This window comes from Streptomyces sp. NPDC047880, assembly GCF_040706515.1.
Lineage (GTDB): Bacteria > Actinomycetota > Actinomycetes > Streptomycetales > Streptomycetaceae > Streptomyces.
In genome coordinates this window covers 113,145-227,077 of the sequence record NZ_JBEZOK010000002.1, presented here as the reverse complement: position 1 = coordinate 227,077, position 113,933 = coordinate 113,145, and the positions used below count along the sequence as shown (strand labels likewise).

106 protein-coding genes and 1 pseudogene (2 of these 107 cut by a window edge) are annotated in these 113,933 nt (G+C 71.2%); 64 read left to right on the top strand and 43 right to left on the bottom strand.

The window, feature by feature from the left end; all coding sequences use genetic code 11:
- Positions 1-167, top strand: partial view of a carboxymuconolactone decarboxylase family protein gene (locus AB0937_RS04930; RefSeq protein WP_366709515.1) — the end only. 319 nt of this gene lie to the left of the window's left edge; only the last 167 of its 486 coding nucleotides appear in the window; its start codon lies beyond the left edge, outside the window; it ends in the stop codon at positions 165-167.
- Positions 168-220: 53 nt separating this feature from the next.
- On the opposite strand, the gene AB0937_RS04925 is transcribed toward AB0937_RS04930, so the two are convergent.
- The 3 genes from AB0937_RS04925 to AB0937_RS04915 form a co-directional block, all read right to left on the bottom strand.
- Positions 221-1,711 (bottom strand): glutamate synthase subunit beta, encoded by a 1,491-nt coding sequence (locus AB0937_RS04925; protein WP_366709514.1) that lies wholly within the window; start codon positions 1,709-1,711, stop codon positions 221-223.
- A gap of 102 nt (positions 1,712-1,813) precedes the next feature.
- Positions 1,814-2,293, bottom strand: coding sequence for an anthrone oxygenase family protein (locus tag AB0937_RS04920; RefSeq protein ID WP_366709513.1), 480 nt, complete (start codon positions 2,291-2,293; stop codon positions 1,814-1,816).
- Positions 2,294-2,597: 304 nt separating this feature from the next.
- The gene (locus tag AB0937_RS04915; RefSeq protein ID WP_366709512.1) at positions 2,598-3,296 is read right to left on the bottom strand and encodes a DUF2293 domain-containing protein; all 699 of its coding nucleotides are present in this window, start codon (positions 3,294-3,296) and stop codon (positions 2,598-2,600) included.
- Between the two features lie 159 nt (positions 3,297-3,455).
- Between AB0937_RS04915 and AB0937_RS04910 the strand changes: the two genes are divergently transcribed.
- Positions 3,456-4,097, top strand: coding sequence for a uridine kinase (locus AB0937_RS04910; protein ID WP_366709511.1), 642 nt, complete (start codon positions 3,456-3,458; stop codon positions 4,095-4,097).
- 139 nt (positions 4,098-4,236) lie between these two features.
- Positions 4,237-4,665: a CBS domain-containing protein gene (locus AB0937_RS04905; RefSeq protein WP_366709510.1), complete on the top strand. Its 429-nt coding sequence runs from the start codon at positions 4,237-4,239 to the stop codon at positions 4,663-4,665.
- Between the two features lie 73 nt (positions 4,666-4,738).
- Here AB0937_RS04905 and AB0937_RS04900 read toward each other — a convergent pair whose 3' ends face one another.
- Positions 4,739-5,866 carry a magnesium and cobalt transport protein CorA gene (locus AB0937_RS04900; RefSeq protein ID WP_366709509.1) on the bottom strand — a complete coding sequence of 376 codons (1,128 nt, stop codon included), beginning with the start codon at positions 5,864-5,866 and terminating at the stop codon, positions 4,739-4,741.
- Between the two features lie 314 nt (positions 5,867-6,180).
- Here AB0937_RS04900 and AB0937_RS04895 point away from each other — a divergent pair, with 314 nt between their 5' ends.
- Entirely contained in the window at positions 6,181-6,972 is a 792-nt protein-coding gene (locus AB0937_RS04895) for a methyltransferase (RefSeq protein WP_366709508.1), read from the top strand.
- Between the two features lie 229 nt (positions 6,973-7,201).
- Here AB0937_RS04895 and AB0937_RS04890 read toward each other — a convergent pair whose 3' ends face one another.
- Positions 7,202-8,110, bottom strand: coding sequence for a PfkB family carbohydrate kinase (locus AB0937_RS04890; protein WP_366709507.1), 909 nt, complete (start codon positions 8,108-8,110; stop codon positions 7,202-7,204).
- A gap of 128 nt (positions 8,111-8,238) precedes the next feature.
- Complete coding sequence (locus AB0937_RS04885; protein ID WP_366709506.1) at positions 8,239-9,147, bottom strand: pseudouridine-5'-phosphate glycosidase; 909 nt, start codon at positions 9,145-9,147, stop codon at positions 8,239-8,241.
- Between the two features lie 106 nt (positions 9,148-9,253).
- Here AB0937_RS04885 and AB0937_RS04880 point away from each other — a divergent pair, with 106 nt between their 5' ends.
- Positions 9,254-9,682, top strand: a complete 429-nt coding sequence (locus tag AB0937_RS04880) for a VOC family protein (RefSeq protein WP_366709505.1) — start codon at positions 9,254-9,256, stop codon at positions 9,680-9,682.
- A gap of 13 nt (positions 9,683-9,695) precedes the next feature.
- On the opposite strand, the gene AB0937_RS04875 is transcribed toward AB0937_RS04880, so the two are convergent.
- Positions 9,696-10,250 (bottom strand): methylated-DNA--[protein]-cysteine S-methyltransferase, encoded by a 555-nt coding sequence (locus AB0937_RS04875; protein WP_366709504.1) that lies wholly within the window; start codon positions 10,248-10,250, stop codon positions 9,696-9,698.
- 52 nt (positions 10,251-10,302) lie between these two features.
- Entirely contained in the window at positions 10,303-11,175 is an 873-nt protein-coding gene (locus AB0937_RS04870; protein ID WP_366709503.1) for a glycerophosphodiester phosphodiesterase family protein, read from the bottom strand.
- A gap of 290 nt (positions 11,176-11,465) precedes the next feature.
- Between AB0937_RS04870 and AB0937_RS04865 the strand changes: the two genes are divergently transcribed.
- From AB0937_RS04865 to AB0937_RS04835, 7 genes are all read left to right on the top strand, one after another.
- Positions 11,466-12,332 carry an MHYT domain-containing protein gene (locus AB0937_RS04865; RefSeq protein WP_366709502.1) on the top strand — a complete coding sequence of 289 codons (867 nt, stop codon included), beginning with the start codon at positions 11,466-11,468 and terminating at the stop codon, positions 12,330-12,332.
- A gap of 40 nt (positions 12,333-12,372) precedes the next feature.
- Positions 12,373-14,517 (top strand): excinuclease ABC subunit UvrB, encoded by a 2,145-nt coding sequence (uvrB, locus tag AB0937_RS04860; protein WP_366709501.1) that lies wholly within the window; start codon positions 12,373-12,375, stop codon positions 14,515-14,517.
- A gap of 138 nt (positions 14,518-14,655) precedes the next feature.
- Positions 14,656-15,234 carry a TerD family protein gene (locus AB0937_RS04855; protein ID WP_234849816.1) on the top strand — a complete coding sequence of 193 codons (579 nt, stop codon included), beginning with the start codon at positions 14,656-14,658 and terminating at the stop codon, positions 15,232-15,234.
- A 75-nt stretch (positions 15,235-15,309) separates the two neighbouring features.
- The gene (locus AB0937_RS04850) at positions 15,310-17,346 is read left to right on the top strand and encodes a TerD family protein (protein WP_366709500.1); all 2,037 of its coding nucleotides are present in this window, start codon (positions 15,310-15,312) and stop codon (positions 17,344-17,346) included.
- 222 nt (positions 17,347-17,568) lie between these two features.
- Positions 17,569-18,570, top strand: a complete 1,002-nt coding sequence (locus AB0937_RS04845) for a TerC family protein (RefSeq protein ID WP_366709499.1) — start codon at positions 17,569-17,571, stop codon at positions 18,568-18,570.
- Between the two features lie 130 nt (positions 18,571-18,700).
- Positions 18,701-19,003, top strand: coding sequence for a hypothetical protein (locus tag AB0937_RS04840; protein ID WP_366709498.1), 303 nt, complete (start codon positions 18,701-18,703; stop codon positions 19,001-19,003).
- An 82-nt stretch (positions 19,004-19,085) separates the two neighbouring features.
- Entirely contained in the window at positions 19,086-20,186 is a 1,101-nt protein-coding gene (locus AB0937_RS04835) for an ionic transporter y4hA (protein ID WP_366709497.1), read from the top strand.
- 105 nt (positions 20,187-20,291) lie between these two features.
- Here AB0937_RS04835 and AB0937_RS04830 read toward each other — a convergent pair whose 3' ends face one another.
- A complete protein-coding gene (locus AB0937_RS04830) occupies positions 20,292-21,566 on the bottom strand; it encodes an MFS transporter (protein ID WP_366709496.1) in 1,275 nt (424 codons plus the stop codon).
- 95 nt (positions 21,567-21,661) lie between these two features.
- Complete coding sequence (locus AB0937_RS04825) at positions 21,662-22,708, bottom strand: S66 peptidase family protein (RefSeq protein ID WP_366709725.1); 1,047 nt, start codon at positions 22,706-22,708, stop codon at positions 21,662-21,664.
- 270 nt (positions 22,709-22,978) lie between these two features.
- Between AB0937_RS04825 and aroQ the strand changes: the two genes are divergently transcribed.
- Positions 22,979-23,452 (top strand): type II 3-dehydroquinate dehydratase, encoded by a 474-nt coding sequence (gene aroQ, locus AB0937_RS04820; protein ID WP_366709495.1) that lies wholly within the window; start codon positions 22,979-22,981, stop codon positions 23,450-23,452.
- 386 nt (positions 23,453-23,838) lie between these two features.
- Here the strand turns inward: aroQ and AB0937_RS04815 are convergent, their stop codons facing one another.
- Together AB0937_RS04815 and AB0937_RS04810 are read right to left on the bottom strand one after the other, a co-directional pair.
- Positions 23,839-24,495 carry an MBL fold metallo-hydrolase gene (locus tag AB0937_RS04815; protein ID WP_366709494.1) on the bottom strand — a complete coding sequence of 219 codons (657 nt, stop codon included), beginning with the start codon at positions 24,493-24,495 and terminating at the stop codon, positions 23,839-23,841.
- Between the two features lie 10 nt (positions 24,496-24,505).
- A complete protein-coding gene (locus AB0937_RS04810; protein WP_366709493.1) occupies positions 24,506-25,198 on the bottom strand; it encodes a maleylpyruvate isomerase family mycothiol-dependent enzyme in 693 nt (230 codons plus the stop codon).
- A 221-nt stretch (positions 25,199-25,419) separates the two neighbouring features.
- Between AB0937_RS04810 and uvrA the strand changes: the two genes are divergently transcribed.
- Entirely contained in the window at positions 25,420-28,458 is a 3,039-nt protein-coding gene (uvrA, locus tag AB0937_RS04805; protein WP_366709492.1) for an excinuclease ABC subunit UvrA, read from the top strand.
- 70 nt (positions 28,459-28,528) lie between these two features.
- Here uvrA and AB0937_RS04800 read toward each other — a convergent pair whose 3' ends face one another.
- A complete protein-coding gene (locus tag AB0937_RS04800; RefSeq protein WP_366709491.1) occupies positions 28,529-29,083 on the bottom strand; it encodes a YceI family protein in 555 nt (184 codons plus the stop codon).
- A 101-nt stretch (positions 29,084-29,184) separates the two neighbouring features.
- Between AB0937_RS04800 and AB0937_RS04795 the strand changes: the two genes are divergently transcribed.
- The gene (locus tag AB0937_RS04795; RefSeq protein ID WP_366709490.1) at positions 29,185-30,054 is read left to right on the top strand and encodes a helix-turn-helix domain-containing protein; all 870 of its coding nucleotides are present in this window, start codon (positions 29,185-29,187) and stop codon (positions 30,052-30,054) included.
- Between the two features lie 123 nt (positions 30,055-30,177).
- Here the strand turns inward: AB0937_RS04795 and AB0937_RS04790 are convergent, their stop codons facing one another.
- The 4 genes from AB0937_RS04790 to AB0937_RS04775 all read right to left on the bottom strand — a co-directional run bounded on the left by AB0937_RS04790 (position 30,178) and on the right by AB0937_RS04775 (position 33,657).
- A complete protein-coding gene (locus tag AB0937_RS04790) occupies positions 30,178-31,083 on the bottom strand; it encodes a carbohydrate kinase (protein ID WP_366709489.1) in 906 nt (301 codons plus the stop codon).
- Complete coding sequence (locus tag AB0937_RS04785) at positions 31,080-32,123, bottom strand: LacI family DNA-binding transcriptional regulator (RefSeq protein WP_366709488.1); 1,044 nt, start codon at positions 32,121-32,123, stop codon at positions 31,080-31,082. The genes AB0937_RS04790 and AB0937_RS04785 overlap by 4 nt, the downstream gene beginning before the upstream one ends.
- A gap of 171 nt (positions 32,124-32,294) precedes the next feature.
- A complete protein-coding gene (locus tag AB0937_RS04780) occupies positions 32,295-33,242 on the bottom strand; it encodes a hypothetical protein (RefSeq protein WP_366709487.1) in 948 nt (315 codons plus the stop codon).
- A 262-nt stretch (positions 33,243-33,504) separates the two neighbouring features.
- Positions 33,505-33,657: a hypothetical protein gene (locus AB0937_RS04775; RefSeq protein WP_366709486.1), complete on the bottom strand. Its 153-nt coding sequence runs from the start codon at positions 33,655-33,657 to the stop codon at positions 33,505-33,507.
- Positions 33,658-33,920: 263 nt separating this feature from the next.
- Between AB0937_RS04775 and uvrC the strand changes: the two genes are divergently transcribed.
- The 13 genes from uvrC to AB0937_RS04710 all read left to right on the top strand — a co-directional run bounded on the left by uvrC (position 33,921) and on the right by AB0937_RS04710 (position 50,616).
- A complete protein-coding gene (gene uvrC, locus AB0937_RS04770) occupies positions 33,921-36,053 on the top strand; it encodes an excinuclease ABC subunit UvrC (protein ID WP_366709485.1) in 2,133 nt (710 codons plus the stop codon).
- On the top strand, positions 36,050-37,009 hold the full coding sequence (gene rapZ / locus AB0937_RS04765; protein ID WP_366709484.1) for an RNase adapter RapZ: 960 nt from the start codon (positions 36,050-36,052) through the stop codon (positions 37,007-37,009). The genes uvrC and rapZ overlap by 4 nt, the downstream gene beginning before the upstream one ends.
- Positions 37,006-38,100: a uridine diphosphate-N-acetylglucosamine-binding protein YvcK gene (gene yvcK, locus AB0937_RS04760; RefSeq protein ID WP_366709483.1), complete on the top strand. Its 1,095-nt coding sequence runs from the start codon at positions 37,006-37,008 to the stop codon at positions 38,098-38,100. Before rapZ ends, yvcK begins: the two co-directional genes overlap by 4 nt.
- Positions 38,091-39,080, top strand: coding sequence for a DNA-binding protein WhiA (gene whiA / locus AB0937_RS04755; protein WP_366709482.1), 990 nt, complete (start codon positions 38,091-38,093; stop codon positions 39,078-39,080). The genes yvcK and whiA overlap by 10 nt, the downstream gene beginning before the upstream one ends.
- A 151-nt stretch (positions 39,081-39,231) precedes the next feature.
- Positions 39,232-42,186, top strand: a complete 2,955-nt coding sequence (locus AB0937_RS04750; RefSeq protein WP_366709481.1) for a M14 family zinc carboxypeptidase — start codon at positions 39,232-39,234, stop codon at positions 42,184-42,186.
- Positions 42,187-42,413: 227 nt separating this feature from the next.
- Entirely contained in the window at positions 42,414-43,421 is a 1,008-nt protein-coding gene (gene gap / locus AB0937_RS04745; protein ID WP_366709480.1) for a type I glyceraldehyde-3-phosphate dehydrogenase, read from the top strand.
- 145 nt (positions 43,422-43,566) lie between these two features.
- Positions 43,567-44,778 carry a phosphoglycerate kinase gene (locus AB0937_RS04740; RefSeq protein ID WP_366709479.1) on the top strand — a complete coding sequence of 404 codons (1,212 nt, stop codon included), beginning with the start codon at positions 43,567-43,569 and terminating at the stop codon, positions 44,776-44,778.
- Positions 44,779-44,784: 6 nt separating this feature from the next.
- Entirely contained in the window at positions 44,785-45,561 is a 777-nt protein-coding gene (gene tpiA / locus AB0937_RS04735) for a triose-phosphate isomerase (protein WP_366709478.1), read from the top strand.
- A 95-nt stretch (positions 45,562-45,656) separates the two neighbouring features.
- Positions 45,657-45,893, top strand: coding sequence for a preprotein translocase subunit SecG (secG, locus tag AB0937_RS04730; RefSeq protein WP_094052663.1), 237 nt, complete (start codon positions 45,657-45,659; stop codon positions 45,891-45,893).
- A 208-nt stretch (positions 45,894-46,101) separates the two neighbouring features.
- The gene (locus tag AB0937_RS04725; RefSeq protein WP_003957010.1) at positions 46,102-46,437 is read left to right on the top strand and encodes an RNA polymerase-binding protein RbpA; all 336 of its coding nucleotides are present in this window, start codon (positions 46,102-46,104) and stop codon (positions 46,435-46,437) included.
- Between the two features lie 205 nt (positions 46,438-46,642).
- Positions 46,643-47,911: an MFS transporter gene (locus AB0937_RS04720; protein WP_366709477.1), complete on the top strand. Its 1,269-nt coding sequence runs from the start codon at positions 46,643-46,645 to the stop codon at positions 47,909-47,911.
- A 65-nt stretch (positions 47,912-47,976) separates the two neighbouring features.
- On the top strand, positions 47,977-49,629 hold the full coding sequence (gene pgi, locus AB0937_RS04715) for a glucose-6-phosphate isomerase (protein ID WP_366709476.1): 1,653 nt from the start codon (positions 47,977-47,979) through the stop codon (positions 49,627-49,629).
- Between the two features lie 93 nt (positions 49,630-49,722).
- Positions 49,723-50,616, top strand: coding sequence for a proline-rich domain-containing protein (locus tag AB0937_RS04710; protein ID WP_366709475.1), 894 nt, complete (start codon positions 49,723-49,725; stop codon positions 50,614-50,616).
- A gap of 18 nt (positions 50,617-50,634) precedes the next feature.
- Here the strand turns inward: AB0937_RS04710 and AB0937_RS04705 are convergent, their stop codons facing one another.
- From AB0937_RS04705 to AB0937_RS04695, 3 genes are read right to left on the bottom strand one after another with little or no spacing between them, the layout of a single operon-like run.
- The gene (locus AB0937_RS04705; protein WP_366709474.1) at positions 50,635-52,917 is read right to left on the bottom strand and encodes an FtsX-like permease family protein; all 2,283 of its coding nucleotides are present in this window, start codon (positions 52,915-52,917) and stop codon (positions 50,635-50,637) included.
- A gap of 39 nt (positions 52,918-52,956) precedes the next feature.
- On the bottom strand, positions 52,957-53,715 hold the full coding sequence (locus tag AB0937_RS04700; protein WP_366709473.1) for an ABC transporter ATP-binding protein: 759 nt from the start codon (positions 53,713-53,715) through the stop codon (positions 52,957-52,959).
- Entirely contained in the window at positions 53,712-54,227 is a 516-nt protein-coding gene (locus AB0937_RS04695) for a PadR family transcriptional regulator (RefSeq protein ID WP_107458638.1), read from the bottom strand. The genes AB0937_RS04700 and AB0937_RS04695 overlap by 4 nt, the downstream gene beginning before the upstream one ends.
- Before the next feature lie 121 nt (positions 54,228-54,348).
- On the opposite strand from AB0937_RS04695, the gene AB0937_RS04690 reads away from it, so the two are divergent.
- The 5 genes from AB0937_RS04690 (at position 54,349) to AB0937_RS04670 (ending at position 61,035) form a co-directional block, all read left to right on the top strand.
- A complete protein-coding gene (locus AB0937_RS04690) occupies positions 54,349-55,620 on the top strand; it encodes an ABC transporter substrate-binding protein (RefSeq protein ID WP_366709472.1) in 1,272 nt (423 codons plus the stop codon).
- 174 nt (positions 55,621-55,794) lie between these two features.
- Positions 55,795-57,453 carry a glycoside hydrolase family 13 protein gene (locus AB0937_RS04685; RefSeq protein WP_366709471.1) on the top strand — a complete coding sequence of 553 codons (1,659 nt, stop codon included), beginning with the start codon at positions 55,795-55,797 and terminating at the stop codon, positions 57,451-57,453.
- Between the two features lie 52 nt (positions 57,454-57,505).
- Positions 57,506-58,831, top strand: a complete 1,326-nt coding sequence (locus AB0937_RS04680; RefSeq protein ID WP_366709470.1) for an ABC transporter substrate-binding protein — start codon at positions 57,506-57,508, stop codon at positions 58,829-58,831.
- Between the two features lie 6 nt (positions 58,832-58,837).
- The gene (locus AB0937_RS04675; RefSeq protein WP_366709469.1) at positions 58,838-60,199 is read left to right on the top strand and encodes an ABC transporter permease subunit; all 1,362 of its coding nucleotides are present in this window, start codon (positions 58,838-58,840) and stop codon (positions 60,197-60,199) included.
- A complete protein-coding gene (locus AB0937_RS04670) occupies positions 60,196-61,035 on the top strand; it encodes a carbohydrate ABC transporter permease (protein WP_366709468.1) in 840 nt (279 codons plus the stop codon). Before AB0937_RS04675 ends, AB0937_RS04670 begins: the two co-directional genes overlap by 4 nt.
- A 16-nt stretch (positions 61,036-61,051) precedes the next feature.
- Here the strand turns inward: AB0937_RS04670 and AB0937_RS04665 are convergent.
- From AB0937_RS04665 to tkt, 6 genes and pseudogenes are all read right to left on the bottom strand, one after another.
- A pseudogene (locus AB0937_RS04665) lies at positions 61,052-61,459 on the bottom strand (ergot alkaloid biosynthesis protein); the annotation flags it as partial.
- 158 nt (positions 61,460-61,617) lie between these two features.
- Positions 61,618-62,403, bottom strand: coding sequence for a 6-phosphogluconolactonase (gene pgl, locus AB0937_RS04660; protein ID WP_366709467.1), 786 nt, complete (start codon positions 62,401-62,403; stop codon positions 61,618-61,620).
- Positions 62,400-63,491, bottom strand: coding sequence for a glucose-6-phosphate dehydrogenase assembly protein OpcA (opcA, locus tag AB0937_RS04655; RefSeq protein WP_366709466.1), 1,092 nt, complete (start codon positions 63,489-63,491; stop codon positions 62,400-62,402). Before opcA ends, pgl begins: the two co-directional genes overlap by 4 nt.
- The gene (gene zwf / locus AB0937_RS04650) at positions 63,488-65,011 is read right to left on the bottom strand and encodes a glucose-6-phosphate dehydrogenase (protein ID WP_366709465.1); all 1,524 of its coding nucleotides are present in this window, start codon (positions 65,009-65,011) and stop codon (positions 63,488-63,490) included. Before zwf ends, opcA begins: the two co-directional genes overlap by 4 nt.
- 4 nt (positions 65,012-65,015) lie before the next feature.
- Positions 65,016-66,134, bottom strand: a complete 1,119-nt coding sequence (gene tal, locus AB0937_RS04645; RefSeq protein WP_366709464.1) for a transaldolase — start codon at positions 66,132-66,134, stop codon at positions 65,016-65,018.
- A gap of 34 nt (positions 66,135-66,168) precedes the next feature.
- Entirely contained in the window at positions 66,169-68,256 is a 2,088-nt protein-coding gene (gene tkt, locus AB0937_RS04640; RefSeq protein ID WP_366709463.1) for a transketolase, read from the bottom strand.
- A gap of 383 nt (positions 68,257-68,639) precedes the next feature.
- On the opposite strand from tkt, the gene AB0937_RS04635 reads away from it, so the two are divergent.
- The 3 genes from AB0937_RS04635 (at position 68,640) to AB0937_RS04625 (ending at position 71,237) form a co-directional block, all read left to right on the top strand.
- Positions 68,640-69,557 carry a heme o synthase gene (locus tag AB0937_RS04635; protein ID WP_202510631.1) on the top strand — a complete coding sequence of 306 codons (918 nt, stop codon included), beginning with the start codon at positions 68,640-68,642 and terminating at the stop codon, positions 69,555-69,557.
- A gap of 66 nt (positions 69,558-69,623) precedes the next feature.
- The gene (locus AB0937_RS04630) at positions 69,624-69,956 is read left to right on the top strand and encodes a hypothetical protein (RefSeq protein ID WP_366709462.1); all 333 of its coding nucleotides are present in this window, start codon (positions 69,624-69,626) and stop codon (positions 69,954-69,956) included.
- Positions 69,957-70,130: 174 nt separating this feature from the next.
- Entirely contained in the window at positions 70,131-71,237 is a 1,107-nt protein-coding gene (locus AB0937_RS04625) for an amidohydrolase family protein (RefSeq protein ID WP_366709461.1), read from the top strand.
- On the opposite strand, the gene AB0937_RS04620 is transcribed toward AB0937_RS04625, so the two are convergent.
- From AB0937_RS04620 to AB0937_RS04605, 4 genes are read right to left on the bottom strand one after another with little or no spacing between them, the layout of a single operon-like run.
- On the bottom strand, positions 71,234-72,241 hold the full coding sequence (locus AB0937_RS04620; protein ID WP_366709460.1) for a COX15/CtaA family protein: 1,008 nt from the start codon (positions 72,239-72,241) through the stop codon (positions 71,234-71,236). The genes AB0937_RS04625 and AB0937_RS04620 overlap by 4 nt on opposite strands.
- A 54-nt stretch (positions 72,242-72,295) precedes the next feature.
- On the bottom strand, positions 72,296-73,012 hold the full coding sequence (locus AB0937_RS04615; protein ID WP_366709723.1) for an ABC transporter permease: 717 nt from the start codon (positions 73,010-73,012) through the stop codon (positions 72,296-72,298).
- Positions 73,013-73,068: 56 nt separating this feature from the next.
- Positions 73,069-73,992 (bottom strand): ABC transporter ATP-binding protein, encoded by a 924-nt coding sequence (locus AB0937_RS04610; RefSeq protein ID WP_366709459.1) that lies wholly within the window; start codon positions 73,990-73,992, stop codon positions 73,069-73,071.
- A 31-nt stretch (positions 73,993-74,023) separates the two neighbouring features.
- Positions 74,024-74,836: an AAC(3) family N-acetyltransferase gene (locus tag AB0937_RS04605; protein WP_366709458.1), complete on the bottom strand. Its 813-nt coding sequence runs from the start codon at positions 74,834-74,836 to the stop codon at positions 74,024-74,026.
- 161 nt (positions 74,837-74,997) lie between these two features.
- Between AB0937_RS04605 and AB0937_RS04600 the strand changes: the two genes are divergently transcribed.
- Genes AB0937_RS04600 through AB0937_RS04565 form a run of 8 tightly spaced genes read left to right on the top strand, consistent with a single transcriptional unit; the run spans position 74,998 to position 81,532 of the window.
- Entirely contained in the window at positions 74,998-75,720 is a 723-nt protein-coding gene (locus AB0937_RS04600) for an ArsR family transcriptional regulator (RefSeq protein WP_366709457.1), read from the top strand.
- A complete protein-coding gene (gene sufB / locus AB0937_RS04595) occupies positions 75,717-77,138 on the top strand; it encodes a Fe-S cluster assembly protein SufB (protein WP_053670664.1) in 1,422 nt (473 codons plus the stop codon). The genes AB0937_RS04600 and sufB overlap by 4 nt, the downstream gene beginning before the upstream one ends.
- 55 nt (positions 77,139-77,193) lie before the next feature.
- Positions 77,194-78,378, top strand: coding sequence for a Fe-S cluster assembly protein SufD (gene sufD, locus AB0937_RS04590; protein WP_366709456.1), 1,185 nt, complete (start codon positions 77,194-77,196; stop codon positions 78,376-78,378).
- Positions 78,375-78,692, top strand: coding sequence for a non-heme iron oxygenase ferredoxin subunit (locus AB0937_RS04585; protein ID WP_086561395.1), 318 nt, complete (start codon positions 78,375-78,377; stop codon positions 78,690-78,692). The genes sufD and AB0937_RS04585 overlap by 4 nt, the downstream gene beginning before the upstream one ends.
- 7 nt (positions 78,693-78,699) lie before the next feature.
- Positions 78,700-79,464, top strand: a complete 765-nt coding sequence (gene sufC / locus AB0937_RS04580; protein ID WP_366709455.1) for a Fe-S cluster assembly ATPase SufC — start codon at positions 78,700-78,702, stop codon at positions 79,462-79,464.
- Positions 79,461-80,717, top strand: coding sequence for a cysteine desulfurase (locus AB0937_RS04575; RefSeq protein ID WP_366709454.1), 1,257 nt, complete (start codon positions 79,461-79,463; stop codon positions 80,715-80,717). The genes sufC and AB0937_RS04575 overlap by 4 nt, the downstream gene beginning before the upstream one ends.
- A 15-nt stretch (positions 80,718-80,732) precedes the next feature.
- Entirely contained in the window at positions 80,733-81,203 is a 471-nt protein-coding gene (gene sufU / locus AB0937_RS04570) for a Fe-S cluster assembly sulfur transfer protein SufU (protein ID WP_033310795.1), read from the top strand.
- Positions 81,200-81,532 (top strand): metal-sulfur cluster assembly factor, encoded by a 333-nt coding sequence (locus tag AB0937_RS04565; protein WP_028809645.1) that lies wholly within the window; start codon positions 81,200-81,202, stop codon positions 81,530-81,532. Before sufU ends, AB0937_RS04565 begins: the two co-directional genes overlap by 4 nt.
- A gap of 57 nt (positions 81,533-81,589) precedes the next feature.
- On the opposite strand, the gene AB0937_RS04560 is transcribed toward AB0937_RS04565, so the two are convergent.
- On the bottom strand, positions 81,590-82,426 hold the full coding sequence (locus tag AB0937_RS04560; RefSeq protein ID WP_366709453.1) for an AbfB domain-containing protein: 837 nt from the start codon (positions 82,424-82,426) through the stop codon (positions 81,590-81,592).
- A 202-nt stretch (positions 82,427-82,628) separates the two neighbouring features.
- Here AB0937_RS04560 and AB0937_RS04555 point away from each other — a divergent pair, with 202 nt between their 5' ends.
- The 6 genes from AB0937_RS04555 to AB0937_RS04530 all read left to right on the top strand — a co-directional run bounded on the left by AB0937_RS04555 (position 82,629) and on the right by AB0937_RS04530 (position 87,056).
- Positions 82,629-82,949, top strand: coding sequence for a multidrug efflux SMR transporter (locus tag AB0937_RS04555; RefSeq protein ID WP_366709452.1), 321 nt, complete (start codon positions 82,629-82,631; stop codon positions 82,947-82,949).
- Complete coding sequence (locus AB0937_RS04550; RefSeq protein WP_366709451.1) at positions 82,949-83,497, top strand: TetR family transcriptional regulator; 549 nt, start codon at positions 82,949-82,951, stop codon at positions 83,495-83,497. The genes AB0937_RS04555 and AB0937_RS04550 overlap by 1 nt, the downstream gene beginning before the upstream one ends.
- A 270-nt stretch (positions 83,498-83,767) precedes the next feature.
- Positions 83,768-84,757 (top strand): 2,3,4,5-tetrahydropyridine-2,6-dicarboxylate N-succinyltransferase, encoded by a 990-nt coding sequence (gene dapD / locus AB0937_RS04545; protein ID WP_366709450.1) that lies wholly within the window; start codon positions 83,768-83,770, stop codon positions 84,755-84,757.
- A gap of 141 nt (positions 84,758-84,898) precedes the next feature.
- Entirely contained in the window at positions 84,899-85,129 is a 231-nt protein-coding gene (locus AB0937_RS04540; RefSeq protein WP_366709449.1) for a hypothetical protein, read from the top strand.
- A 161-nt stretch (positions 85,130-85,290) separates the two neighbouring features.
- Positions 85,291-85,848, top strand: a complete 558-nt coding sequence (locus AB0937_RS04535) for a SigE family RNA polymerase sigma factor (protein ID WP_366709448.1) — start codon at positions 85,291-85,293, stop codon at positions 85,846-85,848.
- Positions 85,845-87,056 (top strand): WD40 repeat domain-containing protein, encoded by a 1,212-nt coding sequence (locus AB0937_RS04530; protein WP_366709447.1) that lies wholly within the window; start codon positions 85,845-85,847, stop codon positions 87,054-87,056. Before AB0937_RS04535 ends, AB0937_RS04530 begins: the two co-directional genes overlap by 4 nt.
- Here AB0937_RS04530 and dapA read toward each other — a convergent pair whose 3' ends face one another.
- Complete coding sequence (dapA, locus tag AB0937_RS04525) at positions 87,057-87,929, bottom strand: 4-hydroxy-tetrahydrodipicolinate synthase (RefSeq protein WP_366709722.1); 873 nt, start codon at positions 87,927-87,929, stop codon at positions 87,057-87,059.
- A gap of 222 nt (positions 87,930-88,151) precedes the next feature.
- Here dapA and AB0937_RS04520 point away from each other — a divergent pair, with 222 nt between their 5' ends.
- From AB0937_RS04520 to AB0937_RS04510, 3 genes are all read left to right on the top strand, one after another.
- Positions 88,152-88,571, top strand: coding sequence for a phage holin family protein (locus AB0937_RS04520; RefSeq protein ID WP_366709446.1), 420 nt, complete (start codon positions 88,152-88,154; stop codon positions 88,569-88,571).
- A complete protein-coding gene (locus tag AB0937_RS04515) occupies positions 88,568-88,933 on the top strand; it encodes a DUF3618 domain-containing protein (protein ID WP_366709445.1) in 366 nt (121 codons plus the stop codon). The genes AB0937_RS04520 and AB0937_RS04515 overlap by 4 nt, the downstream gene beginning before the upstream one ends.
- 415 nt (positions 88,934-89,348) lie before the next feature.
- Positions 89,349-90,035 (top strand): antibiotic biosynthesis monooxygenase, encoded by a 687-nt coding sequence (locus AB0937_RS04510; RefSeq protein ID WP_366709444.1) that lies wholly within the window; start codon positions 89,349-89,351, stop codon positions 90,033-90,035.
- 51 nt (positions 90,036-90,086) lie between these two features.
- Here the strand turns inward: AB0937_RS04510 and AB0937_RS04505 are convergent, their stop codons facing one another.
- Entirely contained in the window at positions 90,087-91,916 is a 1,830-nt protein-coding gene (locus AB0937_RS04505) for an endonuclease/exonuclease/phosphatase (protein WP_366709443.1), read from the bottom strand.
- A 314-nt stretch (positions 91,917-92,230) separates the two neighbouring features.
- Between AB0937_RS04505 and AB0937_RS04500 the strand changes: the two genes are divergently transcribed.
- The 4 genes from AB0937_RS04500 (at position 92,231) to AB0937_RS04485 (ending at position 97,703) form a co-directional block, all read left to right on the top strand.
- Positions 92,231-93,649: a hypothetical protein gene (locus tag AB0937_RS04500; protein WP_366709442.1), complete on the top strand. Its 1,419-nt coding sequence runs from the start codon at positions 92,231-92,233 to the stop codon at positions 93,647-93,649.
- A gap of 155 nt (positions 93,650-93,804) precedes the next feature.
- Positions 93,805-95,250, top strand: a complete 1,446-nt coding sequence (locus tag AB0937_RS04495; protein ID WP_366709441.1) for an alkaline phosphatase PhoX — start codon at positions 93,805-93,807, stop codon at positions 95,248-95,250.
- A 667-nt stretch (positions 95,251-95,917) separates the two neighbouring features.
- Positions 95,918-96,955 (top strand): LacI family DNA-binding transcriptional regulator, encoded by a 1,038-nt coding sequence (locus tag AB0937_RS04490; RefSeq protein ID WP_366709440.1) that lies wholly within the window; start codon positions 95,918-95,920, stop codon positions 96,953-96,955.
- Between the two features lie 166 nt (positions 96,956-97,121).
- Positions 97,122-97,703, top strand: a complete 582-nt coding sequence (locus AB0937_RS04485) for a helix-turn-helix domain-containing protein (protein WP_366709439.1) — start codon at positions 97,122-97,124, stop codon at positions 97,701-97,703.
- A gap of 48 nt (positions 97,704-97,751) precedes the next feature.
- Here the strand turns inward: AB0937_RS04485 and AB0937_RS04480 are convergent, their stop codons facing one another.
- The 8 genes from AB0937_RS04480 to AB0937_RS04445 all read right to left on the bottom strand — a co-directional run bounded on the left by AB0937_RS04480 (position 97,752) and on the right by AB0937_RS04445 (position 105,405).
- Positions 97,752-98,951: a TerD family protein gene (locus AB0937_RS04480; protein WP_366709721.1), complete on the bottom strand. Its 1,200-nt coding sequence runs from the start codon at positions 98,949-98,951 to the stop codon at positions 97,752-97,754.
- 64 nt (positions 98,952-99,015) lie between these two features.
- On the bottom strand, positions 99,016-99,237 hold the full coding sequence (locus tag AB0937_RS04475; RefSeq protein ID WP_366709438.1) for a hypothetical protein: 222 nt from the start codon (positions 99,235-99,237) through the stop codon (positions 99,016-99,018).
- Between the two features lie 76 nt (positions 99,238-99,313).
- The gene (locus AB0937_RS04470) at positions 99,314-100,303 is read right to left on the bottom strand and encodes a zinc-dependent alcohol dehydrogenase family protein (protein ID WP_366709437.1); all 990 of its coding nucleotides are present in this window, start codon (positions 100,301-100,303) and stop codon (positions 99,314-99,316) included.
- Positions 100,300-101,124, bottom strand: a complete 825-nt coding sequence (locus tag AB0937_RS04465; RefSeq protein ID WP_366709436.1) for a carbohydrate ABC transporter permease — start codon at positions 101,122-101,124, stop codon at positions 100,300-100,302. Before AB0937_RS04465 ends, AB0937_RS04470 begins: the two co-directional genes overlap by 4 nt.
- Positions 101,121-102,062 carry a sugar ABC transporter permease gene (locus tag AB0937_RS04460; protein ID WP_366709435.1) on the bottom strand — a complete coding sequence of 314 codons (942 nt, stop codon included), beginning with the start codon at positions 102,060-102,062 and terminating at the stop codon, positions 101,121-101,123. The genes AB0937_RS04465 and AB0937_RS04460 overlap by 4 nt, the downstream gene beginning before the upstream one ends.
- The gene (locus tag AB0937_RS04455; protein ID WP_366709434.1) at positions 102,059-103,432 is read right to left on the bottom strand and encodes a sugar ABC transporter substrate-binding protein; all 1,374 of its coding nucleotides are present in this window, start codon (positions 103,430-103,432) and stop codon (positions 102,059-102,061) included. Before AB0937_RS04455 ends, AB0937_RS04460 begins: the two co-directional genes overlap by 4 nt.
- A gap of 79 nt (positions 103,433-103,511) precedes the next feature.
- Positions 103,512-104,279: a DeoR/GlpR family DNA-binding transcription regulator gene (locus tag AB0937_RS04450; protein ID WP_366709433.1), complete on the bottom strand. Its 768-nt coding sequence runs from the start codon at positions 104,277-104,279 to the stop codon at positions 103,512-103,514.
- 316 nt (positions 104,280-104,595) lie between these two features.
- Complete coding sequence (locus AB0937_RS04445) at positions 104,596-105,405, bottom strand: NAD(P)-dependent oxidoreductase (RefSeq protein ID WP_366709432.1); 810 nt, start codon at positions 105,403-105,405, stop codon at positions 104,596-104,598.
- A 286-nt stretch (positions 105,406-105,691) separates the two neighbouring features.
- Here AB0937_RS04445 and AB0937_RS04440 point away from each other — a divergent pair, with 286 nt between their 5' ends.
- Complete coding sequence (locus tag AB0937_RS04440; RefSeq protein ID WP_366709431.1) at positions 105,692-106,633, top strand: 5-dehydro-4-deoxyglucarate dehydratase; 942 nt, start codon at positions 105,692-105,694, stop codon at positions 106,631-106,633.
- Positions 106,630-107,796: a hypothetical protein gene (locus tag AB0937_RS04435; protein ID WP_366709430.1), complete on the top strand. Its 1,167-nt coding sequence runs from the start codon at positions 106,630-106,632 to the stop codon at positions 107,794-107,796. The genes AB0937_RS04440 and AB0937_RS04435 overlap by 4 nt, the downstream gene beginning before the upstream one ends.
- On the opposite strand, the gene AB0937_RS04430 is transcribed toward AB0937_RS04435, so the two are convergent.
- Both AB0937_RS04430 and AB0937_RS04425 read right to left on the bottom strand, forming a co-directional pair.
- Positions 107,733-108,971: an MFS transporter gene (locus tag AB0937_RS04430; protein WP_366709429.1), complete on the bottom strand. Its 1,239-nt coding sequence runs from the start codon at positions 108,969-108,971 to the stop codon at positions 107,733-107,735. The genes AB0937_RS04435 and AB0937_RS04430 overlap by 64 nt on opposite strands.
- Before the next feature lie 88 nt (positions 108,972-109,059).
- Complete coding sequence (locus tag AB0937_RS04425; protein ID WP_366709428.1) at positions 109,060-109,515, bottom strand: SRPBCC domain-containing protein; 456 nt, start codon at positions 109,513-109,515, stop codon at positions 109,060-109,062.
- A 143-nt stretch (positions 109,516-109,658) separates the two neighbouring features.
- Between AB0937_RS04425 and AB0937_RS04420 the strand changes: the two genes are divergently transcribed.
- The 5 genes from AB0937_RS04420 to AB0937_RS04400 form a co-directional block, all read left to right on the top strand.
- On the top strand, positions 109,659-110,258 hold the full coding sequence (locus AB0937_RS04420; protein WP_366709427.1) for a TIGR03086 family metal-binding protein: 600 nt from the start codon (positions 109,659-109,661) through the stop codon (positions 110,256-110,258).
- 178 nt (positions 110,259-110,436) lie between these two features.
- Complete coding sequence (locus AB0937_RS04415) at positions 110,437-111,096, top strand: GntR family transcriptional regulator (RefSeq protein WP_366709426.1); 660 nt, start codon at positions 110,437-110,439, stop codon at positions 111,094-111,096.
- The gene (locus AB0937_RS04410) at positions 111,093-112,004 is read left to right on the top strand and encodes a dihydrodipicolinate synthase family protein (protein ID WP_366709425.1); all 912 of its coding nucleotides are present in this window, start codon (positions 111,093-111,095) and stop codon (positions 112,002-112,004) included. The genes AB0937_RS04415 and AB0937_RS04410 overlap by 4 nt, the downstream gene beginning before the upstream one ends.
- The gene (gene araD, locus AB0937_RS04405) at positions 112,001-113,731 is read left to right on the top strand and encodes an L-arabinonate dehydratase (protein ID WP_366709424.1); all 1,731 of its coding nucleotides are present in this window, start codon (positions 112,001-112,003) and stop codon (positions 113,729-113,731) included. The genes AB0937_RS04410 and araD overlap by 4 nt, the downstream gene beginning before the upstream one ends.
- Before the next feature lie 185 nt (positions 113,732-113,916).
- Positions 113,917-113,933, top strand: partial view of a sugar ABC transporter permease gene (locus tag AB0937_RS04400; RefSeq protein WP_366709423.1) — the start only. It continues 919 nt past the right edge of the window; only the first 17 of its 936 coding nucleotides appear in the window; it begins with the start codon at positions 113,917-113,919; its stop codon lies off the right edge, out of view.

Here is a 113,933-nt window from a genome sequence, read left to right as displayed (position 1 = left end):
TGACCCTCGTCGCCGACGCCGGCGTCCCGGACGACGTCTACGCGCAGGCGGCCGCACGGTTCGACGAGCGGGAACTCGCCCAGATCCTCGCTCTGATCTGCGCGATCAACACGTGGAACCGGGTGGCGCTGTCGACGGCGAAGGTGGCGGGGACGGACGAGCGGTGATGCCTGTGGCGGCTGGGCGGCTGGGCGGCTGGGCGGCCGAGGGGGCCGGGGCGTCACACCGTCATGGGCCGGTCGTACGGACCGATCGGCGCCGGGAGTCGCGAACTGCCCGTCAGATGGCGGTCGACGGCGGCCGCCACCGCCCGCCCCTCGGCGATCGCCCACACGATGAGCGACTGCCCCCGGGCCGCGTCCCCCGCGGCGAACACCCCGGGCACGTTCGTGGCGAAACCGGAGTCCCGCGCGAGCGTCCCGCGGGGCTCCAAGTCCAGTCCCAGCTGGTCCACGAGCCCGTCCTGGCGGTCTGGCCCGGAGAAGCCGAGGGCGAGCAGCACGAGGTCGGCAGGGAGCGTCCGCCCGGTGCCTTCCACCGGGCGGCGCCGCGCGTCCACCTCGACCAGGTGCAGCGACCGCACCCGCCCGTGCGCGTCACCCTCGAAGCGCAGCGTGGACGCCGCGAACAGCCTCGCGTCCGCGTGTGCGACCGGGGCGGTCCGCAGATCCCGGGCCTCCTCATGGGCGGCGGACAGCCGGTAGACCCGCATCGGGTACGTCGGCCAGGGCTCGGTGTCCTCGTCGCGCTCCGCCTCCGGCAGCGCGTAGATGTCCAGCTGGGTCACGGACGCCGCACCCTCCCGCACCGCCGTACCCAGGCAGTCCGCCCCGGTGTCACCGCCGCCGACGATGACCACGTGCTTCCCCGCGGCTGACAGCGGAGACGTCTCCATGTCACCCTCCCGCACCCGGTTGGCCAGGGGCAGGTACTCCATCGCCTGGTGGATGCCCGTCAGCTCCCGCCCCGGCACCTGCAGTTCACGCCACGCGGTCGCCCCGGTGGCGAGCACCACGGCGTCATAACGGGTCCGCAGCTCCTCGGCCCCGATGTCCCGCCCGACGGCGGTGGAGGTCCTGAACTTCGTTCCCTCGGACCGCATCTGCTCCAGCCGCCGCTCCAGATGGTGCTTCTCCATCTTGAACGCTGGGATGCCGTACCGCATCAGCCCGCCGAGCCGGTCGTCCCTCTCGTACACGGCGACCGTGTGCCCGGCCCGCGTCAGCTGCTGGGCCGCGGCCAGCCCGGCCGGGCCCGAGCCGATCACCGCGACCGTCTTGCCGGACAGCCGTTCCGGCGGCCTCGGCGGCGCGAAGCCCTCCTCCATGGCCCGGTCGGCGACAGCGCACTCGACGTTCTTGATGGTGACGGCCGGCTGGTTGATCGCCAGCACACACCCCGCCTCACACGGAGCGGGGCACAGGCGGCCGGTGAACTCCGGGAAGTTGTTCGTGGCGTGCAGCCGGTCGGATGCCGCCCGCCAGTCCTCCCTGGAGACCAGGTCGTTCCACTCGGGGATCAGGTTGCCCAGTGGGCACGCCTCGTGGCAGAAGGGGATGCCGCAGTCCATGCAACGGCCGGCCTGCTTGCTGATGATCGGCAGCAGCGCCCCGGGGACATAGACCTCGTCCCAGTCCCGCGTCCGTTCCGCGACCGGCCTGCGCGGCCAGTCCTGGCGGGGTGTGGTCATGAAACCCTTGGGATCGGCCATGGCCGTCTTCCTTGCGTGCGCGTGTGGCTTCTCGCCACGATACGTCCGCCTCCCGGCCCGTGCCCGTCGCGCGTGGCGCGGGCGGTGGGCCGGCCGCCGGGGTCAGGTGAGCGCCAGCACGTACGCCAGCGCCGCCCCGGCCGAGGCGGCCGTGCGGACGTGGTTCCACAGCGTCCATTCGCGCAGGTACACCGGCCAGTACGCCGCCGCTTCCGGGGTGTCCGGCTCGAGCCCCGCCAGCTCGTCGTTGCGGGGCACGTTCGCGACCATGGTCAGGCCGAACGATCCGAACAGGTACAGGGCGCTGCCCACCAGCAACTCCACCGTGCCCTCGTCCGGCCACAGGACGAACGTCACCACGGCGATCACCGCACACAGCGCGGCCGACCCGAGGAACACCATCATGAACGGCGGAGTCACCGCGGCCACGTTGATCGCCTGCATCGCGGCCACCCCCTGTGCGGGCGGCAGCATGCCGAGGCCCCGCATGACGAAGGTCGAAAATCCGCAGAACACCCCGGCCACCAGGCCGGTCCCGAGCACACCCAGCACCGTCAGCACGAAGTACGGTCCGTCGATCATGTCCCTCTCCCGCCCGTCGAGCCGGGATCCTGCCCGGCACCCATCCTCACCACAAGTGAAATTCCGTATGAGCACCGTGACCATGGCCGAGGGGTGCGGGACCATGAGCAGACGCCCAGGGCCCACTGGGCGGCCGGCCGTGACCGCACACTCAGCCGGTCAGCCGGTCAGCCGGTCAGCCGGTCAGCCGGTCAACCGGAACCGGTCAACCGGTCACCGATCGCCCGTCGCCCGTACCCGTCTTCCGTCATCCGTGGAACGGTGGGGCGGACGCAAGGCGGTACCGCGCCCCGGGGACGTCAGGTCACCCCGTGGAACCGAGCCCTGCCTCGGTCCACCCCCTCAGTACCGTCGCCACCGCCGGCGCGATCCGCCGCCGCGCCTCGTGTCGCGGCACGCCGCTCATCAGCAGCCGGTCGTACGGCGTGTCCAGGTGCCTTACGGACGCCACGACCGCCGAGGCGACCGCGCCCTCGGTCAGCGCACGCCCCGCCGCGCTGCGGCCCACCCGCCCGCTGCCCCGCTCCGAGGCGTGCAGGGCGATGGCTCGCGCCCGGTCGGCCGGGCAACCGGGGAAGAGCCGGAGTATCTCCGCCGCGAACGCCTGGGCGAACCGGGCGTCCTGCGCCGCCCGTCGCCGCGCGTCCCGGACCCGGCGTCGCCGTCTCGCCTCGGCGTCCGCGAGGCAGCGCTGCTCGGCCCGCGCGAGCGCCGCCTCCTCGACCAGGACGCCCTGCCGCTCGTACCGGCTCTTGCGCCGGTTGAACCGCACGACCACCGCCGACAGCACGCTCTCCTCCCGCGATCTGCGGGTCAGCGCGGTGTCTCCGCTCGGCAGGAACACCAGATGGGCGAGGTCGGCGCAGTCGAGGCAGCGCGGGGCGCCGTCCTCGAGGGCCAGGAGAGGCAGCGGCCCGCGTCGGCATTCGCTGCAGTGCCGCCGCTTGAGGGGCTGGAAGACGAGCAGCCCGGTGTGGGGCGGCAGCGAGGCGCGGGGGACCATGACCAGTTCATTCCCCGTGACGGCGGCGCGAAGTGCGCAAGACATGACGGTTCCGGGTGATTTCGGCGATCGCGGCGATCCAGACGGGCCTGGTGGTGCAGGTGGTCCTGGGGGGCCCGGTGGTCCAGCGAGACACCTCCGGTCCCGGCCTGACGCATCATGGGCCGTGTGCGACTCGAAGCGATCACCTGGGAACGGCTCGGCGACCAGCTCGCCGAGCGCCTGCTCGATGTGAAACCCGCCGACGGCAGCCCCTGGCCGCGCATCGCCTTCGACGGCGCCCCGGCCGCCCGCCCCGGAGACCTCGCCCACCGCGTCTGTGAGGCGCTGCGCATACGCGGCCGCTCCTCGCTCGTCGTGAGCACGGACGGCTTTCTGCGCCCCGCCTCGGTACGGCTGGAGTACGGTCACCAGGACGTCGAGGCCTATTACAGCGGCTGGTACGACACGGGCGCCCTGTGGCGTGAGGTGTTCGGCCCGCTCGAAGCCGACGGCAACGGCCGTGTCCTGCCCGACCTGTGGGACCCGGCCGCCGACCGCGCGACCCGCAGCCCGTACGTCGAACTCCCTCCCGGTGGAGTGCTGTTGTTGCACGGACCCTTCCTCCTTCGGCACTGGTTCCCCTTTGATCTGAGCGTCCATGTCCTCCTCTCCCGGGGCGCCCTGCGCCGCCGCACACCCGAGACCGAGCAGTGGACGCTGACGGCCTTCGAGCGCTACGAGCACGAGACGGATCCGGTGGAGACGGCGAACGTCCTGGTGCGGGCCGACGATCCGCGCCATCCGGCATGGAGCGGCTGAGACAGGGCCGTCGTCGGTACCGCCGGCGGGCAGCCCCGCTTCCGTGTGCGGGCGTCCGGTGGCGCGGCGAGAATGAGGGACACCGGGACTCGCGGTGCGTCCCGCTCCGCGCCGGCCGTCCGGCACCGGGAGGTACCCCATGACCACCGCCGGAGACATCATGCACCGCGGCGCCCAGTGGATCCCCGCCCACGAAACACTCGACCGCGCCGCCCAGATCATGCGCGAGCTGAACGTCGGAGCCCTGCCCATCAGCGACGAGAACGAGCGGCTCTGCGGCATCCTCACCGACCGCGACATCGTGGTCGGCTGCGTCGCCATGGGCCACGACCCCGCCAGGATCACCGCGGGTGAGATGGCCAAGGGCACGCCCCGCTGGATCGACGCGGACGCGGATGTCGGCGAGGTGCTCCGCGAGATGCGGGAGCACCAGATCCGCCGGCTGCCCGTGATCCGGGACAAGCGCCTGGTCGGCATGATCAGTGAAGCCGACCTCGCCCGGCATCTCGCGCAGGACCAGATCGCCTCCTGGGCGGAGAGCGTCTACTCCACGACCGCCATGCACTGAACGACCCGCGACGCGCTGACCGCTCGGACCACCCGGCAGGCGGCCCGTGGTGCCGCGTCGGACCCGGCCCGCGTCAGAGCCAGCCGCTGCGCCGGAACCCCCGGTACAGGGCGAGACACGCGACGGATATGACGCCGATGACCATGCCGTAGCCGTATCGCCAGTGCAGCTCCGGCATGTGGTCGAAGTTCATGCCGTAGACCCCGCACACCATCGTCGGTACGGCGACGATCGCGGCCCAGGCGGTGATCTTCCGCATGTCCTCGTTCTGCGCGACGGTGACCTGCGCGAGGTGCGCCTGGAGGATCGAGTTGAGCAGTTCGTCGAAGGCGGCGATCTGCTCCTTGGCCCGCAGCAGATGGTCCGAGACGTCACGGAAGTACGCCTGTATCTCCGGATCGACCGCCCGGATCGGCCGAGTGGCGAGATCTTCCAACGGCCTGCTGAGCGGCACCACCGCCCGCTTCAGTTCGAGGAGTTCACGCTTGAGCTGGTAGATGCGCCCCGGGTCGGTACGCGCTCCGGACTCCGAGAACACGTCCGTCTCGACCTGGTCGATGTCCGCTTGCACCGAGTCCGTGACCGTCAGGTAGTCGTCGACCACATGGTCGGCGAGTGCGTGCAGGACCGCCGACGGGCCCTTGGCGAGCTGGCCGGGGTCGGACTCCAGTTCCTCGCGCAGCGGGCCCAGCGAGCCGTGCCGGCCGTGCCGCACCGTGATCACGAAGTCCGCGCCGACGAACACCATGATCTCCCCGGTGTTCACCACCTCGCTGGTGGCCGTCAGCTCCTCGTGCTCGACGTAACAGACCGTCTTGAACACGGCGAAGAGCGTTTCGTCGTAGCGCTCCACTTTGGGGCGCTGGTGGGCCTCGATCGCGTCCTCGACGGCCAGAGGGTGCAGGTCGAAGAGCTCGGCGATGCCCGCGAACTCCTGGTCGGTGGGCTCGTGCAGACCCAGCCAGACGAAGCCCTCCCGGCTCTTGCGCACCCGCTCCACGGTGTCCACCAGATCGCCGCGCTCGGGGATGCGGACGCCCTCCCGGTACGTCACGCAGTTCACCACCGAGGAGCCCAGCGGGGAGCGGGCCGGGTGACTCAGGTCGACGCGCGGGCGTCGCCGGGCCAGCCTGGCCACCTTGCGAAGGCCGCCGACCCCACCGAGGCTCGTGACCTTCCGCAGATTCCCTGCCATGGACATCCGGCTCTCCTTGCGTGGAACTTCTCGCGCCGTTCCTGCGCCTTGGCGGGCTAGTCTGCCAGGCCCGCATGAGCTGCGGGTAAGCCTGTGGGAACGACTCGTTCCGCTTGGTTCCCGGCTGTGGACGAATCGCGCGCCGACGCCATGGCTCTGCCGTTCTGTCATACCTCTGCCGTATCGACGCATGCCCGGGCCGGGTGGTTCTCAGTCAGGCCCGGGTATCGCGCTTCTCCGCCACGGAAGCATCGGACGCGGGTGTCCGTGCCGGAGCGTCGACCAGTACGGATAAGTCGGATAAATGGGATGATCGCGGCATGACGCGAACCGACGGGCACCTCCTGGACAACCGGCAGACCGGGGCGGCGGAGCACTTCAGCGCCTTCGCCGCACTCTTCGATCCCACGACGTTCCGGCACCTCGAAGCGCTCGGCATCGGATCCGGCTGGCGGTGCTGGGAGGTCGGCGCGGGCACCACGGTGGTGTCCTGGCTGGCCAAGAAGGTCGGCCCGACGGGCCGCGTCGTCGCGACTGACACCGACCCCTCACGGCTCGCCGCCGCGGCCCGGCCCCCCGTGGAAGTGCGGGCCCACGACCTCGACGCACAGGAGCCGCCGGGGGAGGGCTTCGACCTGGTGCACGCCCGCATCGCCCTCGTTCATGTGACCGACCGGGAACGGGCGCTGCGGTCCATGGTCAAGGCGCTGCGTCCCGGCGGGCGCCTCCTCGTCGAGGACGCCGATCCCGCCCTGCAGCCACTTCTCTGCCCCGACGAGCACGGCCCCGATCAGCAGCTCGCGAACCGGCTGCGGCAGGGTTTCCGCAGACTGCTCGCCGACCGCGGGACCGATCTGCCCTGCGGCCGCACCCTGCCGCGGCTGCTCCGGGACGCCGGGCTGACCGGGGTCCACGCCGAAGCCCATTTCCCCCTCGCCTCGCCGGCCTGCGCGGCGCTGGAGTCCGTCACGATCCGCCAGGTCCGCGACCAGCTCGTGGCCGCCGGCCTCGCCACGGACCAGGACATCGACCGGCACCTGGAGAACGTCACGTCCGGTGCGCTGGATCTGGCGACGGCACCGATGATCTCGGCGTGGGGGCGTAAGCAGTAGCCGCGGCGGGCGAGCACCCGCGGGGACGGAGGACCGCGAAGGCGGGGTCCGCGGGGCCGGGGGCGTCGGTCTGAGCCGGGCAGACGGGGACGGCGGCCGTCATCCGGGCGGTGGGGCGGTGTCCGTCTGCCGGGCGGACGGGGGTGGCGTCCGTCCGCCGGGCGCGGGCGTCCGGGCCCGGCGGATGAGGTGGCCCGGACAGATGAGGTGGCCCGGTCAGGTGACGTGGTCAGTCCGGCACGGGCGGTCTGCCGCCCACCCGCTCCACCGCCCGCGCGCCCGCCCGGCAGCCCTCTGCCGCGGCTTCCTCCGGCCCGGCACCCGCCAGCAGCGCGGCGAGGAACGCGCCGGTGAAGGCGTCACCGGCCCCCGTGGTGTCCCGCGGGGTCGCCGGCACGGCCGGAACGCGGACGCTCACCTTCCCCGAGCGGGCCACGAGTGCCCCCTCTGGCCCCTGCTTGGCGACGACCAGCGGCACGCGCAGACTCAGCTCGGCCGCCGCCTCGGCCGCGTCCCCCCGACCCGTCAGCAGGCACGCCTCGTCCCGGCTCGGCAGCAGTAAGTCCACGCCCTCGACGAGCGACAGGAACCGCTCGGCGCCCAGCTCCGCGAGGAAGCCGGCCGAAGCGGGGTCCATGCTCACCGGCACCCCACGCGCGCGTGCGGCGTCGAGGGCCACTGTCACCAGGGCCCGGCCGGGCTCGGAGAACAGCAGGTAGCCCGATAGGTGGACCCGGGCCACGCCGTCGAGCAGCGCGTCCGACCAGTCGGCGGGTCCGAGCCGCACCGACGCGCCGCCGTCGGTGAGGAACGTCCGCTCCGCCGAGGCGCCGCCGTCGACCACGCAGATCACCGTGCCGGTCGGCACCAGCGGGTCGACGACGAGCTGCGGACGCACCCCCTGGGCGACCAGCTCCCGTTCGTGCCAGGCGGCCGCATCCGTCCCGACCCGCCCGAGCAGCCGCACGTCCGCGGCTCCCCGGTGAGCGGCCCAGCACGCCACGTTGGCGCCCGCTCCGCCGGCCACGGTCCGGATCGAGGCGGCCGTGTCCGTGCCGGCCGCGAGCGGCCCGGTGTGCCGCGCGACGACATCCGTGATGACGTCCCCGACGACCAGCAACCCCCCGCCCGCCGCCACGCCCCCGCCGCCGGGAGGCGTACTCCCGGCGCCGGCACCCTCGTAGCCCGTTCGCCCGGAGCCGGCACCCCCGTAGCCCGTTCGCCCGGAGGCCGCCGGCCCTCCCAGCCCCGTGCCGCCGGCCGTCGTCATCCCCGGGCCCGGGCCGCCGCGATCCGTGCCGCCAGGCGTACGTTCCCCCGGACCGCGGCCAGGTTGGCGCCGAGGGAGGCACCGGCCGTGTGCTGCACCAGGTAGTCGAGCAGGAACGGCGTGACCGCCTGGCCGCTGACCCCCTCCGCCTCGCACGCGTGCAACGCGTCCGCCAGCACGCGCGCGTGCAGCTCCGGATCGAGCTGCTCTTCCTCGGGCACGGGGTTGGCGACGATCAGCGCCGACTCCGGCCCGCCGAGTACGTCCTGCGCCCGCATGACGTCCGCCACCTGCTCCGGCGTCTCCAGCGTCCAGTCCACCGGAAACCCGGAGTCGGAGAGGTAGAAGCCGGGGAACCGGCCGGTGCCGTACCCGGCCACGGCGACACCCAGCGTCTCCAGCCGCTGCAGAGTCGCCGGCACGTCCAGGATCGACTTCACCCCGGCACACACCACGGTGATGCGCGTGCGCGCCAGCAGCCCCAGGTCGGCCGACTCGTCCTGCGTCACCGTCCACTCCCGGTGCACCCCGCCGAGCCCACCCGTCGCGAAGACCCGCACGCCCGCCAGCGCCGCCAGCCGCGCTGTCGCCGACACCGTGGTCGCTCCGCTCGCCCTGGACGCCACTGCGAGCGGCAGGTCACGGTGGCCGAGCTTGCGGATGCCGTCCTCGTTCGCGACCCGCTCCAGTTGCTCCTTGTCCAGGCCCACACAAGGACGCCCGTCCAGCACGGCGATCGTGGCGGGCACCGCGCCCTCCTGCCGCACGACCGCCTCCAGCTCCAGGGCCACCTGGAGGTTGCGCGGCCTTGGGAGCCCGTGGGCGATGATCGTGGACTCCAGGGCCACGACGGGCCGGCGCGCGTCGATCGCCTCCCGCACTTCTTCGGACACCACCAGCACCACGCGCCTGCCTCCTGTCAGTCGGTCAGTCGTCTTCCCTCATCTCTGGCGAGCGGTGGACCGGGCCAAACCCTTGCGGGCCGGCGGAGTGGTCACGAGCCTGGGGTACATGACGGATCACACGCCACGTCTCGACCACGTCGTCCTCTGGGTGCGCGACCCGCTCGCCGCCGCCGGCTTCTACGAGAAGGCCGTCGGCATGGAAACGCTCCGGCTCGCGGAATTCGCGGCGGGTGAGGCGCCGTTCCCCTCTGTGCGCGTCAACGGCGAGACCATCCTCGACCTCATGCCGCTGAGCTACGCGGAGCGCATGACGATGCTGCCCGGCTCCGCCGACAGCGCGGGGCACCCGGTCAACCACGTCTGCCTGTCCCTGCCCCGCGGCGACTTCGACGCCCTTCTCAGCCGCCTCCAGGAGCGCTCCGTGCCGGTCTCGGACCTCGCACACGGATCCTTCGGAGCCCAGGGTCAGGCCACCCGCAGCTTCTACTTCCGGGACCCGGACGGCAACGTCTTCGAGGCCCGGCATTACGACTGACCAGGCCCGCGTCCTAGAAGAGCGGCTCCGGAAGCACGCCTTCCAGGGCGAGCAGCCTCCGCTTCGTCTCCAGACCGCCCCCGAAACCGCCGATGCCGCCGTCGCTCTCGACGACCCGGTGACAGGGCACCACCACCGGCAGCGGATTGGAGCCCATCGCCATGCCCACGGCCTGGGCGGCGCCCGGCTGGCCGACCCGCCGGGCCAGGTCGCCGTATCCGACGACCGTGCCGTACGGCACGCCCGAGGCCAGTTCGCGCAGGACCTCCCGGTTGAAGCCGGAGATCAGCGACCAGTCCAGCGGCAGGTCGAAGTCCCGTCGCTCGCCCGCGAGGTACGCCTTGACCTGGCGTATCGCCTCGGCCAGCAGCGGGGATCCGGGCGCCTCGACGGGCTCGGAGCCCAGCCGCGACGCCAGCCGCTCGACGGCCCGCTCCCGGACCGCGTCCGTGGCGTGGAACACCACGTTGACCAGGCCGTCCCGGCTTGCGGCCAGCAGCAACGGCCCGATCCCGCTCTCGACGACGGCCCAGACGACGCGCGGCCCGACCTGCTCTCGGCTGTCCATGCGCCCACAGTAGGACCCGCCACTGACAGCGCCGTCCGGCCGGGCCGCCGGATCAGCCGCCCACCGCCTTGCGCACCACGTCCGGCCTGTTCGTGATGATCCCGTCCACCCCGTACCGGGCGACCCGCCGGGCCGTCCTCGCGTCGTCGACCGTCCAGGCGAAGACCTCCATCGGCTTGCCGTGCGGCCCGTCGAACGCCCGCACGGAGGAAACGTACGCCGGGGAGAGTGAGCTGTACGAGGGGTTGATCTGGTCGGCGAACTCGGCGTAAAAGAGCAGGTCCGACGCCGGCGGCGTCCCCAGGAGGCCCGTTTTCACGCCGGGCTTCAGCTCGTGCACCGTCCGCACGCTGTGCGCGCTGAAACTCTGCACGATCAGCCGGCGCGCCCGATGCGACCGGTCGAGCCAGCCCTCGTTGCTGAGAACCTTCAGCGTCTGCCGTTCGATGCCCGGGTACAGCTTCGGGTTCTTGATCTCCAGGAGCAGCTTCTGACGGTGGCGGTCCAAGCGGCGCACGAACTGCTCCAACGTCGGCACACGCGTGCCCGCGTACGAGGGCCCGAACCAGCTGCCCGCGTCCAGCCGGGCGATCTCCGCTGCGGTGAAGTCCTTCACCTTCCAGGGGGCCCGGCCGGGGAAGACCTGCTCGGCGTCGGTGGTGCGCCGCAGGTTGTCGTCGTGAATGACGACCAGCTCACCGTCCCTGGTCCGCTGTACGTCGTTCTCCACCCAGCGGATGCCCAGCTCCGCCGCTCTGTCCACGGCGGCCAGGGTGTTCTCGGGCGCGTAGGCGGAGGCACCCCGGTGCGCGATGACCAGCGGCGACGCGCCGCCGTCCGCGGCCCGTGCGGGGGAGAGGGGGAACAGCAGGGCGGCGGCCCCCAGGAGTGCGGTGGTCGAGGCGGCAACAGCGCGCGCGTGCATGCGTACTCCTCGCGACATAACGAACGGCGACATCACAGACAGCACAACTGTGACAGCAGAGGGTCAACGCGAGGGGGGTGCAGGATGGCCACACTTTGAACGGAGAGGGCCCAACTCCGCTCACTGATACCGCACAACTGCGGCAAGGCCGTGTTTCTTTGCCGGAAAGTCGTTCGACCATTCCGGTGGGGGTCATACTCTCTGCGTCAACCCTGACCGCTCGTGCGGTCCTGGGAGGGGGCGCACATCAGGAATTCCGGGACGTACGAGGGCGGGAAGGGCAGCCGCGCATGCAGGGCACGGTCGACGGATTCAGCTACGGCCTGGTCACACCCCTGGTGGCCTACTTCATGGCCTGCCTCGGCGGCGCGCTGGGCCTGCGCTGCACCACGAGATCCATGCTCGTCGCCCAGTCCTGGCGCCCCGGCTGGCTCGCCCTCGGCTCCGCCGCGATCGGCTCCGGCATATGGACCATGCACTTCGTCGCCATGATGGGGTTCACGGTCCGCGGCACCCCGATCCACTACGACAAGGCGATGACCTTCGCGAGCCTCGCCGTCGCAATCATCATGGTGGGCATCGGGATCTTCATCGTCGGCTACAAGGGTGCGCGCGGTACGGCTCTGTTCACCGGCGGCACCATCACCGGCCTGGGCATCGCGTCGATGCACTACCTCGGTATGGCCAGCATGAGCCTGGACGGAAAACTGGAGTACAACACCGTCACCGTGGGCATCTCCGTCGCCATCGCCATGGGCGCCGCCACCGCCGCCCTGTGGGCCGCCGGCCAGGTCAGGGGCTTCCTGTGGAGCGTGGGCGCCAGCCTCGTCATGGGGCTCGCCGTCAGCGGGATGCACTACACCGGCATGGCCGCCCTCAGCGTCCACCTGCACGGCACGGCCGAACCGGCCACGGGGGACTCGCCCGCGACCCTGCTGGCGCCCATGCTGATCGGCCCGCTCGCCTTTCTGCTCCTCGCCGCGGTGGTGGTCATGTTCGACCCGCTGATGGTCATGGGGAAGCCCACCGTCGTCCGCGTCGAGCCAAAGCCCGGCATCCCCGCCCACACCCACGTCCGTCACTCCGCTCGCCGCCTGCGGTTCCGCCCCCGCCGCACCGTGGAGCACCGGGGGTCCCGCACCCCGCAGAACCGCTGATCAGAGCCCATTGTCAGTGCGGGGCCGTACGGTGGATTCCATGCGGCCCGTTTCAAAGATCGAACGCACGGTGGCGCCCTTCGAGGTCGTCAGCCCCTACCAGCCCAACGGCGACCAGCCGACGGCCATCGCCGAGCTCGCCCGGCGCATCGAGGCGGGTGAGAAGGACGTCGTGCTGCTCGGCGCGACCGGCACCGGCAAGTCCGCCACCACCGCGTGGATGATCGAGAAGCTCCAGCGCCCCACGCTCGTGATGGCACCGAACAAGACGCTGGCCGCCCAGCTGGCGAACGAGTTCCGCGAGCTGCTCCCGAACAACGCCGTCGAGTACTTCGTCTCGTACTACGACTACTACCAGCCCGAGGCGTACGTCCCGCAGTCGGACACCTACATCGAGAAGGACTCCTCGATCAACGAGGAGGTCGAGCGGCTGCGCCACTCCGCGACCAACTCGCTGCTCACCCGCCGGGACGTCGTCGTGGTCGCGTCGGTCTCCTGCATCTACGGCCTGGGCACCCCGCAGGAGTACGTGGACCGCATGGTCCCGCTCAAGGTCGGCGAGGAGATCGACCGGGACGAGCTGCTGCGCCGCTTCGTGGACATCCAGTACACGCGAAACGACCTGGCGTTCACCCGCGGCACCTTCCGCGTCCGCGGCGACACCATCGAGATCTTCCCGGTCTACGAGGAGCTGGCCGTCCGCATCGAGATGTTCGGCGACGAGATCGAGGCCCTGTCCACCCTGCATCCGGTCACCGGCGAGATCATCAGCGACGACCAGCAGCTCTACGTCTTCCCGGCCTCCCACTACGTCGCGGGCCCCGAGCGCCTGGAGCGGGCCGTCAACGACATCGAGAAGGAACTGGCCGAGCGCCTGACCGAGCTGGAGAAGCAGGGCAAGCTGCTGGAAGCCCAGCGCCTGCGCATGCGGACCACGTACGACATCGAGATGCTGCGCCAGATCGGCAGCTGCTCCGGCGTGGAGAACTACTCGATGCACTTCGACGGCCGCTCGCCCGGCTCCCCGCCCAACACCCTGCTGGACTACTTCCCGGACGACTTCCTTCTCGTCATCGACGAGTCGCACGTCACCGTTCCGCAGATCGGCGCTATGTACGAGGGCGACGCCTCCCGCAAGCGCACCCTCGTCGAACACGGCTTCCGGCTGCCCTCGGCCCTGGACAACCGCCCCCTGAAGTGGGAGGAGTTCCAGGAACGCATCGGCCAGACGGTCTACCTCTCGGCCACCCCGGGCACATACGAGATGTCCCGCTCGGACGGCTTCGTCGAGCAGATCATCCGCCCCACCGGCCTCGTCGACCCGGAAGTCGTCGTCAAGCCCACCGAGGGCCAGATCGACGACCTGGTGCACGAGATCCGGCAGCGCACCGAGAAGGACGAGCGCGTCCTGGTCACCACGCTCACCAAGAAGATGGCCGAGGACCTCACGGACTACTTCCTCGAACTGGGCATCCAGGTGCGCTACCTGCACAGCGACGTCGACACCCTGCGCCGCGTGGAGCTGCTGCGTGAACTGCGCGCCGGCGAGTACGACGTGCTCGTCGGCATCAACCTCCTGCGCGAGGGCCTCGACCTGCCCGAGGTGTCCCTGGTGGCGATCCTGGACGCCGACAAGGAGGGCTTCCTCCGCTCCGGCACCTCCCTCATCCAGACCATCGGCCGCGCCGCGCGCAACGTCTCCGGCCAGGTCCACATGTACGCCGACAAGATCACCCCGGCCATGGAGAAGGCCATCGAGGAGACCAACCGGCGTCGCGAGAAGCAGATCGCGTACAACACGGAGCGGGGCATCGACCCCCAGCCGCTGCGCAAAAAGATCAACGACATCGTCGCCCAGATCGCCCGCGAGGACATCGACACCGAGCAGCTGCTCGGCTCGGGTTACCGCAAGGCCAAGAAGGACGGCGGGGGCACCAAGGCGCCCGTGCCGTCCCTCGGCAAGGCGGCCGGGAACGCCAAGGCCGTCAAGGGCAAGGGCAAGGCCACCGAGACCGTGCCGACGGACCGCCCCGCGGCCGAACTGGCCGGGCAGATCGAGGAGCTGACCGCACGGATGCGGGCCGCTGCCGCCGAGCTCCAGTTCGAGATCGCGGCCCGGCTGCGCGACGAGGTCTCCGAGATGAAGAAGGAGCTGCGCCAGATGAAGGAGGCGGGCCTGTCCTGACAGCCTGCCGCGTACGCGCAGTGTTGCAAGACCGACACAAAGTGCGGACCGGGGTACGTCACTGTCAGTGCCCCTGCGTAGGGTTCTGGTCAACCGCGAGCACGCGGCAACAGGGGAATTCGAGAGGGGAATCAGCGCGTGACCGTCAACATGACCAAGGGTCAGGCCATCAGTCTGCAGAAGAACGACGGCGGCAGCCTGACCGCGGTTCGCATGGGTCTCGGCTGGCAGGCGGCTCCCCGGCGCGGCCTGTTCGGCTCGCGCACGCGAGAGATCGACCTCGACGCCTCCGCCGTCCTGTTCGCGGACAAGCAGCCGGTCGACGTCGTCTTCTTCCGCCACCTCGTGAGCGACGACGGCTCGGTGCGCCACACCGGTGACAACCTCGTCGGCGGTGTCGGCCAGGGCGGCGACGACGAGGCGATCCTCGTCGACCTCGCTCGGGTCCCGGTCCACATCGACCAGATCGTCTTCACCGTGAACTCCTTCACGGGCCAGACCTTCCAGGAAGTGCAGAACGCGTTCTGCCGGCTGGTCGACGAGACCAACGGCCAGGAGCTCGCCCGCTACACGCTCGCCGGCGGCGGCCAGTACACGGCCCAGATCATGGCCAAGGTCCACCGCGCGGGCCAGGGCTGGACGATGACGGCCCTGGGCAACCCGGCCAACGGGCGCACCTTCCAGGACCTGATGCCGGCGATCCTGCCGGTGCTCTGAGCGCACCCGGGCCCGTACCGGCGGGCCCGGCGAGCAGCACCCGACTCCACACAACGACACAGGGGGACGAAGGCGATGACGGCCGAGCTGGTGCGGGGGCAGAACCACCCGCTCTCCCAGGCCCGCCTGGAGGTCCGGATCTCGGCCGGCACACCGATCGTGGCCGCGGCGGCACTCGGTGACGAGAACGGCCGGATCCACGGCGTGGAGTGGGTGGCCCACCCGGGCGCACCCACCCAACCGGGTCTCGAGGTCTCGCGGCAGGCCGCCGCCGACCACCGCCTCGCCGTGGACCTCGACGCCGTGCCGGAGACCGTCCACCGGGTCAGCGTGCTGCTAGCCCTGCCCGTCGGCGGGACGGGCCCGGTCCGTTTCGCCTCGGTGGCGGCCCCCTTCGTCGCGGTCACCGGCCTCGACGGCGAGGAGATCGCCAGCTACACCGTCACCGGCCTGGAGGCCGAGTCGGCCGTCGTCGCCCTCGAGCTCTACCGCCGGCAGGGCGCCTGGAAGGTGCGCGCCGTCGGCCAGGGCTACGCGGGCGGCCTCGCGGAACTCCTCACCGACCAGGGCCTGACGCCGGCCCACCAGCTCGCCGGCAGCATCAACGACGCGGTGGCCCAGGGACTGGCCCGTTCCGTGCAGGCGCCCCCACCGCGTACGGCGGACGGCGACCGCTCCCGGCAGGCAGCGGCTCCCGCCCTCGGACCGGACCAGGGCGGCACCGCGCCTCAGACCGGCCCCGTTCCACCGGTGCCCCCGTACGGAGGGCAGACGTCCGGCAGTCCCGGCCAGTCCGGCGGTCCCGGCCAGCCCACACCCCAGCAGCCGTCGTATCCCGCCGCCGTACCGGACCCCGACGCCGTGACCCAGCCGTCCGCGCCGACGGCCGGCGGCCCGATCGACTACAGCCACCCGCGCCGCCAGAACGCCGCACCGCCGCCGCCCCCGCCGACCGCGCCCCCGGCCGCCCCCGGGCAGCCCGCCCAGCCCGTCGCGGGCGACGCGACCGGCTGGTCCATGGAGGAGCGGCTCTACAACCAGGTGTGGGGCATGTTCGAGGACCTGGCCCGCACCACCGCCGCGTACCGCAGTGCCGTCGACTTCGCCGAGTCCCGCATGGACAAGGAGCTGGAGCAGGTCCTCTCCGACCCGCGCAGCCGGATCGGCGGGCAGGGCGACGCCGCTCGCGAGGCGGCCCGCGCCCGGCACGCCGAACTCGTCGCCCAGGCACGGGAGGCGCTGGACCGGGACCTGGCCCAGCTCGCAGCCGAGGCCGACGTCGTCGAACCCGCCCTGCCACCGGCGTACGCCCGCTGGGACAACCCCGTGTGGCACGGCTACCGGGTGCCGATGGAGATGCCCATGGCCCTGCGCCTGGGCGATCTCCATCTCCCGGAGGCCGAGCGGGTCCGCATTCCGATGCTGGTCCGGCTGCCACTGGAGCGGGGCCTGTGGATCGACAGCGGAGCGGCAGGATCGTCCGACGGTTCGTTCACCGATTCCCCCACCATGACCCGTCTCGCCATGGAGACGGCGGTCGCGCACGCGGCCCGGCTGCTGGCCGTCCATCCGGTGGGCGAGTTCACCGTCCACGTCATCGACCCGGCCGGTTCGGGGGCGCAGGCGCTGGTGCCCCTCGTGCAGACGGGCGTGCTCGCGGCCCCGCCCGCCCTCGGCTCCGCCGGGGTGGCGGACGTGCTGGGCCGACTCACCCAAAGGGTCGACCTGGTGCAGATGGCGGTCCGGGGCGGCGCCGCCGATTCCCTCCCGCCCGGCTTCGACACCGCCCAGCAGCTCCTGATCGTCAACGACTTCCCGCACGGCTTCGACGACCGTGCCGTGAACCAGCTGCGCTACCTCGCCGACGAGGGCCCCGCCTTCGGCGTCCACCTGATGATGGTGGCCGACCGGGAGCAGTCCTCCGGTTACGGGCCTTTGCTCGACCCGCTGTGGCGTTCCCTGCTGCGACTGACGCCGGTGGCCGACGACCATCTCGCCGACCCGTGGGTCGGTCATGCGTGGACGTACGAGCCGGCGCTCGTGCCGCCCGGCAGCCAGATCCTCCAGCAGGTTCTCCACCAGGTGGGCGCCGCCCGCACCAAGTTCAAGTAAACCTCCCTGACCTGGGGCTTTGGCCTTTCTTTTGCCAAGTGCTTTACCTGTTCTTGGTGATTGGGTACTGTTGACGGCACGGAGGGGAGTACTCCCTGTCTGCTGCGGCGTACCCGTCAATACGGATCAGGCCAGATCCCGGGGCGTCGGCCCATCCTTGGGTGGAAGAGACCTCCGGCAGCGACGACGCTGACATTTGCCGTTACGACTGCCGGAGGCGCAGTGGATGTTTCCGTGACCCTATGGGTCCTGACGATCGTGGGCCTTGCCGCCCTCATCGCGGTCGACTTCTTCATAGGCCGCAAGCCGCACGACGTGTCGATCAAGGAAGCCGGGATCTGGACGATCGTCTGGATCGTGCTGGCCGCACTCTTCGGGTTCGGTCTGCTCGTCTTCGCCGGTGGCCAGCCCGCCGGTGAGTTCTTCGCCGGCTTCATCACCGAGAAGTCGCTCAGCGTCGACAACCTCTTCGTCTTCGTCCTGATCATGGCGAAGTTCGCGGTTCCGTCGCAGTACCAGCAGCGAGTCCTGCTGATCGGTGTCCTCATCGCCCTGGTCCTGCGAGCGATCTTCATCGCCGCCGGTGCGGCGATCCTCGCCAGCTTCTCGTGGGTGTTCTACATCTTCGGCGCCTTCCTCATCTGGACCGCCTGGAAGCTCATCCAGGAGGCCCGCGCCGACGAGGAGGACGAGGACTGGGAGGAGAACAAGCTGCTCAAGGCGGCCGAGCGCCGCTTCGGTGTGGCCGATCGCTACCACGGCACCAAGCTGTGGATCCAGGAGAACGGCAAGCGGGTCATGACCCCGATGCTGGTCGTGATGCTGGCCATCGGCACCACCGACGTGCTCTTCGCCCTCGACTCCATCCCCGCGATCTTCGGCCTGACGCAGGACCCGTACATCGTCTTCACGGCCAACGCGTTCGCCCTGATGGGACTGCGCCAGCTGTACTTCCTCATCGGCGGCCTGCTGAAGAAGCTGGTCCACCTCTCCTACGGCCTGTCGATCATCCTGGGCTTCATCGGCGTGAAGCTGGTGCTGCACGCGCTGCACGAGTCCGGGGTGCATGTCCCCGAGATCAGCATCCCGGTCTCGCTGGGCGTGATCTGTGCCGTCCTGATCGTCACCACGATCACCAGCCTGCGCGCTTCCAAGAAGCAGGCGGCGGCCGAGGGGGCGCAGGGCAAGAGCGGAGGCGCTCCGAAGGACAGTATCGACGCCTGACCGCGTCGGTCGTAGGGACAACCATCACCGGGACCGGTGCTCGGCGAATTGCCGACCGCCGGTCCCGGTGCTTGCTTGTTTCCCGAGAGCGTTCCCCGGCCCGGGGGCGCTGCGGCCGGCTGGAGGCGTCATGAAGTTCGTGCAGATCATCGAGTTCGAGACCGAGCGTCTGGACGAGATGCAGCAGGTGCTCGACGAGGCGGGGCAGCGCAACGCCGAGCGTGCGAACGGCCCCACCCACAGCATGCTGCTGAAGGACCGGGACAAGCCCGGCCGCTACCTGGCACTGATCGAGTTCGACTCGTACGAGGAGGCCATGCGCAACAGCGACGACCCCGAGACCAGCGCGATGGCGCAGCGGCTGGACGCTCTCAGCACGGGCGAGCGGGTCTACACCAACTGCGACGTCCTGGACGCGCGGGACCTCAAGTAGCGCCTCAGCGGCGCCTCGGGGCGTCCTCTGAAGCCCGGCAAACCGGAGTGCAAGGCCCGAGCACGTCTGCGACGATCGCTGCATGATCGCTCGGAGCAGGCGGCTCGCGGCGCAGTGGACGACCCTGGTGCCCCTGCTCGCGGTCCTGCTGCTGGTCCTGACCTGGGGACGGGATCTGCCCGTGGCGGTCGTCGCCCTGGTGACCCTGGTCCTCGCGGGAGCCGTCCTGGCCGCCGTGCACCACGCCGAAGTGGTGGCCCACCGTGTCGGAGAGCCGTTCGGTTCCCTCGTGCTCGCCGTCGCCGTCACGATCATCGAGGTCGCCCTCATCGTCACCCTGATGGCCGACGGCGGGGACAAGAGCTCGACCCTGGCCCGGGACACGGTCTTCGCGGCCGTGATGATCACCTGCAACGGCATCGTCGGACTGTGCCTGCTCGTCGCCTCACTGCGGCACGGCACGGCCGTCTTCAACCCGGAGGGCACCGGCGCCGCACTCGCCACGGTCGCGACCCTGGCCACGCTCAGCCTGGTCCTGCCCACGTTCACCACGAGCAAGCCGGGGCCCGAGTTCTCCACCGTCCAGCTGACCTTCGCGGCGCTGTCCTCGCTCGTCCTGTACGGCTTGTTCGTCGCCACACAGACCGTGCGGCACCGGGACTACTTCCTGCCGATCACCCGGCACGGCGAGGTGATCACCGCAGAGGAGCACGCCGAGGCGCCGACCGCCTCCACCGCCCGGATCAGTCTGGCCCTGCTGGGCCTGGCCCTGGTCGGAGTGGTCGGCCTGGCCAAGGGCGTCTCGCCCACCATCGAGTCGGGCGTGGAGGCGGCCGGGCTCCACCAAGCCGTCGTCGGCGTGATCATCGCCCTGCTGGTGCTGCTGCCGGAGACCATCGCCGCGCTGCGTTCGGCCCGCCGCGACCGTGTGCAGACCAGCCTGAACCTCGCGCTGGGCTCGGCCATGGCCAGCATCGGCCTGACCATCCCCGCCGTGGCGCTCGCCTCCCTGTGGCTCTCCGGCCCGCTCGTCCTCGGTCTCAGCGCCACGCACATGGTGCTGCTCGCCCTGACCGTGGTGGTGGCCTCGCTGACGGTGGTGCCGGGCCGGGCCACGCCGCTCCAGGGCGGTGTTCACCTGGTGCTGTTCGCGGCGTACCTGGAGCTGGCGATCAACCCGTAGGCTCGTGTAAACGCTCACGCAAGCGTTTACACCCCACCACGGCGGCGGCACCACCACGACAGCTCACCCCGCAACTGGCCTCGGCAGCGGCACCACCCGGCTCGCTCACCCCGCCGCGGCCTCAGCAGCGCTGCCCACCCGCACCGGGCGAGTCTCCGGCAGCAGCGCGAAGCACCCCAGGCTGAAGAGCGCGATCGCCGTCAGATACGCGGCCACACCCCAGGGCACCCGCCCGCCCTGCTCGGCCAGGGCGGTCGCCACGATCGGTGTGAGGGCTCCTCCGACGACCCCGCCGAGGTTGTAGCCGACGGCGGCGCCGGTGCAGCGCACCCGCGGCTCGTACAGCTCGGGCAGATACGCGGCGATCACGGCGAACATCGTGATGAACGCGAGCATCGCCCCGAGGAACCCGAGGAACATCGGCAGCGGGGCCCCGGTGGCGAGGAGCGCGACCATCGGGAACATCCACAGGGCGGCGGCCGCGCACCCGGCCAGGCACAGTGGCCGCCGGCCGTAGTGGTCACCGAGCAGCGCCACCAGCGGGGTGAGAGCACCCTTCACGAGCACCGCGCCCATGATGCAGGTCAGCATGACGCTGCGGCTCACCCCGAGCCGCTCCGTACCGTAGGCGAGGGACCAGGTCGTCACGGCGTAGAAGATCGCGTAGCCGATCGCGAGTCCCCCGCCGGTCAGCAGCAGGAGCCGCCAGTGGTGGCGGACGACCTCGGCGAGCGGCACACGCGCGTGGTCGTCGATCTCGAGGAAGCTCGGGCTCTCCGCGAGGGACGACCGCAGCCACAATCCCGCGACGGCCAGCGCCCCCGCCGCCCAGAACGGCACCCGCCACCCCCAGGCGGCGAACTGCGCCTCGGTCAGCGCCGCGGACAGCCCCAGCACCACACCGTTGGCGATCAGGAACCCCAGCGCGGGCCCGACCTGCGGGAAGCTCGACCACAGCACACGCCGTCGGGCGGGTGCGTGTTCCACGGCCAGCAGCACCGCCCCACCCCACTCGCCGCCGAGCCCCAGTCCCTGGAGGAAGCGCAGGACCAGGAGGAGCAGGGGCGCGGCCACGCCGATCGAGTCGTACGTCGGGACGCAGCCGACGGCGACCGTGGAGGCCCCGGTGAGCAGCAGGGAGGCGACGAGGACCGGCCGCCGCCCGCGCCGGTCACCGATGTGCCCGAAAAGGATCGAGCCGAGCGGCCGTGCCACGAAGCCCACGCCGAAGGTGGCGAAGGCGGCGAGTGTCCCGGCCACCGGCGAGAAGGTCGGGAAGAACAACGGCCCCAGGATCAGGGCCGCCGCGGTGCCGTAGACGAAGAAGTCGTAGAACTCGATGGCCGTTCCGGCGAGCGAGGCGGCCGCGAGGCGCGGCATGGAGGGTGCCCTTACGGTGCGTACGTCGTGCATGCCGCGTCAACTACCCACCGTCACCACCGGTTACGGGGGCGCGTAGAGGGCCTCGGGGGTCCTCAGTACATGACCGTGATGCGCCGGGCGGATCCGTCCACGCGCACCGTGCCGCCGTACGGAATCACCAGTTGTGGATCGGTGTGCCCGAAGTCCACGTCGAAGACGATCATGGCGCCGGGGGCATAGGTCCGCATGGCGCGCAGGACGGCCTCGCGCTGGTCGGCCGCGTAACGAGCCGCCTCCTGAGGGGTGTTGGGGCGGTCGAAGGACCACGTCTTTGGCCTGCCCATCAGCAGGGCGGGGAAGCGTTCCAGCAGCCCGCGCTCGCCCATGCCACGCAGGGTGCGAAAGACCTCCGTGGCGCTCGGCATGTCCTCCGAGGTCTCCAGCAGCAGCACGCCGCCGTCGTACTCGGACGGGTCCCGGGCGATCTCCCGGTCGGCCATCAGCAGCCAGGCGAGGATCTCCAGGCAGCCGCCCCAACTGCGGCCCTCGACCACCCGCTCGGGGTTCACCCAGGTCCAGCCGGTACCGGGCCGGGTCTCCGGCTCCGCGTCGAAGGTCGCCGGATCCGCCCAGTCCCTGTCGATGTCCCGCCACCGCTCGGCGGGCCTCAACTCGTACGGTCCCGAGGTGAACAGGGCCGCGTGCAGGGACTCGGCGGTCTGCGGGTGCATGGCGCCGGGGCGGCCGAGTTCACACATCACGCTGCCGCCGTGGAACGCGACGACGCCGCAGGCGCGCAGGAACGCGAGCAGGTTCGTGTTGTCGCTCATCCCGAAGAACGGCTTCGGGTTGGCCCGGATCAACTCCCGGTCCAGGTGCGGAAGCACGGTGATCTGGTCGTCGCCCCCGATCGACGCGATGACCGCCTTGATCTCCGGGTCGGCGAAGGCGGCGTGGATGTCGTCGGCCCGCTCCCGTGGCGTGGAGCCCATGGTGCGGGTCGCCGGGTACTCCACCGGTACCAGCCCGAACTCCTTGTGCAGCCGCTGAAGACCGAGCTCATAGGGGAGCGGGAAGAGTCCCGGCAGACCGGAGGAGGGCGAGATCACGGCGATGCGGTCACCGGGGGACGGCTTCGGTGGATAGGCCGGGCTGGTCAGGCTCGTCATGCCAGGAGGCTACGACCCGGCGGGCTCCCGGCGCACCGAGATAAAACCGGCCGTGCGCGCCGGGACGTGATCAGCGTGCTGTGGGCGGGACCGGCGTGCGCACAGGGACGTGATCAGCGTGCTGAGCGGGCGGGACCGGCATGCGCGCCGGGACGTGAGGGGCATGCTCAGCAGGGCGAGACCGGTACGCGCTCCGTGATAGACCGGCTGTGAGCAGCGGTCCGCCACGGGCCGCACGACCCTGAACGGACCGGAGGAACTGTGCCCCGCACCCTGGCCCACGCCCCGATCATGATCCTCAACGGCCCCAATCTGAACCTGCTCGGCCAGCGCCAGCCGGAGATCTACGGTTCCGACACCCTCGCCGACGTCGAGGCCCTGTGCGCCAAGGCGGCGGCCGCGCACGGCGGTACGGTCGACTTCCGCCAGTCCAACCACGAGGGCGAGCTCGTCGACTGGATCCATGAGGCACGGCTGAACCACTGCGGCATCGTGATCAACCCCGGTGCCTACTCGCACACGTCCGTCGCCATCCTGGACGCCCTCAACACCTGTGACGGCCTGCCGGTGCTGGAGGTCCACATCTCCAACATCCACCAGCGCGAGTCGTTCCGGCACCACTCGTACGTCTCGCTGCGGGCCGACGGGGTCATCGCGGGCTGTGGCGTGCAGGGGTACGTGTTCGGCGTGGAGCGGGTGGCGGCGCTGGCAGGGACGGGCAAGGCGGACGCCTGAGCCGTCACCGCTGTAAGCCCCGTCGCGCCCCGGAGCCCCGTCGGCACCCCGGTAGGTTCGCCGGCCATGGCGAACGCCCCTTGCACATGTGTCGCGTCGGCGCGTGTGCCGGGGCCGCCGGCCGAGGGCGGGGAACGACAGGCCGACGGCCCAACCGCCCAGGAGCCGTCATCCTGCGCGGGGCTAAGACCAGTTGACTGCGCAACTACGTGCGAGGGGAGCGCACGTGCGACACCAGCGTGTGCGAACGCTTCACACGGGGCGCGTACGCCGCGCACCACTCACGCCGACGGCGCCCGGCGCGACCACTCACGCCGAACAGCGCCCAGCGCGACCACTACGCCGAACAGCGCCCGCACCCAGTCACCACCCGCGCCCGCACCCAGTCACCACCCGCGCGCGTGCCACTCCGGCAGATGCGGCCGCTCCGCGCCGAGGGACGTGTCGTTGCCGTGCCCCGGGTAGACCCAGGTCTCGTCCGGGAGTGCGTCGAAGATCTTGGTCTCGACGTCGTGGATGAGGCTGGCGAACGCCTTCGGGTCCTGATGGGTGTTGCCCACCCCGCCGGGGAACAGGCAGTCCCCGGTGAACACATGGGGATGCCCGTGCGGGTCGTCGTAGACGAGGGCGATCGAGCCGGGCGTGTGCCCGACCAGGTGGCGCGCGGTGAGCTCCACGTGCCCGACCCGGATGGTGTCCCCGTCGTCGACCGGCACGTCGGTCCGCACGGGGATGCCCTCGACGTCCTCCCGGCCCGCGTAGGTGCGGGCGCCGGTGGCAGCCACGACCTCGGCCAGCGCCTGCCAGTGGTCGCCGTGCCGGTGGGTGGTGACGACGGACGCGATGCCGTCGCCACCGATCATGCCGAGCAGTGTGTCCGCCTCGTTGGCGGCGTCGATCAGCAACTGCTCGTCCGTGGCCCGGCAGCGCAGCAGATAGGCGTTGTTGTTCATCGGACCCACCGCGATCTTGGTGATCATCAGGTCCTTGAGCTCGTGCACATCGGCCGGTCCGCCGACCGTCACCTCTCCGCTGTACGTCATGTCCGCCAGCCTATAGCGGCGGCAGCGCCGGAAGCGCTCCGCCGGCCGCCGACAGCGCGGAGCCGTCGCGGCGGCCCGCGAGCCAGCCCAGCAGGTCGGCCGGGGTCCCGGTGACCGTCACCTCGGGCCCGTGCTCGCCCGGCTTCCGTCCGGTGCTCCACGCGCGCGTGCCGTCCGTGAGGTGGGTGGCCGGCACGTCGGGGTGCCCGGTGAACCGGTCGGCCAGGAAGTCGATCTCCCGCTCGGTGAAGTCCTCCGGGAGGTCCTCCAGCTCGTAGCCGATCCCCAGGTCCACGTGGTGCAGCTCCACCTCGACCCACCGCCGGAACGGCACCCGGGACGCGGAGTCCGTGACCCCGTTGCGCAGCTCCACCGTGCGCGTCCAGTCCGCCGGAGCGTCGCCGGCCTCCTGGAAGCGGTCCGCGCTCTCGCGCAGGTCGGCTAGCTGGACGTCGAGGGCCCGCGGGGCGTCCCGCTCGATGTCGGCGTCCCGGGCCTCGCCGGAGACGTACATGGGGCGGCCCCGCAGGACGTTCACGAGGGCGTCCGCGTTGCGGGCGAGGTGAGCCAGGACGTGGCCGCGGCTCCAGCCGGGCAGCCGTGACGGCTCCGTCACAGCCGCGTTGTCCAGTGCACCGACTGCGGTCAGCAGCCGCTCCGTCGCGTCACGTACGGACGCCAGGTCATGAGCGTGATCAATCATGGTGCTGACCCTAGCCGTGCCACTCCTTCGGGTGAAGGTGGTGAAGGAGTGCCGTTAATCGAAAGCACGTGCTATATGGTCGGACATGGCGTCGGGCATGCTGGAGAGCCGGGGTTTGTTGGCAACCCGTGAACCCAACCGGCGTTGTCAGTGGCTCCCCCTAGTCTGAGAAAGACGGGGGCCCGCCCCTGTCACTTCTCTCAAGAAAGGTGCGGACCGGCGTGGCCGACCGTCTCATCGTTCGTGGAGCGCGCGAGCACAACCTGAAGAACGTCTCGCTCGACCTCCCGCGCGACTCGCTCATCGTCTTCACGGGCCTGTCGGGGTCGGGCAAGTCCTCGCTGGCCTTCGACACCATCTTCGCCGAGGGACAGCGGCGCTACGTGGAGTCCCTCTCCTCCTACGCCCGGCAGTTCCTCGGCCAGATGGACAAGCCGGACGTCGACTTCATCGAGGGCCTGTCCCCGGCCGTCTCCATCGACCAGAAGTCGACCTCGCGCAACCCGCGCTCCACCGTGGGCACGATCACCGAGGTCTACGACTACCTGCGCCTGCTCTTCGCGCGCATCGGCAAGCCGCACTGCCCGGAGTGCCGCCGTCCGATCTCGCGCCAGTCGCCGCAGGCCATCGTCGACCGGGTCCTGGAGCTGCCCGAGGGCAGCCGCTTCCAGGTGCTGTCGCCGCTGGTGCGCGAGCGTAAGGGCGAGTTCGTCGACCTCTTCTCCGACCTCCAGACCAAGGGCTACTCCCGCGCGCGGGTGGACGGCGAGACGATCCAGCTGTCGAGCCCGCCCACGCTGAAGAAGCAGGAGAAGCACACCATCGAGGTGGTCGTCGACCGCCTCACCGTCAAGGACGGCGCCAAGCGCCGCCTCACCGACTCCGTGGAGACCGCCCTCGGGCTGTCGGGCGGCATGGTCGTGCTCGACTTCGTCGACCTCCCCGAGGACGACCCCGAGCGCGAGCGCATGTTCTCGGAGCACCTGTACTGCCCGTACGACGACCTGTCCTTCGAGGAGCTCGAGCCCCGCTCCTTCTCCTTCAACTCGCCCTTCGGCGCCTGCCCCGACTGCACCGGCATCGGCACGCGCATGGAGGTCGACCCGGAGCTGATCGTCCCCGACCCGGACAAGAGCCTCGACGAAGGCGCCATCCACCCCTGGTCGCACGGCCACACCAAGGACTACTTCGGCCGTCTGATCGGCGCTCTCGCCGACGCGCTGGGCTTCCGCACGGACATCCCCTTCGGCGGCCTGCCGCAGCGTGCCAAGAAGGCCCTGCTCCACGGCCACAAGACGCAGGTCGAGGTCCGCTACCGCAACCGCTACGGCCGCGAACGCCGGTACACCACGGCCTTCGAGGGCGCCGTCCCCTTCGTCAAGCGCCGGCACAGCGAGGCCGAGAGCGACTCCAGCCGCGAGCGCTTCGAGGGCTACATGCGCGAGGTGCCCTGCCCGACCTGTGAGGGCACGCGCCTGAAGCCGATCGTCCTCGCCGTCACGATCATGGACAAGTCCATCGCCGAGGTCGCCGCGATGTCGATCAGCGACTGCGCGGACTTCCTGGGCGAACTGAAGCTCACCGCCCGCGACAAGAAGATCGCCGAGCGCGTGCTGAAGGAGGTCAACGAGCGGCTGCGGTTCCTGGTCGACGTCGGCCTGGACTACCTCTCGCTGAACCGCGCGGCCGGCACCCTGTCCGGCGGCGAGGCCCAGCGCATCCGCCTGGCCACCCAGATCGGCTCCGGCCTCGTCGGCGTCCTGTACGTCCTCGACGAGCCGTCCATCGGTCTGCACCAGCGCGACAACCACCGGCTGATCGAGACGCTGGTCCGGCTGCGCGACATGGGCAACACCCTCATCGTCGTCGAGCACGACGAGGACACCATCAAGACCGCCGACTGGATCGTCGACATCGGCCCAGGCGCCGGCGAGCACGGCGGCAAGGTCGTGCACAGCGGCTCCCTGAAGGAGCTCCTCGCCAACGCCGAATCGGAGACCGGTCAGTACCTGTCCGGCAAGAAGGCCATCCCGCTGCCTGACATCCGCCGCCCGCTGGACCCCTCCCGGCAGCTCACCGTGCACGGCGCCCGGGAGAACAATCTCCAGGACATCGACGTCTCGTTCCCCCTCGGCGTGTTCACCGCCGTCACCGGCGTGTCCGGCTCCGGCAAGTCGACGCTGGTCAACGACATCCTGTACACGCACCTGGCCCGCGAGCTGAACGGCGCCCGGAGCGTACCCGGGCGGCACACGCGCGTGGACGGCGACGACCTCGTCGACAAGGTCGTGCACGTGGACCAGTCGCCCATCGGCCGCACCCCCCGCTCCAACCCGGCCACGTACACCGGCGTCTTCGACCACATCCGCAAGCTGTTCGCCGAGACCACCGAGGCGAAGGTCCGCGGCTACCTGCCCGGCCGCTTCTCCTTCAACGTCAAGGGCGGCCGCTGCGAGAACTGCGCGGGCGACGGCACCATCAAGATCGAGATGAACTTCCTGCCGGACGTCTACGTCCCGTGCGAGGTCTGCCACGGCGCCCGGTACAACCGGGAGACCCTGGAGGTCCACTACAAGGGCAAGTCCATCGCCGAGGTGCTGAACATGCCGATCGAGGAGGCCACCGCCTTCTTCGAGGCGGTCCCCGCCATCGCCCGGCACCTCAACACGCTGAAGGACGTCGGCCTCGGCTACGTCCGCCTCGGCCAGGCCGCGACCACCCTGTCCGGCGGCGAGGCGCAGCGTGTGAAGCTCGCCAGCGAACTGCAGAAGCGCTCCACCGGCCGCACGGTCTACGTCCTGGACGAGCCGACCACCGGTCTGCACTTCGAGGACATCAGCAAGTTGCTGACGGTCCTGTCCGGCCTGGTCGACAAGGGCAACACGGTCATCGTCATCGAGCACAACCTCGACGTGATCAAGACCGCCGACTGGATCGTGGACATGGGCCCCGAAGGCGGCGCCGGCGGCGGCCTGGTCGTCGCCGAGGGCACACCCGAGCAGGTGGCCGGGGTCCCGGCCAGCCACACCGGCAAGTTCCTGCGGGAGATCCTCGGCGCCGACCGCGTCAGCGACGCGTCCTCGGTGAAGGCACCGCGCAAGACCACGGCCCGCAAGACGGTCGCGGCCAAGACGGCACCGGCGCGCAAGACCGCCACCAAGACGGTCACCGGCACCGCCGCCGCCAAGAAGACAGCGGCCAAGGCCACCAAGACGACCAAGGCCGCAGCGAAGAAGACGACCCGGTCCACCAAGGGCTGAGGTCACCCAGGCCGAACGCGCCGGGCCCCACGGGCAACGTCCCGTGGGGCCCGGCGCGTTCGCCGTGCGGTCAGGCGTTCTCCCGCGGTTCCACGAACTGCATGTCGAGCTGGATCCTGACCACGTCGCCGAGCAGGCCGGGAGCGAAGTCCAGCCCGAAGTCGCTGCGCCGGATCTCACCCGTCGCCTCGAACCCGGCGTGCCGGCTGCCGTCCATGGGCACCTCGACCAGCCCGCCGAACTCCACGGCGAGCGTCACCGGTCGGGTCACCTCGCCGAGCGTCAGCTCCCCTTCCATGACCCAGTCCTCACCCCCGCCCGAAACCCGCGTCGAGCGGTACGTCATCGTCGGGCGCTTCTCCACGTCCAGCAGGTCGGAGGCGCGGACGTGCGCGTCCCGGTCGGCGTTGCCGGTGTTGATCGAGGCCAGGTCGACGGTCGCGGAGATCCGCACGTCCTCGACCCGCTCCCCGACGAACAGTCCGGCCTCCAGCCGCTCGAAGCGCCCCCGCACCTTGGCGATGCCCAGGTGCCGAACGGTGAAGTTCACGGAGGAGTGGAACGGGTCGAGGGCCCACTCGCCGGGGGCCAGCGGCAGGGGCGTCAGGGCGGTGTCATTCATCATGCCCTCCACCCTGAGGGCCGGGCGGTCCCGGAGGGAGACCGGCCGGAGCCTGGTAGTGACGGGGCCACCCTCCGCGTCCGCCCACCCGGTACGTTCGGCTGGTGAGCGACAACGAGTTGGGCACGTTCCTGCGCACCTGGCGTGAAGCCGTCACCCCGGCCGAGGCGGGGCTGCCCGCGGGCCACCGGCGCCGTACCCCGGGCCTGCGGCGAGCCGAACTGGCCACCCTCGCGGGCGTCAGCGTCGAGTACATCACCCGGCTGGAACAGGGCCGCGACCGCAACCCGTCAGCCCAGGTGCTGGGCGCCCTGGCCGACGCCCTGAACCTCTCCCTCACCGACCGGATGCTGCTGCGCCGCCTGACCAAGGAGGCGGGCGGCGGCGACCCGCTGATCTGTGCGGCGGCCCCGCCGCTCAGCCGTACGGCGCGCCCCACCGTACGGGCCGTGCTGGACCGGCTGGAGCCGGCTCCCGCGCTGGTGGTCAACTGGATCGGCGACGTCCTCGCCCACACGGCCGGCTACGAACGGCTGGTCGGCCCCCTCGGCCTGCTCGACGCCGAGCGGCCCAACCTGCTCCGGTACCTGTTCACCGACGACCGGGCCCGCAGCGCGTACCGCGACTGGGACCGGGTGGCCGACGACCTCGTCGCCCGGCTCCGGCACGGCGTCCCCCTCCGGGACCCCTACCTCGCCGAGCTGGCCGACGAGCTGACGGTGACGGCCGGGGCGGAGTTCACCGACCGGTTCGCCGACCTGGCGGCTGCGCCGCGACGGACGGCCTCCCAGCACATCGAGCACCCGCAGGCCGGTTCCCTGCGGCTGCTGAACGAGACGCTCGCTCTTCCCGACGAGGGGCAGCACCTCATCGTCCAGCTGCCCGCGGACGACGCCACGGCCACCGCCCTGGACCGCCTCAACGGCCGCCGCCCCGGCGCGCTGCGGGCGGTGGCGGTGGGGGAGACCGGCTGAGGCGCCTGCCGGGTACGAAGCGGGTAGGACCCCGGCCGGGTACGCGGCGCGCAGGTCCCCGGCGGTCCGGTCGTCGACGCGGGAACGTTCTCGGGTCGCGGAAGGCGGGGCGTCCGGCCCGTGTCAGCCCTGCAGCTCGTGCGCGTACGGCGGCTCCGCCCCGGCCCGAGAGCAGGTGATCGCCGCCGCGCGGGCCGCGAAGGTCAGCAGTTCCGTCCAGCCGTCGTGGCCCAGTCCGGCGAGGCCCCGTGGGCTGAGGGCGTCGCGTACGGCGAGCCCGTGCAGCAGGGCCGCGTTGACCGTGTCGCCCGCGCCGATGGTGTCCACGACCTCGACGCGTTCGCCTGGCACCGCGTACTCCCCGTCGGCGGTGAAGGCGATCAGGCCGTCACCGCCCCGCGTGATCACGACCGCGTCCGGGCCCGCCGCCAGCCATTCCTGGGGCGTGCCCCCGAGCCACTCCGCGTCCTCCGCGGACAGCTTCAGCAGCGACACCGACGGCAGCCAGCTCTTGAACCGCGCCCGGTAGGCGTCCGCGTCCGGGATCAGCCCGGGCCTGATGTTCGGGTCCAGCGCGGTGAACACGCCCGATGCCGCCGCCCGGCGCATCATCTCCTCGTAGGCGCTCGCGCCCGGCTCCAGCACCAGCGAACAGGTGCCGAAGGACACCGCCCGGGTGCCGGACGGCAGTGCCGAGGGCGCCTCGAACAGTCGGTCGGCCGTCCCGTCGACGTAGAAGGAGTAGGCCGCCGAGCCGTCCGCGCCGACCGTTGCGACGGCGAGGGTCGTCGGCTCGGTGCCCCGCTGCACCGAGGACACGTCAACCCCGGTCGCGCTCAGTCCGTCCAGCAGAGCCTGTCCGAAGGCGTCGGACGACACCCGGGAGCAGAAGGCGGCGGGGGAGCCGAGGCGGCCCAGCGCCACGGCCGTGTTGTAGGGGCCGCCCCCGAGCGCGGGCCGCAGCGCCGCCAGGGCACCCGTGCCCTGCGGTACCAGGTCGATCAGTGCCTCACCGGCGACGACGATCACGACGGGGTTCCTTCCTCGGACGGGCTGGGGCAGCCGCACGACGTGCGGTGGACGAAGGCGCAGGGCAGCCGCACGGTCCGGACGGGCCGGTCCGGCTCGGCGAGCCGCTCCAGAAGCACGTGGACGGCCCGGGCACCGATGTCCCTGCCGGGCTGGGCGATCGCGGTGAGGCGGGGCGAGAACAGATCCGCCCACGCGAAGTCGTCGAAACAGCACAGGGCGATGTCGCCCGGCACGGACAGACCGTGCGCACGCAGGGCGCGCAGCACCCCGATGGTCATGGCGTTGTTGCCGGTGACCAGCGCGGTGGGCGGCACCCCCAGCGACAGCAGGGCCCCGGTCGCCTGCTCGGCACCCGCCGACTCCGAGTCGCCGTGCACCAGCAGCCGCTCGTCGTACGCCAGCCCGGCGAAGGCCAGACCGCTGCGGTATCCGGTGATCCGCTCGCTCGTCGTGCTGAGCCCGGGCCGCCCCGCCACCAGCCCGATCCGCCGGTGACCCAGCCCGGCGAGGTGGGTGACCAGCCGGGACATCGGTTCGGCGTTGTCGGCGCACACCTGGTCGACGTGCGGACCGCCGTCCTTCCCCGGTGCGTCCACCACCCGGTCCATGAACACGGCCGGTACGTCGTGCCGCCCCAGGTAGGCGAGCAGCCCGCGCGGATCGGCGGAGGGCGCGACGATCAGGCCGTCGACCCGGCGCTCATGCAGCAGCTGGGCGACCTTGCACTCGTGCTCCGGGTCGTCGTGCGGATCGGCGATCAGCAGGCTGTAGCCGGCCTCCAGCGCGGCGGCCTCGACGCCCTGAAGGATCTCCGTGAAGTAGGGATTGCTGATCGCCGACACCGCCAGCCCGATGGACCGGGTGCGGGCCGTCACGAGGGAACGGGCCAGGGTGTTCGGGGTGTAGCCGAGCTCCTCCACGGCGTCCAGCACCGCCTGGCGGGTGTGCGGCAGCACCGGCCGGGTGCCGTTCAGCACGTGCGAGACCGTCGCCACGGAGACACCGGCGCTGCGCGCGACGTCGGCCATGGTCGCCATGGGCGTTCCCTTCCTCCGCTTCCGGTCCGCTTCCGGTGGGGAACGTATCGCATCGAGCGGCGGACGTAAACGTTTGCGCAATCGTTTACGTCCGACGCCTCCCGGGACCGAAGGACGGATCCGGGCCCGGAGGCGGTCCCGTGCGGCGGTCCGTGCGGCGGACCTGGGCGGCTACTCCCAGTCCCAGCCGATGCCCAGGAACCCCGCCCGCACCCGGGGCTCGACCAGGTGCACCGAGTGGTGCCGGCCGCTGAGCGCCAGGCCCTGGCATCCGCTGCGCGGCGCCGCCGCGGTGTGCTGGGCGAAACGGTGGCACCGCACCGGCAGGGCCGCGGGGTCGAAGCACACCTGGAGGACGTACTGGCCCCCGGGGCAGTCGAAGCCACGCACGTACTCGCGTGACACACCCGCCGTGCCGTCCTCGACGCCGTAGCGGAAGAGGAAGGTGTCCCCGGCGCGCAGCCGGGTGTCGAAGAGCAGCTCGGCCGCGAGCACCCCGGTGTCGCGGTGCCAACGGACGCGTCCGGTACGGCAGTTCTCCAGGGCGTGCACCCGCATGCGCTCCGGCGCAGCACCCCGGTCCCCGTGGTGGACGGCCACGAAACGGTCGATGCCGTCGCGGTGGGCGCGCACGATGTGGTGCGACTCACGCTCGGCGAGCTCGCGCCGCGCCCCGATCCGGAGGCGTTCGTGGTGGCCGAGGGAGTGCAGGCCCCCGTCGGGCGAGCAGTCCAACTCGGCGAGCAACTGGTCCAGGACCCCGGAGGCCTCGACGAGGGAGCGGTAGGAGCGGGCGGCGGACCGCAGCCCGGACGTGCTGTCCCCACTCTCGGCGAGCAGCCGGATCAGCGACTCCTCGGGAAGCTCAAGGATTTCCTCCAGCGCGCGCACGGCCCGCAGTGACTCGGGGCGCTGTGGACGCCGGGCCCCCTGCTGCCAGTAACTCAGGCTCGTGACACCGACCTTCACCCCGTGCCGGGACAAGTGGTGCTGCACGCGCTGCAGGGGCAGGCCGCGGGCGGCGATGGCGGCCCGCAGGGCGACGTGGAAGGGGCCGCCTTGCAGGGCCGAGTCCAGTTCCGCGGTGGCGACGTCCGCGTGCTGTGGGGCGTGCGGCATGCAGGGGCCTCTTCTCTGAGTCGGCAACGGCTGGTCAGACCGCTTGCGCGGGGCCCCCCACCGGCGTGGGCAGGTCTTCACATCCGTACGCCGTCGTTCAGGGCCCGAGTTCCCCCGCATTGAAGCGTGTTGACCCGGCCCCGACAACACCTGATGCCGGACAGTGACCCACATGCTCTCGGCAGGCTCCTCCCGGACATGCGAACGCCCGGGGCGTGCGCCCCGGGCGTTCGCATGGACGTGTGCTTCCGGAAGTGGCCGCCTAGGAGCGGTCGCCGCCGCCCTGTTCCCGCAGAGCAAGGCGCTTGGCCCGCACGATGTCGGGATCGCGTGGGTCCAGGGAGTCGGGCAGCGCGAACGCGTCGTCCGCGTACCGGCGGGCACGGACCGTCCGCCGGGTTTTCTCGATCCGCATCCGCTTCATCTGCGCAGCCCTCCGACCCGTGGCCCGCCCGCTTCCCACCGGAAACGGCCGGTCCGCACCGACAACCTGTGCCTGCACCGGCACGGACTCCGTCCACCGGACGTCGCCCTGTGCCGTGGGTGAGCCACATTCCCGCTCCTGGTGGGCCGTAACCCCCGGGCGGCCCATGCCGTTGGAAACTGCCTGCCGCCGGGGCCCTGATCATGTCCCTCCGCCGAGCCTGACTGTCGGTGCTCGCCAGTAGGGTGTGAGACATGGCCGACCCCTCCAGCTACCGCCCCAAACCGGGTGAGATCCCCGATTCGCCGGGGGTCTACAGGTTCCGTGACGAGCACCGCCGGGTGATCTACGTCGGAAAGGCGAAGAGCCTGCGCCAGCGCCTGGCGAACTACTTCCAGGACCTGGCGGGCCTGCACCCGCGCACCCGCTCGATGGTCACCACGGCCGCGTCCGTGGAGTGGACGGTGGTGTCGACGGAGGTCGAGGCGCTCCAGCTGGAGTACTCCTGGATCAAGGAGTACGACCCCCGGTTCAACGTCAAGTACCGCGACGACAAGAGCTACCCGTACCTCGCGGTGACGATGAACGAGGAGTACCCGCGCGTGCAGGTGATGCGCGGTCACAAGAAGAAGGGCGTGCGCTACTTCGGGCCGTACGCGCACGCGTGGGCGATCCGTGACACGGTCGACCTGCTGCTGCGCGTCTTCCCCGTGCGCACCTGTTCGGCGGGCGTGTTCAAGAACGCCGCCCGTACCGGCCGCCCCTGCCTCCTCGGCTACATCGGCAAGTGCTCCGCCCCCTGCGTGGACCGCGTCTCCGCCGAGGAGCACCGCGAACTGGCCGACGAGTTCTGCGACTTCATGACCGGCCGGACGAACACCTACATCCGCCGGCTGGAGAAGCAGATGGCGGAAGCGGCCGACGAGATGGAGTACGAGCGGGCCGCCCGGCTGCGCGACGACATCGGCGCCCTGAAGAAGGCCATGGAGAAGAACGCGGTCGTGCTCGCCGACGCGACCGACGCCGACCTGATCGCGGTCGCCGAGGACGAGCTGGAGGCGGCCGTCCAGATCTTCCACGTCCGCGGCGGACGCGTGCGCGGCCAGCGCGGCTGGGTCACCGACAAGGTGGAGGAGATCACCACCGGCGCCCTGGTCGAGCACGCCCTGCAGCAGCTGTACGGCGAGGAGACGGGCGACGCCGTCCCCAAGGAGGTCCTGGTCCCCGCCCTGCCGGACCCCCTGGAGCCGGTCCAGGAGTGGCTCACCGGCCGCCGCGGTTCGGGCGTCTCCCTGCGCATCCCGCAGCGCGGCGACAAGAAGGCCCTCATGGAGACCGTGCAGCGCAACGCCCAGCAGGCGCTCGTGCTGCACAAGACCAAGCGAGCCTCCGACCTGACCACGCGCTCACGCGCGCTGGAGGAGATCGCCGACGCCCTCGACCTGGACAGCGCCCCGCTCAGGATCGAGTGCTACGACATCTCCCACCTCCAGGGTGACGACGTCGTGGCCTCCATGGTCGTCTTCGAGGACGGCCTGGCCCGCAAGAGCGAGTACCGCCGCTTCCAGATCAAGGGCTTCGCCGGGCAGGACGACGTCCGCTCCATGCACGAGGTGATCACCCGGCGCTTCCGGCGTTATCTCGCCGAGAAGGAGAAGACGGGGGAGTGGACCGACGGCGAGAGCACCGCGGCTCCGGTGCTCAAGGGCGACAGCGCGGCTCCCGTGACCGACGACGAGAACGCCGCGGCTCCCATGACCGACGGCAACGGCGACATCGTCGGGACCGGCCCCACCGAGGACGACGGCCGCCCCAAGAAGTTCGCCTACCCGCCCCAGCTCGTCGTCGTCGACGGCGGCGCCCCGCAGGTCGCGGCCGCCCGGCGCGCCATGGACGAGCTCGGCATCGACGACATCGCCGTGTGCGGCCTCGCCAAGCGACTGGAGGAGGTCTGGCTGCCCGGCGACGACGACCCGGTGGTCCTTCCCCGCACCAGCGAGGGCCTGTACCTGCTCCAGCGCGTGCGTGACGAGGCCCACAGGTTCGCGATCACCTACCAGCGCACCAAGAGGTCCAAGCGCTTCCGCTCCAGCCCGCTGGACGACGTCCCCGGCCTCGGGGACACGCGCAAGCAGGCACTTCTGAAGCACTTCGGTTCGTTGAAGAAACTGCGATCCGCCACGATCGACCAGATCTGCGAGGTCCCCGGCATAGGCCGCAAGACAGCCGAGACGATCGCCGTGGCCCTCTCCCGGTCGGCCCCGGCCGCACCCGCCGTCAACACGGCGACCGGAGAGATCATGGAAGAGGAACCGGGCACCATGGGTTCCAGTGGGGAACCCGTGGCAACGGGCGCCCCGGACGAACGACGGGGGCAGGAGACATGAATGTGAACGAGCACGACGCGCGACAAGAGCAAGCCGGAGACGGAGCACAGGTGAGTACGGGCACGCCCAACGAGAAGGCCCCGGTCCCGGACGCGGCCATCCCCGAACTGGTGATCATCTCCGGCATGTCCGGAGCCGGGCGGTCCACGGCGGCGAAGTGCCTGGAGGACCTCGGCTGGTTCGTCGTGGACAACCTGCCGCCCGCCCTGATCCCCACCATGGTGGAGCTCGGCGCCCGCTCCCAGGGCAACGTGGCGAGGATCGCCGTCGTCGTCGACGTCCGCGGACGGCGCTTCTTCGACAACCTCCGTGAGTCCCTCGCCGACCTGGAGGCGAAGAACGTCACACGGCGGATCGTCTTCCTGGAGTCCTCCGACGAGGCCCTGGTCCGCCGCTTCGAGTCGGTACGCCGCCCGCACCCGCTGCAGGGCGACGGCCGCATCGTCGACGGCATCGCGGCCGAACGCGAGCTGCTGCGCGAGCTGCGCGGCGACGCGGACCTGGTGATCGACACCTCCAGCCTGAACGTCCACGAGCTGCGCGCCAAGATGGACGCCCAGTTCGCCGGCGAGGAGGAGCCGGAGCTGCGGGCCACGGTGATGTCGTTCGGCTACAAGTACGGCCTCCCGGTCGACGCCGACCTCGTCGTCGACTGCCGCTTCCTGCCGAACCCGCACTGGGTCCCGGAGCTGCGCCCGTACACGGGTCTCAACGAGGAGGTGTCCGGCTACGTCTTCAACCAGCCCGGCGCCAAGGAGTTCCTCGACCGCTACACGGAGCTCCTCCAGCTGGTCGCCACCGGCTACCGCCGGGAGGGCAAGCGCTACGTGACCATCGCCGTGGGCTGTACGGGTGGCAAGCACCGCTCGGTCGCCATGTCGGAGAAGCTCGCCGCCCGGCTCGCCGCCGAGGGCGTGGAGACGGTGGTCGTACACCGGGACATGGGACGCGAATGACACGACGTACACCCCGGCTGAGCCGGCTGCGCCGGGTGGTGCCCGAGAGCAACGGCGACAAGGGCGCCACCGGCCAGAAGGGCGGCCGGCCGGCCGAGGCCCGGGGCGGCAGGCCGCGCCGCCGGGGCACCCAGCCCAAGGTGGTCGCCCTCGGCGGCGGTATGGGCCTGTCCGCCTCGCTCGCCGCGCTGCGCCGGATCACCGGCGACCTCACCGCCGTCGTCACCGTGGCCGACGACGGCGGCTCCAGCGGCCGGCTGCGCGACGAGCTGGGCGTACTGCCGCCCGGGGACCTGCGCAAGGCCCTGGCGGCCCTGTGCGGCGACGACGACTGGGGCCAGACCTGGGCCCGGGTCATCCAGCACCGCTTCCAGTCCCAGGGCGACCTGCACGAGCACGCGGTCGGCAATCTGCTGATCGTCGCCCTGTGGGAACAGCTCGGCGACCATGTCCAGGCCCTGGACCTGGTCGGACGGCTGCTGGGCGCTCAGGGGCGCGTGCTGCCGATGTCCGCCGTGCCGCTGGAGCTCCAGGCCCTGGTCAAGGGCCACGACCCGGAGCGCCCGGACGAGGTCGACACGGTCCGCGGCCAGGCGACCGTCGCCCTCACCCCCGGCGAGGTGCAGTCCGTGCACCTGGTGCCGTGCGACCCGCCGGCCGTGCCCGAGGCGGTCGAGGCCGTCCTGGACGCCGACTGGGTGGTGCTCGGCCCCGGCTCCTGGTTCTCCTCGGTCATTCCGCACCTGCTCGTGCCCGAGCTGCTGGACGCGCTCACGCAGACGAAGGCCCGCCGGGTACTCTCCCTGAACCTCGCGCCGCAGCCCGGAGAAACCGAGGGCTTCTCCCCGCAGCGTCATTTGGAGGTTTTGGGACGACACGCCCCTAAACTCGCCCTGGACGTGGTGCTGGCCGACGAGGCAGCCGTGCCCGACCGTGACTCCCTGACCGATGCCGCCAAGCGGTTCGGGGCCGCGGTCGAGCTGGCGCCGGTGGCCAGGCCCGACGGAACCCCGAGGCACGACCCGGAGCTGTTGGCCGCCGCGTACGACCGTATTTTTCGGATGCATGGAAGGATCGGCCCATGGCGATGACGGCAGCGGTGAAGGATGAGATCTCCCGGCTCCCCGTCACCCGGACCTGCTGCAGGAAGGCGGAGGTCTCCGCCATCCTGCGGTTCGCCGGCGGCCTTCACCTCGTGAGCGGTCGGATCGTGATCGAGGCGGAGCTGGACACGGCGATGGCGGCCCGCCGTCTCAAGCGGGACATCCTGGAGATCTTCGGCCACAGCTCCGAGCTGATCGTGATGGCTCCGGGCGGGTTGCGCCGCGGCTCGCGCTACGTGGTGCGGGTGGTGGCGGGCGGTGACCAGCTCGCGCGCCAGACCGGCCTGGTCGACGGGCGGGGCCGCCCGATCCGCGGCCTGCCCCCGCAGGTGGTCTCGGGGGCCACCTGCGACGCCGAGGCCGCCTGGCGTGGCGCGTTCCTGGCGCACGGTTCGCTCACCGAGCCGGGCCGCTCCTCCTCCCTGGAGGTGACCTGCCCGGGTCCCGAGGCCGCGCTCGCCCTGGTCGGTGCCGCCCGACGGCTGTCGATCCCCGCCAAGGCCCGCGAGGTGCGCGGCGTGGACCGGGTCGTCGTCCGCGACGGCGACGCGATCGGCGCCCTGCTGACCCGGCTCGGCGCGCACGAGTCGGTGCTGGCCTGGGAGGAGCGCCGGATGCGCCGCGAGGTGCGCGCCACGGCGAACCGGCTCGCCAACTTCGACGACGCCAACCTGCGCAGATCGGCCCGCGCGGCCGTCGCCGCCGGCGCCCGGGTGCAGCGCGCCCTGGAGATCCTCGCCGACGACGTGCCCGAGCACCTCGCCGCCGCCGGCCGGCTGCGCATGGAGCACAAGCAGGCCTCCCTGGAGGAACTGGGCGCGCTCGCCGACCCGCCGCTGACCAAGGACGCCGTCGCCGGCCGGATCCGCCGCCTGCTGGCCATGGCCGACAAGCGCGCCTCCGACCTCGGCATCCCGGGCACGGAGGCCAACCTCAGCGAGGAGCTGGCCGACAACCTCGTGGGCTGATCCCACACGACGTCAAACAGCCGGTTCGGGCGCCCACTTGGGTGACCGGAACCGGCTTTTGCGTGTCGCTGATGCGCCCTTGACTCGATCATGGTCTGTCATGAGCCTGGCATCTGTTCGCTGCTGTGGCGGACCCACGCTAGGGGGGTTCATGAGACGAAGAGCGAGATCGATCCTCGCTGTCGGCGCGCTCCTGATCGGCGGAGCGAGCTTCGCGCCCATCGCCCAGGCACAACCGGGGAGTCCGGCCCCGTCCGACCCGGACGAAGTCAAGGTCTTCCGGGCCGACGTCACCCGGAAGCAGGTACCCCTGCTGCTCGCGGCCGGCCAGGACGGCCATGAACTGAGTGAGCGCGTCCCCGTCAAGGGCGTCGCGACCGTCGAGGTCTACCTGACGGACCGGCAGGCCGAGAAGCTTCAGAAGCAGGGCGTCGAGCTCACCGAGCACGAACTCTCCACCCGCGCCGAGGCCCGCGTCGAAGCCGCCGCCGAGGGCGTGTTCCGCCCGTTCAGCGGCAAGGGCGGCCTGCGGGAGGAACTCCTGCGCACCGCCCAGGAGCACCCGGACCTCACCAAGGTCGTCTCCATCGGCAAGACCGTCAAGGGCCAGGACATCCTCGCGCTGAAGCTCACCAAGGGCGCCAAGAGGACGAAGGACGGCTCCAAGCCCTCGGTCCTCTACATGTCCAACCAGCACGCGCGCGAGTGGATCACGCCGGAGATGACCCGGCGTCTGATGCACCACTACCTGGACAACTACAAGAAGGACCGGCGCCTCAAGAAGATCGTCGACTCCACCGAACTGTGGTTCCTGCTGTCGGCCAACCCCGACGGCTACGACTACACCTTCGCGGACCCCGCCAACCGCCAGTGGCGCAAGAATCTGCGGGACGTCAACGGCGACGGCGTCATCGCCACCGGCGACGGCGTCGACCTCAACCGCAACTTCGCCTACAAGTGGGGCTACGACAACGAGGGTTCGTCCCCCAACCCCACCAGCCAGACCTACCGCGGCAAGGGCCCGAACTCCGAGCCGGAGACCCAGGCCCTGGACTCCTTCCAGAAGCGGATCGGCTTCACGTACGGCATCAACTACCACTCCGCCGCCGAACTCATCCTGTACGGAGTCGGCTGGCAGGTGGCCACGCACACCCCGGACGACGTCATGTACAAGGCGCTCGCCGGCACGCCCGACAACTCCGCGATCCCCGGCTACCACCCGCAGCTCTCCTCCGAGCTGTACACCACCAACGGTGAAGCCGACGGCCACGCGGCGAACGTCAACGGGCTGGCGATGTTCACCCCTGAGATGTCGACCTGTCAGACCGCCTCGGATCTGGACCCGAACGACGAGTGGAAGGCGGCCGACTGCCAGTCGGTGTTCACCTTCCCGGACGACGAGAAGCTGATTCAGCAGGAGTTCGCCAAGAACATCCCGTTCGCGCTCTCCGTCGCCGAGTCCGCCGCCCACCCCGACCGGCCGTCCTCGGCGGTCGGCCTGAAGGCCGCCGACTTCACCCCGGCCGCGTTCGGCACGTCCTACTCCCGCGGCGCCGACCAGGAGGTCTCCGTCGTCGCCCGAAAGGCTGTGCGCGACAAGGAACTCAAGTACCGCGTCAACGGCGGCCGCACCTGGGACATGGCGCTCAAGCCCTGGAAGGGCGGCGAGACCTACGGCGGTGAGGACAACCTCTACTTCGACGAGTACCGGGCGAAGGTCGAGGACGGCGGCCCGGGCGACAAGGTCGAGGTGTGGTTCACCGGCGAGGCGAAGAACGGCAGGAAGGTCTCCAGCGAGCACTTCACGTACACGGTCGCCGAACGGCCCCGGGCGGACACCCTCGTCGTCGCCGAGGAGGGCGCGACCGCCACGCAGGCACAGGCGTACGTGGACGCGCTCAAGGCGAGCGGCCGCAAGGCGGTCGTCTGGGACGTCGCCGAGCGGGGCGCGCCCGACGCGCTCGGCGTGCTGAGCCACTTCGACACCGTCGTCCACTACACGGGCGCGGGCGTCCCGGGCGTCGCCACCCAGCTCCAGCTGCGGGCCTTCCTCAACGAGGGCGGCCGGCTGATCGAGGCCGGTGAGCAGGCCGGCGGCGACGTCGACCTCGGCGGTGGCGCGCTGTCGGACGACTTCAGCCAGTACTACCTGGGCGCCTACACCCGCACCGCCACCCCCGGAGCCACCGGCTTCACCGGTTCCGGCGAGCTGGGCGGTGTCACCGGCCCGCTGAGCGCCGCCGCCGGCAACCCGCTGGACAAGGCCGGCACCTACGGCGTCACCTCCGACGAACTGCGGACCGACGAGTTCCCGCAGTTCGCCAGCAAGGGCGCCGGGCAGTTCGCCGGCACGGTCAACCCGTACGGCCCGTACGCGGGCACGTCGATGGCCGCCGCCGTCCACACCGACGACGCCTACAAGCGCCTCACCCGCACCGTGGACCTCACCGGTACCACCGCGGCCCAGCAGCCGGCCCTGCGCACCCAGCTCCTGTGGGACACCGAGCCCGGCTACGATCACGCAGTGGTCGAGGCCCATGTCACGGGCTCCGACGACTGGACGACCCTTCCCGAGGCGGGCGGCGCCACCGGGACCGCCGTGCCGACGGAGTGCGAGGGCGGGTTCTACGTCAACGAGCACCCCTGGCTGAAGCACTACCTGACCGTGGCGGCCGACGGCTGCGCCGCGACCGGCACCACCGGCGCGTGGAACAGTCTCACCGGCAGCTCCGGCGGCTGGCGGCAGGTGAACTTCGACCTGAGCGCCTACGCCGGGAAGACGGTCGAGGTCTCGATCAGCTACGTCACCGACCCGGGCAGCGGCGGGCGCGGCGTCCTCGCCGACGACGCCTCGCTCGTCGTCGGCGGCACGGCGCGGGAGACCGAGGGTTTCGAGACCTCGCTCGGGGCCTGGAAGGTGGCCGGACCGCCCGCGGGCAGCCCGGCCGTCCTGAAGGACTGGGCTCGTACCGGCGCCCTGTTCCAGACGTACGGCGCGGTCACCACGGACGACACCGTGCTGCTGGGGTTCGGCCTGGAGCACGTCACCGCCGCGGCGGACCGGGCGGCGCTGATGAGGAAGGCACTCGCTTCCCTCGACGGGTGAGTTCCCTGGTCAACAGGGAACCCGTGCGGTAGCGAAATCGAGTGATCTTGCTCGCGGCGGTGGGCGGTCCGTACCCCTACTGGCGGGTAAGGGCCGCCCTGCCGTGTATGAGGCATCTGGATGTCACCACCAGCCCTTCAGAGAGGTAGGGTCGTAGGCGGTCGGGGACATCCCAAACAGAGCTCGCCGGCACTTCATGGCCGGCGTACCAACGAGGAGATCGGTTCGTGACGATCCGCGTAGGCATCAACGGCTTCGGCCGCATCGGTCGTAACTACTTCCGCGCGCTGCTGGAGCAGGGTGCAGACATCGAGATCGTGGCTGTCAACGACCTGGGTGACACCGCGACCACCGCTCACCTGCTGAAGTACGACACCATTCTGGGCCGCCTCAAGCAGGAGGTCACGCACACCGCCGACACGATCACGGTCGACGGCAAGACCATCAAGGTCCTGGCCGAGCGCAACCCCGCCGACATCCCGTGGGGCGAGCTGGGCGTCGACATCGTCATCGAGTCGACCGGCATCTTCACGAAGAAGGCCGACGCCGAGAAGCACCTGGCGGGCGGCGCGAAGAAGGTCCTCATCTCGGCTCCGGCCAAGGACGAGGACGTCACCATCGTGATGGGCGTCAACCAGGACAAGTACGACCCGGCGAACCACCACGTCATCTCCAACGCCTCCTGCACCACCAACTGTGTGGCGCCGATGGCGAAGGTCCTCGACGAGAACTTCGGCATCGTCAAGGGTCTGATGACCACGGTGCACGCGTACACCAACGACCAGCGCATCCTGGACTTCCCGCACAAGGACCTGCGTCGCGCGCGTGCCGCCGCCGAGAACATCATCCCGACCACCACGGGTGCCGCCAAGGCCACCGCGCTGGTCCTCCCGCAGCTCAAGGGGAAGCTGGACGGCATCGCCATGCGTGTCCCGGTCCCGACCGGCTCGGTCACCGACCTGGTCCTCGAGCTGTCCCGCGAGGTCACGAAGGAAGAGGTCAACGCCGCCTTCCAGAAGGCCGCGGAGGGCGAGCTGAAGGGCATCCTCGAGTACACGGAGGACCCGATCGTCTCCTCCGACATCGTGAACGCCCCGGCGTCCTGCACCTTCGACTCCTCCCTGACCATGGTCCAGGAGGGCAAGAACGTGAAGGTCATCGGCTGGTACGACAACGAGTGGGGCTACTCCAACCGCCTCGTGGACCTCACGGTCTTCGTCGGCAACCAGCTCTGATCGAATAGACCAGGCACCACGGTGTGAGAGCAGGGCTCGGGCAGCGCGCGGTCGCGCTGTCCGAGCCCTGACTCACGTACAGATCAGATCTGTTAGATCACGAGCGCTTCCGAGCGATCACGAGCTCTTTCAGGAGTCCCCTTACATGAAGACGATCGACGAACTCCTCTCCGAGGGAGTGGCGGGCAAGCGGGTCTTCGTCCGCGCCGACCTGAACGTGCCGCTGGACGGCACGCGCATCACCGACGACGGCCGCATCCGCGCCGTGCTGCCCACGGTCAAGGCCCTCGCCGAGGCGGGCGCCCGGGTCGTCGTCGCCTCCCACCTGGGCCGCCCCAAGGGCGCCCCGGACCCGGCCTTCTCCCTCGCCCCGGCCGCCGCGCGCCTCGGTGAACTCCTCGGCGCGGACGTGGCCTTCGCGACCGACACGGTCGGCGAGTCCGCCCGGGACACCGTCGCCGGCCTGGCCGACGGCCGGGTGGCGGTCGTCGAGAACCTGCGCTTCAACGCCGGTGAGACGAGCAAGGACGACGCCGAGCGCGGCGCCTTCGCCGACCAGCTCGCCGCCCTCGCGGACGTCTACGTCGGTGACGGCTTCGGCGCGGTGCACCGCAAGCACGCCTCGGTCTTCGACCTCCCGGCGCGCCTGCCGCACTACGCGGGATACCTCATCGCCACCGAGGTCGGCGTCCTGAAGAAGCTCACCGAGGACGTCAAGCGGCCCTACGCCGTCGTCCTGGGCGGCGCCAAGGTGTCCGACAAGCTCGCTGTCATCGACCAGCTGCTCGGCAAGGCCGACCGCCTGCTCATCGGCGGCGGCATGGTCTTCACCTTCCTGAAGGCCAAGGGCCACGAGATCGGCACGTCCCTGGTCCAGGAGGACCAGCTCCCGGCCGTCCGGGAGTACATCGATCGCGCCGAGAAGAACGGCGTCGAGCTGGTCCTGCCCCTGGACGTCGTGGTCGCGCCGGAGTTCCCGGACCTGGGGACCAAGGCCCCGGGCCGGCCCAGCACCGTCGCCGCGGACGCCATGCCGGCCGGCCAGATGGGGCTGGACATCGGCCCCGAGTCCCGCACGCTGTACGCCTCGAAGATCGTCGACGCCGCCACCGTCTTCTGGAACGGCCCCATGGGCGTCTTCGAGCACCCCGATTTCGCCGAGGGCACCAAGGCCGTCGCCCAGGCACTCCTCGACTCGAAGGCCTTCACGGTGGTCGGTGGTGGCGACTCCGCCGCCGCCGTCCGCATCCTTGGCTTCGACGAGAACGCATTCGGCCACATCTCGACCGGTGGCGGCGCCTCCCTCGAATACCTCGAGGGCAAGACGCTCCCCGGCCTCGCCGCACTGGAGGACTGACCCTTTATGAGCACGCGCACGCCGCTGATGGCGGGCAACTGGAAGATGAACCTCAACCACCTCGAGGCCATCGCGCACGTCCAGAAGCTCGCCTTCGCCCTGGCCGACAAGGACTACGAGGCCGTCGAGGTCGCCGTCCTGCCTCCCTTCACCGACCTGCGCTCCGTGCAGACCCTGGTCGACGGCGACAAGCTCAAAATCAAGTACGGTGCCCAGGACATCTCGGCGCACGACGGCGGTGCCTTCACCGGCGAGATCTCCGGCCCCATGCTGGCCAAGCTGAAGTGCACGTATGTCGCCATCGGCCACAGCGAGCGCCGTCAGTACCACGCCGAGACCGACGAGCTGGTGAACGCCAAGGTCAAGGCCGCGTACAAGCACGGCCTGACCCCGATCCTGTGCGTCGGCGAGGAGCTGGAGATCCGCGAGGCGGGCAACCACGTCTCCCACACCCTCGCCCAGGTCGAGGGCGGTCTGAAGGACCTGCCCGCCGAGCACGCCGAGACCGTCGTGATCGCCTACGAGCCCGTGTGGGCCATCGGCACCGGCAAGGTCTGCGGCGCCGAGGACGCCCAGGAGGTCTGCGCGGCGATCCGCGGCAAGATCGCCGAGCTGTACTCCCAGGACCTGGCCGACAAGGTCCGCATCCAGTACGGCGGCTCCGTGAAGTCGGGCAACGTCGCGGAGATCATGGCCCAGGCCGACATCGACGGCGCCCTGGTCGGCGGTGCCTCGCTGGACGCCGACGAGTTCGTCAAGATCGTGCGCTTCCGCGACCAGTGAGTAGGCCCTAGCGGCGATCCGTCGTACCCTTGCGGGGTCCAGCGCTGTGCTGGGCCCCGCGTCGTCCATCCGAATCCGAGGAAGTTGGTCCAGCCGTGGTTTTGGGGTTCTCGATCGCCCTGATCGTCTTCAGCCTGCTGCTGATGCTGCTGGTGCTGATGCACAAGGGGAAGGGCGGCGGCCTCTCCGACATGTTCGGTGGCGGCATGCAGTCCTCCGTCGGCGGCTCCTCGGTCGCCGAGCGCAACCTCGACCGGATCACCGTCGTGATCGGTCTGCTGTGGTTCGCGTGCATCGTCGTGCTCGGCATCCTGATGAAGGTGAACAACTGACCGAGCCGCAATCCGCACGGAACTCGTACGTAAGGCCCCATGTCCGGTACGCGCAGCTGAGCGCGGCCTATCATGGGGCTTGCGTCTAGGTGTGAGGGTTGTAACTCCAATCACTGGACGCGCGTTGGGCCTTACGTAGACTGAGGCGCTCGCGGCGAAGCGGAACGCCGACTCGCTTCGCGGCACCATCACGCAGGGAGTTACGACCGTGGCAAGTGGCAACGCGATCCGGGGAAGCCGGGTCGGGGCGGGGCCGATGGGCGAGGCCGAGCGCGGCGAGTCCGCGCCGCGGCTGCGCATCTCCTTCTGGTGCTCCAACGGACACGAGACCCAGCCGAGCTTCGCCAGCGACGCGCAGGTGCCCGATACCTGGGACTGTCCCCGCTGCGGCTTCCCGGCCGGCCAGGACCGGGACAACCCGCCGGACCCGCCGCGCACCGAGCCCTACAAGACCCACCTGGCGTACGTCCGGGAGCGGCGCAGCGACGCGGACGGCGAGGCGATCCTCGCCGAGGCGCTCGCCAAACTGCGGGGCGAGATCTAGAAGACGAGACCGGCCGGGCACCAGCGGGTGCCCGGCCGGAACTGCCTCCCGGGCACCAGCGGATGCCCGTTCGGTCTCGTCTTCTCGGCACCGGCACCGGCACCGGCACCTGCCCCGCCATCCATGCCCGTCGGCCGTCACCGCCGGCCGATTGTCAGTGGTGCCCTCTACGGTTTGTGCATCGGACGAACCATGAGGGGGAGCGGTGGCGACGGTCGAGGCGGGGGGCGTGTGCGTGCCCGCGTGGCGCGGTGGCTTCGGACGGCTGTGGAGTGCCGCCGTCCTGTCCAGCTTCGGCGACGCGCTGCGCACGTCCGCGCTGCCCCTGCTGGCCGTCACCCTGACCCACGATCCGCTGCTCATCGCCTCCGTCACGGCCTGCGGCTACCTGCCCTGGATCGTCTTCGGCCTGCTCGGCGGGGCCGTCGCCGACCGGGTGGACCAGCGGCGGGCCATGTGGACGGTGGACGCGTCACGCGGGCTGCTGGTGGCCGCCTTCGCGGTGGCCGTCGCGCTCGGACACGCCTCGATCGGCCTGCTCATCGCCCTGGCCGTCGCGCTCACCACCCTCCAGACCCTCTTCGACAACGCTGCCACCGCGTTGCTGCCCGTCCTGGTCGACCGGGAGGCGCTCGGCAGCGCCAACGCCCGGTTGATGACCGGTCAGCGCATCGCCGGAGGCCTGCTCGGCGGCCCGGTCGTGCCGTTGCTGCTGGCGGCGGGGGCCGCCGTGCCGTTCGCGGCCGACGCCGTGACCTTCCTCGTGGCCGCCGCGCTGATCGCCTCCCTGCCTGCCGCCGAACCCGACCGCGAGCCGCGGCCCGCGGGCAGCACCCTGCGCCGGGAGATCGCGCAGGGCCTGCGCACCCTGTGGCGCGACCGTGCCCTGCGCGCCCTGTGCACGTCCACGGCCTTGTGCAACATCGGCATGGGCACCCTGCTCGCCCTGCTGGTCGTCCTCGTCACCGACTGGCTGCGGGCGGGCCCCGCGGGATACGCGGCGGCGGGCACCGCCTTCACTCTGGGCAGCCTGGCCGGGGGAGTGGTGAACGGCCGGCTGGTGGCGCGGCTCGGCCGTCTGCGGTCGGTGCTCCTCGCCGGATCGGTGCAGACCGCGCTCCTCGTCGTGATGGGCACCGTGCGCAGCCTCGCCGTGCTCGTGGGCGCGCTCGCCGTCTTCGGTCTCCTCGGCATGGTGTGGAACGTCAACACGACGACGCTCATGCAGGAGCGCAGCCCCGCCGGACTGCTGGGCCGGGTCAGTTCGGCCTTCCGGACCCTGGCCTTCGCCGGAGTACCCCTCGGTGCCCTGCTGGGCGGAGCCGTCGCCGCCGCCCGGGGGCCGAACACCCCGCCGCTGCTCACGGCCGCTTTCTTCGTCCTCGCCGTCATCGCGCTGATACCCGTGCGCGCGGTGGACGTATCTGTGGTGGAGCCGGAGGACGGCGCCACGACAGCCGACGTCACGCGCTGATCAACTAGGTTGGGACCGGCAGCGGGGCAAGGTACGCAGGACAGGAAAGAAGGCTGAAGTCCGAGATGAACGCAGACAGCCGTACCAGACTCAATCAGACGCCTGAGTGGACGGCACTGGCCAAGCACCGCGAGGAGCTCGGCGACGTGGGGTTGCGCGACCTGTTCGCCGCCGACTCCGGCCGCGGCACCGCATACACCCTCCGGGTCGGCGACCTGTACGTCGACTACTCCAAGCACCTCGTCACCGACGACACCCTGCGGCTGCTGCGCGAACTGGCCGCCGCCACCGACGTCTTCGGGCTGCGGGACGCCATGTTCCGCGGCGAGAAGATCAACACCACCGAGAACCGGGCCGTGCTGCACACCGCGCTGCGTGCCCCTCGGGACGCGGTGATCGAGGTCGACGGCGAGAACGTGGTGCCGGATGTGCACGCCGTGCTCGACAAGATGGCGGACTTCGCGAACCGGGTGCGGTCGGGCGAGTGGACCGGCCACACCGGCGAGCGGATCCGGAACATCGTCAACGTCGGCATCGGCGGCTCCGACCTGGGTCCCGCCATGGCCTACGAGGTGCTGCGGGCCTTCACGGACCGCTCGCTGACGGTGCGTTTCGTGTCGAACGTGGACGGTGCCGACCTGCACGAGGCGGTCCGCGACCTGGATCCGGCGCAGACGCTGTTCGTCATCGCCTCCAAGACCTTCACCACGATCGAGACGGTCACCAACGCGACCTCCGCGCGCACCTGGCTGCTGGACGCGCTCGGTGACGAGGCCGCCGTCGCCAAGCACTTCGTCGCCCTGTCGACGAACGCGGAGAAGGTCGCCGAGTTCGGCATCGACACGGCCAACATGTTCGAGTTCTGGGACTGGGTCGGCGGCCGCTACTCCTACGACTCGGCGATCGGCCTGGCCCTGATGATCGCCATCGGCCCGGACCGGTTCCGCGAGATGCTCGACGGCTTCCGCATCGTCGACGAGCACTTCCGGACAGCGCCGGCCGAGTCCAACGTGCCGCTGCTGCTGGGCCTGCTGGGCGTCTGGTACGGCAACTTCCACGACGCCCAGTCGCACGTGGTCCTGCCCTACAGCCACTACCTGTCGAAGTTCACCGCCTACCTCCAGCAGCTCGACATGGAGTCCAACGGCAAGTACGTCGGCCGGGACGGGCGCGAGGTCGAGTGGCAGACCGGCCCGGTGGTGTGGGGCACGCCGGGCACCAACGGGCAGCACGCCTACTACCAGTTGATCCACCAGGGCACCAAGCTGATCCCGGCGGACTTCATCGGCTTCGCGAGGCCCGTCGCCGAGCTGAGCGAGCAGCTGAAGGCACAGCACGACCTGTTGATGGCCAACTTCTTCGCCCAGACGCAGGCGCTCGCCTTCGGCAAGACGCCCGAGGAGGTGCGCGCCGAGGGCGTGCCGGAGGAGCTGGTGCCGCACAAGACGTTCAAGGGCGACCACCCGACGACCACGATCCTCGCGCCCGAGCTGACGCCGTCCGTCCTCGGCCAGCTGGTCGCCCTCTACGAGCACAAGGTGTTCGTGCAGGGCGCGGTGTGGAACATCGACTCCTTCGACCAGTGGGGCGTGGAGCTGGGCAAGGTCCTCGCCAAGCGCGTCGAGCCCGCACTGACCGGGGACGCCGAGGTCGGGGGCCTGGACGCCTCGACCCGGGCCCTGGTCGCCACGTACCGGGAGCTGCGCGGCCGGCGGTGACGAGCGCCGGACGGGAAGGCGGGCGGCAGCGCGCCGTCCGCTTCCCGTAGACTCCCGGGCGATCAGCATGGCGAGTGCTCGGGGGAGCGCGAAGTGGCACGCACACGCGGAAGCTGGACCGGCGGCACGCTGACGGCGGGGTCCGTCCTGAAACCCCAGGACGTGGCCCGGGCGGTGTTCCATCCCGCCTGGATCCCGCAGCCGCTCGACCCGTCCGTGGAGCGCCTGAAGCGGTTGCGTGTCATCGCCGGGGCGGTCGCCTCGCTCGGTGTCTACACCTTCGTCGAAGGCGGCTTCGACCTCACGGAGCTGCTGGAGAACGCGATGACGGCCGCCGTCGTCCTGCTCTTCCTCACCCCGCTGACGGTCGGGGTGATGCTGTGGGTCTGGCGGCGCGGCGGCACGGTGCGGCAGTTGCGGACGCCGCTGCTCAGGTCCCTCGCGCTGCTCGTGCTGTTCGTCGGCTGTGTGGCCGCCGTGCTGCTGCTGGTGCGGACGGTGAACGCGTCCGCGAACGTCGCCGTGATCATCGGGTTCGGCATGACGATGCTGTGGCTGCTCGCCTTCACGGCCCATGGAGCCGTGCGGGTCTCGGGCAACTTCTTCGGCACGGCCGCCGTGCACCGCTGCCTGCCGCCGCTGCTCGCCATGGTGACCAGCTGGCTGGTGGCCGTCCCGGACCTCGTGACCGGTGATCTGCACGGGCTCAGCCTCACCCTGGGGATCGTCTTCATCCTGGGCGCGCCCGTGACGGTCACGGCCATCGCGCTGCTGGAGATGCGGCGGCTGAAGCGGCGGTACGGAATCCGGCTGAACGCCCATCCGGCGGCACACCCGCCCGTGCCCGGGCCGGTCCCTCCGGCGGGCTCGCCCCACCTGCCGCCGCAGGGGAACCCGTACGGGCATCCCCGCGCGCCGGGCGGGCAGCACCCCTACGCCCCGCACCCCCGGCCTCCGTACCACCCGCAGCAGCCGTACGGGGGCTGACCCGGGGGCGGTACGGCGTCAGGCCACCGCGCTCAGGGTGTCCGCGAGGCGCCGCCGGGCGGCCCGGGCCGCGGGGAGGGCGGCCAGTGCCGCTGCGCAGAGGACCGCCGCCGTGCCCAGCAGCACCATCAGGGCCGCGGAGGGCCCCTGGGCGATCCCCGCCCCGATGCCGCTGGAGCGGCCCTGGGCATCGATCAGCCACCTGGCCAGGGGCAGGCCCAGGGCGAGGGCGGCGAGGACGGCCGCCAGGGCCGTGAGGCCGGTGGCCGTGACGGTGATCGCCGTGATCTGCCGGGGGGACAGCCCGATGGCCTTCAGGGCCAGCAGGTCCCGCTCGCTCTCGCGGACGGTGCCGCCGATCGCGGTCAGCAGTTCGATGAGCCCGATGAGGGCGAGGACGGCGATCAGCCCGGCGACCACCGCGCGCAAGGGGGAGAGCTCGTCGGCCGGGTTGGCGACCGTGTGCACGTCCAGGTGGCCGCGCCCCGCGGCGGCGATCCGGTCGGCGACCTCCCGTGGGTCCGCGCCGGGGTCCAGGCGGAGCTCGTAGAGGGTGGGGCGGAGCCCCGGGTCGTTCTCGCGGAGGGTGTCGAGGGAGGTGGAGATGACCCGGCCGGCGTTCTCCGGCTCGATGCTGCGGCCCACGATGTGCAGGATCTGCGGACGGTCGCCGACGGTCATCCGCACCCAGGCGCCGACCCGCACGTCCAGCAGGTCGAGCAGCCCCTGTCCGGCCACCGCCTCGTCAAGGCCGCGGGCGGGGCGGCCCTCGGCGAGGGTGTGCGGGTAGGGGTCCTCCCGGGTGCCGAGCCCGCGCAGGGCGATGGTCGCGGTCTGGCTCGGGCCCAGGGCGGCCGTCTCGACGCCCGGGTAGGCGGCGGCCACCTGCGGGTCCTTCTCCAGGAGGGAGCGGACCCGCTGTTCGCCCAGGCCGGAATCGGCTCGGACGCTGAGCGCGGCCGGCAGGCCGATCCGCTCGGGCTCGCTGTGGAAGCGGTCGAGGGTGGTCCAGGCACTCATCGCCACGACGATCAGCAGCAGCGGCAGTGTGAGCCGGGCGACGGTGGCCAGGGACCGGGGGCGGCGCGTGAACGCCTTGTGCCAGCCCAGCACCAGCGCGGGCGGGATCCGCACGCCGAGGGCCCGGCGGGCCACGCCGGACAGCCGTCCGCCCGAGGTCGTGGCCGGTCGCGGCACCGGCACGGGCGGCACCCGCCCGGCCCGCCACGCGGCCAGCCCGGTGGTCGCGCCGATGAACAGCACCGCGCCCACGGGCACCACGAGCAGCGCCGCGGTGTGGCCGGGCAGCCCCTGCCACACGCCGACGGCGTCCCCGAGCCGGCCCGGGATCCGGCTGCCCAGAGCCTCGGCGAGACCGGCCGCGGCCAGGGCGCCCAGCAGGGCGTAGGCGAGGTGCTGGAGCAGGAAGATGCGGACCACCTGGCCGGGGGTGAAGCCGATGGCCTTCAGGACGGACAGGTCGCGCAGGTGCCCGCGGATGCGGGTGCCGATCGCCCCGTGCACGGCGAATCCGGCCGCCACGAGGGCGCCCAGCCCGAACAGGCCCAGCACCTGACCGAGCAGCCGGTTGTCGCCCTGTGCCTCGGCCCGCGCCTGCTGCCAGGTGGAGACCTCGCCGATCGCCCCCGGGCCCAGCACGGTCACGGCGCGCTGGACGATGTAGGACGTGTCGCCCGGGTCCGTCAGCCGCAGCCCGATCACCTGGCCGCCCGGGTCCGGCACGGCCGACGGAAGCGCCCACACCAGACCCGGCTGCTCACCGGGCCGGTAGCGCGGCTCGGCACTGTCGGCGAGTCCCACGACGGTCAGCTCGCGGGCGGTGCCGGGCACATGGAGGGTGTCGCCCGGCTGGGCCAGCAGGGCACGGGCGAGGCGGCTCTCCAGCACCACCCCGTCGGGAGTCGACGGGGTGAGCCAGTGCCCGGAGACGACCGGCGGGCGGCCGGCGGGGGGCTTCCGAGGCATGCCGCGCAGTTCGACGGCGGCGCGGCTGCCGCGCGAGGAGACGGTGGTGGCGGCACTGGGGTAGGGACCGACGACGGACTCCACGCCGTCCAGCCGGGCCAGCTTCCCCGGGTCGGCCGCCGTGTCCGTGTGCAGCCACACATGCGCGCCGTGCGACTGCGTGAAGACGCGCTGCCAGGGGTTGGTCGCGTAGCCGAACAGGGCGGTGGCCAGCAGCAGGGAGGCGACGATGCCCGCGGTGGCGAGGACGAGGAACAGCGCCTCGCCGCGGTGCGTGCGCAGATCGGAGTGGGCCCAGCGCAGGGTGGCTCGCATACGGGTCAGCCCCTCCGGGGTTCGTCGTACCCGCGCATGTCAGTCCTTCAGCTCCAGCACACCGGATATGCCGGCGCGGCGCGGCGGGGTGGTGCCGCCGTCGAGAGCCGCGTCGTCGGCGATCCGGCCGTCGAAGAAGCTGATCACCCGGTCCGCGGCGCTCGCCAGCCGGGCGTCATGGGTGACCAGCACGATCGTCTGGCCGCGCTGGTGGAAACGGGACAGCAGCCGCATCACCTCGCGGGTGCCCTTGCTGTCGAGGCTGCCGGCGGGCTCGTCGGCCAGCAGCAGCGGCGGGTGATTGACCAGCGCCCGGGCCAGGGCGACGCGCTGCTGCTCACCGCCGGACAGCTCGCCCGGCATGCTGCGCTCCTTGCCCGTCAGGCCGAGCTCGGCCAGCAGCGCCTCACGCTCGGTGCGCGCCTGCTTCGGCGTGGTCCCGGCGAGCAGGGCGGGCAGCTCGACGTTGTCGGCGACGGACAGGTTCGAGACGAGGTTGAAGAACTGGAAGACGATCCCGATACGCTTCCTGCGCTCCACCGCCCAGCGCGCCTCGCTGTAGGTGTCGGTGGACTCGCCGTCGAGCCAGATGTGGCCCGCGTCCGGACGCTGGAGTCCGCCGAGCAGATGCAGCAGCGTCGACTTGCCCGCGCCGGACGGGCCGGTGATCGCCACGAACTCGCCCTGCCGTACGCACAGGTCGACCCCGCGCACGGCGTGGGCCGGGGCGCCCTCGCCGTGGTGGGTCTTCGCCAGTCCCTCGGCGCGCAGCACAGGAGCGGGACGGTCGTCGCTCACTCCAGCTCCTCCAGCTCTTCCTGGCACCGTTCCAGCCAGTCGAGGTCGGCCTGCAGGTGCAGCATCGCGCCCTCGATCAGCAGATGGGCAATGCGGTTGTCGCGGTCTTCGGCGGCGGCCAGCTTCGACAGCTGCCGCATGGTGTTCAGGTACTGGCGCCGCTGCTGGTTGATCAGGGTGATCTGCTCGGCGAGACCGGTCTGCGGAGCGAGGGCCAGTTTCATGAAGAACTCGTCCCGCACCCGCGGCTCGTCCTCGGGCTCCTCGAACCAGGCGCGCAGCGCCTCCCGCCCGGCGTCGGTGAGGTGGTAGACCTTTTTGTTGGGCCGGCTGGACTGCGCCACGTCCTCGCCCTCGATCAGTCCCGACTTCTCGAGGCGGCCGAGGGTCACATAGATCTGGCCGACGTTCGGCTGAGGGTACGCGGAGCCCAGCAGTTGCTCAAGGTCCTGCTTGAGCTCGTAGCCGTGGGCGGGTCCGCGGGCGAGGAGGGCCAGGAGGGGCAGGCGCACGCGTGCAGTCCTCCTGTCCGGTCCAATGTGCTCCAGGCCCTAGTATCGCCCATACCTAACAGGTATACATGGCCCTGATTCCGGGCAAGGGTGCCCGGCGCCGGTGTACAGGGAGGAACCTATGCGGTGGATCCATGCCGCGGGTAGGGGCCTTCTCGTTCTCGTCGTGGTCCTGACAGGCTACGTTGCCGCCGGAGCGCAGGCGGGTGAGCCCCCGGAGGGCGGCCGCGGCCCCCTCACCCTGGCCACCGCCGGCGACCTCACCGGATATCTCGGCCCCCTGCTGGAGGGCTGGAATCGTACCCATCCCGGCGAGAAGGTGACCCTGGTCGAGCTGCCGGACTCGGCCGACGAGACCCAGGCCCAGATGATCACCGACCTGCGCGACGGTGACCGCAGCCGGTTCGACGTGCTCAACATCGACGTCAACTGGACCTCGGAGTTCGCCGCGGCGGGCTGGATCAGACCGCTGCCCCGGGACTGCTTCCCCCTGAAGACGTTCCTCCAGCCGGTCGTGGACACGGCGACCTACGACGGGCAGCTCTACGCGGTCCCGTACGTCACGAACGCCGGTCTGCTCCTGTACCGCAAGGACGTCCTCGCCGAGGAGGGCGTCGATCCGCCGCGCACCTGGGCGGAGCTGGAGCGGTACGCGAAGACCATCGCCCCGAAGCACGGCCTCGGCGGTTACGCCGGACAGTTCCTGCCCTACGAGGGCCTCACCGTGAACGCGGCGGAGGCCGTCTACTCGGCGGGCGGCTCGATCCTCGGCGACGAGGGCGAGCGCGTCACCGTCGACTCGGCGGCGGCCCGCGAGGGCATCGGGTTCCTGGCGCGCGGGGTGCGCGAGCACTGGATCCCGAGGGAAGCGCTGACCTACAAGGAAGAAGAGTCCAAACAGGCCTTCCAGGACGGCCGGCTGCTCTTCCTGCGGAACTGGCCGTACGCCTACGTCGGCGCCTCGGCCCCCGGCTCGAAGGTGGCCGGGAAGGTCGGCGCCGTACCCCTGCCCGGGCCCGGCGGGCCGGGGACCAGTGTCCTCGGCGGATCCAACCTGGCCGTCAGCGCGCACGCGCGGCATCCCGACTCGGCGGCCCGCCTGATCGCATACCTCACCGGTGAGCGCGTCCAGCGGCAGGTCCTCACGCGCGGCGCGCTGCCGCCCGTGCGCGCGGATCTCTACCGGGATCCCGCGCTCGTCCGCCGGTTCCCCTACCTGCCGACGCTGCGGACGAGCGTCCTCGCGGCCGCGCCGCGCCCCAAGAGCCCGCGCTACGACCAGGTCAGCCTGGTGGTGCAGGCCGTCGTGAACGACGCGATGGCGGGGCGCCAGACGCCCGCGGCGGCGGTCCGGCGGCTGGCGCGCGAGCTCGCCGTCATCTCGCGCGGCTAGCGCTGTTGGCGCCTCTTCGCGCCCTCTCCTGCTTACTTGTTAGGTACTTGTTAGGTAACGCGGGCGTCTCATCTCGCTGAATATCGCCCCAGTATGTCCCTATTTAGACACTCCAGCCGCTAGATACGTTCTGCCATTTCATTGACACCCTCTCGACACGGCTACTTAACATGCATGCATAACCGCTGCCCTCCTCAGAGACAGGTCGATGGGTTGAACAGGCACCACTGGTGGCGTGACGCAGTGATCTATCAGGTGTACGTCCGCAGCTTCCTCGACAGCACCGGCGACGGCATCGGCGACCTCGCCGGCGTCCGGGCCGGACTGCCGTACCTCAAGAAGCTCGGCGTCGACGGGATCTGGCTGAGCCCCTTCTATCCCTCGCCGCAGCACGACCACGGCTACGACGTGGCCGACTACTGCGACGTCGACCCGCTCTTCGGCGACCTCGACGAGTTCGACCAGCTGGTCGGGGCCGCGCGGCGGCTCGGTATCAAGGTGCTCCTCGACATCGTCCCGAACCACTGCTCCAGCGAGCACCCCTGGTTCCGCGAGGCGCTCGCCGCCCCCGCCGGCAGCCCCGCCCGGGCCCGCTTCCACTTCGCCGACGGCCGTGGCCCGGACGGCTCCGAGCCGCCCAACAACTGGCACGCCATGTTCGGCGGCCCGGCTTGGAGCCGGGTGACCGAGACGGACGGACGGCCCGGCCAGTGGTACCTGCACATGTTCACGCCCGAGCAGCCCGACTGGAACTGGCGCGACCCCGAGGTCGCCGCCGAGTTCGACCGGGTGCTGCGTTTCTGGCTGGACCGGGGCGTCGACGGCTTCCGCATCGACGTCGCCGCCGGCCTCTACAAGCACCCCGAACTGCCCGACTCCGACGACCCGGAGGCCGACGCCCGCACCCGCGACTCGGTCAACCCGCTCGCCTGGAACCAGCCCGAGGTGCACGACGTGTGGCGCCGCTGGCGCTCCATATGCGAGGAGTACACCGAGCGCGACGGCTGCGAACGCCTCCTCGTCGGCGAGGTCTCCGTCCCGACCGCCCGCGAACACGCCCGGTACGTCCGCTCCGACGAACTGCACCAGGCCTTCTTCTTCGACCTGCTCAGCGCCTCCTGGGACGCCGACGCCTTCCAGAAGGTCATCGCGGAGGCCATGCAGGACATCGCCGGCACCGGCTCGACCGTCACCTGGGTCCTCAACAACCACGACCAGGTCCGCACCGTCACCCGCTACGGCGAACCCGCCACCGAGGGCAGCGGCCTCGGCGCCGCCCGCGCCCGCGCCGCCGCGCTCCTCATGCTGGCCCTGCCCGGCGCCGCCTACATCTACCAGGGCGAGGAGCTCGGCCTGCCGGAGGTCGTCGACCTGCCCGACGACGTGCTGACCGACCCGATCTTCCGCCGCACGGGCAGCCGCGCCCGCATCCGCGACGGCTGCCGCGTGCCCCTGCCCTGGTCGGGCCAGGCCTCGCCGTTCGGCTTCACGCCCGGCGTGGAGAGCGCCAAGCCGTGGCTGCCGCAGCCGGAGTACTTCGCCGAGTACGCCACCGACCGCGCCCTGGCCGACACCCGCTCCTTCTGGCACCTGTACCGCGACGGCCTCCAACTGCGCGCCGCCCTGCCTCAGTTGGGTGAGGGCACGCTGCGCTGGCTGGACGCCCCGCCCGGCGTGCTGGCCTTCGAACGCGGCGACGACCTGGTCTGCGCCGTCAACTTCGGCACGGCCCCCACCCCCGCGCCGGTCTCCGGCACCCCCCTGCTCGCCAGCGGCTCCTGCCCGCCCGGAGTCCTCTCCGGCTCCACGGCCGCCTGGTGGATCCGTTCCTGAACGCCCCCTGAGCGAACGCTCCGCAAGTCAACCTCCCGAAGGGACATCAACGATGATGCGACGACGTACCACCCTGCTCACCGGCTGCACCGCTCTCGTCCTGGCGCTCGGCGCGACCGCCTGCGGCGGCGGCCCGGTCTCGGCCGGCGGCGGTGACAAGGCGCTCGACGGCCAGTCGATCACCGTCGCCGGCGTCTGGTCCGGCACCGAGCAGAAGAACTTCCAGAAGGTGCTCGACGCCTTCACCGAGAAGACCGGCGCCAAGACGCAGTTCGTCTCCACCGGCGACAACGTCTCCACCGTCGTCGGCAGCAAGATCGAGGGCGGCAACGCCCCCGACGTCGTGATGGTCCCGCAGGTCGGCGTGCTCAAGCAGTTCGCGCAGAAGGGCTGGCTCAAGCCGCTGTCGCAGAAGACCGAGCAGGCCGTCGACGCGGGCTACGCCCCCGTGTGGAAGAAGTACGGCAGCGTCGACGGCACCCTCTACGGCCTCTACTTCAAGGCCGCCCACAAGTCGACCGTCTGGTACAGCCCCGACGCCCTCGAACAGGCCGGCGTGAAGCCCCCGAAGAGCTACGACGAGATGCTCAAGGCCGGGCAGACCGTGTCCGACTCCGGGCTCGCCGCGTTCTCCGTCGCCGGGCAGGACGGCTGGACCCTCACCGACTGGTTCGAGAACGTCTACCTCTCCCAGGCCGGACCCGAGAAGTACGACGCCCTCGCCGCGCACAAGCTGAAGTGGACCGACGTCTCCGTCGTCGACGCCCTCACCACCCTCGGCAAGCTCTTCAAGGACAAGCAGCTCATCGCCGGCGGCCAGAAGGGCGCCCTGAACACCGACTTCCCCGGCTCGGTCGAGAAGGTGTTCGGCCCCGAGCCCGAGGCCGGCATGGTCTACGAGGGCGACTTCGTCGCCGGTGTCGCCAAGGACCAGTTCGGCAAGAAGGTCGGCGAGGACGCGAACTTCTTCCCGTTCCCCGCGGTCGGCGGCGGCGAGGCGCCCGTCGTCAGCGGCGGCGACGCGGCCGTCGTCCTCAACGACGGCAAGAACCAGAAGGCCGCCCAGGCACTCCTGGAGTACCTCGCCACCCCCGAGGCCTCCGCGGTGTGGGCCGAGGCCGGCGGCTTCCTCTCCCCGAACAAGAAGCTCGACCTCGCCTCCTACGGCGACGACGTCACCCGCGCCACCGCCAAGTCCCTCGTCCAGGCCGGGGACTCGGTCCGCTTCGACATGTCCGACCAGGCCCCGGCCGCGTTCGGCGGCACCAAGGGCACCGGCGAGTGGAAGCTGCTCCAGGACTTCCTGCGCGACCCCTCCGACCCGAAGGGCACCGCGGCGAAGCTGGAGGCCGCGGCGGCCAAGGCGTACCAGGACTGATACGCCATGACAGCGACCCTCGTGCAAGAGACGAGTCCCCCGCCACCCGGCCCGGTCGCCGACCGCACCCGGCGGCTGCGCCGGCGCGGGAAGATCATCGCCCTGCTGTTCGTGCTGCCCGCGCTGCTGCTGCTCGGGGCGCTCGTCGTCTACCCCGTGCTGTTCAGCATCGGCCGCAGCTTCTTCGACGCCTCCGGGACGACCTTCGTCGGCGGCGGCAACTACGCCGAGATGTTCCGCGACCCGGCGACCCTCAAGGCCGTCCGTAACACGGCCATCTGGGTCGTCGTCGCTCCCGCCCTGCTCACCGGCCTCGGGCTGATCCTCGCCGTGCTGGTGGAGAAGGTCCGCTGGGCGACCGCCTTCAAGCTGCTCCTCTTCATGCCGATGGCGGTCTCCTTCCTCGCCGCGGGCATCATCTTCCGGCTCGCCTACGACGAGGACCCCGACAAGGGCGTGCTCAACGCCGCCGTGGTCTCCGTCCACGACGCCTTCAAGGGGGAGTCCTCCTATCCGACGGCCCGGGCGCGCGACGCCCAGGGCCTGACGAAGGAGAAGGACGGCTCGTACCGCACCAGCACGAGCGTGTCGCCCGGGGACGCGGTGGCGCTGGGCCTGGTCGGCGTGCAGCCCGAAGACCTGCCGGGCGGGGCCGAGCCGGCGTACGCGGCGGCCGGACGGAAGGCCGCCGCCGACGAACTGCGCGGCGTGGTCTACCTGGACTTCACCCCCGGCGGGGGAGGGGAACAGGGCAAGGTCGACCGGCGGGAGAGCGGACTGCCGGAGATGACGGTCGAGGCGGTCCGCGACGGCGAGCAGGTCGCCTCGACGACCACGGCCGCCGACGGCTCCTTCCGCTTCGGGAAACTCGAACCCGGCTCCTACGAGGTGCGACTGCCGTCGTCCAACTTCGCCCAGGCCTACGACGGCGTCTCCTGGCTCGGGCCGGCGCTGGTCACACCGGCGATCATCGGCGCCTATCTGTGGATCTGGACCGGTTTCGCCATGGTGCTGATCGGGGCCGGTCTGTCGACGCTGCCCCGGGACGCCCTGGAGGCGGCGCGGATGGACGGCGCGAACGAGTGGCAGATCTTCCGGCGCATCACGGTGCCGCTGCTGGCACCGGTGCTCTCGGTCGTGTTCATCACCCTCGTCATCAACGTGATGAAGGTCTTCGACCTCGTCTACATCATCGCGCCCGGCCCCGTACAGGAGGACGCGACCGTGCTCGCGACGCAGATGTGGCTGGTGTCGTTCGGCGGCGGCAACAACCAGGGCCTCGGCAGCGCGCTCGGCGTGCTGCTCCTGCTGCTGGTCGTCCCGGCCATGGTGTTCAACGTCCGCCGTTTCCGAAGGAGTCAGCGATGAACGCGGTCCGGCGCGGGCTGGGCAACGGGGCCGTCCAGGCCTTCCTCGTCCTGATCGGCCTGGTGTGGATGACGCCGCTGGCGGGGCTGTTCCTGTCCTCGCTGCGGTCCGCCGAGGACACGGCCAAGGGCGGCTGGTGGACGGTGTTCTCCAGCCCCGGGCAACTGTCCTTCGACAACTACTCGGAGCTGCTGGGGAACGCCGGGATCACGCAGGCGTTCTGGAACACGGTGCTGATATCGGTGCCGACGACGGTGCTGGTCGTGGTGATCGCGGCCCTCGCCGGGTACGCCTTCGCGTGGCTGGACTTCCCCGGGCGGGAGACGATCTTCCTGGTCGTCGTCGCGCTGCTGGTGGTGCCCGTGCAGATCGGTCTGCTGCCGGTCGCCAAACTCTTCGGGCAGCTGGGCCTGTTCGGCACGATTCCCGGCGTCGTCCTCTTCCACGTGGCCTACGGGCTGCCGTTCGCGGTGTTCCTGCTCCGCAACTACTTCGCCGAGATGCCGAAGGAGATGCTGGAGGCGGCTCGCATGGACGGGGGCAGCGAATGGCGTATCTTCACGCGGCTGGTACTGCCCGTGGGGCGGCCGGCGATCGCCTCCCTGGCCATCTTCCAGTTCCTGTGGGTGTGGAACGACATGCTGGTGGCCTTGCTGTTCGCGGACAGTACGTCGCAGCCGCTGACGGTTGAACTCCAGTCGCAGATACGCCAGTTCGGCAGCAACATCGACGTCCTGGCGCCCGGGGCGTTCGTGTCCCTGGTCGTCCCTGTCGTCGTGTTCTTCGCGTTCCAGAGGCACTTCGTACAGGGCGTGATGGCCGGCTCGGTCAAGTAGACCGCCCCCCGGGGCTTCACCGGCCGTCCACCGCCGATGTCCACGCGCGTTCCACGTGAGCGCGCAGACTGCGCGGCGGGCGGCCGGTGAGGCGTTCGACCGCGTCGGTGACCCGGCCCTCGGCTCCTTCGGCGATGGCGCCGTCCAGGGTCGCGAGCACAGCGGCGAACTCCGGAGGGGGGAGGGCCTGCGCCAGCCGGTCGCGCAGTTGCTCACAGGTGAGCCGCCGGTGGGTCACCGGGCGCCCCGTGACCTCGCTGAGGACGGAGGCCGCATCGGCGTGACTCAAGTTCCGCATGAACCAAGACGGGCGCAGGGCCGCCCACGTCTCGAACAGCCGGGACAGGGCCTGCTGCACCTGTCCGACGGCCGGGCCGCCGGAGGGGATCGCCGAGGAACCGAGCGGCACGGCCTGGTGACCGGCCGGCAGCGAATGACGCGCGAGCGGCTGCGAGCCGACCTGGCCGCCTTCACCGCCCGGGTGCCGGGCGGAGACTGAGCACGGAAAACCGGAGCGGCCGGACCCCCGCGCTCAGGGGTTCCGGCCGCTCCGGTGTACGAACCGATCGGCGTTCGCGCCGGTCAGGCCGACGCAGGCGGGTACAGGGAACGCGGCAGTTGCGAAGCCGCCGCCCCGTCCAGCAGCCACAGCGTCCGGCTGCGGCCGTACGCCCCGGCCGCCGGTGCCTGGACCTCGCCCGCGCCCGAGAGGGCGATCGCCGCCGCCCGGGCCTTGTCCTCGCCCGCCGCCAGCAGCCACACCTCACGAGCCGCACGGATCGCCGGCAGCGTCAGCGTCACCCGGGTGGGCGGCGGCTTCGGAGCGCCGTGGACGCCCACGACCGTGCGCTCCGTCTCCCGCACCGCCGGCAACTCCGGGAACAGCGACGCCACATGCGTGTCCGGCCCGACGCCCAGCATCAGCACGTCGAACGCGGGCACGGGGCCGTGGTTCTCCGGCCCCGCCGCCTTCGCCAGTTCCTCCGCGTACGCGGCCGCCGCCGCGTCCACGTCGGTGCCGTGCGGCCCGTCCGACGCGGGCATCGCGTGCACCCGCTTCGGATCGAGCGGCACCGAGTCGAGAAGGGCCTCCCTCGCCTGGGTGACGTTGCGCTCGGGGTCGCCCTCGGGCAGGAACCGCTCGTCACCCCACCAGAGGTCGAGCCGGCCCCAGTCGATCGCGTCCCGGGCGGGTGCCGCGGCCAGCGCCGCCAGCAGGCCGTTGCCGTTGCGGCCGCCCGTCAGGACCACCGACGCCGAGCCCCGCGAGGCCTGCGCGTCCACGATCCTGGTGATCAGCCGGGCCGCCGCGGCCTGCGCCATCAGCTCCTTGTCGCGGTGGACGACCAGCTGCGGTGCCGTACTCACTTCGTCGTCGCCTTCCGTACGGGTTCCAGCTCCGGCGGTTCCCGCCTCACCGGTGCCTGCGCCGTCGCTTCCGCAGCGGGTGCTTTCGCAGCCCTTTCAACGGGAGCGGGGAGGGCGAGTCCTGCTCGCCCCTCACTTTTGGGCACCGACGGCACCGACGACGGGGACTTCAGCCGGTCCACCCCGTACCGAAGCGCCGACGCGTACGTGTCGTCCGGGTCGAGACGCCGCAGCTCCTCCGCCATCAGTTCGGCGGTCTCCCTGCGCTTGAGCGCCACGGCCCGGTCCGGCTGCCCCTCGATGGACAGCGTCGCCAGCGAGCCGTCGGCCCGGTCCAGCTTGATCGGGCCGCAGTTGGTGTCCATCCGGACCGCCGTCAGACCCGGGCCGCTGGACAGCGACCGCTTCACGGGGACGTCCAGCCGGTCCGCGAGCCACATCGCCAGCAGCTCACAGCTCGGATTGAACTCCTCGCCCTCCACCTCGACGGCCCGCACCTCGCAGGCCACCTGGTCGAGGGCCGCCGCCAGCATGGAACGCCAGGGCGTGATGCGGGTCCACGACAGGTCCGTGTCGCCGGGGGTGTAGGTCCCCGACCGGGTGGCCAGGTCCCGTACCGGCTGCTCGGAGGCGTACGTGTCGGTGACGCGGCGCTGCGCGAGGGCACCCAGGGGGTCCTTCGCAGGGTCGAGCGGCGCGTTCACCGGCCACCACACCACCACCGGGGCGTCCGGCAGCAGCAGCGGCAGCACCACCGACTGGGCGTGGTCCGCGACCTCGCCGTACAGCCGGAGCACGACCGTCTCGCCGGTGCCCGCGTCCGCGCCGACCCGGACCTCCGCGTCCAGACGGGACTGCGTACGGTCACGCGGTGAGCGGGAGACGCGCTTGATGACGACGAGCGTGCGCGAGGGATGCTCGTGCGCGGCGTCGCTCGCGGCCTTCAGCGCGTCGTAGGCGTTCTCCTCGTCCGTCACGATGACCAGCGTGAGCACCATGCCGACGGCCGGGGTGCCGATCGCCCGGCGGCCCTGCACCAGCGCCTTGTTGACCTTGCTGGCCGTGGTGTCCGTGAGGTCTGTCTTCATGGCCGGCGCCAGCTCCGTCCGTGTCGCTCGAGCATTTCGTCCGCCTCGACGGGCCCCCAGGTACCGGCCGGGTACTGGGCGGGCTTGCCGTTCTTGTCCCAGTACTCCTCGATCGGGTCGAGGATCTTCCAGGACAGCTCGACCTCCTCGGTGCGCGGGAAGAGGTTCGAGTCACCGAGCAGAACGTCCAGGATCAGACGCTCGTACGCCTCCGGGCTGGACTCGGTGAAGGACTCGCCGTAGGCGAAGTCCATCGACACGTCCCGGATCTCCATCGACGTGCCCGGCACCTTCGAGCCGAAGCGGACCGTGACGCCCTCGTCCGGCTGGACGCGGATGACGATCGCGTTGGAGCCGAGCTCCTCGGTGGCGGTCGAGTCGAAGGGGGAGTGCGGGGCCCGCTGGAAGACGACCGCGATCTCCGTCACCCGGCGGCCCAGCCGCTTGCCGGTGCGCAGGTAGAAGGGGACGCCCGCCCAGCGGCGGTTGTCGATCTCCAGCCTGATCGCGGCGTAGGTGTCGGTCTTCGAGGAGGCGTTGATACCGTCCTCGTCGAGATAGCCGATCACCTTCGCGCCGCCCTGCCAGCCGGCCGCGTACTGGGCGCGTACGGTGTCGCGGCCCATGTCCTTCGGCAGTCGCACGGCGCCGAGGACCTTGGTCTTCTCGGCGGCCAGCGCGTCCGCGTCGAAGGAGGCGGGCTCCTCCATCGCGGTCAGCGCCATCAGCTGCAACAGGTGGTTCTGGATGACGTCACGGGCGGCGCCGATGCCGTCGTAGTAGCCGGCCCGGCCGCCGATGCCGATGTCCTCGGCCATGGTGATCTGCACGTGGTCCACGAAGGACCGGTTCCAGATCGGCTCGAACATCGTGTTGGCGAAGCGCAGCGCCAGGATGTTCTGGACGGTCTCCTTGCCCAGGTAGTGGTCGATGCGGAAGACCTGGTCCGGGGCGAAGACCTCGTGGACGACCTTGTTGAGCTCCTCGGCCGACTCCAGGTTGTGTCCGAACGGCTTCTCGATGACCGCGCGCCGCCAGGATCCGCTCGTCTGGTCGGCCAGTTGGTGCTTCTTGAGCTGCTGGATGACCACGGGGAAGGCCGACGGCGGGACCGACAGGTAGAAGGCGAAGTTGCCGCCCGTGCCCTGCGCCTTGTCCAGCTCGTCGATCGTGGAGCGCAGCCGCTCGAACGCGTCGTCGTCGTCGAACGTGCCCTGCACGAAGCGCATGCCCTGGATGAGCTGCTGCCAGACCTCCTCGCGGAAGGGCGTGCGGGCGTGCTCCTTGACCGCGTCGTGGACCTCCTGCGCGAAGTCCTCGTGCGCCCACTCCCGACGGGCGAAGCCCACCAGGGAGAAGCCCGGCGGCAGCAGACCCCGATTGGCGAGGTCGTACACGGCGGGCATCAGCTTCTTGCGGGACAGGTCGCCCGTGACGCCGAAGATGACCAGGCCCGACGGCCCCGCGATACGCGGGAGCCGTCGGTCGGCGGGGTCACGCAGCGGGTTGCTGCTCGACACCTGTTCAGCCCTCCGAAGGGGCGAGGCGCTGAAGTTCGGCCTCGGTCGACTTCAGCAGGTCGTTCCAGGACGCCTCGAACTTCTCGACGCCCTCGTCCTCCAGCAGCCGGACCACGTCGTCGTACTTGATCCCGAGCTTCTCGACCGCGTCGAGGTCGGCGCGGGCCTGCTCGTACGTGCCGGCGACGGCGTTGCCGCGGATCTCGCCCTGCTCCTCCGTGGCGAACAGGGTCGCCTCGGGCATGGTGTTCACCGTGTTCGGCGCGACCAGCTCGTCGACGTACAGGGTGGGCTTGTACGCCTTGTCCTTCACGCCGGTGGACGCCCAGAGCGGACGCTGCTTGTTGGCGCCGGCCCTCTCCAGGGCGTTCCAGCGGTCGGAGGAGAAGACCTCCTCGTAGGCCTGGTAGGCCAGCCGGGCGTTGGCCACGCCGGCCTTGCCGCGCGCCGCCTTGGCCTCGTCGGTGCCCAGCGCGTCGATCCGCTTGTCGATCTCGGTGTCCACGCGGGACACGAAGAACGAGGCCACGGAATGGATCTGCGACAGGTCCAGGCCGCGCTCCTTGGCCTTCTCCAGACCGGTCAGGAACGCGTCCATGACCAGGCGGTAGCGCTCCAGCGAGAAGATCAGCGTGACGTTGACGCTGATGCCCAGGCCGATGGTCTCGGCGATGGCCGGGATGCCCGCCTCGGTCGCCGGGATCTTGATGAGGGTGTTGGGCCGGTCCACCAGCCAGGCGAGCTGCTTGGCCTCGGCGACCGTGGCCCGCGTGTTGTGCGCCAGGCGCGGGTCGACCTCGATCGAGACCCGGCCGTCCTGGCCGCCGGTGGCGTCGAAGACCGGGCGCAGGATGTCGGCGGCGTCGCGGACGTCCGCCGTGGTGATCATGCGGATGGCCTCTTCGACGGTGACCTTGCGGGCGGCGAGGTCGGTCAGCTGCGTGTCGTAGCCGTCGCCCTGCGAGATCGCCTTCTGGAAGATCGAGGGGTTGGTGGTGACGCCCACGACGTGCTGCTGGTCGATCAGCTCGGCGAGGTTGCCGGACGTGATCCGCTTGCGCGACAGGTCGTCCAGCCAGATCGCCACGCCTTCCTCGGAGAGGCGCTTGAGTGCGTCTGTCATGGAAATTCCATCTCCTACGTGTCGTATATGAGCGTCAGCGCTGAGCTGCGGCGATCGATTCCCGCGCGGCGGCGGCCACGTTCTCGGGAGTGAAACCGAACTCGCGGAAGAGGACCTTGCCGTCGGCCGAAGCACCGAAGTGCTCCAGGGAAACGATGCGGCCGGCGTCCCCCACGTACTTGTGCCAGGTGAGCCCGATACCGGCCTCCACCGCGACGCGGGCCCGGACGGACGGCGGCAGGACGCTGTCCCGGTACCCCTGGTCCTGCTGCTCGAACCACTCCACCGACGGCATGGACACGACGCGCGTGGGCACGCCGGCGCCCTGGAGCTGCTCGCGCGCCTCGACGGCGACGTGCACCTCCGAGCCGGTGGCGATGAGGATCACCTCGGGCTCGCCGCCCTCCGCGTCGAACAGGACGTAACCGCCCTTCGCCGCATCCTCGTTGGGCGCGTACGTCGGCACACCCTGACGCGTCAGCGCCAGTCCGTGCGGCTGCCCCTTGCCGAACTCCTTCGTCCAGCGCTTGAGGATCTCGCGCCAGGCGATCGCGGTCTCGTTGGCGTCCGCCGGGCGCACCAGGTTCAGGCCCGGGATCGCGCGCAGCGACGCGAGGTGCTCGACCGGCTGGTGCGTCGGGCCGTCCTCGCCGAGGCCGATGGAGTCGTGCGTCCACACGTACGTCACCGGCAGGTGCATCAGCGCCGACAGCCGCACCGCGTTGCGCATGTAGTCGGAGAAGACCAGGAACGTGCCGCCGTAGACGCGGGTGTTGCCGTGCAGCGCGATGCCGTTCATCTCGGCGGCCATCGCGTGCTCGCGGATCCCGAAGTGGATCGTGCGGCCGTACGGGTCCGCCTCCGGCAGCGGGTTGTCCGCCGGGAGGAAGGAGCTGGTCTTGTCGATGGTCGTGTTGTTGGAGCCGGCCAGGTCGGCCGAGCCGCCCCACAGCTCGGGGATGACGCCGCCGAGCGCCTGGAGGATCTTGCCGGAGGCGGCACGCGTGGCCACACCCTTGCCGACCTCGAAGACCGGGATCTTCTCCTCCCAGCCCTGGGGCAGCTCGCCCTTGGCGACGCGGTCGTACTCCGCGGCGCGCTCGGGGTTGTTGTCCCGCCACTGCTGGTAGGCCTTCTCCCACACCGCGCGGGCCGCCTGGCCCCGCTCCAGCGCCTTGCGGGTGTGCTTGATGACCTCGTCGGAGACCTCGAAGGTCTGCTCCGGGTCGAAGCCCATGACGCGCTTGGTCGCCGCGACCTCGTCCTCGCCGAGCGCCGAGCCGTGCGCGGCCTCGGTGTTCTGCGCGTTCGGGGCCGGCCAGGCGATGATCGAGCGCATCGCGATGAACGACGGCTTGTCCGTGACGGCCTTGGCCTGCTGGATCGCCTCGAAGATCGCGGCGGGGTCCAGGTCGCCGTCGGCCTTCGGCTCCACGCGCTGCACGTGCCAGCCGTACGCCTCGTACCGCTTGACGGTGTCCTCGGAGACGGCCGTCTCGGTGTCGCCCTCGATCGAGATGTGGTTGTCGTCCCACAGCAGGATCAGGTTGCCGAGCTTCTGGTGGCCCGCCATCGAGGACGCCTCGGCGGAGATGCCCTCCTGGAGGCAGCCGTCACCGGCGATGCAGTAGATGAAGTGGTCGAACGGCGACTCGCCCTCGGCGGCCTCCGGGTCGAACAGGCCGCGCTCGTAGCGGGCGGCCATCGCCATGCCCACCGCGTTGGCGACACCCTGGCCGAGCGGCCCGGTCGTCGTCTCCACACCGGTCGTGTGCCCGTACTCGGGGTGACCGGGGGTCTTCGAGCCCCAGGTGCGGAAGGACTTCAGGTCGTCCAGCTCCAGGCCGAAGCCGGCCAGGTACAGCTGGGTGTAGAGGGTCAGGGACGAGTGGCCGGCGGACAGCACGAAGCGGTCCCGTCCGACCCAGTCGGCGTCGGCCGGGTCGTGGCGCATCACCTTCTGGAAGAGGGTGTAGGCGGCAGGCGCCAGGCTCATCGCCGTACCCGGATGGCCGTTACCGACCTTCTGTACGGCATCGGCGGCCAGGACACGCGCGGTGTCGACGGACCGCTGGTCCAACTCGGTCCACTCGAGGTCTGTGGTGGTCGGCTTGGTGCTCACCCTGGGTCAGGGCTCCTCTCCACATGTCGGATGCCGGTGTATCGGGGCGCCCACCGGCCGCAGTCGAGCCTACCCCCGTGGGACGTGCGTTTTTTCGAGTCACTCAAGAGTGCCGGGGCGGATCCCGATCCGCCTCCTGACTGGGCCGTACCGCATTCGACAGGTGAATACGGAGCCGCTCATCCGGGTGCTCAATCGAGCTTCCAAGCGCCCTTCCGAAGGCGTCCGGCAACACGAGCCGACCCCCGCGAATGCCCGAGTCTGGGCAACGTCTAAAGTGGCGTGGTACGCGCGAGCCTTTACCGGGACTTCACAGCGGTGAGGCTTGCTGGGATGTCTCTGTAGGGGTGTGCGTGACGGCCGTTGAATCCCGTCCAGCGGGGATGACCGGGGCGGACCAGAGCCCGGCCCACCGGCCGCTCGGGGCCCGTGTCATGGCATTCGTGGCTCTCACCAAGCCGCGGATCATCGAGCTGCTGCTGATCACGACGGTGCCGGTGATGTTCCTGGCGCAGCAGGGCGTGCCCGACCTGACCCTGGTGCTGCTGACGTGCCTCGGCGGCTACATGTCCGCGGGCGGCGCCAACGCGCTCAACATGTACATCGACCGTGACATCGACGCGCTGATGGACCGCACCTCGCAGCGGCCGCTGGTCACCGGCATGGTCAGCCCGCGCGAGTGCCTGGCCTTCGGCATCACGCTGGCCGTCGCCTCGACGCTGCTGTTCGGCCTCACCGTCAACTGGCTGAGCGCGTGGCTCGCCCTCGGTGCGCTCCTGTTCTACGTCGTCGTCTACACGATGATCCTCAAGCGCCGCACCTCGCAGAACATCGTGTGGGGCGGCATCGCCGGCTGCCTGCCGGTGCTGATCGGCTGGTCCTCGGTCACGAACTCCATGTCCTGGGCGCCGGTCATCCTCTTCATGGTCATGTTCTTCTGGACGCCGCCGCACTACTGGCCGCTGTCCATGAAGGTCAAGGAGGACTACGCGCGCGTGGGCGTGCCCATGCTGCCGGTGGTCGCCTCCAACAAGGTGGTCGCCAAGCAGATCGTGATCTACAGCTGGGTCATGGTCGGCGTCTCGCTCCTGCTCACCCCCCTCGGCTACACCGGCTGGTTCTACACCTCGGTGGCCCTGCTGGCGGGCGGCTTCTGGCTCTGGGAGGCGCACGGCCTGCAGAACCGCGCGAAGGCGGAGGTGACGGGCGCGAAGCTGAAGGAGATGCGCCTGTTCCACTGGTCGATCACCTATGTGTCGCTGCTCTTCGTCGCGGTCGCGGTCGACCCCTTCCTGCGCTGACGCACGGACGTACGTCACAGAGCCCTGCCCTCGCCAGTCGATCTACTGGTGAGTAGCATCCTGGTCATGGCAGACACGCAGCAGGTTGACCCGAAGGCCGAGCGCAAGGTGGCCCGGCTGGCCAAGCAGATCTCCTCCTTCTCCAAGGCCCACGGCGGCGCCGAGGGCCAGGTCGCCTACCTCGGCGAGCGCGGCGCCCGTATCGTCCTGGTCGGCGAGGACGGCAACTGGGGCGACCTGGTCGCCCCCTCCTTCGAGATCGCCGAGCAGGCGGTGGCCAAGTCGGGCATCACCCGCCACGAGTCCTTCGACGGCGACTTCGCGGCGAAGGTGAAGACGGGCCGCTACGAGTGGAGCCGCATGGCGGGGATCCAGGTAGGCGGACCCAAGAACGACTGACCCTCCTGGGCGCGGGGCTGCATCGACGTGCGGCTCCGCCGCGTGGGCGAGGCCAGTCCCCTCCGGTGCGCATCCGCCGTACGGCACCGGCCGCGCGCCCCGGGACCGCGACCTCGAACCCGGTTCACCCGTTAGGACCCTTGAGAGCAACAGGGTCCACACCGGGAGGCCCGGATGATCGAAACGCCGTCACTGGTGGACCAGTACTGCCACGGAGTACTCCGCACGGAGCTGGGCCTCGGCACCTTCGAGGCCCACCTCGGTCACACCGAGGGCCCGCCCGCCCCCGGCACCACCCTCTTCGACACGCAGACCGGCTTCGCCGTGCGGCGCTGGTGCCCGCCCCTGCTCGGCCTCGAACCCCACTGCGCACCCGCCCGCTACCTGGCCCGCCGCCGGGAACTGGGCGTCCTGGAGTCGGGCCGCCGCCTCCTGCGCGGCAGCGGCATCACGACGTACCTGGTCGACACCGGCCTGCCCGGCGACCTGACGCAACCCGGTGACCTGGCCGGCGCGGGAGCCGCGGAGGCCCGCGAGATCGTGCGCCTGGAACTCCTCGCCGAGCAGGTCGCCGACACTTCCGGAAGCGTCGAGTCCTTCCTCGCGAACCTCGCAGAGTCGGTGCACGCGGCCGCCGCGCACGCCGTCGCCTTCACCTCGTTCGCCGGCGTACGGCACGGCCTCGCGCTGGCTCCGGAGCCGCCCGGGCCGGGGGAGGTGCGCGGCGCGGCCGGCCGCTGGCTCGCCGGGCGCGGCGTCGGCGGTGAACTGAGCGACCCGGTGCTGTTACGGCATCTGCTGTGGAGCGCGGTCGCCTCGGGGCTGCCGCTTCAGCTGCACGCGGGGCTGGGCGCACCGGGGCCGCGGACCGACCGTACGGACCCCGTGCTGCTGACGGACTTCGTACGGGCCACCGCCGGTCTCGGCACGGACCTTGTCCTGCTGCACGGCTACCCGTACCACCGGCAGGCCGCCCATCTGGCCGGTGTGTTCCCGCACGTCCAGGTGGACTGCGGCGCCGCCCTGGTCCGCACGGGCGCCCGGGCCGCGGCCGTCCTCGCGGAGATCCTGGAACTGGCCCCCTTCGGCAAGATCCTCTTCTCCACCGGCGCGCGGGGGCTGCCCGAACTGCACGTGGTGGGCGCCCGGCTGTTCCGCGAGGCCCTGGGGCGGGTGCTGGGCACCTGGGTCGCCGAGGGCGCCTGGTCACTGGCCGACGCGCAGCGGGTGGCGGGCATGCTGGCGTCGGGGAACGCGCGCCGGGTGTACGGCCTCGGTTAGGCCTTGGTCAGGGTCGCCTCGGCGGTGGGGCCGGGCAGGCCGGCCACGGTCTCCGGCCGTTCCCGCAGCGACAGCACCACCCGCAGCACCCAGATCCACATCACGGCCGAGCCCAGCATGTGCGCACCGACCAGGATCTCGGGCAGGTCCGTGAAGTACTGGACGTACCCGATGACGCCCTGCGCGAGCAGGATCAGGAACAGCTCGCGGGTGCGGTTCAGCGGGTTCCTCGGCGCGTCGACCGCCTTCAGGACGAACCACAGGGCGAAGGTCAGCGTCACCACGATCCACGCCAGCACGGCGTGCAGTTTGCTGACCGTCTCCCAGTCGACCGGCATCCGCTCGACCTCGCTGGAGTCGCCCGCGTGCGGGCCCGCGCCGGTGACGACCGTGCCGACCAGGATGAGCAGGACGGCCGCCGCGACCAGGAACCACACCAGCTGCTGCACGGCCTTGCCGACCAGCGGGCGCGGCGCCGCGTCGCCCTCCCGCGCGCGCTGCCACATCACCGTGGCGACCGCGATGAGCGCGGACGTCGCCACGAAGTGGGCGGCGACCGTGTACGGGTTGAGACCGACCAGCACCACGATGCCGCCGAGGATCGCGTTGCTCATCACGATCCAGAACTGCGCCCAGCCCAGCCGCACGAGGCCCCGCCGGTACGGCTTCTGCGAGCGTGCGGCGATGATCGCCCAGCCGACGGCGGCGCACAGCGCGTACGTCAGCATGCGGTTGCCGAACTCGATCGCGCCGTGGACGCCCATCGCGCTGGTGGCGGTGAGCGAGTCGTCGGTGCACTTGGGCCAGGTCGGGCAGCCCAGGCCCGAGCCGGTCAGCCGTACGGCGCCGCCGGTGACGACGATGATCACCGACATCAGCAGTGCGGAGAGGGCCGCGCGCCGGACCGTCCGGGGTTCCGGGGTCCAGCGCTCGGCGATGAAGGCGAGCGGGTTGCGCAGGGCGGCCTGGGCGTCGGCGCGGGTCACGTGTGGCACGCGAACCATCGTAGGCCGCCGCTTGTGCATGCGTTCACGAGGGTCCGTCACAGGACGCCGTCCCTACTCCCAGCGGAAGAACTTCCCGGCCGCCGCCAGGCCCAGGACCGCCCACACGGCCAGGATCCCCAGATCGCCCCAGGGCATCCCGGCGCCGTGCTGGAGCACGTCCCGCAGCCCGCCGGACAGTGCCGAGATCGGCAGCAGGCCCAGCACGTCCTGCGCGCCGGAGGGGAACTTGTCGAGCGGCACGACGACCCCGCCGCCCACGAGGAGCAGCAGGAACACCAGGTTGGCCGCGGCCAGCGTCGCCTCGGCCTTCAGCGTTCCGGCCATCAGCAGACCCAGGCCCGAGAAGGCCGCCGTGCCGAGGACCAGGAGCAGCAGCACGGCGACCGGGTTGCCGTGCGGGGACCAGCCGAGGGCGAAGGCGATCACCGTGAGCAGGATCACCTGGAGCACCTCGGTGACCAGGACCGACACCGTCTTCGCCGTCATCAGGCCCCAGCGGGGCAGGGGCGAGGAGGCGAGCCGCTTCAGCACGCCGTAGCGGCGCTCGAAGCCGGTGGCGATGGCCTGGCCGGTGAACGCGGTCGACATCACCGCGAGCGCGAGGATGCCGGGCGTCAGGAAGTCGACCGCCTCGCCGGCGCCGGTGTCGACGATGTCCACGGTGCTGAACAGCACCAGGAGCAGGGTCGGGATGACGACGGTCAGCAGCAGCTGCTCGCCGTTGCGCAGCAGCATCTTCGTCTCGAGCGCGGCCTGCGCCGCGATCATGCGGGGGAGGGGCGCCGCGCCGGGCTTCGGCGTGTACGTCCCGGGGCCGGTGGCGGTCACGAGCGCAGCTCCTTGCCGGTGAGCTCCAAGAAGACGTCCTCCAGGGTGTGCCGCTCGACGGAGATCTTCTCCGGCATCACGCCGTGCTGGGCGCACCAGGAGGTGACCGTCGCGAGCAGCTGGGGGTCGACCTTGCCGACGACCCGGTAGGAGCCGGGCGTCAGCTCGGCGGCCGAGCAGTCGGCGGGCAGGGCCTTCAGCAGGGACCCCACGTCGAGGCCCGGCCGGCCCGTGAAGCGCAGCGTGTTCTCGGCGCCGCCGCGGCACAGCTCCTCGGGGGAGCCCTGGGCGATGACCCGGCCGGAGTCGATGATCGCCACGTCGTCCGCGAGCTGCTCGGCCTCGTCCATGTAGTGGGTGGTGAGCACCACGGAGACGCCGTCGGCGCGCAGGTCCCGCACGAGGTCCCAGGTGGCGCGGCGGGCCTGCGGGTCGAGTCCGGCGGTCGGCTCGTCGAGGAAGACCAGTTCCGGCCGCCCGACCACGGCCATGGCCAGCGCCAGCCGCTGCTGCTGCCCGCCGGACAGCCGCCGGTACGTCGTACGGCCGCAGGAGCCGAGGCCCAGGCGCTCGATCAGCGCGTCCACGTCCAGGGGGTGCGCGTGCAGTTTCGCCACGTGGCGGAGCATCTCGTCGGCCCGGGAGCCCGAGTAGACGCCGCCGGACTGGAGCATCACGCCGATGCGCGGCCGCAGCTCCCCGGACTGTCTCACCGGGTCGAGGCCCAGGACGCGCACCGTGCCGGAGTCCGGCTTCCGGTACCCCTCGCAGGTCTCGACCGTGGTCGTCTTGCCCGCCCCGTTGGGGCCGAGCACGGCGGTCACGCCCGTCCGGGCCACCAGGTCGAGCCCGTCCACCGCGGTCTTCGTGCCGTACCGCTTCACCAGGGCCTGGACCTGGATCACGGGCTCACTTCGCATGGGTCCAGAGTCTAGGGAGGCCGGCCAGGGCTCAGACCGGCGGGTGGAGGAATTCCTCATCACGGGGCCGGTGGACCGCCAGCCACCGCTCGGCGTAGGCCACCGCGTCCGCCACCGGGAACAGCCGCACCTCGGCGGCGCCGGCCTTTCCGCGGACGACGGGGCGGTCCCGTTCGAAGTCGTAGCCCAGCTCGTCGAAACGGTCCGAGCTGATCGACACCTCGGTCACGGTCTCCCAGCCCTCCGGACCCGGCCGGCCGACGGCGACGCGCGGAGACGGTATCCGGTACTCGGCGAGGTGGAAGCTCGTGCAGGAGGCGTAGCCGGCGCCGAGCAGCAGCACCCGGGCGCCCATCGCCTCCAGCCTCGCCAGCGGGCTGCGCTCACCGAGCCGGCAGTCGGGCGCGTGCCCGTCGAGGACCGCCGCCGCGCGGGGGCCGAGCGCAGCGAAGGAGGTCTGCGGATGGGCGCTGCGCAGCGCGCCGGGCCAGGTGCGCACGGTCTCCGGGACGACGCCGACCCCGCGGCTGGGCGTGATCCGCGGGTCGTAGGCGGGCATGGTGGCGCGGATGGCCGCCCACCATTCCCGGGGCACGGGCGGGTTGCTCCACAGGGCGGGGTCGGACAGGTCGCCGGTCTGGGTGGGGACCACGAGTGTCCCCTCGGGACCGAGCGCGTCGAGCAGTCCCTGCACCACCGCGACGGCGCCGCCGTTGACCCAGCCGAGGGCGCTGAGCGAGGAGTGCACGAGGAGGGTCTCGCCCGGGCGCACGCCCAGCTCTTCGAGCTGCGCCCGGAGCGTCTCGCGGGTGACAAGAGGGCCGGTCGGAGGGGGTGTGGGCATGGTTGTGGAGTGTCCCCGAAACGACTGCCACCTGCCACCCGTTTGATCGATCAGAGATCGTTTCCGCAGGTCAGATTAGGTTTACCTAAGTGACGTAGGGCACCGTCGGGTGCCATGAGCGCGGCTTGCCGGGTCCGGAGGAATTACGCAACAATGGCGTTGTGAAAAACGTCGGCGAGGCACCCCACGAGGAGCTGGCGACCGGGGAGCGGTCCACCCGCAACCGCGTCGCCAGGTCCATCCTGGACCACGGCCCCTCGACCGTCGCCGAGCTCGCCGAGCGGCTGGGCCTCACCCAGGCGGCCGTGCGCCGGCACCTCGACGCCCTCACGGGCGACGGTGTCGTGGAGGCGCGCGAGCAGCGCGTGTACGGGGCGCGGACCCGCGGCCGGCCGGCCAAGGTGTTCGCCCTGACGGACTGCGGCCGGGACGCCTTCGACCAGTCGTACGACACGCTGGCCGCCGACGCCCTGCGCTGGATCGCCGACCGCGAGGGCGGCAACGAGGCGATCGCCGCGTTCGCCCGCGCCAGGATCGCCGCACAGGCCGGCGCCTACCGCCGGGCGGTCGAGGGCGCCACGCCCGAGAAGCGGACCGAAGCGCTGGCCAAGGCCCTGAGTGCCGACGGGTACGCTGCTACGGCGCGCAGCGCGCCCCACCCGCAGCAGGGTGAGCAGCTCTGCCAGCACCACTGCCCGGTCGCCCACGTCGCCGAGCAGTTTCCGCAACTGTGCGAGGCGGAAACGGAATTTTTCGCCGAGCTGCTCGGTACGCATGTACAGCGGCTCGCCACCATCGCGCACGGCGACGGCGTCTGCACGACGTTCATCCCCAAGATTTCCCACAACGCATCTGCAAGCACGGCCGGGAGGAACCCCGCATGACTCTCCCCACGGAGACTGCCCACCCCGAGCTGGAGGGCCTGGGCAAGTACGAGTACGGCTGGGCCGACTCCGACACGGCCGGCGCCTCTGCCAAGCGCGGCATCAACGAGGACGTCGTCCGGGACATCTCCGACAAGAAGAGCGAGCCGGAGTGGATGACCAAGCTCCGCCTCAAGGGCCTGCGCCTGTTCGAGAAGAAGCCCATGCCGAACTGGGGCTCGGACCTCTCCGGCATCGACTTCGACAACATCAAGTACTTCGTGCGCTCCACGGAGAAGCAGGCGGAGTCCTGGGAGGACCTGCCCGAGGACATCAAGGCCACGTACGACAAGCTCGGCATCCCCGAGGCGGAGAAGCAGCGCCTCGTCGCCGGTGTCGCCGCGCAGTACGAGTCGGAGGTCGTCTACCACCAGATCCGCGAGGACCTGGAGGAGCAGGGCGTCATCTTCCTCGACACCGACACCGCGCTGAAGGAGCACCCGGAGCTCTTCAAGGAGTACTTCGGGACCGTCATCCCCGTCGGTGACAACAAGTTCGCGTCGCTGAACTCCGCCGTGTGGTCGGGCGGCTCCTTCATCTACGTGCCGCCGGGCGTCCACGTGGAGATCCCGCTCCAGGCCTACTTCCGCATCAACACGGAGAACATGGGCCAGTTCGAGCGGACCCTGATCATCGTCGACGAGGGTGCCTACGTGCACTACGTCGAGGGCTGCACCGCCCCGATCTACAAGTCGGACTCGCTGCACTCCGCGGTCGTCGAGATCATCGTCAAGAAGAACGCCCGCTGCCGCTACACGACCATCCAGAACTGGTCGAACAACGTCTACAACCTGGTCACCAAGCGCGCCGTCGCCTACGAGGGCGCGACCATGGAGTGGGTCGACGGCAACATCGGCTCCAAGGTGACGATGAAGTACCCGGCCGTCTACCTGATGGGCGAGCACGCCAAGGGCGAGACCCTGTCCATCGCCTTCGCGGGCGAGGGCCAGCACCAGGACGCGGGCGCCAAGATGGTCCACATGGCGCCGAACACGTCGTCCAACATCGTCTCGAAGTCCGTCGCGCGCGGCGGTGGCCGCACCTCCTACCGCGGTCTCATCGAGATCGGCGAGGGCGCCCCGGGCTCCAAGTCGAACGTGCTCTGCGACGCGCTGCTCGTCGACACCATCTCCCGCTCGGACACCTACCCCTACGTGGACGTCCGCGAGGACGACGTGTCCATGGGCCATGAGGCGACCGTCTCCAAGGTCTCCGAGGACCAGCTCTTCTACCTGATGAGCCGCGGCCTGAGCGAGGACGAGGCCATGGCGATGATCGTGCGCGGTTTCGTCGAGCCCATCGCCAAGGAACTCCCCATGGAGTACGCGCTGGAGCTCAACCGGCTGATCGAGCTGCAGATGGAGGGCGCGGTCGGCTGATCCCACCGCGGTCCATCAAGTCCTTACGTAACGGAAAGCGAGCACTACGACAGCCATGGCTGAGGCCCAGAACATCCCCGTGGGATCCACCACCGCGGGCTCGATCGCGGTCGCCGCGGAGTCGACCGTCGCCACCCGCATGAGCGCGCCCCCCTCCTTCGACGTGGCGGACTTCCCCGTCCCTCACGGCCGTGAGGAGGAGTGGCGGTTCACCCCGCTGGAGCGCCTGCGCGGCCTGCACGACGGCACCGCCGCCACCACCGGCAACGGTGTGAAGGTCGAGGTCAAGGCCCCCGAGGGCGTCATCGTCGAGGCCGTCGGCCGTGACGACGCGCGGCTCGGCAAGGCGGGCACCCCGGTGGACCGGGTCGCCGCCCAGGCCTACTCGGCGTTCGAGAAGGCCTCGGTCGTGACCGTCCCCAAGGAGACCGTCCTCACCGAGCCCATCCGCATCTCGGTGCACGGCGAGGGCGGCACCCGCTTCGGCCACCAGGTGATCGAGCTGGGCGCCTTCGCCGAGGCCGTCGTGGTCATCGACCACACCGGCGACGCCGTGCTCGCCGCCAATGTCGACTACATCCTGGGCGACGGCGCCAAGCTCACCGTCGTCTCCGTCCAGGACTGGGACGAGAAGGCCGTCCACGTCGCCCAGCACAACGCGCTCGTCGGCCGCGACGCCTCCTTCAAGTCGGTCGTCGTCACCTTCGGCGGCGACGTCGTCCGGCTGCACCCGCGCGTGAGTTACGCCGGCCCCGGCGGCGAGGCCGAACTGTTCGGCCTGTACTTCACCGACCAGGGCCAGCACCAGGAGCACCGCCTCCTGGTCGACCACAACGTCCCGCACTGCAAGTCCAACGTCGTCTACAAGGGCGCGCTCCAGGGCGACGACGCGCACGCGGTGTGGATCGGTGACGTGCTCATCGAGGCCACGGCCGAGGGTACGGACACGTACGAGATGAACCGCAACCTGGTCCTCACCGACGGGGCGCGCGTGGACTCCGTACCGAACCTCGAGATCGAGACCGGCGAGATCGTCGGCGCCGGCCACGCCTCGGCGACCGGCCGCTTCGACGACGAGCAGCTCTTCTACCTCATGGCCCGCGGCATCCCGGAGCACGAGGCCCGCCGGCTGGTGGTCCGCGGCTTCTTCGCCGAGCTGGTCCAGCAGATCGGCCTCCCCGACATCGAGGAGCGCCTGATCGCCCGGATCGAGGAGGAGCTGGAGGCGGCGGTCGCATGACCTTCGTACGCGCCTGTGGACTGGGCGAGCTGGAGGAGGACACCCCGAAACGGGTGGAGCTCGACGGCACGCCCCTGTCCATCGTGCAGACCGAGGGCGAGGTGTTCGCGATCCACGACATCTGCTCGCACGCGAACGTCTCCCTGTCGGAGGGCGAGGTCGACGACTGCCACATCGAGTGCTGGCTGCACGGCTCGCGCTTCGACCTCCGCTCCGGCAAGCCCGACGCCCTACCGGCGACGCGCCCCGTCCCCGTATACCCCGTAAAGATCGAAGGGGACGACGTGCTCGTCTCCCTCACCCAGGAGTCCTGAGGCACCCATGGCAACGCTTGAAATCCGAGACCTGCACGTCACCGTCGAGGCCGACAACGCCACGAAGGAGATCCTCAAGGGCGTCGACCTCACCGTGAAGCAGGGCGAGACGCACGCCATCATGGGCCCCAACGGCTCCGGCAAGTCGACCCTCGCCTACTCCCTCGCGGGTCACCCGAAGTACACGATCACCAGCGGCACCGTCACCCTCGACGGCGAGGACGTCCTGGAGATGTCCGTCGACGAGCGCGCCCGCGCCGGCCTGTTCCTCGCGATGCAGTACCCGGTCGAGGTCCCGGGTGTCTCCGTGTCGAACTTCCTGCGCACCTCCGCCACCGCCGTCCGCGGCGAGGCCCCCAAGCTGCGCACCTGGGTGAAGGAGGTCAAGGAGGCCATGGACCGCCTCAACATGGACCCCGCCTTCGCCGAGCGCAACGTCAACGAGGGCTTCTCCGGCGGTGAGAAGAAGCGCCACGAGATCCTCCAGCTGGAGCTCCTGAAGCCCAAGGTGGCGATCCTCGACGAGACCGACTCCGGCCTCGACGTCGACGCCCTGCGCGTCGTGTCGGAGGGCGTGAACCGCGTGCGCGAGACGGGCGAGGTCGGCACGCTGCTGATCACGCACTACACGCGCATCCTCCGCTACATCAAGCCCGACCACGTGCATGTCTTCTCCGGCGGCCGGATCGTCGAGTCCGGCGGCGCCGAGCTCGCCGACAAGCTGGAGAACGAGGGATACGAGGTTTACACGAAGGGTGGCGCATCCGCGTGACACAGCTGCCGGGCCTCCTCGACACCGAGGCGATCCGCAAGGACTTCCCCATCCTGGACCGTCAGGTCCACGACGGCCGGAAGCTCGTGTACCTGGACAACGCGGCGACCAGCCAGAAGCCGCGCCAGGTGCTGGACGCCCTGAGCGAGTACTACGAGCGCTACAACGCCAACGTCCACCGCGGTGTGCATGTGCTCGCCGAGGAGGCCACGGCGCTGTACGAGGGAGCGCGCGACAAGGTCGCGGAGTTCATCAACGCGCCCAGCCGTGACGAGGTGATCTTCACCAAGAACGCCTCGGAGTCGCTCAACCTCGTGGCGAACATGCTGGGCTGGGCCGACGAGCCCTACCGCGTGGACTCCGAGACCGAGATCGTCATCACGGAGATGGAGCACCACTCCAACATCGTGCCGTGGCAGCTGCTCGCGCAGCGCACGGGCGCGAAGCTGAAGTGGTTCGGCCTCACCGACGACGGCCGCCTCGACCTGTCGAACATCGATCAGATCATCACCGAGAAGACGAAGATCGTCTCCTTCGTGCTGGTCTCCAACATCCTCGGCACCCAGAACCCGGTCGAGGCGATCGTGCGCCGCGCCCAGGAGGTCGGTGCGCTGGTGTGCGTCGACGCCTCCCAGGCCGCCCCGCACATGCCGCTGGACGTGCAGGCCCTGCAGGCCGACTTCGTGGCCTTCACCGGCCACAAGATGTGCGGCCCGACCGGCATCGGCGTCCTCTGGGGCCGCCAGGAGCTGCTGGAGGACCTGCCCCCGTTCCTCGGCGGCGGCGAGATGATCGAGACGGTGTCGATGCACTCCTCGACCTACGCCCCGGCGCCTCACAAGTTCGAGGCGGGCACGCCCCCGATCGCCCAGGCGGTCGGTCTCGGCGCGGCGATCGACTACCTCAACTCGATCGGCATGGACAAGATCCTCGCCCACGAGCACGCACTCACCGAGTACGCGGTCAAGCGGCTGCTGGAGGTCCCCGACCTGCGCATCATCGGCCCCACCACGGCCGAGGAGCGCGGCGCGGCGATCTCCTTCACCCTCGGGGACATCCACCCGCACGACGTGGGCCAGGTCCTCGACGAGCAGGGCATCGCGGTCCGGGTCGGCCACCACTGCGCGCGGCCGGTCTGCCTGCGCTACGGAATTCCTGCGACCACGCGAGCGTCGTTCTATCTGTACTCCACGCCGGCCGAGATCGACGTACTGGTCGACGGCCTGGAGCACGTACGGAACTTCTTCGGCTGAGGGGTGTGCTAGACGGTGAAACTGGACTCCATGTACCAGGAAGTCATCCTGGACCACTACAAGAACCCGCACGGGCGGGGCTTGCGGGATGGCGACGCCGAGGTGCACCACGTCAACCCGACGTGCGGTGACGAGATCACGCTGCGCGTGAAGTACGACGGCACCACGATCGAGGACGTCTCGTACGAAGGCCAGGGCTGTTCGATCAGCCAGGCGAGTGCGTCCGTACTGAACGACCTCCTCGTCGGCAAGGACCTCTCCGACGCGCGGAAGATCCAGGAGACCTTCCTGGAGCTGATGCAGTCCAAGGGGAAGCTCGAACCCGACGACGCGATGGAGGACATCCTGGAGGACGCGGTCGCGTTCGCCGGGGTGTCCAAGTACCCGGCCCGGGTGAAGTGCGCCCTGCTGAGCTGGATGGCCTGGAAGGACGCGACGGCCCAGGTACTGGGCGGAGCCGACGCCGAGAAGGAGACGACGGCATGAGCGAGACCGTTGAGATGAAGCCGGCCTCGGAGGAAGAGGTCCGTGAGGCGCTGTACGACGTGGTCGACCCCGAGCTGGGCATCGACGTCGTCAACCTCGGCCTGATCTACGGCATCCACATCGACGACGCGAACATCGCGACGCTCGACATGACCCTGACGTCGGCGGCCTGCCCGCTGACGGACGTCATCGAGGACCAGGCGAAGTCCGCCACGGACGGCCTCGTGAGCGAGCTGCGCATCAACTGGGTCTGGATGCCCCCGTGGGGCCCCGACAAGATCACCGACGACGGCCGCGAGCAGCTGCGGGCGCTCGGGTTCAACGTCTGAGACCCGCTGAGCGCGACTGAGGGCGGCACCCTGTCCGGGTGCCGCCCTCACGCATGCTCAGCCCAGTCCGGACACGATCTGGAACGACGCGTCCGAGTAGTACTGGTGACTGTTCTCGAAGGGGTCCAGGCGGAGCTGGAAGTTGCGGTGGCGCAGGAAGCGGCCCGGGTAGTTGACCGACTCCAGCGAGAGCGTTCCCGAGCGGGACCAGACCCGGGGGCAGAACGTGGCGTCCTGACGGAACAGCGACGAGCCGTCGTTGCCGTCGGCGACCAGGACGAAGCTGCGGTGGCGGAGGTAGCGGCCGTCCGCGGTGGTGAAGGAGTAGCAGGACGGGTCGGCGAGGCCGGCGACGCGCCGGAAGGTGGCGTCCTCGCGCTGCTCGGAGCCCGAGCCGATGTGGTCGAGCCGCACGTAGCCGTCGCGCACCCGCCAGTAGCGGTCGGGGAAATTGACCGCGCGTATGGATATGCCGGTGGCGGCCGGGGCCTTCGGGCGCTTCGACGGTGATGCGGAAGCCTTCGGCGGCTTCGGGGCCTTCGTCTGGGGCTTCTTCGCGCTCGGTGAGACCGTGGGAGCGCTGGTGGTGGGTGTGGGGGACGGCTCGGCGCGGTCCGCGCCGGGCTTCGTGGCGCCGCCCTTGGAGGGGGTCGCGAAGGAGATCAGGCCGCCCGGGGCCGAACTGCTCAGCGTGTTCGGCTCGGCCGCACGGTGGTCCGGCTCCCTGGACTCGCTGTTCATCACCGTGACGGCCGTGGCGCACGCGGTGATCGTCGCCAGGGCCAGCGCACCCGCCAGCCAGAGGCGTCGGGTGCCCGGTGCCCGGGTGGTGTCCGGGGCCCAGCCGCTCTCCCAGGGGCGGTCCTGTGGCGGCCGGGACTTGTCTGCTGCCATGCGCTGTTCCTCCGGCGGGGCACCCTTGACGGCGGCGCAGTTGTGGTGAACCGGTGTTTGATCGGTGACACCGTAGTGGACGTCCGGGACGTCTGTGACGCGTTTGATGAGAGCGGTTTCTCTCCGTTGCGAGAGCGGTTTCCCCTCGTGATCAAGGTGCCGTTGTGTACGGGTGTACAGATCGTTGTGTACGCTCGTACATATGGGATATTTGCTGCTGGCCGGGGCCATCGCCGCCGAAGTCGGTGCGACCACCGCCATGAAGTACAGCGACGGCTTCAGCAGGCTCGGGCCGTCGCTGCTGACCGTCCTCGGGTACGTCGTCTCCTTCGCGCTGCTCGCGCAGACCCTCAGGACCGTCTCGGTCGGCACGGCGTACGCGATCTGGGCCGGGGTCGGCACCGCCGCCATCGCCACGATCGGGTTCGCGTTCCTGGGGGAGGGTATGACCCTGGCCAAGGCCGCCGGGATCGCGCTGATCATCGCCGGGGTCGTCGTGCTGAACCTGGGCGGAGCACACTGATGGCCCGGCGCCACGACCCCGAGCGGCGGCAGCGGATCATCGACGCGGCGATCCGGGTCGTCGGGGCGAAGGGGATCGCGGGGCTGAGCCACCGCAGCGCCGCCGCCGAGGCCGACGTGCCGCTCGGTTCGACGACCTACCACTTCAAGACCCTCGACGAGCTGCTGGTCGCCGCGCTGCGGCAGGCCAACGAGGGCTTCGCCAAGGTCGTCGCCTCACGCGGCGGTCTGGAGGACCCCCGCACCGATCTCGCCTCCGATCTCGCCGCGTTGATGGGGGAGTGGCTCGCGGGCGACCGCACGGGGGTGGAGCTGGAGTACGAGCTGTACCTGGCCGCCCTGCGCCGTCCCGCGCTGCGGCCCGTCGCCGCGGAGTGGGCCGCGGGCGTCGCCGAGGTGCTGTCGCGGCGCACGGATCCGGTGACGGCCCGGGCACTGGTGGCGGTCGTCGACGGAATCTGCCTGCAGGTGCTGCTGACGGGGGTGCCGTACGACGAGGAGTATGCGCGGGAGGTGTTGAGGCGGGTGTTGGCGGGAGTGGGTGGGTGATGCCGGCGGCGGGGTGCCGGGAGGGCTTCCGGCGGGGTGCCGGGGAGGGTCTCGAGTGGGGCTCCGGAGGCGTCCCACGGGGCTTCGGTGACGGTGCCCCGGGGGCCGGCTCGCAACCGTCCGGCCCGCCGGCCGTGCCGCGCTGCCCGGGGGCGGGCCCGTGGCGTCCGTGCTGCTGAGGGGTGTCGTCGCCGGGCGGATACCGCCCGTCCCGTGAGATGCCTCCGTACCGGTTCGCATCGACCGGTGTCCGCCGGTTAGGTTGCCCTCATGACCGACACGACTGCTCCTCGCACGACCGGCGCCGTGGCCGCCGGCCTCGCCACGATCGCCGCCGACGGCACCGTTCTCGACACCTGGTTCCCCGCGCCCGAGCTGGCCGACCAGCCCGGCCCGTCCGGCACCGAGCGGCTGTCCGCCGAGCGTGCCGCGGAGCTGCTCGGCGGTGGTGCGACCGCGGCGATCGGCCCCGACGCCCGCCGCGGCGTCGAGGTGGTCGCGGTCCGCACGGTCATCGCCTCGCTCGACGAGAAGCCGATCGACGCGCACGACGCCTACCTGCGCCTGCACCTGCTCTCCCACCGCCTGGTCAAGCCGCACGGCCAGAGCCTGGACGGCATCTTCGGCTTCCTCGCCAACGTCGCCTGGACCTCGCTCGGCCCGGTCGCCGTCGACGACCTCGAGAAGGTGCGCCTGAACGCCCGCGCCGATGGCCTGCACCTCCAGGTGACCTCCGTCGACAAGTTCCCCCGCATGACGGACTACGTGGCCCCCAAGGGCGTCCGGATCGCCGACGCCGACCGGGTCCGCCTCGGCGCCCACCTCGCCGAGGGCACCACCGTCATGCACGAGGGCTTCGTCAACTTCAACGCCGGCACCCTCGGCACGTCGATGGTCGAGGGCCGCATCTCCGCCGGTGTCGTGATCGGAGACGGCTCGGACATCGGCGGCGGCGCCTCCACGATGGGCACCCTCTCCGGCGGCGGCAACGTCATCATCTCCGTCGGCGAGCGCTGCCTGATCGGCGCCGAGGCGGGTGTGGGCATCGCCCTCGGCGACGAGTGCGTCGTCGAGGCCGGCCTCTACGTCACCGCCGGCACCCGCGTCACCATGCCCGACGGCCAGATCATCAAGGCCCGCGAGCTGTCCGGCGCCTCCAACATCCTCTTCCGCCGCAACTCGGTCACCGGCACGGTCGAGGCCCGTCCGAACAACGCGGTGTGGGGCGGACTGAACGAGATCCTGCACAGCCACAACTGAAGCCACGCCGCACGCAACGACCGGCGGTACCGGCACGATCCCGTACGGATGACCCCGCGTGACCTCGTGGTGGTTTCGGCAGATGAACGGGTGGACGCAGTGTCCGATCATTCGCCGAACCGATGAAACGAGGACCGGGGCATGAGGAACGAGCGGGGGCGTGCCGGGGCACGCCTGCTGGTGGGAGCCGTCGTGGCGCTGGGGGTGGGCTGGCTGCCGGCGGGGGCCGCGCACGCCGACGAGACCAACACCGGCTCCCACAACGGTCACCGGGTCGGTCTGGTCAACGTCAACGTCGGACAGGTCGACGACCCGGCGGAGGACGTGCTGGAGCACACGCTGCTGTTCGGGGACGGATACGCCTGGAACTGAACGGGCCGAGCAGACGGGACGGCCCGTGCCGCAGAGGACTGCGGTGCGGGCCGTCCCGCTTTTGTCGTCCCCGGGTGGCATAGCGGGGCGCCCCCACACGCGTCACAGGGAATACGGGGGGCGCGCACCGGGCCTGCCCCCGGGGGAGAGCGAAGGTGACGATGGATGCCCAAGCGCAGGAGAGTTTCCAGGAGTTCGTGGCGAACCGGTCGTCCGCGCTGCTGAAGACCGCCGTCCTGCTCAGCGGCGGCGACCGGCACGCGGGCGAGGACCTGCTCCAGAACGCGCTGATCAAGGCGGCGGGCCGCTGGCACCGCATCGACGAACCCGAGGCCTACGTACGGCAGGTCCTCTACCGGCAGCAGGTCAGCCGCTGGCGGCTGAAGTGGCCGAGGCGCGAACTCAGCGTCGCCGAACCCCCGGAGACGGGTACTGCCCCGGACGCCTCCGGTGCCGCCGAACTGCGCCTGGTGATGCGCGGCGCGCTGGCCCGGCTGACCGCGCGGCAGCGCACCGTGCTCGTGCTCCGCTACTTCGAGGACCTGCCCGAGGCCGAGGTGGCCCGCATCCTGGGCTGCTCCGTCGGCACGGTACGGTCCGCCACCCACCGTTCCCTCGCCCGGCTGCGCGCCCTCGCACCCGAACTGGCCGTCCTCGGCCCGGCCGCCGCCGAGCAGCGGCCTTCCCGTGACTACTCGCCCGTGGAGGTGCGTCAGTGAACGTCGACGAACTCGTGCGTGACGCCCTGCGTGACCAGGCCGAGGGGCAGCCGTCCGCGGCCCCCGGCTTCGCCGACCGGGTGCTGGCCGTGCGCCGGCGCCGGCGCAGCCGCCGGCTCGCGACCGCTGCCGCCGCGGCCGTCGCCGTGGTGGCCGTCGCCGTGGCCGTACCGATGCTCGACTCGGGCAAGCAGGACGTACGCCCCTCGGGCGGGGGGGCGCAGACCGGGATCACAGCCCACCCCGACCAGTCGCCGCCGCGCGACCTGATCGCGGCCGGGCGGGTCGCGCTGGCCGCGTACTACACCACCAGGAACGTCGAGCAGTCCGCCGGCCGGGCTGTCGCGGAGCGCACGTACTGGCTGCTGAACCCCGCCACGAAGAAGTACGTGAAGGACGACCGGTGGTCCTGCGTCGCGGTCGCCCCCGGGCTGCGGACCGCCGCCGTCCTGGAGCGGGACCTGCCCGTGCCGCGGATCGGGCTGCTCGATCTGGCGAGCGGTCAGGTCAAGCGGTGGATCCCCGTCGACCGGCCGGTGGCCGGAGTGGAGTTCTCCCCCGACGGCAGGAAACTCGTCGCGACGGCGTACAGCAAGAACCCCGACCGCCGGGTGAAGATCGACGGGTCGGAGGACTGGGACGCCCCGTTCACGGAGTCGTACCGGACCGGCTTCCACGTCATCGACGTGGCCTCCGGGAGCAGTTCATGGGCCGCGGTGGAGTTCGGCGGGGGCGCGCACAACCCCGGCGCGTTCCTCAACTCCCGCCAGGACTTCGGGTTCACCCATGACGGCCGGCTCGCCTGGTCCGGGATGCCCACCGAACCGGGCAAGAAGTTCTACGACTTCACCGGCAAGGAAGTCCCCGCGCCCGCCCTGGAGAAGTACCGGGACTGGTTCGTCGACGCCGGGGTGTCGCCGGACGGGCAGCTCGTCGCCGGTCAGTTCGCGGGACGGAAGTGGAAGACGTCGTCCTTCGTCCTCGACGCCCGTACCGGGAAGCAGCGCGAGGTGCGCGGGCAGCAGCTGCTGGCCTGGGCGGACGGGAACTCGCTCGTCGCCTGGGACATCGGGCACGACGGCAACGAGTACCACCAGCGGCTGGTCCTGGTGACCATCGGTGGCGAGAAGGCCACCCCGCTCAGTGACTTCCGGTCGCCCAAGGACGGCACCAAGGGGCGGTGGGAGCCGGTGTTCGCGGAGCGGTGATCACGTGCTGACCAGGGCGGAGTGGAGCGAGAGCAGTTCGTCGGCCGTCCTGCGGCCGGCCGGCTGAAGAGGTCTGCGGACCGGGCCCGCCGGGAGGCCCAGGGCGTTCATGAGCGCCTTCGCCGTGACGGTGCCCGGCAGGCCCGCCGACATGACCGCCTCGATGAGAGGGGTGACCTGCTGCTGGAGGCGGGCCGCCCGGGCCGTGCCGCCCGCGTCGAACGCGTCCAGCACCGCTCGCAGACGGTCCGGGATCACGTTCGCGACCGTGCTGACGTAGCCCGTGCCGCCCACGGCGTACAGCGCGAGGTTGTGTTCGTCGCAGCCCGCGTAATACGCCAGGTCCGTACGGGCCAGCACCTTCTGGGCGCCCAGGAAGTCGTGGGAGCAGTCCTTGACCGCGACGATCCCGGGGTGCTCGGCGAGGCGGAGGAGCGTCTCCGGTTCGATGCGGGTGCCGGTGCGGGCGGGGATGTCGTAGAGCATGAGCGGGAGGCCGCAGGCGTCCGCGGTCTCCCGGAAGTGGGCCTCGATCGCCTCCCGCGGGGGCCTGCTGTAGTACGGCGCCACCACCAGCAGACCGTCCGCGCCCGCCTTTTCGGCCTCCCGGGCCAGTTCGGCGGTGTGCCGGGTGTCGGGGGTGCCGACGCCGGTGATGACCTTCGCCCGGTCGCCGACCGCCTCGCGTACGGCTCGGACGAGGTCGGACTTCTCGGTGTCCGAGGTGGTGGGGGACTCGCCCGTGGTGCCGGACAGGACCAGGCCGTCGCAGCCGTGCGCCACGAGGTGGTGGGCGAGGCGCTGGGCGCCGTCGAGGTCCAGGGCGCCGGACGGGGTGAAGGGGGTGATCATGGCGCAGAGGGTGCGGCCCAGGGGCGGGGCGGGGCGGGGTGGTGTGGCGCCGGGTGGGCTGGTGCGGGCGGTCGTCTGGTCATGGGAGCAGTGTCGGCGTCACATCCATACAGCTCTACTTAATTTTTCTACCGCTTATTGGTAAGCGATGCTTCAGCACGGGGAGCGTCAGGGCCCAGGGTGCCGCGTTCGCAGCGGGGGCGTTCGGGTACTCGGGTGTTCCTGACGTCGAGAGGAGGCACCGTGACCGGGACCATCGAGCATCGGGCCGTGCACGACGAGCGCCGTTCCGTGGGTGAACTCGTCGGGCAGGCCACGGAGCAGCTCTCCACGCTCATGCGGCAGGAAGTGGCCCTCGCCAAGGAGGAACTCGCGGAGAAGGGGCGGCGTGCGGGGCGCGGCGGCGGGCTGCTCGGGGCGGCGGGAGCCGTCGCGTACGCCGGGCTGCTGGTGCTGTCCGGCGCGGGTGTCGCCGCGCTCTCGCTGGTCCTGCCGGTGTGGGCCGCGGCGCTGATCGTGACGGGAGTGCTGTTCGTGATCGCGGCCGTGCTGGCGGCGACCGGGCGGGCGCAGTTGCGGAAGGCCGGTCCGCCCACACCCGAGCAGGCGCTCGGCAGTGTCAGGGCGGACGTGGAGGAGATCAAGGAGAGGGCGCATCGATGACGGAAGCGACGGGTGGGGCCAAGGGGCCCGACGAGCTGCGGCGGCAGATAGAGCGGACCCGTACGGAACTGGGCAACACGGTGGAGGAGCTGGCCGGGAAGGCGGATGTGAAGGGGCGTGCGCGGGCGCGGGCCGCTGATCTGCGGGACAAGGCCGGGGCGATGACGGTGCAGTTGCGCAGCAGTGCGGCGCAGGCGGGGCACACCGTGCAGGACAGGGCGGCGCATGCGGGGCCTCGGCCGGTGCGGACGGTTGTGGAGGCCGGGATGCGGCATCCGAAGCCGGTGCTGGTGGCCGGGGCGGCAGGGGCCGTGGTGGCGGTCGGGGTGCTGCGGTGGAGGCACGCGCACGGGCATCACTGAGTCTGGTTCTGGTTCTGCGGGGCGCGTGTGCCCTGCCCGGCGGTGGGTGGGGTGCGTGCCCTGCCCGGCGGTGGGTGAGGGTGCGCGTCTTCGAGTGACGCCGGGGGTGGGTCGGGGCCGCGTCGGGGCATGTCCGTCCTCGGAACGGCGCGATCGACTTGTGTGCCGACTGACTGTTCGCTGACGCGCCAACCGCTGCGGGCTGACACCCCCCGACACGTCCCCTTCTCGCCGTACGCGGGTGCGCGTGCGCTCTGGTCCAGATGCGGTCATGCGTGCCGCCCGGGGAGGCACCCCGTCCCGCCGGGCCGTGGACCCACCCGGCGCCGGCAACGACACCGGCCGCTTGACCTCAAGTTTGGTCGAGGTTGAAAAGTGGTGTGTGTTCGCGACCGGCGCTACGACTGGAGTGTTCATGAGCCGTCGAACCGAGCAGCACCCCGACCCCACCGACCTCCGCGTCGGTGCTCCCTTCTTCAGCACCTGGCGAGTGGGTACTCCCGAGCGGCAGCGGCAGACGGTCGAGGCCATCGGGCGGGCCTGGGAGCGGCGGCCCTGGCCCGCCGGGGACCTGCTGGGGTATCACGTGTACGCGGGGCAGGACGGGTCCACCCTGATGCACTACTCGCAGTGGACCGGCGAGCAGGCGTACGAGTCCTTCGTCGGAACGCACCGGCAGGAGCGGGTCGACGAGATCGACACGGCCGTGCCGGGGATCGAGCGGGTCGCGCTCGGGCGGTACCGGCGCTACCGGAGCAGGGAGCGCGCCGTCGGGGACACGCGGGCGCCGGGTCTGATCGTGACCGTGCGGATCGACTTCGAGGACGGGGCGCGGGAGCGCCGGGAGGAGTGGGTCGACCTGGTCGTCAAGGCGCTGGGCGACGATCCGGTGGGGCACGCCGGGCTGATGTCCGCCCACTTCCACCTCAGCACGGACGGCGGGCACGTGCTGAACTACGCGGAGTGGGAGAGTGCCGCGGCCTACGAGGCGGCGATGGCCGCGCCGTCGACGGACTCCTGGGAGCGGGTGCGGGCGTACCCGGGGCTGCGGAAGGTCACCGGCAGCCGGTACGAGCACGCTCTGGGGCTGGTCCCGGAGTGATCGCCACGCGTGGGCCCGGCCGGAGGGACGCCCGGCCGGGCCCACGGTGTGTCACGGGCGGAAACGCAGAACCTGCGGGTCGTGGTCGCTGATCTGGTCGTTGAACTCCGCGTTGACGTGCACGCTGTCGTACTCGAAGTCGCAGTCGCGGCGGATCGACGGGCTGATCAGGATCTGGTCGAGGACCTGGCTGTTGCCCTGGTAGACGTACGAGTAGCGCTCGCTGCGCGGGAGCGACTTGATCGCCGACCAGAGTTCGCCGTGGCCCTCCAGGAGCTTCGCGGTCCGGGAGAACTCGAAGTCGTTGATGTCCCCCAGCGTGACGACGTCCGCGTTCTTCTGCGTGTCGAGGATGTCCTTGACGAAGGCGTTCACCAGGGTGGCCTGCTGGTGGCGCTGCGTCTCGGAGCTGCGGGACGGCGGCTGGTACTGGGAGGTCAGCCCCTGGTCGCCGCCCTTGGAGTTGAAGTGGTTGGCGATCACGAAGACCGTGCGGCCGCGGAAGGCGAACTCGCCGGCCAGCGGCTTGCGGCTGTTCTTCCAGGCCTCGTCGGCGGGGGCGATGCGGCCGGGGCTGAGCGTCAGGTGGGCCTTGCCGCGGACCTTCGTCACGCCGGTGGCCGTCGTGGCGTCGCCGCCCGCGCGGTCCGCGAAGGAGACGCGCTGCGGGTTGAAGAGGAACGCCTGGCGGATGTTGCCGCCCGGCTCGCCGCCGTCGGTGTTGTTCGCCGGGTCGATCGAGCGCCAGTCGTACTTCGGGCCGCCGGCCGCGACGATCGCGTCGATCAGCTTGGTGAGGGTCTGGTCGGCGGCGACCGTACCGTCGTTCGTCGCGCCGTTGTTGTCCTGGATCTCCTCCAGGGACACGATGTCCGGCGACTTCAGGTTGTTCACGATCGCGGCGGCGTGCGCGGCGAACGTGTCGTCGGACGGGTCGAGGTTCTCGACGTTGTAGGTGGCGACGGCGAGTTCGGAGGAGCGCTGCTCGCGGGTCGTCTCGCGCTCCAGGCCCGCGCTCTTCAGCGTGCCGAGTTCGCTCGCGACCAGGGTGTAGCCGCCGAACTGGTTGTAGTCCAGGGGGCCCGCGGTGGTGCCCGTGAGGGTGTCGCCCACGTTCGCCTTGGGGAAGTCCGCCGTCGCGCCGAGGGACTGGATCTGGAGGCGGCCCGTGTTCTGGTCGTCGTAGGAGCCGTAGACCGTGCCGCCGTGGCGGTTGCGGTTCTCGTGCGGCTTCACCGTCACCCACAGCTCGGTGTACGGGTCGGTGGCGCCCACCACGCGGGTGTCGGTGACCCGGACGGACATGCCCTCCAGCGACTCGTAGTGGTCCAGGGCGTACGCCGAGGGCTTCAGGGGGAGCGCGTTGACCGAGCCGCCCGCCGCGGTGTCGCCGGCGGGTGCGTAGGCGGCGGGGACCGAGCGGGAGGTGATCGCCGTGGCGGCGGGGAGCGCGTTGCCGCTGGAGACGACCGTGGTCGTCGGCTTGGTGATCTCCGTCACCGACTGGTTGCCGGAGGTCGCTCCGCCGGGGACGTACTCCGTGACCGTGCCGCTGACCGTGACGGCGTCACCGACGGTGACCCCCTTCGGCGCGGAGCCGGTGAAGACGAAGACGCCCTCGCTGGTCGCCGGGTCGGCGTCCGGGGTCGGGTCCTGGATCCAGAAGCCGCGGGACGATCCGTAGGTCCGGATGCCGGTGACGATTCCGGCCACGTCCGTGACCTGTTTTCCGGCGTACGGGGATGTCCGGGTGCTGCCCTGGATGTCGTGGACGCGGACCGACTCCGCGTGCGCGGGGCTGGTGAGAACGATCGTGGATGCCGCGGAGCACGCGGCGGCGACGGTGAGCGCGGCGAGACGCGCGGACGACTTGCTCGGCAACGGGATTCCCTCCGGGGACATGACAGGGCGCCGGGACGAGGGCGGAGACGTGTGGAAAGACTGAACTGTCGCTACCTGTGGGGCGGATGCGATGACGCGCGTAGACCGGTATGGACGGGTGGGCCTGGTGGGGCCGGCCCGGTGAACAACTGTCCGCCGACTTCTACGCGCGTCAATCTCCAGCCTGTGCATGTCACTTGTCAAGGTTTCGGCCATGTACGGCAGCCGACGGGGAGATGAAGTGGGCGGCATGGGTGGAAATCCGTCTAGGCTGAGCGGCTGAGTCACATGAGGCGCGCTAGGAGAATTAGCCGATGTCAGACAGCTCCCCCCTGCCGCCGGTGCGGCTGCACAACGAAGCGGAGCTGGCGCGCGACGCGCTGTCCACGCCGTTGCTGTCCCGGGCCGTCCGGCTCGCCCGCTGGGCCGGGCCGGACACCCGCGTCGACGCCGGGGGAGGGCTCGTGGACGAGCAGTTGCCCGCGGCCGCTGAGACGCTCGGGCTGAGCGGGGAGGACGCCGCCGCCGACGCCAGCGAGGCGTGGCGGGTCGCCGTCGACGCCGGGCTCGTCGAGGTCGTCGACGAGCGGGAGGGCACGGTGACCGCCGGTGCGGACCTGGCCCTGCTCACCGGTGGTTCGCCGCAGGACGTGCTCGCCGTATGGCTCGCCGCGCTGGAGACCGTGCTCGCCGACGCGAGCGTCCCCGACCTCGCCGGGCTCGTGGACGAGGACGGCGAGGTCGACCTCTCCGCCCTCGACTGGGACCCCGAGGGCGAGGCCGAGTTCCTCGACGGCGTGCTCGGCAACCTCTATCTGCTGACGGCCGGCGAGGACGCCGCCGACGCCGCCCCGGTGCCGCTGCCGGCGCTGGCCGCCTCGGTGATCGTGCCCAGCGACATGAGCGAGCCCACCAACGACGTCCTGGAGCAGGTGTCCGACGCGATGATGCGGCTGGACGACCAGTTCCGGATGCTGGAGCCCGTGGGATTCGTCGAGTACCAGCCCGTGGACGAGGCGCTCATGGCCGACGCCGACGAGGAGCCCGCCGCGCCCGTCGACGACACCGACGTCTCCCGGTACGGCATGGTCCGGCTCACCCCGCTCGGGCTGTACGGCGTGCGCGCACGCCTGCTGGAGGCCGGGTTCGAGGCGCCGGCCGTCGGGGACCTCGCGGACAAGGGGGCCGACGCGCTGCTCGACGGCACGGCGGAGTTCCCGCCGGGTGCGGCACAGGCCGAGACCGAGCAGTGGCTCCGGCGACGGGAATCCCTGGCCGCGGCCAGGGAGTTGCTCGCGGCTGCGCGGGGTGCCGACGCCGGGGCGCCGCTGCGGCGGCTGCGGTGCCAGCAGGCCCTGTCCCTCGTCGGCGCTTCCGCCGAGCCCGCCTTGCGGGAGGTCCTCGACGACCCCGAGCTGGGCGGGCTCGCACGGGTGTGGCTGACCGAGCACGGTGCGACGGACGTGCCCGCGCCGTCCGAGGCGATGGTGTACTGGCTGACCATCGACACCGTGGCCGCGCAGCTCGCCGCCGAGGGCAACTCGGAGGAGCTGCGGGCGCTGGTGCAGGGCCTCGCCCAGCAGCACAGCGGGTTCTTCGCCGCCGTGTGGCGGGTCGATCATCCGGCCACGGCTGATGTGCTGGAGGCGATGGGGCGGCTGCATCCCGACAAGAAGGTGGCGAAGGAAGCGCGGAAGGCCGCGTTCAAGGCTCGGTCGCAGCAGGGGGGCTGACCCTTCCCGGTCGGTGCGGCGCCGTCTCGGATTGTCGCGCAGTTCCCCCCGCCCCCAGGGCGTTGTTCAACTGGTGTTCACGGATGAGCGGGACGGTTTCGCCGAACGAGGTCCGCCACCTCCCACGGCATACTCACCGTCTCAGGAGACACACCATGTCGCTCACCCGCAGGGACTTCGCCAGAAACTCCGCGATCACCGGGGCCGGTGTCGCGCTGGCGGGCAGTGTCGGCGCCCTCGCCACCGCGCCGAACGCCCTCGCCTCCGACGACACCGTCAGCGCGGGTGACGGGGCGGCGGACGCGCAGCACGGAGTCGGCTACGGGCCGCTCGTCGCGGACCCCGAGGGCATCCTCGCCCTGCCCGCCGGCTTCACGTACGAGATCGTGACCTACAGCGGCAGGACCAAGCTGGAGTCCGGCGAGTTCACACCCTCCAACCACGACGGCACCGCCACCTTCGACGGTCCCCGCGGCACCACCCTGCTCGTCAACAACCACGAGCTGAAGGGCCCGCGCGCCAACTGGAAATACCCGGTTCCGCTCACCGAGGGGCTCGTCTACGACCCGGCCGCCGCCGGTGGCTGCACGGTCGTGGAGGTACGCCCCGACGGACGCGTCGCCGAGTGGGTGGGCATCGCCGGCACCTCCACCAACTGCGCCGGCGGCCGCACCCCCTGGGGCACCTGGCTCACCTGCGAGGAGAACTCCGACAAGGCCGGCGTCAACGGCATGACCAAGGACCACGGTTATGTGTTCGAGGTCGATCCGTGCGACCGGCGTGCCAATCGCAGCCCCAAGCCGCTGAAGTTCTTCGGCCGCTACGACCACGAGGCCGTCGTCATCGACCCCAAGCGCGGCCACGCCTACCTCACCGAGGACGCCTCCGGCCCCAACGGCCTGTTCTTCCGCTGGACCCCGCCCCGCGGCTTCGAGTACGGCCCCGGGAAGTTCCGGGGGCTCGCCGACGACGCCGGCGTCCTCCAGGCGCCCAAGTGCTTCGACTCGGGTGGCACGTTCGTCGACGACCTGTCCCGCGCCACGAAGACCGGCACCGTGTACGGCGTCGACTGGGTGGACGTCCCCGACCGCGACGCCCGCACCACGCCCGTGCGCAAGCAGTTCAAGGACGGCGAAGTCACCCGCGCCCGCAAGCTGGAGGGCATGTGGTGGGGCGACGGCGGTGCCTACATCGTCTCCTCCTATGCCCGTGAGGAGAGCCCGGTTCAGCACGACGGCCAGGTCTGGTTCTACGACCCCAAGCGCCGCACGCTGACGCTCAAGGTCCTGCTCGGAGTGAACCCCGACCCGTCGAAGGACGGGGCGTTCGACGGTCCGGACAACATCACCGTCTCCCCGTACGGCGGCCTCGTCATCGCCGAGGACGGGGAAGGCGTGCAGCACCTGTTCGGCGCCACCGACAGCGGACGCACCTACCCGATCGCCCGCAACGAGCTCAACATCGGCACCGCCCAGGAGCCGGAGTACAGCGAGTTCACGGGTGTCACCTTCTCGCCCGACGGCCGCACGCTGTACGCCAACATCCAGACGCCCGGCATCATGCTCGCCATCACCGGCCCCTGGAAGCGCCAGAAGCGGTAGAACACCGAGTCACCCGTACGAGTGGGGGCGTCCTATTCGGCGGACGCCCCCTGCTGCTGGACATACGGTCCACGCATGTCCAAGTTGTGCGAGCAGTGCGGCGTGCCGGTGACAGGGAAGGGCAGGCACTTCTGCAGTAACCGGTGCAGCCTTGCCGGCACCGCCACGCAGTGGGCACAGGCCCGGCGCAGGCCGAAGCCGGTGTGTCCTGAGTGCGGCGGTCGTGTCCTGACCAAGGGCGCGGTCCACTGCAGCCGCGCCTGCGCCAACCTGACCCGTCGGCAGGAAGCGGAGGCGCGTCGTGCGGAGCCCGCGCCGTGCCGCCGTTGCGGGACGACGGAGCGCCGCCCCCGCTGCGACGGGCCGTACTGCTCATGGGAGTGCTTCAACGAAGACCGCTACGAGCGGACGGGCACGTTCGCGCGGTGGCTTGCCGCGTGGCGTCCCCTTGCGTCGTCCGGCGGCTGCGGGTCCGCTCCGGCGCGGCTGCGGGCAGTGGTGCCGCTGGGGCGGCACGGGTGGGCGCAGGCCGCACCCGGCTCCGCCGGACCGTGGACCCATCCGGCCTCAGCCATAACGCCGGGCGCGGCCGGCGAGCGGTGTCATGGCGCCCGTACACGAGTGCGGGGCGGCGGGGTGCTGGCCCGCGCCGGATACAGTGCTGGACGTGCGGACGGACAATCAGCATGTGGAGCCGGGCGCCGAGCGGTCCGACGGTGCCCGGCGCCGGGCCACGATCCACGACGTCGCCCGCCTGGCCGGGGTGTCACGGCAGACGGTCTCCCGGGCGGTCAACGACAAGGGTGAGATCGACCCCGGCACCAAGGAGCGGGTCCTGGAGGCGGCGCGAATCCTCGACTACCGGCCGAGCCGGTTCGCGCGCGGGCTCGTGCAGAAGGGCGCCGTGACGGCCGGCCTGGTCATCCCGGACCTGCGCAACCCCTTCTTCCCCGAAGTGGCCGCCGGGGTGCTGGAGGCGGCCGAGCAGCGCGGCTGGCAGGTCGTCGTGTGGGACTCCCGGATCGACGAGGCCCGGGAGCGGGAGGCACTCGACGTGCTCTCCCACCAGGCGGACGCGGTCGTGGGCTACTTCAGGGACCCGGACGACGTGCTCACCCGGCATCTCGGGGGTGTGCCGCTGGTGTTGCTGGAGCGCGGTCCGCAGCAGACCCGGTTCGCGGCCGTCGGCATCGACGCCGGTGCGGGCGTCGAGCAGGGCATGAACCATCTGTTCCACGCGGGCCACCGCAGGATCGGCATGCTGGACGGTGTGCACGGCCCCGGACCTCGCGGACAGGCCTTCCTGGAGCAGGCGAGGAGACTCGGTCTGCCGGTCGACGAGGACTGGGTCGTGATGTGCCCCGAGCACAGCGTCGCGGGCGGCGAGGCCGGCATGGAGCGGCTGCTGGCCCGGCGGCCCGAGGTCACCGCGGTCTTCGGCTTCAACGATCTGATCGCGATCGGGGCGATGCGCACCGCCCGCCGACGGGGCCGCGGCGTTCCGGACGACCTGGCCGTGCTCGGCTTCGACGGTCTCTCCCTGGGCGAGCTGGTCGAACCCGCCCTGACCACGCTGCACATCGACAAGCGGCAGCTGGGACGACTGGCCGTGGAACAGGTGGCCCGGCTGCGCGCGGGCGAGGAGCCACTGCGGGGCGCTGACGCGTGGGTGTCACCCGAACTCGTGGTGCGCGACTCCGCCTGAGCGGAGTGGCCGCCGCGGTCTCGCCGGCCCTGCGGCACATCTGCCGCGCCCCTTCCTCGCTCCTGCGGGACCTGGCGGCGGGGACGATGAGGATGCAGGGGACGGGGGCCGGTACGCCGTCTCGGTAGAGTGCGGAGAAAATCCCCGGTCGGTGAGGAGTGGTCGCGTGGCGCAGGTCAGGCCCATGCGGGCGGACGCCCGGCGCAACCATGAGCGGCTGCTGAGGGTGGCCGTCGAGGCGTTCGCCGAGCACGGGGAGGGCGCCTCGCTCGACGACATCGCCAAGCGCGCCGGGGTCGGCTCCGGCACGCTGTACCGGCACTTCCCGACCCGGCAGGCGCTGCTGGAGGCCGCGTATCTCGACCGCGTGGAGGCGATCGCGGCCTGGGCCGGGGTGCTCGCGAACGAACTGCCGCCGGGCCAGGCGCTGCGGGAGTGGCTGTACGAACTGGGCGTCGGGATGATCCGGATGCGGGGGCTGAGGGCGCTGCTGGGCCCGGCCGTCACGGACTCGGGATCCCTGGTGAACCCGGCCTGCGGCGACTCGGTCAAGGCGGCGGCCGGGCAGCTGGTCGGGGCGGCGCAGGCCGAGGGCACGCTGCGGGCGGACCTCGAGGCGATCGACGTGCTGCGGCTGGCTCACGGGGTGGCGACGGCGTCGGAACTCGCGGACGGGGAGGACCGGCACGTCCGGCGGTATCTGACGCTGCTGCTGGAGGGGCTGGGAGCGGCGCCCGCGCCCCGGTGAGCCGGACGCCCCCTGGTGCGGGGGCGTCCCGGGGGCCGCTCCGGTGGCCTACAGGGCCTGGGCTGCCGGCTTGACCATCCCCCTGACCGTGCGGGACTTCACGAAGTCCCCCAAGGCCGTCATCTCCCACTCGCCGGAGAACTGGCGGATGAGCTTGGCCATCAGGACGCCGGTCTGGGGCTCGGCGGAGGTGAGGTCGAAACGGACCAGCTCCTCGCCCGTCGTGCCGTCCAGGAGGCGGCAGTAGGCCTTGGCGACCTCCGTGAACTTCTGGCCGGAGAAGGAGTTGACCGTGAAGACCAGGCCGGTGACCTCCTGGGGCAGGCGGCCGAGGTCGACCATGATGGTCTCGTCGTCCCCGCCGCCCTCGCCCGTGAGATTGTCGCCGGAGTGGCGGATGGCGCCGCCCACGATCTGCAGCTTGCCGAAGTAGCAGCTGTCGATGTGGTTGCGCTGCGGTCCGTAGGCGATGACCGAGGCGTCCAGGTCGATGTCCTTGCCACGGTAGGCCGGCTCCCAGCCGAGACCCATCCTGACCTGGGAGAGCAGCGGACGGCCGCCCTTGATCAGGGAGACCGTCTGGTTCTTCTGGAGGCTGACGCGGCCCTTGTCGAGGTTGATCTTCCCGGTGCCGGGCGCGGGCGGGGGAGGTGTGGCCGGGGCCGGGGGAGCGGCGGGGGCGGAGACGGGCGGGGCGGGCGGCTGCACGGGGGCGGGCGGCGGGGCCACCGGCTGGGGTGGGGCGGCGGCGGCCGGCTCCTCCACGGTGACTCCGAAGTCCGTGGCGATGCCCGCGAGGCCGTTGGCGTATCCCTGGCCGACGGCGCGGGCCTTCCACTGGCCGCCTCGCTGGTAGACCTCCACGATCACCAGGGCCGTCTCGCTGCCGAGCTGCGGCGGCGTGAAGGTGGCCAGGACGGAGGCGTCGTCCGCGTTGCGGATCGTGGCCGTCGGCTCGATGCCCTGGAAGGTCTGGCCGGCGGCGTCCGGGCTCGCCGTGACGACGATCTTCTCGATGCCAGAGGGGAGGGCCGTCGTGTCGACCGTGATCGCGTCGGGGGCGCTGCCGCCGCCCGAGCGGTACGTCACGCCCGGGCCCGACGGCTGGTTGTAGAAGATGAAGTCGTCGTCGGAGCGCACCTTGCCGTCGGCGGTGAGCAGCAGGCCCGATACGTCGAGCCGCACCGGGGCGGCGACGTCCACCGTCACGCGGGCGGCGGACAGGGGGATGTTCGAGCCGGGGGTCATAGCTGTCATGCCGGGTGAACGAGCGAGGCGACTTTGCCGTTCCCTTACCCTGCGGCCAATCGGGTCAGCGGCGGTTGCGCGGGTGGTTGCGGGCGGTGCGTTCGTTGCCGCGCTTGTAGTTGCCGGTCCAGCGGGCCATGACGAGCTGGGGGTCGGAGGTCTCGACCTCGGCGAGGAACTGCGTGGCCCGGGGGCCGTTCAGGGTGGTGGCGGGGCGGCCGTGGTGGCTGATGCGGATCGTTCCGCCCGTGTGCTGCTCGTAGGTGAATCCATGAGGTCTCGGCATGCCGTGAGGGTACGAGGCGGGGGGCAGGCGTCCCAGCGGATTTCGCCTGCCCCCGCCCGTGGCGGTCCCGTCCCCGCTACGGCACGACGACGATCTTCCGGCCCACTCCTGCCGCGAACTGCTCCAGTGCCTGCGGGTACCGCTCCAGCGGTATGCGGTCGCTGATGAAGACCTCCGGGTCGAGGACGCCGCCCGCGAACAGCTCCGCCGCCCGCTCGAAGCTGTGCAGCACCGCCATCGAGCCGGTGATGGTGATCTCCTGGTTGTAGATGCGGTACGGGTCGATCGTCACGCGGGTCGCGTAGTCGGCCACGCCGAACTGCAGGAAGGTGCCCGCCTTGGCCACCCGGTCCAGACCGTCCTGGATCGCCGCCGCGTTGCCCGTGGCGTCGACGACCAGGTCCCAGCCCTGCGGGCGGTCCAGTTCGTCGGGGTTCGCCGCCGACGCCGAGACGCCGAGGCGGCGGGCCGTCTCCAGACGGGCCGGGTTCACGTCGACGACGTCCACGCTCGCCGCGCCCGTGCGCTTGGCCAGCTCCAGCATCATCAGGCCCATGGTGCCGGAGCCGTAGATCAGCACGTGCGCGCCGAGGCGGGACCGGAGCACGTCGTAGCCGCGCACCGCGCAGGAGAGGGGCTCGACGAGCGCCGCGTCCTCGGTGCGGACGTGGTCGGGGAGCTTCACGCAGTTCGCCACCGGGGCCACCGCGTACCGCGCCGCCCCTCCGGCCGTGGTCACGCCGATCGCGGCCCAGCGTTCGCAGAGGTTGTTGTGGCCGGTACGGCAGTAGCGGCACTCGTAGCAGTACAGGGACGGATCGACCGCGACCCGGTCACCCACCGAGAGTTCCGTGACCCGGGTGCCCACCCCGACCACCTCGCCGGCGAACTCGTGGCCGGGCACGATCGGCAGCTTCGGGGCGAACTCGCCCTGGAGGATGTGCAGATCGGTTCCGCACAGGCCGCAGGCCGCGACCTCGACCACGACCTCGCGCGGGCCGGGCGTCGGGTCGGGGACCTCGGCGACGACGGCCTTGCCCACGGACTCGATGACGGCGGCCTTCATTTCACGGCTCCCAACGACAGGCCCTGGACCAGCTTGTCCTGGGCGGCGAACCCCGCGGCGAGCACCGGCAGGGAGATGACGAGCGACGCGGCGCACACCTTCGCCAGGAACAGGCCCTGGCTGGTGATGAAACCGGTCAGGTAGACGGGGGCGGTCTCGGCGACCACGCCCGTGAGCACCCGGGCGAACAGCAGCTCGTTCCAGCTGAAGATGAAGCAGATCAGGGCGGTGGCGGCGATACCGGGGAGGGAGATCGGGGCGACCACGCGCGCGAGGATCGTGGGCAGCCGGGCCCCGTCCACCCTCGCCGCCTCGATCACCGCGACCGGGATCTCGGCGAGGAAGGACTGCATCATCCACACCGCGATCGGCAGGTTCATGGAGGTGTAGAGGACGACCAGCAGCCAGATGTTGTCGAGCATCCCGGCGTTCTTGGCGAAGAGGTAGATCGGGAGCAGGCCCGCCACGACCGGCAGCATCTTGGTGGACAGGAAGAAGAACAGCACGTCCGTCCACTTGCGGACCCGGTTGATCGACAGCGCGTAGGCCGCCGGGAAGGCCAGCAGCAGGACCAGCAGGGTCGAGACCACGGAGGCGACGGTGGAGTTGATCAGGGCGGGCCAGGGGCTGGCGCCGCCGCCTGCGCCGAAGAACTCCCGGTAGCCGTCCAGCGTGAGGGCGGCCGCGAAGGAGGGCGGATTGGTCGCGGCGTCGGACTCCGAGTGGAACGACGTCAGCGCCATCCACGCGATGGGCAGGAAGAACACGAGCCCGGCCAGCCAGGCCAGCAGGCCCAGACCGTTACGGCGTACGACGCTCATGCGCGGGACACCTCCTCGCGGAACAGGGACGACACCACGCGCAGGGCGAAGGTCGCGATGACGATCGAGCCGATGACCACCAGGACGCCCGCGGCCGAGGCGAGGCCGTTCTCGTGGGCCTGGTAGAAGCTCTGGTAGACGGTGTAGGGGAGGTTGGCGGTGCCGAGGCCGCCGGACGTGATCGTGAAGACCGCGTCGAAGTTCTGGACGATGTAGATCGAGCCCAGCAGGGCGCCCAGTTCGAGGTAGCGGCGCAGGTGCGGCAGCGTCAGATGGACGAAGATCTGCCAGTCGTTCGCACCGTCGACCCGGGCCGCCTCGATCTGCTCGTGGTCGCGGCTCTGCAGTCCGGCGAGCAGGATCAGCATCATGAACGGTGTCCACTGCCAGACGAGGGACGCCTCGACGGCGAGCAGCGGGGTGTTGGAGATCCAGTCGGGCTGTGGACCGCCCACATAGTGCAACAACCCATTGAGCAGGCCGTATTCAGGGTTGTAGAGCACATGCTTCCAGAGCAGGGCGGCCGCGACCGGAACCACCAGGAAGGGCGCGATCAGCAGAGTGCGGACGAGGCCCCGGCCGCGGAACCTCCGGTCCAGCAGCAGGGCGAGGACGAGTCCGAGGACCAGGCTGGCCAGGACCACCGCCACGGTGAGGAGCACCGTCGTCCACACCGAGTGGCGCAGGTCCGGGTCGGTGAGGACCTCCTGGTAGTTCTCGATGCCGGTGAAGTGCCGGGCGTCGGGGTAGAGGGCGTTCCAGTCGAAGAAGGAGATCACCAGCGTGGCCACGAACGGCAGCTGGGTGACGACGATCATGAAGATGAGGGCGGGCAGCAGCGGGGCCCGGGTGGCCCAGGCGCGCAGCCGGGCGGAGGGCCGGCGGACGGGGGCGGGTATCTCGGGGGAGGCCACGGGGGCCGTTGTCGTGGTGGTCATCGTCCCTCGTACTCCTCGGAGATCTTCTCGGCGAGCGCCTGGGACTTCTTCAGGGCCGACTCGACGGACTGGCGTCCGGCGATGGCCGCGCTGATCTCCTGGGAGACATTGGTGCCGAGGTCGGTGAACTCGGGGATGCCGACGAACTGGATGCCGGGCGCGGGCCGCGGCTGTACGCCGGGATCGTCGGGCCGGGCCCCTTCGATGGCCTCCTTGGTCATCTGCTGGAAGGCGGCGGCCTCTTTGCGGTAGTCCGCGTTGGCGTAGGTCGACGCCCGTTTGCCGGCCGGGACGTTCGACCAGCCGACCCGTTCGCCGACCAGCTGTTCGTAGCCCTTGCCGGACGCCCAGGAGACGAACTTCCAGGCGTTGCCGGGGTTGCGGGAGGCCTTCTGGATGCCCCAGGCCCAGGTGTAGAGCCAGCCGGAGGACTTCGTCTTCTCGACGGGGGCGGGCGCGTAGCCCACCTTGCCTTTCACGGGGGAGTTCGCCGCCTCCAGGGATCCGGCCGCGGAGGTGGCGTCGTACCACATGGCGACCTTGCCCTGGGTCATGTTGTTCAGGCACTCGGCGAAGCCGGACTGGGCGGCGCCGGACTCGCCGTGCTCACGGACCAGGTCGACATAGAACTTCGTCGCCTTCTCGAAGGCCGGGGAGTCGAGCTGTGCCTTCCAGTCCTTGTCGAACCAGGTGCCGCCGAAGGTGTTCACGACCGTGGTGAGCGGGGCCATCACCTCGCCCCAGCCGGGCAGGCCGCGCAGGCAGATGCCCTTCATGCCCGGTTCGGCGCCGTCCGTCTTGGCCGCGAGGTCCGCCACCTGCTGCCAGGTGGGGTGCGCGGGCATCGTCAGGCCGTTCTTCTCGAACACGTCCTTGCGGTACATCAGGAACGACGACTCGCCGTAGAAGGGCTGGCCGTAGAGCTTGCCGTCGTCGCCGCTGAGGGACTGGCGCATCGGCTTGAGGACGTCCCGCTCGTCGTACGCCGGGTCCTTGGCGACGTACGAGTTCATCTCGTGCAGCCAGCCGTTGCGGGCGTAGATCGGTATCTCGTAGTTGGACAGGGTGGCGACGTCGTACTGGCCGGCCTGGTTGGCGAAGTCCTGGCTGATCTTGTCGCGGACGTCGTTCTCGGGCAGGACCGTGAAGTTGACCTTGATGCCCGTCTCCTGGGTGAAGTGGGCGCGGGTCAGCTTCTGCAGCTCGACCATCTGGGGGTTGTTGACCATGAGGACGTTGATGGCGTCGCCGCCGGATCCGGCCCCGCCCGCGCCGACCCAGCAGCCGGAGAGCAGCGGGGCGAGCAGCGTCCCTGCGGCGGCCAGTGCGAGCGGGGCTCGCGGTGGCCGTCGTCGGCTCTGGGTTCGCATGGATCGCTCCTGGAAAATATGGGGATATAAGGGGTGCAACAGGGCGTGTCTGCGCCCGGTGGTGACAGGGGAGGGTGGGTCAGACGCGGATGACCTGAGGCCCGAGCAGGGAGTAGCGGTGGGCCTCGGAGGCCGGGAGCAGGGTGCTCGTCACGATCGTCTCCAGCGCGCCGACCCCGGCGAACCGGCAGAAGCTGACGGCTCCGAACTTGGTGTGCACGCCTGCGAAGACCACGCGCCGGGCGGCCCGGACGGCCTGTGCCTTGACCTCGCTGACGGTCGGGTCGGGGGTGGTGAGGCCGTGTTCGCGGGAGATGCCGTTGGCACCGATGAACGCCAGGTCGATGACGAAGCCGGACAGCATCTTCGTCGTCCAGTGGTCGACGGTGGCGAGGGTGCCGCGCCGCACCCGGCCGCCGAGCAGCAGTACGGAGACGTGCTCGGCCTCGGCGAGGGCGCCCGCGACCGGCAGGGAGGCGGTGACCACGGTCAGCGGCCGGTCCCGGGGGAGTGCTTCGGCGATGAGCTGCGGGGTGTAGCCCTCGTCGACGAAGACGGTCTCGGCGTCGCCGAGGAGTTCGGCCGCGGCGGCCGCGACCCGGCGTTTCTCGGGGACGTGGCTGGTGGCGCGGAAGGCGAGCGTCGTCTCGAAGCCGGCGCTCTCCACGGGGTAGGCGCCGCCGTGGGTGCGGCGGAGCAGGCCGTGGTCCTCCAGGACGCGCAGGTCCCTTCGTACGGTTTCCTTGGCGACGCCCAGCTCGGTGGCGAGCGTGGTGACGTCGACCGAGCCGGTGGTGCGGGCGGTCCGTACGATTTCCCGCTGGCGTTCTTCCGCGGTTCTGGTCATGAGGCTCACCCGCCTTGCTGTGCTGTCTGCCCGTTCGGGCCTCTTGGGGGAAAGTTCTACAGCGGGTGGGGTGTGGTGACCAGGCCTGATCCGGGCCCGATGCTGCCCGCGTGTGCCCGTTCGGGCGGGGTGGGCCCCCTGGTTCGGGGGGTGCTGTGGTGTGGCGGCCGCGGGTTGGTCGTGGCTGGTCACGCTGTTCCCCGCGCCCCCTGGCGTGGCGCTGTCGCGCCCGCGGCCGGGGCACGGCTCGCGCCCGGATATGCCTGCGGGCGGGCCCGTTCGCTGCCCGCCCGCCTCTCGTGGCGACTCTTTCCGGTCAGTATGGCCAGATCGGCGGGTCCGTCACGAACTGGCCGCCGAGGTAGGCGTGCGCCTCGTTGCCGTCCTGCAGCTCGCCCTGCTCGGCGATGAGCTTCTCGGCGTAGGGCTCGGAGTCGTCCTGCGGTTCGTAGCCGAGCGCCCGGGCGGTGCCGAGGTCCCACCACAGGCGGGTGTTGGCGGAGGAGCCGTGGACGACGGTGTGGCCGACGTGTTCGGCGGTCAGGGCCGCGTGGAAGAGGCGGGCACCGTCGGCGGGGCTCATCCACACCGAGAGCATGCGCACGCTGGTCGGCTCGGGGAAGCAGGAGCCGATGCGCACCGAGACCGTCTCCAGGCCGTGCTTGTCCCAGTAGAGCTGCGCGAGGTCCTCGCCGAAACACTTGGACAGGCCGTAGAAGGTGTCCGGGCGGCGCGGGGTGTCGACCGGGATGAGGGGGTCGTCGCCCCGGGGGCGCGGGGTGTAGCCGACGGCGTGGTTGGAGGAGGCGAAGACGATCCGGCCGACGCCCTCCTCACGGGCGGCCTCGTACAGGTGGTAGGTGCCCTCGATGTTGGCCTTGAGGATCTTCTCGAAGGGGGCTTCCAGGGAGATGCCCGCGAGGTGGAGGATCGCGTCTACCCCCCGGACCGCCTCGCGCACGGCGTCCCGGTCGGCCAGGTCGGCGGTGATCGCGTCGGGCTCGCCCTCGATCGGGCGCAGGTCCAGCAGGCGCAGGTCGTAGCCGTAGGCCGGGAGCAGGTCCCGCATCAGGGTGCCGAGGCCGCCGGCGGCTCCGGTGAGCAGGACGGTGCGGGGAGCGGGCATCCTCGGGTCTCCTTGATCGCCAACCGTGCTGATCACAAAGCGTGCTGATCACAAAGCGTGCTGAATCACAAAGCGTGCTGATTGACAGCGTGCACATGAGCACACGGCATTCATATGCGTGGACACGCTAAGGAGGCGGGGCGGAACCCGTCAAGTATGGCGCGGAGCGGGTGAATCCGCAGGTGCGTCGCGGGTGCGCGCGCTTGACCGGCGCCGAGGGGGCGCCTTAGCGTGGAGTTGTTCAGAAATATAGACGCCAATCATGAATATGGAACCGGGAGGGCTCGTGACGTCAGCCCCGCTCGCCGCTCGACTCGACATCCCCAGCGGACCGCTGTTCTTCCCGGTCACCGCCTACGGCCCCGACGGCTCCGTGGACCTCGACACGTTCCGCGCGCACGTCCGGCGCGGAGTGGAGGCCGGAGCCGCCGCCGTGTTCGCCTGCTGCGGCACCGGCGAGTTCCACGCGCTGACACCCGAGGAGTTCGAGGCCTGTGTACGGGCCGCCGTCGAGGCCACCGACGGGCGCGTGCCCGTCGTCGCCGGCGCCGGCTACGGCACCGCCCTCGCCGTGCGCTACGCCCGCCTCGCCGAGGCCGCCGGGGCGGACGGCCTGCTCGCCATGCCGCCCTACCTCGTCGTCGCCGGGCAGGAGGGACTGCTGCGGCACTACCGCGAGGTGGCCGCCGCGACCGCCCTGCCGGTCATCGTCTACCAGCGCGACAACGCCGTGTTCACCCCCGGAACGGTCGTGGAACTCGCCCGCACGGACGGGATCATCGGCCTCAAGGACGGGCTCGGCGACCTCGACCTCATGCAGCGCGTCATCAGCGCCGTCCGCACCGAGGCCCCCGGCGACTTCCTCTACTTCAACGGCCTGCCGACCGCCGAACAGACCCAGCTCGCCTACCGCGCCCTCGGCGTCACGCTCTACTCGTCCGCCGTGTTCTGCTTCGCCCCGGAGATCGCCCTCGCCTTCCACCAGGCCCTCAGGGCCGGTGACGACGCCACCGTGGAGAAGCTGCTGGACGGTTTCTACCGCCCGTTCGTCGAGCTGCGCTCCCAGGGTCGCGGCTACGCGGTCGCGCTGGTCAAGGCCGGTGTACGGCTGCGCGGCCTGGACGTCGGGGAGGTGCGGCCCCCGCTGCACGAACCGGACGAGGGCCATGTGAAACAGCTCGCCGACGTGATCGAGCGGGGCTACGCGCTGCTGGAGGAGACCAAGTGAAGGCGTCGGCATTCGTCTACCCCTGGGACGTCAACGGCGACCCGGAGGCACCCGCGCGGATCGCCGCGCTCGGCGTGGCGCAGGTGACGCTCGCCGCCGCCTACCACTCCACGCGCGCCCTCACGCCCCGCCACCCGCGCCACCGCATCGTCACCGCCGAGCACGCCGCCGTGCTGTACCCGGCGGACGACCGCTGGGAGGGCCGGGAGCTGCGCCCCTGCCCGGCCGGTGACTGGGCCCCCGGCGACGCCTTCGGCGAGGCCGCCACCGCCCTCGCCGAGGCGGGACTGGAGGTGCACACCTGGGTCGTCCTCGCGCACAACTCCCGCCTGGGCGCCGAGCACCCCGGCACCTCCGTCGTCAATGCCTACGGCGACCGCTACCCCTGGGCGCCGTGCATCGCACAGCCCGCCACGCGCGCGTACCTGACCGACCTTGCGGCCGAGGCGGCCGTCCGGCCCGGGGCGCGCGGCACCGAGCTGGAGTCCCTCGGCTGGTACGGCCTGGAGCATCTGCACGCCCACGACAAGACCGGCGGCGTCGGGCTCGGGGAGGCCGGACAGTACCTGATGGCGCTGTGCTTCTGCCCGTCCTGCCGCGAGGGCTACGGCCGGCACGGCCTGGACCCCGACGAGCTGGCGGCCGCCGTACGGGCGGCGCTGGAGCCGGTCTGGCAGGGGGTGGCGCCCTCCGGCGGGGGCTGGCCGGGCATCGAGAAGCTCCTCGGCGAGTCCCTCGCGCACACCACGCGCGCGTACCGCGACGAAACCGCCCGCACTCTCCAGGAGCAGGCCGTGGCGGCGGTCCGGGCGGCCGCTCCCGGCGGCTTCCAGGTGCTGCTGCACGCGGATCCGGTGTCGTACCACGTCGGCGCCAACCCGGGGGTCGATCCGGCGCACATCCTGTCCGTGGCGGACGGTGTGGTGGTGCCCTGCGCGGGCGGCACCGGCACACTGACGCCCTTCGCGCGGCAGGACCGCGAGGGCGCCGTCGTCGCCGCCAACTTCCCCGTCGTCGCGGGCATGGGCGGCAGCCCCGGCACCCTTGCCGCCGACGCCGCCGAGGCGCGCCGGCAAGGGGCCACCGAACTGCGGCTGTATCACGCCGGACTGGCGTCCGACGACGACCTGGGGACCGTCCGCTCCGCCCTCGCCGGGCTCTGACCCAGCGCGGCCGCCGTCACCAGCAGGGCCACGCCCAGGGCCACCAGCACCAGCCGGTGGCCCACCAGCTCGACCAGGGCCGCTCCGGCGGCCAGTCCGACCACGTTCGGTGCGTACACCAGGGTGTGGGCGGTGGCGCCGACCCGGCCCAGCAGCGCGCCCGGCGTCTCGCGCTGCACGGACGTCAGCACGGCGATCAGCACCGCGGGCAGCCCCATGCCGATCGCCGCGCCGCACGCCAGCGCCACCGGGTCGGACGGCACCGCCCGCAGCGCCGTCGCCAGAGCCAGCAGCGCGATGCCGGACGCCGCGAAGCGCCGCGCCCCCAGCCGGCGCAGGCCGGGGCCGCAGAGCAGGCCGACCGCGATGGAACCGGCGCCCTGCACGGCGTACAGCACGCCGGTGTACGCGGGGGAGTGCCCGAGGTCGTCGACGACGGCGTACACCAAGGCCCCGTTCAGGCCGGCGCACAGCATCGTGACGCCGCCCGCCAGGACCAGGGGGCGCAGCACGGGGTGCGCCCACAGGTGCCGGGCGCCTTCCGTGGTGCGCCGCCGAGGGCTGCCGGTGGGGCGCGCCGGCCGCCTCTCCCGCACCCGCAGCATCGCGCACAGCCCCGCGGCCAGCACGAACGTCGCCGCGTCCAGGAGGGCGACGCCCGCGCCGCCGTACGCCGCGTAGAGGGCCGCGCCCGCCAGCGGGGCCAGGAGCTTCATGCCTTCGCTGGCGGTCATGCGCAGGCCGTTGAAGTCGCCCAGCAGGGACGGCTCGATCGCGGTCGCCACGAGCGCCGACTCGGCCGCGTCGTGGACGACGCCCGCCGCGCCGTAGAGGAACAGCACCGTGTACAGCAGCCACAGGTCGTCCGGGGTGCCGACGCCCAGGAGGGTGAGGAGGAGGGCGGCAAGCAGCAGGTTCGCGCCGATCAGCAGGGGTCTGCGGCGGCCGCGGTCGGCGAGGGCGCCCAGCAGCGGGCCGGCCAGGGTCGGCAGCCACATGGCGAGCATGCACAGCGCGGCCAGGCCGTCCGAGCCGGTCAGGTCCTTCACCCACACTCCGGACGCCAGCCACAGGGCCGAGGTGCCGAAGCCGGAGACCACCACGCCGCAGAGGTAGAGCCCCGCGTCGCGGTCGCCCAGGACGCGCACGAGGGGCCAGGTCGTCTTGGTCGTCATACCTGGCCATCGTGGGACTAAGGGCCGTGCCTGCGGATCGGGAAGGTGCCTTAGTTCCCGTCGGAGCGGGTCAGGCGGGAGGCGGTGATCAGTCCCATTGTGAGGCGAGCATCTCCCCGAGCTTGCCGAGGCCCTGAGTCCAGCCTTCCTCGTGGAGAGCCCGCCGCCGCTCCGTGGCGAAGTCACCCTGGTCGAGGATGAGCTGGGACTTTCTGACGTCGGTGTCGAACAGCGACAGCGTCACCACTGTCTCCCGGTCCTCGGGATCGGGATCTTCCCAGCGGAAGGTGTACGACAGGCCCGCCGGGGGATCCACGTCGATGTATTCGCCCACCAGGTAGAAGAGCTCGCCCTCCGGCGGCTGCATCGCGATCCGGTAGGCGCCACCAGGGCGGAGGTCGATCTCCACACTCGGGGTGCTGAACCCGTCCGGACCCCACCAGCGAGCCACTTCCAGGGGCTCGGTCAGCTCTCGGAACACGCGCGTGGGCTCATCCGCCAGCTCGCACTCCAGATGCAGTCTCAGCTCGCCGTCCTGTGCCATGACGCACCACCTGTCACCGTGGGTGCCTGGAACAACCCCTATGCACATTTTAGGAAGACCGGCCGGGGTCCACGATTCCGGAGCGATGAGTTCCGCGGCGGGCGGCGGTCTACCTCCCAGGACCGCACTTCTGAGGAGCAGGCATGACCGACACCACAGGGACGACCCTCGACCTCGGCCCCCAGGCGGAGGCCGTGGCGCAGCTCGTGGCGGGCGTCACCGACGAACAGCTGGCCGATCCGACGCCCTGCCCCGCGTACGCGGTGCGGCATCTGCTCGGCCACCTGGCGGGGTTGGCCGCCGCCTTCCGGGACGCCGCCCGCAAGGATCCCGGCGCCACGACCGGCACCGGCCCGGGCTCCGCGCTGCCGGAGCTGCCGCCCGGCTGGCGCGAGGAGCTGCCCGGGGTCCTCGCCGAACTGGGCGAGGCCTGGCGTGACCCGGCCGCCCGGACCGGCATGACCCGGGCCGGGGGTGTGGACCTGTCCGGCGAGGTCGCCGGCCTCGTCGCCACCGACGAACTGGTCGTGCACGGCTGGGACCTGGCCCGCGCCACCGGGCAGCCGTACACCCCCGACCCGGCCGCGCTGCGGGCCTGCCACGACTTCCTCGCCGCCTCCGTCGACGACCCCCGGCGCGACGCCATCTTCGGCCCGGTCGTCAGCGTCGACGCGGACGCGCCCCTGCTGGACCGTGCGATCGGGCTGAGCGGGCGGGACCCGGGGTGGGCGGGCTCCGCGTAGAACGCACCCTCCTGTCCCCCCTTGGCAGAAAGCGATTTCACCTTCCTCTGCCGGAAGCATTGACGAACCCCACGCGCCCTCCTACCGTCATCGCGTCGTACTTCGTACGTCATATATGAGACGCGATACGCGAGATCCGATACGCGATCCCCCGGGACGCGAGATCCGAGAGGCGCGCATGACCTCTGTGCCCACGCCGATCCCCTCCCGCACGCAGTACGTGCTGGAGGGGATCAAACACCGCATCCTCACCGGGCAGCTGACGCCCGGGCAGGCGCTGGTCGAGACCGAGCTCGCCGCGCAGTTCGGGGTGTCGAAGACCCCGGTGCGCGAGGCGCTCAAGACCCTCGCCGGCACCGGCCTGGTCGTGATGAGTCAGTACAAGGGCGTCACCGTGCGCCTGGTGGACGCGGACATGGCGCGCGAGGTCTACGACGTACGGCTGCTGCTGGAGCCCGAGGCGCTGCGGCGGGCCGTGCAGCGCGGGGCCTCCCTGGACGCCGCCCGCGACGCGCTGACCCGGGCCGACGCCGCCGCCGACACCGCCGAACGCTCCCTCGCCAACCGGGAGTTCCACCGCGCCCTGTACCTGCCGTGCGGCAACCCCCTGCTCGGCCGGATGCTCGACGAGGTCCGCGACCAGGCCGCCCTGGTCTCCGCCGTCGCCTGGGCCGCGTCGCCCTCCTGGGAACGGGAGGCCGGCGAGCACCGGGAGATCCTCCGGCTAGCCCTCGACGGCGACGCCGACGGTGCGGCCCGTGCCCTGCACGCCCACATCGCGTCCTTCGTGCAGCGCGCTTTCCCCGAGGCGGCACTGGAGCAGGAAGGACAGGAATGAGCAGCGTGGCGTTCGAGACCCAGCGGGCGGCCCTGGCCGACGTGGTGGCGATCCCGGTGACCCCGTTCGCCGAGGACGGCTCCATCGCGCGGGACACCCACCGGGCCCTGCTGCGCCGCCTGCTCGACGGCGGCGTCACCACCCTCACCCCGAACGGCAACACCGGCGAGTTCTACGCCCTGACCCCCGAGGAGCGCCGGCTCGTCACGGAGCTGACGATCGACGAGGCCGGCGAACGGGCCGTGATCCTGGTCGGCGTCGGGCACGACGTCCCCACCGCCGTCGACTCCGCCCGGCACGCCCGGGAGCTCGGCGCCCAGATGGTGATGGTCCACCAGCCCGTGCACCCCTACGTCTCCCAGGCCGGCTGGGTCGACTACCACCGTGCCGTCGCCGAGGCCGTGCCCGAGCTGGGCGTCGTGCCGTACATCCGCGACGCGCAGCTGACCGGCGCCCGCCTGGCCGAACTCGCCGACCACTGCCCGAACGTCATCGGGGTGAAGTACGCCGTCCCCGACGCGGCCAGGTTCGCCGCGTTCGCCCGGGACGCGGGTCTGGAGCGGTTCGTATGGGTCGCGGGACTCGCCGAGCCGTACGCCCCCTCCTACTTCTCCGCCGGTGCCACCGGCTTCACCTCGGGGCTGGTGAACGTCGCCCCGGCCGTTTCCCTGAACATGATCGAGGCCCTGCGCGCCGGCGACTACCCGGCCGCCATGAAGGTCTGGGAGCAGATCCGCCGCTTCGAGGAGCTGCGCGCCGCCGGCGGCTCCGCCAACAACGTCACCGTCGTCAAGGAGGCCCTCGCCTCCCTCGGGCTGTGCCGCCGCGAGGTCCGCCCGCCGAGCAGGGCACTGCCCGAGAGCGAGCGCGCCGAGGTCGCCGCGATCGCCGCGGGGTGGTCGATATGACCGGCCGCCTGTCGCCCGAGGAGCTCAGGAGCCACCAGTGGTACGGCGCCGAGGGCCAGTTGCGCACCTGGTCGCACAACGCCCGGATGCGCCAGCTCGGTTACGAGGCGGAGGAGTACCGGGGCCGCACGGTCATCGCCGTCCTGAACACCTGGTCCGACATCAACCCCTGCCACGTCCATCTGCGTGAGCGGGCCGAGGCGGTCAAACGGGGGGTGTGGCAGGCCGGCGGCTTCCCGCTGGAGTTCCCGGTCGCCACGCTCTCCGAGACGTACCAGAAGCCGACCCCGATGCTCTACCGCAACCTGCTCGCGATGGAGACGGAGGAACTGCTGCGGTCGTACCCGATCGACGCGGCGGTGCTGCTCGGCGGCTGCGACAAGTCGACGCCCGCGCTGCTCATGGGCGCCGCCTCGGCCGACGTACCGTCCCTCTTCGTGCCCGCGGGGCCGATGCTGCCGGGCCACTGGCGCGGGGAGACCCTCGGGTCCGGCACCGACATGTGGAAGTACTGGGACGAGCACCGCGCGGGCAACCTGACCGACTGCGAACTGCGGGAGTTGCAGGGCGGCCTGGCCCGCTCACCCGGTCACTGCATGACGATGGGGACCGCGTCGACGATGACCGCGGCGGCGGAAGCCCTCGGCATGACGCTGCCGGGCGCCTCCTCGATCCCGGCCGTCGACTCCGGGCACGAGCGGATGGCCGCCGCCTCCGGGCGGCGCGCCGTGGAACTCGCCTGGACCGCGCTCAAGCCGTCCCGGATCCTCACCCGCGAGGCCTTCGAGGACGCCGTCACCACGGTGCTCGGGCTCGGCGGCTCCACCAACGCGGTGATCCACCTGATCGCCATGGCGGGACGGGCCGGAGTCGAGCTCACCCTGGACGACTTCGACCGCATCGCCCGCACGGTGCCGGTGCTCGCGAACGTCCGGCCCGGCGGACAGACGTACCTCATGGAGGACTTCCACTTCGCCGGCGGTCTGCCCGCCTTCCTCTCCCGGATCACCGACCTGCTGCACCTGGACCGGCCCACCGTCAACGGGACCCTGGGGGAGCAGATCGAGGGTGCCGTCGTCCACGACGACGAGGTCATCCGCACCCGCGGCAACCCGGTCGCCGCCGAGGGCGGGGTGGCCGTGCTGCGCGGCAACCTCTGCCCGGACGGCGCGGTCATCAAGCACATCGCCGCCGATCCCCACCTGCTCAAGCACACCGGTCCCGCGGTCGTCTTCGACGACTACAAGACCATGCAGCGCACCATCGACGACCCGGACCTGAACATCACCGCCGACAGCGTGCTGGTGCTGCGGAACGCCGGGCCCAAGGGCGGCCCGGGCATGCCCGAGTACGGCATGCTGCCCATCCCCGACCGCCTGCTGAAGCAGGGCGTGCGGGACATGGTCCGGATCTCCGACGCCCGGATGAGCGGCACGAGTTACGGCGCCTGCGCCCTGCACATCGCGCCGGAGTCGTACATCGGCGGGCCGCTGGCCCTGGTCCGCACCGGCGACTCGATCACCCTGGACGTCGAGGCCCGGACGCTCCAGCTCAACGTGCGTGAAGATGAGTTGGAGGCTCGCCGCAAGGAATGGGCGCCCCCGCCCACGCGCTACGAGCGAGGCTACGGCGCCCTCTACAACGACCAGATCACCCAGGCGGACACAGGCTGCGACTTCGAGTTCCTGGCGAGACCGGGCAAGGCTCCGGATCCTTACGCCGGTTGACCCGTCCCACTCAGGGGCGCGGTGCTGTATCGACATGCGGCTGCGCCGCGTCGGCGCGGCAGAGCACCACGCGTCCGCACCAGCCACACCACCGCAAGAGGCACCCCGTACCGCGCTTCCGGACGGACTCCCGCACATTGAGAAAGCGCTTCCCGTACGACCGTACCGAGATCGGAGACCCTGTCATGGCCCAAGCCGCAGC

Bases quoted from the DNA above. Each gene is read 5' to 3' on its own strand.
- uvrB (WP_366709501.1), top strand. From the start codon at position 12,373: ATGCGGCCCGTTTCAAAGATCGAACGCACGGTGGCGCCCTTCGAGGTC.
- AB0937_RS04740 (WP_366709479.1), top strand. From the start codon at position 43,567: ATGAAGACGATCGACGAACTCCTCTCCGAGGGAGTGGCGGGCAAGCGG.
- AB0937_RS04690 (WP_366709472.1), top strand. From the start codon at position 54,349: ATGCGGTGGATCCATGCCGCGGGTAGGGGCCTTCTCGTTCTCGTCGTG.
- AB0937_RS04900 (WP_366709509.1), bottom strand. From the start codon at position 5,866: ATGTCCATGGCAGGGAATCTGCGGAAGGTCACGAGCCTCGGTGGGGTC.
- AB0937_RS04610 (WP_366709459.1), bottom strand. From the start codon at position 73,992: ATGCGAAGTGAGCCCGTGATCCAGGTCCAGGCCCTGGTGAAGCGGTAC.
- AB0937_RS04415 (WP_366709426.1), top strand. From the start codon at position 110,437: ATGACCTCTGTGCCCACGCCGATCCCCTCCCGCACGCAGTACGTGCTG.
- AB0937_RS04480 (WP_366709721.1), bottom strand. From the start codon at position 98,951: ATGACCCCCGGCTCGAACATCCCCCTGTCCGCCGCCCGCGTGACGGTG.
- AB0937_RS04670 (WP_366709468.1), top strand. From the start codon at position 60,196: ATGAACGCGGTCCGGCGCGGGCTGGGCAACGGGGCCGTCCAGGCCTTC.
- AB0937_RS04540 (WP_366709449.1), top strand. From the start codon at position 84,899: ATGAGGAACGAGCGGGGGCGTGCCGGGGCACGCCTGCTGGTGGGAGCC.
- AB0937_RS04425 (WP_366709428.1), bottom strand. From the start codon at position 109,515: ATGGCACAGGACGGCGAGCTGAGACTGCATCTGGAGTGCGAGCTGGCG.
- AB0937_RS04495 (WP_366709441.1), top strand. From the start codon at position 93,805: ATGTCGCTCACCCGCAGGGACTTCGCCAGAAACTCCGCGATCACCGGG.
- AB0937_RS04750 (WP_366709481.1), top strand. From the start codon at position 39,232: ATGAGACGAAGAGCGAGATCGATCCTCGCTGTCGGCGCGCTCCTGATC.
- AB0937_RS04615 (WP_366709723.1), bottom strand. From the start codon at position 73,012: ATGATCGCGGCGCAGGCCGCGCTCGAGACGAAGATGCTGCTGCGCAAC.
- araD (WP_366709424.1), top strand. From the start codon at position 112,001: ATGACCGGCCGCCTGTCGCCCGAGGAGCTCAGGAGCCACCAGTGGTAC.
- AB0937_RS04455 (WP_366709434.1), bottom strand. From the start codon at position 103,432: ATGCGAACCCAGAGCCGACGACGGCCACCGCGAGCCCCGCTCGCACTG.
- dapD (WP_366709450.1), top strand. From the start codon at position 83,768: ATGACCGACACGACTGCTCCTCGCACGACCGGCGCCGTGGCCGCCGGC.
- yvcK (WP_366709483.1), top strand. From the start codon at position 37,006: ATGACACGACGTACACCCCGGCTGAGCCGGCTGCGCCGGGTGGTGCCC.
- sufC (WP_366709455.1), top strand. From the start codon at position 78,700: ATGGCAACGCTTGAAATCCGAGACCTGCACGTCACCGTCGAGGCCGAC.
- AB0937_RS04880 (WP_366709505.1), top strand. From the start codon at position 9,254: ATGACGGATCACACGCCACGTCTCGACCACGTCGTCCTCTGGGTGCGC.
- pgi (WP_366709476.1), top strand. From the start codon at position 47,977: ATGAACGCAGACAGCCGTACCAGACTCAATCAGACGCCTGAGTGGACG.
- AB0937_RS04915 (WP_366709512.1), bottom strand. From the start codon at position 3,296: ATGGTCCCCCGCGCCTCGCTGCCGCCCCACACCGGGCTGCTCGTCTTC.
- AB0937_RS04420 (WP_366709427.1), top strand. From the start codon at position 109,659: ATGACCGACACCACAGGGACGACCCTCGACCTCGGCCCCCAGGCGGAG.
- AB0937_RS04830 (WP_366709496.1), bottom strand. From the start codon at position 21,566: ATGCCGCGCCTCGCGGCCGCCTCGCTCGCCGGAACGGCCATCGAGTTC.
- AB0937_RS04465 (WP_366709436.1), bottom strand. From the start codon at position 101,124: ATGAGCGTCGTACGCCGTAACGGTCTGGGCCTGCTGGCCTGGCTGGCC.
- AB0937_RS04430 (WP_366709429.1), bottom strand. From the start codon at position 108,971: ATGACGACCAAGACGACCTGGCCCCTCGTGCGCGTCCTGGGCGACCGC.
- AB0937_RS04475 (WP_366709438.1), bottom strand. From the start codon at position 99,237: ATGCCGAGACCTCATGGATTCACCTACGAGCAGCACACGGGCGGAACG.
- AB0937_RS04555 (WP_366709452.1), top strand. From the start codon at position 82,629: ATGGGATATTTGCTGCTGGCCGGGGCCATCGCCGCCGAAGTCGGTGCG.
- uvrC (WP_366709485.1), top strand. From the start codon at position 33,921: ATGGCCGACCCCTCCAGCTACCGCCCCAAACCGGGTGAGATCCCCGAT.
- AB0937_RS04850 (WP_366709500.1), top strand. From the start codon at position 15,310: ATGACGGCCGAGCTGGTGCGGGGGCAGAACCACCCGCTCTCCCAGGCC.
- AB0937_RS04815 (WP_366709494.1), bottom strand. From the start codon at position 24,495: ATGACGTACAGCGGAGAGGTGACGGTCGGCGGACCGGCCGATGTGCAC.
- sufD (WP_366709456.1), top strand. From the start codon at position 77,194: ATGGCTGAGGCCCAGAACATCCCCGTGGGATCCACCACCGCGGGCTCG.
- AB0937_RS04895 (WP_366709508.1), top strand. From the start codon at position 6,181: ATGACGCGAACCGACGGGCACCTCCTGGACAACCGGCAGACCGGGGCG.
- AB0937_RS04800 (WP_366709491.1), bottom strand. From the start codon at position 29,083: ATGATGAATGACACCGCCCTGACGCCCCTGCCGCTGGCCCCCGGCGAG.
- AB0937_RS04780 (WP_366709487.1), bottom strand. From the start codon at position 33,242: ATGCCGCACGCCCCACAGCACGCGGACGTCGCCACCGCGGAACTGGAC.
- AB0937_RS04705 (WP_366709474.1), bottom strand. From the start codon at position 52,917: ATGCGAGCCACCCTGCGCTGGGCCCACTCCGATCTGCGCACGCACCGC.
- AB0937_RS04445 (WP_366709432.1), bottom strand. From the start codon at position 105,405: ATGCCCGCTCCCCGCACCGTCCTGCTCACCGGAGCCGCCGGCGGCCTC.
- AB0937_RS04870 (WP_366709503.1), bottom strand. From the start codon at position 11,175: ATGCACGCGCGCGCTGTTGCCGCCTCGACCACCGCACTCCTGGGGGCC.
- AB0937_RS04680 (WP_366709470.1), top strand. From the start codon at position 57,506: ATGATGCGACGACGTACCACCCTGCTCACCGGCTGCACCGCTCTCGTC.
- AB0937_RS04920 (WP_366709513.1), bottom strand. From the start codon at position 2,293: ATGATCGACGGACCGTACTTCGTGCTGACGGTGCTGGGTGTGCTCGGG.
- AB0937_RS04785 (WP_366709488.1), bottom strand. From the start codon at position 32,123: ATGGCGACCATGGCCGACGTCGCGCGCAGCGCCGGTGTCTCCGTGGCG.
- AB0937_RS04565 (WP_028809645.1), top strand. From the start codon at position 81,200: ATGAGCGAGACCGTTGAGATGAAGCCGGCCTCGGAGGAAGAGGTCCGT.
- AB0937_RS04865 (WP_366709502.1), top strand. From the start codon at position 11,466: ATGCAGGGCACGGTCGACGGATTCAGCTACGGCCTGGTCACACCCCTG.
- opcA (WP_366709466.1), bottom strand. From the start codon at position 63,491: ATGAAGACAGACCTCACGGACACCACGGCCAGCAAGGTCAACAAGGCG.
- AB0937_RS04635 (WP_202510631.1), top strand. From the start codon at position 68,640: ATGACCGGGGCGGACCAGAGCCCGGCCCACCGGCCGCTCGGGGCCCGT.
- AB0937_RS04500 (WP_366709442.1), top strand. From the start codon at position 92,231: ATGTCAGACAGCTCCCCCCTGCCGCCGGTGCGGCTGCACAACGAAGCG.
- AB0937_RS04620 (WP_366709460.1), bottom strand. From the start codon at position 72,241: ATGGTTCGCGTGCCACACGTGACCCGCGCCGACGCCCAGGCCGCCCTG.
- whiA (WP_366709482.1), top strand. From the start codon at position 38,091: ATGGCGATGACGGCAGCGGTGAAGGATGAGATCTCCCGGCTCCCCGTC.
- AB0937_RS04515 (WP_366709445.1), top strand. From the start codon at position 88,568: ATGACGGAAGCGACGGGTGGGGCCAAGGGGCCCGACGAGCTGCGGCGG.
- AB0937_RS04925 (WP_366709514.1), bottom strand. From the start codon at position 1,711: ATGGCCGATCCCAAGGGTTTCATGACCACACCCCGCCAGGACTGGCCG.
- AB0937_RS04835 (WP_366709497.1), top strand. From the start codon at position 19,086: ATGATCGCTCGGAGCAGGCGGCTCGCGGCGCAGTGGACGACCCTGGTG.
- AB0937_RS04875 (WP_366709504.1), bottom strand. From the start codon at position 10,250: ATGGACAGCCGAGAGCAGGTCGGGCCGCGCGTCGTCTGGGCCGTCGTC.
- AB0937_RS04470 (WP_366709437.1), bottom strand. From the start codon at position 100,303: ATGAAGGCCGCCGTCATCGAGTCCGTGGGCAAGGCCGTCGTCGCCGAG.
- tpiA (WP_366709478.1), top strand. From the start codon at position 44,785: ATGAGCACGCGCACGCCGCTGATGGCGGGCAACTGGAAGATGAACCTC.
- AB0937_RS04630 (WP_366709462.1), top strand. From the start codon at position 69,624: ATGGCAGACACGCAGCAGGTTGACCCGAAGGCCGAGCGCAAGGTGGCC.
- AB0937_RS04450 (WP_366709433.1), bottom strand. From the start codon at position 104,279: ATGACCAGAACCGCGGAAGAACGCCAGCGGGAAATCGTACGGACCGCC.
- AB0937_RS04905 (WP_366709510.1), top strand. From the start codon at position 4,237: ATGACCACCGCCGGAGACATCATGCACCGCGGCGCCCAGTGGATCCCC.
- AB0937_RS04585 (WP_086561395.1), top strand. From the start codon at position 78,375: ATGACCTTCGTACGCGCCTGTGGACTGGGCGAGCTGGAGGAGGACACC.
- AB0937_RS04675 (WP_366709469.1), top strand. From the start codon at position 58,838: ATGACAGCGACCCTCGTGCAAGAGACGAGTCCCCCGCCACCCGGCCCG.
- AB0937_RS04510 (WP_366709444.1), top strand. From the start codon at position 89,349: ATGAGCCGTCGAACCGAGCAGCACCCCGACCCCACCGACCTCCGCGTC.
- AB0937_RS04410 (WP_366709425.1), top strand. From the start codon at position 111,093: ATGAGCAGCGTGGCGTTCGAGACCCAGCGGGCGGCCCTGGCCGACGTG.
- sufB (WP_053670664.1), top strand. From the start codon at position 75,717: ATGACTCTCCCCACGGAGACTGCCCACCCCGAGCTGGAGGGCCTGGGC.
- rapZ (WP_366709484.1), top strand. From the start codon at position 36,050: ATGAATGTGAACGAGCACGACGCGCGACAAGAGCAAGCCGGAGACGGA.
- AB0937_RS04840 (WP_366709498.1), top strand. From the start codon at position 18,701: ATGAAGTTCGTGCAGATCATCGAGTTCGAGACCGAGCGTCTGGACGAG.
- AB0937_RS04775 (WP_366709486.1), bottom strand. From the start codon at position 33,657: ATGCGGATCGAGAAAACCCGGCGGACGGTCCGTGCCCGCCGGTACGCG.
- AB0937_RS04605 (WP_366709458.1), bottom strand. From the start codon at position 74,836: ATGCCCACACCCCCTCCGACCGGCCCTCTTGTCACCCGCGAGACGCTC.
- tal (WP_366709464.1), bottom strand. From the start codon at position 66,134: ATGACAGACGCACTCAAGCGCCTCTCCGAGGAAGGCGTGGCGATCTGG.
- AB0937_RS04685 (WP_366709471.1), top strand. From the start codon at position 55,795: ATGCATAACCGCTGCCCTCCTCAGAGACAGGTCGATGGGTTGAACAGG.
- AB0937_RS04560 (WP_366709453.1), bottom strand. From the start codon at position 82,426: ATGGCAGCAGACAAGTCCCGGCCGCCACAGGACCGCCCCTGGGAGAGC.
- AB0937_RS04535 (WP_366709448.1), top strand. From the start codon at position 85,291: ATGGATGCCCAAGCGCAGGAGAGTTTCCAGGAGTTCGTGGCGAACCGG.
- AB0937_RS04810 (WP_366709493.1), bottom strand. From the start codon at position 25,198: ATGATTGATCACGCTCATGACCTGGCGTCCGTACGTGACGCGACGGAG.
- AB0937_RS04625 (WP_366709461.1), top strand. From the start codon at position 70,131: ATGATCGAAACGCCGTCACTGGTGGACCAGTACTGCCACGGAGTACTC.
- AB0937_RS04550 (WP_366709451.1), top strand. From the start codon at position 82,949: ATGGCCCGGCGCCACGACCCCGAGCGGCGGCAGCGGATCATCGACGCG.
- AB0937_RS04460 (WP_366709435.1), bottom strand. From the start codon at position 102,062: ATGACCACCACGACAACGGCCCCCGTGGCCTCCCCCGAGATACCCGCC.
- AB0937_RS04910 (WP_366709511.1), top strand. From the start codon at position 3,456: ATGGGCCGTGTGCGACTCGAAGCGATCACCTGGGAACGGCTCGGCGAC.